We start from the raw sequence: 115343 nt of genomic DNA on the forward strand, positions 1-115343 counted from the left end.
CATCGCCGAAGGCCACAACCAGTACCCGCCGGGGCGTGGTGTGCCGGTACTGCGCCGAGCCGTCGCCGACGACCGCGCCCGCCGCTACGGGACCGACTACGACCCGGACGCGCAGGTGCTGGTGACGGTGGGCGCGACGGAGGCGATCAGCGCCGCGGTGCTCGGCCTGGTCGAGCCCGGCGAGGAGGTCGTGCTCATCGAGCCGTACTACGACTCCTACGCCGCCGCGGTGGCGCTGGCCGGCGCACGGCGGCGCACCGCCAGACTGGTGGCCGACGGCGACCGATTCGTCCTCGACCTGGACAGCCTGCGCGCCGCGATCACCCCGGCGACCCGGATGCTGATCGTCAACTCGCCGCACAACCCGACCGGCACGGTGCTGGGCCGTGAAGACTTGGCGGCGATCGCCGAGATCGCCTGTGAGCACGACATTCTCGTACTCACCGACGAGGTCTACGAGCACTTGGTCTACGACGGCGCCGAGCACATCAGCTTGGCCACCCTGCCGGGCATGGCCGATCGCACGATCGTGGTGTCCAGTGCGGCAAAGACTTTCAGCGTCACAGGGTGGAAGACCGGCTGGGCGTGCGGCCCCGCAGACCTGATCGACGGCGTGCTCGCGGCCAAACAATTCCTGACCTTCGTGGCGGGCGGTCCGTTCCAGCCCGCGGTCGCGCACGCGATCAACCATGAGCTGGGTTGGGTTGCGAAGTTGCGGGATACCTTGTCCGAGAAGCGGCTTCGCCTATCCGCGGCGCTGGCCGACACCGGACTCGGCGTACAGACCAGCGCGGGCGGGTACTTCGTCTGCGCCGACATCACGCCCCTCGGCGCTGCCGACGGTCTGGCGTTCTGCCGGGAACTGCCGAAGCGGCTCGGCGTCGCGGCGGTGCCGGTCAGCGTGTTCGCCGACGACACCGCCGCCTGGAACCACCTGGTGCGTTTCACCTTCTGCAAGCGCGACGAAACGCTGGAGGAGGGCGTCCGCCGGTTGCGTCTGGGGTGATTTGCGAAAACCTGCCGTGAACTGTCAAGTTTTGCTGGCAACGTGCTCGGCATGGCTACCCAGTACTACACGGCTACCAGCTTGGACGGATTCCTCGCCGATGCGGACAACTCGCTCTCCTGGCTGTTCGAGGTGGACGGCGCGGATGCGGCGCAGGCAGGCATCGCCGACTTTCTCGCGCAGGTCGGCGCGATGTGCATGGGCGCGACCACCTACGAGTGGATCCTCGCCAACGATTCGCCGGAGAACTGGCGCGAGTACTACGGCGACCGTCCGTGCTGGGTGTTCGCCCACCGGGACCTTCCCACGATTCCCGGCGCCAACCTTCGATTCGTCTCCGGAGCCGTCGAGTCGGTGCACCGCGAGATGGCCGCGGCAGCAGGCGATCTCAGTATCTGGATCGTCGGTGGTGGCGACTTGGCCGGTCAGTTCGCCGACGCGGGGTTGCTCGATGAGATCGTCGCGAGCGTGGCTCCCGTGACTCTCGGATCGGGCGCACCGCTGCTGCCGCGGCGCATCATGTCCACTCGAATGCGCCTCACCAAGGTCGAACAGGCAGGACAGTTCGCCGAGCTGCACTACCGGCTCGTCAGTGGATCACGGCCATGAGTGGCGACTGGCCACGTCAGGCCGATGACGCGCCTGCCAGGCCGAGATGCCGGGCGAAGAATCGGGTCGCGCTCTCGACCTCGAACCGGGGTACCTCGCCATGCCCGCCCGCGTTGGCGTGCTACCAGTGGAACACCATCCCGGCCCATCCCTTTTCTCGCGCCTGGTGCCTTGGCGAGGCGCGTGTTCAGCGCCGCAGATCGTGGCACAACCGGTCGCCTTCGGTGGCGGCGTTGGCGTGCGCTGCCTCACGTCATGGTGATGAGGGCCCGGGAGTGTGACATGCTCGCTGGTGAGTACGAGCTGTTGAAGTGATCGCTCGGCTTGCTACAGAAAGCAACACAAGTAAATGACGCAAGGCATTGTGAAGTGGTTTAACGGCGAAAAGGGCTTCGGGTTCATCGCGCAAGACGCTGGCGGTCCCGACGTTTTCGTTCACTACTCCGAGATTTCCGGCTCCGGGTTCAAGTCCCTCGACGAGGGGCAGCGGGTCGAGTTCGAGATCGGCCAGGGCCAGAAGGGTCCGCAGGCCCAGAGCGTCCGCGCCATCTAGGAGCTGACACACCGGAAACCCGCGCCACGGCGCGGGTTTCTTGCTTTTCCAGGCCGGTTGGCGCCCTGCATTCACCTGCGCTCCGGCCGGACGTACGGGTTGTTCCCGGGCCGGGCACCCGTTGCCACCAACAGAAATTCTGCACTGTCGACTGTAGACATTCTGGAAGATACGGTATACAGTCGCTGTCGTTGGAGATGCAAAGTCTGGTTGGCCGGGCAGGTGAACTGCCCGGAAGCAAGATTCACCATCCCCTCCGGCGGAGAAGAGAACCTGGTGCAGTCGGCCGGGCCGCCGGAGGGGATGACGAAATACCGCAGGCATGTCCGTCGATCCGGGAGGTGGTCGCTGAGACAGTTATCAATACCCTCCGCGCCCAGGAAGAAGTGTCGGGCGCGGTGTTCGATGCCGACTCTGCGGGTCGGTGGATGGAATTGAAATCAAAACCCCCTCGATCCCGGGCCCCGGGCGCACAGTGCGCCGGGGCCTGGCGGCGTTGACCCCCGAGAGGTGTTGTGCAACAACCTGACCCGAACCCCGCCAGCGGCTCCAGTGCCGCGGACCGGCTCGATGACGAGGACTACCCCGCTTACAGCATGGGGCGGGCCGCGGAAATCCTCGGCGTCACCCCCGCCTTCCTACGCGGCCTCGACGCCGCCGAACTGCTGACACCCCAGCGCTCGCAGGGCGGGCACCGCCGCTACTCCCGCTACCAACTGCGTATCGCCGCCCGGGTCCGCGCGCTGGTCGACCAGGGCACACCGCTGGAGGCGGCGTGCCGGATCATCGTCCTCGAAGACCAGCTCGCCGACGCCCTCGAACTCAACGCTGAACTCTCGCGACAAGAGCCGCCCGCACCGGACCCGGACAGCTGAGCTTCGATTCGTGACGTGGTGTTCAGCGCAGGGTCAGTGGGGTCTCGGTTTCGATGCGGGTCAGCTTCTCCGGGTTGCGGACGTAGTACATGCCGGTGATGCGGCCGTCCTCGACGCGAACCGTCATGACACCGTCGAGTTCGCCGTCCAATCGGAGAGCGAGTGCCGGGCTGCCGTTGACCATGGTGGGCTCGGTGGTGAGGGTGACTTCGGCCTTACGGATGGCGTTGACCAGGTAGCGGACCACCCTCTCGGCGCCGAGGACCGGCCGCAGCGCGGCCCGTTTGACGCCGCCGCCGTCGGTGATCAGGACGAGGTTCGGGGCGAGGACATCGAGCAGGTCTCGAGGGTCGCCGGTGTCCAGCGCGCGCCGGAACGACTCCAGAGCCGCTCGGGTCTGGCTCGGGGCGACCACCTCGCGGGGGCGGCGGGCGTCGACGTGCCGACGGGCGCGGTGCGCGATCTGGCGGACCGCCGCAGGACTCTTGTCGACGGCGGTCGCGATCTCGTCGTAGCCGATGTCGAAGACCTCGCGCAGTACGAAAACCGCCCGCTCGGTGGGTGAGAGCGTCTCGAGCACCAGCATCAGCGCCATCGACATGCTCTCGGCCAGCTCGACGTCCTCGGCCACGTCCGGTGTGGTGAGCAGCGGCTCGGGAAGCCAGGGGCCGACGTATGCCTCCTTGCGGCGCTTCATGGTGCGCAGCCGGTTGAGAGCTTGTCTGGTCGTGATCCGGACCAGGTAGGCGCGCTTGTCGCTCACCTCCTCCATGTCGACCTCCACCCAGCGCAGCCAGGTTTCCTGGAGGACGTCTTCGGCGTCGGCCGCCGATCCGAGCATCTCGTAGGCGACGGTGAAGAGCAGGTTGCGGTGGGCGACGAAAATATCGGTCGCCGAATTGGTGGCACGGTCGTTCATCTCGGTCCTCTTTTGCTGGTAGCCGTCGAGAGTGAGACACCGCCCGGCGCACGGCTGTGACACGCCGAGGCGACGATCCGTTGCTCGCGGATCGCCGAGGAACGCGCGCGTGAGGCGGTGCCCTGCAATCCGGGCGCCGCCACACGACGGGCGGTATCGATTCGCTCGTCAGCGACCGGATCTGCCACCGACATCACCTCATGCTGCCCGGTCGGCGGCGGTCGACGCTTCCTGACCCTTGGCCTGCAGCAGCTGTTGGCGCTTGTCGTCCTTGGTCCACCAGGTGCGCTTACCGGGCTTGCGCGCTTCGTACCCGAGTTGCCAGACGGTGCTCCAGCAAATGAGCTCCTTGAGTTTCGCGCCCGGCCAGCCGCCGAGGTAATGCTTGTTGGCGGTGTCGTGCTTGTCGGAGACCTGAAAGATGCCGGCGCTACGGCCCAGGCTGATGCACTGGCCGGCGAACCCGACGTCGATGGTCGCGGGCTGCTTGCCCGCAATCCGGCTGAGCACCGTCTCGGCGGCCTGCGGGCCGAGCTGGACCGCGGACTGGCAGCCCATCCGGAACGGCAGACCCGACGGTGCCGCCGAATCGCCCGCCGCGACGACCCGCTCATCGTCCACGCTGGTCAACGTCTCGTCGGTGAGCAGACGGCCCGCGGCGTCGGTGCTCAGCCCGCTCCGCGCGGCCAGGTCCGGCACACCGAAACCGGCGGTCCAGATGGTGACCGCGCTCCGCAGTGTGTGGCCGCCACTCAGCTCCACGGTGTCGCGCGTCACCGCCGTCACCTTCGCCTCGCCGCCTTCGAGCACGATCACACCGAGCTTGGCCAACCGCTCGGCGACCACGCGTCGGCCGCGAGGGTGCAGGTACGGGCCGAGCACTCCGCCGCACACCAGGGTGACGTGGCGGCCCTGCTCGGCCAGCTCGGCGGCGATCTCGATACCGGTCGGACCGGCTCCGACGACCGTCACCGCGGCCGTGTCGGGCGTGGCGCCGAGGACCGGCCGCAGCCGCTGCGCATCCTCGATGGTGGCGATCGGGTAGGCGAACTCGGTGGCTCCGGGCACGCGCGGGTCGACGCTGCCGCTGCCGACCGCGTAGATCAGGTAGTCGTAGCTCACCGCGCCGCCGCCCGCCAACTTCGCGCTGCGCCCGTCGGAGTCGATCCGTGTCACCGTGTCGACGACCAAGAGCACGCGCTCGCTCAGGACCTTTCCGTAGTCGGCGAGCGCTTCGTGGGTCCCGGCCACCAGCTGGTGCAGGCGGATCCGCTCGACGAAGTTCGGGCGCGGGTTGATCAGGGTCACCCTCACGTCGTCGCGCTGCGTGAGCCGATTGGCCGCCATCACTCCGGCGTATCCGCCGCCGATCACGACAACCTCGGTGATGTTCTCGGTCATGGTGTCTCCTTCGTTCGAGAGTCGGCATGGAGACACCGCGTCGTCGATTGTTGTGACAGGTCTATGAGGTAGATCACTCCGCATGGTTCGTCCGCGGGTGCGCCCTCGCACCCAGCCACGTCTGATCAGGCTTTGGCGAGACCGCGTCGGTGATGGTCGAGCCGGTGATGATCATCGCGACGATGAATTCGATGAATTGATCGCGGTCGACGTCGAGTTCACGGCGCAGCCACAGGGCGGTGACGTCGAAAATGCCCGGCACGACGGTCTGGGCGGCCAGTTGGGCGTTGCGATCGTCGGCGATCCGGTCGCCGAGCACCTGGCGGGCCTGCGGTGACCGCACTTTCGGCCGTCACGACCATTCGGCCGACAATCGCCAGGGCACGCTCGTCGGCCGGTCCGACTGAACACCGCGACGCTGTCCTCACCGCCACCTCATCGGCCGCGACATCACCAGACATCGACCGCCATTCGGTATTCGGTGTTCCGCGCCGCCGTGTGTCACGAGGAGGAAGCCGCCGCCGAGCACTTCGCCATGTTGTGCGTTTCGACGCCGTTCAGGCGGGCGCGGGGCGGGTGCGGTCGGTAGCCAGCAGGGCAGCGATGGCGCCGAGCATGGTGCCGGTGATGTAGCGCTGCGTGCGCAACCACAGGGGCCGCTTGGTAAGGAAGGTCGCGAGGCCGCCCGCACCGAGGACGATCAGTCCGTTCACGGTGAGCGCCACCGCGATCTGCACCGCCCCCAGGCACAGGCTCTGCAACCACACCTTGCCGTGCTCCGGCGTCACGAACTGCGGAATCAACGCCATGTACATGATCGCGATCTTCGGATTCAGCAGATTGGTGACCAGCCCCATCGTGAACAGCCGTCGCGTCGGATCGGCCGACAGCGCCGCGGGCGCGAACACCGAAACCCCACCCGGCCGCAACGCCTGCCACGCAAGCCACCCAAGATAAGCGGCCCCCGCCAGCTTCACCGCCAGATACAGCCCCGGCACCACCGCGAACACGGCCGTGATCCCAGCAGTCGCCGCCGCCAGATAAACCCCGAACCCCGCCGCCACCCCACCCAACGACACCAGCCCGGCCCGCCGCCCTTGCGACACCGTCCGCGACACCAGATACATCATGTTCGGCCCCGGCGTGAGCACCATCCCCAACGCCGCCACCGCAACCCCCACCACCGCCGCCATCTCGATCATGCCCCCGATCCTCACCTGCCCGTTCCCCGCCGTCTCGGTCCAGTTGACGGTTGCTGGTCGTCGTCCGGGGAGGGCATCGCGCCCTTGCAGTGTCACACCTATCGCTGCCAGCGTCGATGAAGCCCATCAATGTGGCTGGTTTTGCCTCGCTCACAGCGGCTTGTATATAGGATTCATTCTATATAGGATTGATGCTATGCGCCTGTACGCGGTCGAGATCGAGCCGGAGGTGGTCGAGTGGCTGCGCTCGCTCTCGGACAAGGATTTCGGTCGCGTCGATGTGTACGTGGGCATGCTCGCGGAAAACGCGGAGACCTGGGTGAACCATGGTCGCGCAACCTCGGCGACGGTGTGCGTGAACTACGGTTCCACCTGCACCCACTGGAGATGCGCATCACCTACTGGCTCGCGCCTGGGCGACGGGTGGTCCTGCTGACAGTTTTCCGCAAAACTCGGATGCGGGAAGCCGCGGAGGTGGAGCGGGCAAAGGCTCTCCGTAAGGTGTGCGAGGCCGAACATGACTACGCCAGAACCAGTTTCGATAGAAAGGTAACCGGCGATGGCTGACCACAAGTCGATGGACGAGCTGCGGCGGGAGCGAGTTGATCGTTCTGACTTCAACGCCGCCGAGTACAACGCCGGCCGCGAAGAGGCCCGACTGGCTATTGAATTCGCCAACGCTATTCGGGAACGTCGCTTGGAACTCGGACTGACGCAGACGCAGTTGGCCGAGCGTGCCGGGCTGCGCCAGCCGGATGTTTCGCGGCTCGAATCCGGTGGCGGCACGCCCACCATCGGCATGCTCGAGAGGCTGGCTTACGCACTCGAGTTGCGGTTTGTCGCCCGATTCGAGAAGGGCGACGCGGCCTGACGGATCGCTCCAACAGCACGAAAGCCCGCCCTCGTCGGCGGTCATGCCGCGAGTAGCGTTCGTGCCCGTTCGTTGAAGTCGGCGACCAGTGGATGTGCTCCGAACGCCATCATGCGCTGCTGTACGTCGCGGACGGCTTCCACCGAGCGCGAGGACTTGACCCTGCGGGAGAGGTCCAGCGTCCGCACTCCGGCTGCGTGGGCAGCTTCGAGGTCCCGTTTCTGCATATGCACGACTGCCAAGGCGGCATGAGACAGCGCCCCGCGCCGCGCCCGGTTCTGCGTGCGGGCGTAGGCGATGGACCGGCGCGCGTGCGGTTCGGCTTCGTCCGGTTGTCCGAGATCACGAAAGGCGTTCGCCCACTCGCCGCAGATGTACGCCTGATCGATGAACCGCGCCCATTCCGGCTCTCGGTCGGATTCGACAACGGCGAAGGCGCGCTCTGCGGCGTTGATGGCATGCGCGACGCCGGACTTGTCGCCCATGGCTGCCAGCGCCCGCGCTTCGAGCGTCCACAGGTCCGCAAGGCAAGCGGGAGCGTTCACCTTCGACAGACCTTGGCGACCGGCCTGGGCGAGTCGTCGGCCTTCGTGCGGATGCCCCAGCAGCGTCGCCTGATCGGCCATCCCCGCAAGCACGTGAGCTCCGAGCGCGGTGTCGCGCGACTCTTCCGCGAGGCGGAGTGCCTGAATGAGGTATCGCTGCGCGGCACCGTGCTCACCGTTGTCGAACGCCATCCAGCCGAGCAGATAAGTCTGTTCGGCTGCTGCGCTGTACAGCGCTAGACGGACTTCCTCGCTGTGCGTTCGTCGCAGCAGCGGGTACACATGCTCGTTCATGTACGCCGCCAATACGAGGCGGCCTGAGCCGCCACCTTGGAAGATGTCCATCTCTTGGAACGTGCCGAACATGTTCTTCACGGCGGTGACATCCTCGAGACGCACCCGTTGCCGTTCATCGGGAAGTTGGTCGAGCGTGTTGAGCAACCAGTCCCGGGACGGTCCGATGGCCGCGACGGCCGCAAACGACGCCGTGGTCAGGAATTTCCTACGATCCACGTCTGCCCTCCCAAGGTCTGCGACTGCTTCGACTGTCTGTGTCCACGATGGGTGGTAGACGAGTGCACGGTCAACGGTCGACGCGTCGCCCAGGCCGAGATCGTATGTCGTCACTCGGTAGCCGAAACGTTTGGAGAACAGGTCAGCGAGAATCGCCGGAACCGGCGGGCGGGGCTGCTCTCCCTCGTCCACCCAGCGGCGCACGCTCGACGTGTCCGGTCTGATCTGGGGTTCACCCCATTCGATCGCCAGGGCACGCACGCGACGCGCCAGTTCTCCACGACTCCAACCCGACCGGGTCAACCACTCGGAAAGGTGCATATTCGGACTGTCCATCAGACCTGCCATTTCGTCACCGGAACCGGGCGATCCACCACCTTTCAACACCCGCTGCGACCTTACTCTCGGCAACTCGAAGGTGTGTGCTGAATACGCGTCCGGTCGAGAGGTTCTGTCCCATCTCCGGGGACCATTTCAGGGGGATGGCGGTGACGGGCGCACCCAAGGCCAACGATACAAGCAGAGGTCTTTCCTATGGACCACATAGCTTTTGGCGACACGCCACTGTCCCGCGTCAACTACTACCGGCAGGTGTGTGACCTGCCCGCAGTCATCGACCCGCCCTGCATGGGCAGGATCATCATGCGCGCAACGCACGTGTGGGGGATCGTCATGCCCGCCCCGCTCGGTGCAGCGGTCAGAAAACATATGCGGCAACAGCATCCGAACGTTGGCCCGATAATGTCGCACCCACGGTCGAGGCGGTGGACCATCCTCACCAGACCCGACCTGCCCGACGAGGTGCGACTGTTCGCGGAACTGTATCGGCTGAATGTATCGATCGTCCGGACCGGAGGCACGATTGCGTTGCCGAGCCCGGACCAGCGATCCGCGCATTTGCGGCTGTGGGTCGAACCGCCGAACTGCCCGTTTCGCCCATCCGGTCTGGTCGTGGTCGACGCCATTCGAGCGTGTGCTGGGCCAGGCAAGCCCCCGAGGGCGGCGGCGCATGTCTGAATCCAGGCATAGGTCGGTGATGGGCAGCGCTGAACCCGCTGACGCCAACACATCTCCCAGACCGACCGAGCCCGATGTCCGCCTCAGTGTGTTCTGGCACGGCCTGCACCTCGAATTCGCCGCCTGCACCACGGCCGCACACGCATTCGTCAAGGAGTGGCGGGCGGCCCACTACGGCGACGCGGTGGACGTCTTTCCGGACGGTCCGGAGGGCCTTCCTCGCCTCCCATGCGAACGTCTCTACCTCGAGTCATGATCGGAGAAACGCCTCCGGCGTCGGCCGCTTCGGCGAGAGCGCGGCGCCGATCGTCTATTGCTTCGAGTGGGGCTTTGGCCAACCAGGGGCTGTCGATTAGCCCTGCGCCAATTCCAGATACGGCTGTCCGAGGTGGCCCGGTGGCTGAACGGATTGGAAGCTGGAATCCGGCTGGAGAACATCGCCACTGTGCACGCGTCGGAATAGCTCGGACCCCTGCAAGTTGTGAATCGCCTGGATAGGGGTGGAGCCTGCGACGAAGATGTAGAAATTGTGGACGGTGTAGTCGAACTTGAAGCTGGGGAGGTTGGACCAGCAGTATCCGGGGGTTCCTGCTACCGAGCTAAGCCTCTCCGCCGGCATACCGGACGATGCCATGACTAGGCGATCCCACTGGCCAGCCCACCCCGCGGCTTCCGTCAGTGTCCGCAGCGAATACGTTCCGGGTTGCGCGGCCAATTTGCGGATGACGCGCTCCAACTCGTCGGAAGAGCCCAGAGGCTCGGCCCGCGACTTCAGGTCGAAGGTCGCCGCGCACTGCGCAGCAGCCTCGTTGCGGTCATCCGACGGCGAGCACGCCGCACTGGCCAGCAGGCACCCTGTTACCGCCATGATTTGAAGTAAAGCACGCACGGGATCACCGACCAGCCGGAAGTGGGATGTCAGCACGCGCAGGGTGCCCGTTTTCTTCCACTTCGACCTGGTTGCTCCATGCGACCTGGCCGTCCGGGTCGAGCACGATCGCACCTCCATTTTGGATTCGTTGATTGATCAATCGCTGTAGCTCTTCTGGTGAAGAATTCGGATTGTCGATGGCGATCTGTCGTCCAATCGAGTTGTTGTGCAGATCCATCGCTTCTCGCGCTGGGGGGTTCGCGCCCAGTCCTTCGTGCGCGGTGCCGTAATTCTCGGTCCACTCCGCGCCGTACCGCTGTGTCATCAGCGCGTTCCAGTACATGTGCCGGAATGCATCGCCATGGCCATCGTTGAGGGCGTTCTCTTCCGGATGCGGGTAAGTCTTCTTGGCGGCGGCCTCGGCTTGGGCTTTGATCTCGAAGAAGTCCGTAATCTCACTGATTGCGTTGGTTCCTGGCCGGGCCATCCGTGACGAGAGGAGCGCTATCTCCTCAGGCGTCATCAGGATCGGTTGGAAGTCGGGACGGACTGCGCGGATGCGGTCGAGGATGAAGCCGGATGGCCACAACGTGGCTGGCGCACTCGACGGAGCAGTCTGGAATTTCGTAAGGACTTCGGCGAGACTTGGGTCTTGAGGCATTTTGGTGACTCCGCGCTGCGTTTCCGGTGAAAGATCTTCCAGTAGCCGCTTGATCTTCTCCGCGCCTTGCAGATCGGCTTGCTGGATAGCTGTCAACGCAGCCCGAATCTGTGTTGTCAGGTAGAGTTCGAGCCCTTCTTTTTCTACGAGGCCGGTGGGACCGTACTTCATGAGTACCTCGGTGTTGGACATCCTGGAGTCAACTCCGCCGTTGTCTCTGACGAAGGAATCAAACTTGGCGGATTCTGCTTCAGCCTTCTTGTCCTTGATCACATCGATGTAGCCGACGATCGCATCGATCTGAATGTAAACCTGCTGTTGGATATCGATGAGAACCTGCTTGGTCCGCCGAGCATGGTCCCGATCCTCAGCCGCTCGATTGCGGGCAGAATCGGCGACTGACCCCTTGAAATAGGTATATGACATGTCGATGCGTGATGCCGCTTGGTGTGTCTGCTCATCGATCCGCAGCGCCGCGTCCTTGAACGCGTTGGCGATGGCGATTGTGGCGCGTGGATCCCAGGACAGGACCATCGGCACCGTCAGAGGCGTCGTGTAGCTTCCACCGCTCATCGCTGACCTGCCTCCCGAAGACCGGTGGCCCAGGCTTGGTCACGGTTCACGAACTCGACTACGGCAGTGTCCGTGACGTCGGCGAAGTCGCTCAGTTGCTTCGCGTGGTAGTCCACCACGTCGTTCAGCGCCGCAGCGATCTGGTCGACAGAGTCTGCGACCTGCGAGTTTTCCATGGTCTTGACCGCGACGACGTCCCTGGCCAGCGGTTTCAACTGTCGTATGGTGTCGGCGTGGCCACGTACTATCCCGGCCATCTCGCGTGTCTTGTCCGGATCAAGTTCGAGTTCGCTCACCGCGCCCCCCTCCATTGGCAGATTTGTAGCCATGCTACTGGCCCAGCCACCGCACCGACCAGTGCGGGCGGGCGGAGTCCGCTGATTGTCGCTGTGAGCAAATGCCAACCAGCACAACGATTCTGCCCATCCAGTGTTTTCATGCGGTGCGCGCCCGGGCCACTGGGAATAGCGGTCACTATCCGGTGGTCCTCGACCGCGGCCAGCCAACGACAGTGACGAAGTCGGTTCGCTGCCTCCCTCACACCGTCACGGTTGCTGGTCGTCAGGGAAGGTATCGCGCCCTCCCGTTGTTACACCCAATCGCTGCCATGCCCGCCCACCGCCGAGAAGGGCCCGGTAACCTGCGGGGTTGTCAGGGGGATCGGGGAGAATGGCGGGGAATCGATACGAGGAGGGACTGTGACCGACGGTCCGCTGATTGTGCAGAGTGACAAAACGCTGCTGTTGGAGGTCGACCACGAGTTGGCCGATACGGCGCGGCAGGCGATCGCGCCGTTCGCCGAGTTGGAGCGGGCGCCGGAGCATGTGCATACCTACCGGGTAACGCCGCTGGCGCTGTGGAACGCGCGGGCGGCGGGGCACGATGCCGAGCAGGTGGTGGACGCGCTGGTCAGTTTCTCCCGGTACGCGGTGCCGCAGCCACTGTTGGTCGACGTGGTCGACACCATGGCGCGCTACGGCAGGTTGCAGCTGGTCAAGCATCCTGCGCACGGATTGACGCTGGTCAGCCTGGATCGCGCGGTGCTGGAGGAGGTGCTCCGGCACAAGAAGATCGCGCCGATGCTCGGCACCCGCATCGACGACGACACCGTGGTGGTGCACCCGTCCGAGCGCGGCCGGATCAAGCAGATGCTGCTGAAGATCGGCTGGCCCGCCGAGGACCTCGCCGGCTACGTCGACGGCGAGGCCCACCCGATCGAACTCGACTACGTGACCGACGGCTGGCATCTGCGCGACTACCAGCAGATGGCGGCCGACTCGTTCTGGGCGGGCGGGTCCGGTGTGGTGGTGCTGCCCTGCGGCGCGGGCAAGACGATGGTCGGCGCCGCGGCGATGGCCAAGGCGAAGGCGACCACGCTGATCCTGGTGACCAATACGGTGGCGGGCAGGCAGTGGCGTCGCGAACTGCTCGCGCGCACCTCGCTCACCGAGGACGAGATCGGCGAGTACTCCGGCGAACGCAAGGAGATCCGCCCGGTCACCATCGCCACCTATCAGGTGATCACCCGCCGCACCAAGGGCGAGTACAAGCACCTGGAACTGTTCGACAGCCGCGACTGGGGCCTGGTCATCTACGACGAGGTCCACCTGCTGCCCGCCCCGGTCTTCCGGATGACCGCCGATCTCCAGTCCCGCCGCCGCCTCGGCCTGACCGCGACCTTGGTCCGCGAGGACGGCCGCGAAGGGGACGTGTTCTCCCTGATCGGGCCGAAGCGCTACGACGCGCCGTGGAAGGACATCGAGTCCCAAGGGTGGATCGCCCCCGCCGAGTGCATCGAGGTCCGGGTCACGCTGACCGATGCGGAACGAATGTCGTACGCGACCGCGGAGCCGGAGGAGCGCTACAAGTTGTGCTCCACCGCGCACACCAAAATCGCTGTGGTCGAGTCGATTCTGGCCCAACATCAGGACGCGCCGAGCCTGGTCATCGGCGCCTACTTGGAACAGTTGGACGAACTCGGCGCCGCGCTCGACGCCCCGGTGATCCAGGGTTCGACGAAAACCAAAGACCGCGAGGAACTTTTCGACGCGTTCCGGCGCGGGGAGATCCCGGTGCTTGTGGTGAGCAAGGTCGCGAACTTTTCCATCGATTTGCCGGAAGCGTCGGTGGCCGTGCAGGTCTCGGGCACCTTCGGTTCGCGCCAGGAGGAGGCACAGCGCCTCGGCCGCTTGCTGCGGCCGAAGCACGACGGCGGCCAGGCCCATTTCTACTCGGTGGTCGCCCGCGACACCCTCGACGCCGAATACGCCGCACATCGCCAGCGTTTTCTCGCCGAGCAGGGGTATGCCTATCGCATCACGGATGCCGACGACTTGCTCGGCCCCGCCATCGGATAAGCGGAGGCAATTCCTCCGCAAGCTGTGCTAGGAATGAGTGCGTGCGACGCTTCGAATTCGCGGTGGACCGCAGGCACGCCCACGCGGTCAACGAAGTCTTCGCCGACCTTCGACGCCTGCGCCTCATGGCGATCGCCGCCGCGGTGGTCGCGGCGACCGGAACGGCGTTCCTGATCTGGCTGAACCACACCTGGGCGTATCTGCTCGCGGTCGCGTTCGCGCTCGGCGCGGTGACCGCGCTGTGGGTGGCGCTGTGGACGCCGCGGCATTCCAGCATCGACAAGCTCTACGCGGACGGCCCGCTGGTTCCGGCGGTGGTCTCGGAGACCTATCCGTCCGGCGTGGTGCTCCTCGCCCTGGTCGATGTGTCCACGCCGGAAACGCGGGACCCTCGCTACGCCCTGGTCACCAGAAAGGTCCGCACGCTGCCCGGCCACAAGGCCAAGGCGGGCGAGCGGGTGCCCTCGGTGGCGGTGCGCACGGACCGGGCGCCGCGGCAGGTGGGCGAGCGCTGGCAGTCGGTGAGCGCCATGCCGATCGCGTGGGGCACCACCGACGGTTCGGTCATCGAACGCGCCCGCGCCGCGATCAGCGAGGTCGAGTGGCGGCTGCTCACCGACAATCTCGCGCTTGCCGACAAGGTGCGGCGCACCGCCACGAAACGACTGCTGCTCGATCCGCACCAGCTGCCGGGTGAGCTCGGGTCCTGAATCCGGCTGCGAACTCCCGGTTTCCGGTTGCGGGTATGCCTACACTCGAAAGATGGTCCCAGCGTCCAATTTGCTGGCATTTATCGCCGCCGCAGTCGTCATCATCGTGGTGCCGGGCCCCGGCGTGCTGTTCACCGTCGGTCGCGCGCTCACCCTCGGCCGGCGAGCGGCGCTGTTCTCGGTGCTCGGGCACGCCGCGGGTGTCTACGTCGCGTTGGTCCTGGTCGCGATCGGGCTCGGCGCACTGCTCACGGCGTCGGCGCTGGCGCTCACCGTGGTGAAATTCGCGGGCGCGGTGTACCTGATGTATCTGGGAATCCAAGCTGTTCGCCAGCGCGGGGCGTTGCAGGCGGCGCTGGGCGCCCCGGTCGAACCGGCGACCAATGCGCGGGTGCTGCGCCAGAGCGCGATCGTCGGGCTCACCAATCCCAAGGCGATCGTCTTCTTCTCCGCGGTGCTGCCGCACTTCGCCGACCCGGCCGGCGGCTCGTTGTCCTGGCAATTCCTGCTTCTGGGCACGGTCTTCCTCGCTATCGCGCTGGTGTCCGACAGCGCGTGGGCACTGCTGGCCGCCTCGGCCAGGTCCTGGTTCGCCCGGTCGCCGCGCAGGCTGGAGGCGGTCGGCGGCGCGGGCGGTGTGATGATCTTCGGTGTCGGCGCGTCGGTGGCGTTGACCGGCAGCGCCGACTGAAGCGTCTACCATCCTGCGAGGTCGGTGCGTCGGCATCGAAAAGAGGTGGGGTTGCAGAGGGGTGGTCGTTCGTATGAGGTTGTCCGGCTGGATGTGCGCCGCGGTCGCCTGCGCGTTCGTCACCGCGTCGTCGCCGCCCGCGAACGCCGACTCGTCCGCGGACCCGCTCGTCGGCGCGCCCGGCCTGGGTGATCCCTACTACCCGCTGGACGGCAACGGCGGCTACGACGTGCGGCACTACCGCGTCGGCATCGACTACGACCCGCCGAGCCGCCTGCTCACCGGATCCACCACCGTCTTCGCTACCGCCACCCAGGCGCTGCGCACGTTCAACCTGGACTTCGCCGGGCCGGAGGTGCGCATGGCGTCGGTGAACGGCCTGCCCGCCGCGTTCGACCGCAACGGTGAGCACGAGTTGACCGTGACGCCGCTGCTTCCGCTGCTGCCCGGCCTGCCGTTCGTCGTCACCGTCGACTACGCGGGCCCAGCTGTGGACACCGAGGGCGAGGGTTGGACCTTCGCGCCCAGCGGGGGCGCGTTCGTCGCGGGCGAGCCGCACTCGGCGACGAGCTGGTACCCGCTCAACGACACCCCGTTGGACAAGGCCACGTTCGAGCTGCACGCTACGGTCCCTGCGGAATGGGAGGTGGTGTCCACCGGTGTGCGAACCGCGAACGTGGTGCGCGATGACAAGCGGACGGTGGGCTGGGTTACCGCCAAGCCGGTGCTCGGCTATCTGACCACCGTCGCCATCGACAAGTTCGACTACCTCGAGCAGCGCCGTGCCAATGGCACCCCGCTGATCAGCGCGTTCGCGCCGAACACGGAAGGCCGTCATCGCGAGATCGAGCAGCGGCTGCCGGAGATCCTCGATTTCACCGAACACCTCTACGGCCCATATCCGTTCGAGACAGCCGGCGGCATCTACCTGGACGCCGATATCGAGTTCTCCCTGGAAACCCAGACCCGCCCCATCTACGCGCCGAAGAGCGACCTGCAGACCGTCGTACACGAGATCGCGCACCAGTGGTGGGGCGACTGGGTGTCGGTGCGCCACTGGTCGGACATCTGCCTCAACGAGTGCTTCGCCAGCTACACCGCCGACTACCTGTGGCCGGAGCGGATCGAAGGCGAGAACGTCGACGAGAACTACCGCGAAACCATCCGCAAGTACCGCGACAATGAGAAGTTCTGGCGCGTTCCGCTGGAAAACCCCGGTGCCGGTTACGAATTCACCTCGGTCTACTACCGTGGCCCGATCTTCTTGCACGCGCTGCGCAAGCAGATCGGCGACGCGGTGTTCTTCTCCGCTGTGCGCGACTTCCTCGCGGCACACGCCTACGGCAATGCCTCCATGCCGGAGTTCCGCGCTTTCGTGCAGTCCAGGTCGCCCATGGACCTGACCGGCTTCTTCGACGCGTGGCTCAACCGCACCGAGCCGCCGCCGGAGGAGTATTTGTTCCCGGAGGCACTGCGGGACTGAGTGCGGGTTATCAGGCGTCGGCGACGCGCTGGCGCGCTTTCGTCACCCTGCGTTCGGCCCGATCCAGCTGGCGTTGTGCGGTGTGCAGGTGCTCCTTCGCCGACCGCTCGGCCGACTTGCGGAACTGCCGCTGCTCTTCGGCATGCGTGAGTTCGTCGCGCAACGCGGCGACGCGCGCGTCCACGTCGGACAGTGCCCGCGTTGCGTCGTCGAGCGTTGATTGCGCCGAATCCCGCTCCGCACGGGCGGATTCCAGTGCTTCCTGCGCCTCCTCCAGTTCTCGGCGCGCACTGTCGTCCGCCTTCGGCTCCGTCGGCGCCCGGCGCGGTGTCGCCGGTTCGGGCACCGCGAGCAGATTCGGCCCGCTCGGCCCGAAGCCTTCGTAGCTCGCCGCCGTGGCGAGCGTTCCGGTGCGCAGCCGCTCGGCCACGTCTGGTTTGGCGAGGGCGGCCGTCAATGTCTGGCCGACCTCCCGCACGACGCCATCGCCCACCGGGTGCCCGTGTTCGGCGGCCAGCGCGCCCGCCTTCTTGGCCAGCGCGTTGACCAGCTGCTGCCGCTGGGCGGTGAGGCTGCGCAGCTGTTCGGCGGACAGCTCTCGCTGTGCCGCGGCCAGCGCCGCGCCGAGCCGCAACAGGGCTTCCACGTCGTCGGGCGCCGCGCGGGCGAGCAGATTCGCCGTCCACGCGGACAGGGTGGGTTTGCGCAGTTTGCCGATCGCGGTCGCGAGCTGCTTGTCGCCCGCCTCCTTCGCCGCTGCGACGCGATCCGCGCGAGCGGCGACGAACTCGGCGGGAGCCAATCCGTACAGGTCGTTCGCGACGTCCTGGACCGTCATACCGACCAAGCGTAACGACTCGGTCTCGCGCAGCGACACAAACCGCATGCTGGACAAAGGTCCAGCCGGTGAAATGCGAAAGGCATTGCTAGTGAATTACTCTGCGTTCCAATTGCTCGGCCGTCTGGTGCCGAACATCATCGGTCTGTCCCTCCTAGGGCTCCTCGGGCTGTACATGTAGCCCGCCGTGCCGCGGTTGGATACCCATCCGGCTGATGCGGCCGCCGTGGTCGGGCGGGTATCCTCACCGCGTTCACGACCGGTGAACGTGTTCGGTGAGAGAGGTTTACAGGTGAAGGTTCCAGGAGCGAGGCTGCTGGCACGCATTGTGCTCGCCCTCGTCGCGGTGGCCGCGGTGGTGGTCACGGTTGCCGGATGTTCATTGATCGAGGACGCGGGCAAGTCCGACACGGCCAAGGCCAAGGTCGGCGACTGCATCAACGTCATCGAGGGCTCGGCGGTCGATTCCAAGACCGAGCCGGTCGACTGCTCGTCGGACAAGGCCGTGTACAAGGTCGCGCAGTCCTACGACAAGAAGACCGACTGCGCCGCCGACTACACCTCCTACGAGGAGACCGTGGGCGGTGGCACCACCGCCTTCCTGTGCCTGGCGCCGAACTTCAAGGAAGGCCGCTGCTACAACGAGAGCAGCGCGACCGGGTACAAGCACGTCGACTGCGGTTCCGCGGAAGCGACCTTCCGCGTGGTGAAGCGGATCGACGGTGAGGCAGACGAACTGCTGTGCGGTGCGGATGCCGACGGCTTCCGCGTCATCGAAACCGACCCCAAGGCGACCTTCTGCACGGCCAAGCCGAAGAACTGATCACTCCAACAGGGCAACCGACGCGATCCGGTGCAGTGTGAAGTGCCGGACCGCGCCGGTCACCGGGTCCAGCGCGTCCAACTGCCCGTTGCCCACCTTCAACGGCTCGACCACCCGCTGCGTGGCGACCCCCTGGGCATCGACGTAGCCGATGTTCACCGACCGCCGCACCCGCGCCGCCAGCTGGAGCAGGGCCAGGGTCGCCGCGGTATTGGTCCGGGTGCCGTCCGGGCGCACCGCGTGACCTGATCGTGCGCTCGCGGCACGTTCGCCCGCGCGTAGTTCCGCGACCAGCGATTCCAGTTGCTCGGCGCTGGGCGGCGTCGGGCGATACGGCTGCCGCGCGGCCGGTCGCACCGCGATACGTGCGCCACGCGGGCGCAGATCGACAATCGCGCCCGCCGAATCCTCGCCCACGGGCGCGAAACCGGCCGCCCGCAGCTGTTCCAGTACTTCGCTCAGCGGTGCTTGGGCGATGGCGACGGTCGGCGCGATGGATCGCAGCGCCAGCGCGCTCGCCACCGGCGCGGACAACACCTGTGCGAGCAGCGCCGGGTCGTCGGTGCGGAGGAACGACTGTGCCATTCCCGCCCGCAGCTGACCATGCCGCCGCGCCACGTCATCGATCAGATAGGTGAGGGCCTGCGGGATCGGCGTCCGGGAATGCTTGGCGAACAAGGCGTGTAGCTCCGCCGCGGTCATGCCGGAGTCGAGGGCGCGGCGCACCGAGGACTCACTGATCCGATACACCGTTGCCGCACCGGCCGATTCGACGTCGCCGACCAGGGCGATGCCATGCTGCAGGTCCGTGGTCAGCGGCCCGGGGGCGATCACCGTCAGATCCGCTTGGACCAGCACGTGATCGACCGGCTCCGGCAGCGCCGCCTCCATCTCCGCCTCGGCGTCGGTCACGTTGGTCGCCGCCCCGCGCAGCAGTGCCCGCGCCGGTGAGCCGAGCGCGCCGCGGCCGACGAAACCGAGCGCCGCGGCCTCGGCCAGGGTCTGCTCGATCACCTCCGGCCGGAAATTGCGCCGCCTGCGCGGCTGCCGCCACGCCAGCACCCGGCCGATGTCCGCCGGGTCCAGCGCTGTGCCGGACGGATATTCCGCGAGCAGGCTGAGGATCGCGCGCCGGTCGTGCAGTGCCTGTGGTGTGCGCAGCTCCAGCGACAGCGCCGCCAGCGGCTTGTCGTTGGCATCGCGCATGCCGATCATCCATGGCATCCGGTCCAAGTCGAGCCAGGTGAGCGCCAGGGTGGCCCAGCGCCGGGCGGGCGTCGCCTGGAGCCATGCGTCGACCGCGGGGGTCGGCGCCCAGAAGTCCTCGGTCGAATCGAAGTCGGGTGGCGGGTCCGGCAAACCCTTCTCCAGCAGTTTCGCCGCCGCCAGCAGTTCGACCAGCAAACCGGCCCTCGGCTCGTCGACGCCGGCCTGCTTGGCGATGCGGCGCAGCTCCCGCACACCCAGTCCGCCTGCGCGCAAAGCCGGGGCGGGCGTCTGGCCGAGTACCTCCAGCACGTCGGCGCAGTGCCGCAGCAGCTCACCCACTTCGCCCGCCGTGACGGCGTTGACCTCGGCGGGTGCCTGTTTCGTCGGACGCGGCTGCGGTGGGGTCAGCGCATGGGGGTGGGTGATCGGTTCCCGGCGCAGCACCTGGCCGACCGTGACCGGCAGTTCGACGGTCTCGTCGTCGATCCAGTGCAGCAGCCTCCTCGCGAGCAGCCGCTGAATGGGGCGATCGGCGGGAGTGCCCGGTGCGGCGTCTCTGGTGCGCCCGCGTGGGCCGGTCGTGGCGAGCTTGTCCAGCAGGGCCCGTTCGGCAGGAGCGAGCTCGGCGAGGGCGGCGACCACCTCGGGTTCGGTGAGTGCGTCGGGAATCTCGGTCGCGCTGCCGATCGGCCACGGCAGGGCCTCGGCGGCCGCAGGGATCAGACGCCACCGCTGCTCGTCGTCGAGCCATACCAGTGCGCGTGCGGTCAGGCGCTCGAGCGCTTCGTCGATCGCGGCGGCCGGCACCCGTTCGCTCAGCTGCACGTGCAGGTCTGCACTGCGCGGCGGAGCATCGCCAGGGGTGCGCACGCCCTGCAGCGCAAGGGTTTCCAGGATGGCGAATTCGAGTGTGTTCAGGTTTTCCGTGGCGCGCAGCACCGAGGCGCGCTGCTCGGTGCGGGCGGCGAGCACGGCCATCGAGGAGGGCAGCGGCACGGCCAGGTCCGGCCGAAGCTGCAACAGCGTGACGAGCTGGGCATCACTGCGGCCACCGAGCCATCCGGCGAGGGAGTCGGTCGCGGTCATCCGATCCAGCCTACGGTGCCTGCCGACCGCCCGCCCAGGTCAGGACGGGACAGGTGCACGCTGCGGGCTGCACCACGTGGACACCGGCGGCCGTGCCAGAATGGGGCCGTGGTGAACAAATCGAAGAAACCCTATGTCGACAACGGCTGGCCGAAGGTCGGCGACGGTGACCATGCGGTCACCGAGCTCTCTTCGGCCCGCTCCGGTGGTCTCTCGCCCTACGGCGAGGACACCGAGTTTCCGGTCCCTGCCGAGCAGCTGCCCTACATGCACCCGAACACGGTGATCAACCGCTGAGCGCGCCGGAACGTTCGCGACAACGGAGAAGGGCCCCGCATCCTCGTTGATGCGGGGCCCTTCTGCACAAGCGTGGCGGTCAGGAAGGGAGCAGGCCCTTGTTCGCCTCGTAGAAGTTCACGATCGCGGGGTCGAGGGTGACTCCGCTCGACTTGGCGGCGTTGAGGAAGTCGAGGGCTTCCTTGGGCACCTGCACGCCCTGGGCCTGGACCACCTCGAGAGCGCGGTCGACGGCGGTGAAGAGCTGCTGGGTGCTGTCCTGCGGCGTGGACTGAGCCTGCGGCGCGGACTGAGCGGCCTGCGGCGCTGGGGTCCAATTCGGGGTCTCGGTGGTGGCGGGCGCGGTGCGCGGCGTCGGCGCGCTGCTCAGGCCGAGCTTGGACGAGCAGGAGGGCCAAGCGCCCCAGCCCTGCGAGGCGAGGACTTTTTCGGCGACCGCGATCTGCTGTTCGCGGCTGGCCTGGTTGGCGGAGGCGGCGTACTCCTGGCCGCCGTGGGCGCGCCAGGTGCTCGGCGAGAACTGCAGCCCGCCCTGGAAACCGTTGCCGGTGTTGATACCCCAGTTGCCGCCGGCCTCGCACTGAGCGAGTCGATCCCAGTCGGAGTCGGGTGCCGCGCTGGCGTTGCCTGCGAATGCCACACCGGCGGTGCCGATGATGGCTCCGGTGACGGCAACCTTGGCTACCGTGCGGCCGGTCGAGCTTGGCTTGCGATGGCGTCCACTCATATCGGGTTCGTCTTCCTCTCGGCGCACCTGCGACGTCTTCGGTTCGGGTTCGGACTGAGAGGTCGTCCGTTCCGCCCTCGCCCCTTACGTTTGCGTCGGGGTCCGGTACCCGCGGGGCAAGGTTCGGTGCGGCGGGCCGGTGGTTGCCGGGTGTCCCGGCTGGGTAAGACGGTACGACGAACCGCGGGAAAAATCACTATTTGGTAACCGGCGTGTACGGACCGGTCTCGACCCGATCTCGAGCACCGTAAAGCGCCTTGCTGCAGCTAGAGGAACCGCCGTCGCGGCGGTGATGCGCCGTAATCGGCCCGTGATCCTCTCGTAATGTGACGAGGATCACACCCCTGCGTGGGTAACGATCGCGCCGGGTGACCGGTGTGGCGCGCCGGAGGCGCAACCTCCGGTTCAGCGTGACCTCCGGCCGGAACGCAGCGCGAACACGAGGGCGAGGAGGAACCCGAGCGGCGCGAGCAGGGCGCCGAAATACAGCCACAGCCCCGGCTCGCCGTCGGTCAGTATCGGGGTCGCGAAGATGGCGACGATCGCCAGCAATCCCAGCGCGAACAGGCAGAGCGCGAGCCGCAGCAACCAATCGCCACGGCGCCGCGGCGCGCCCCTGGAAGGAGTCGGAGTGGAAGAGTTCGTCACGGCTCGACGGTAAAACTGATGTGCTTGCGTTATTGCTGCCGGGGTAGACTCGATAGCAATCGCGTCCCGCAATCGTGCTGGGCGCGTTCTTTTCGCACAGGAAAAGGGCCGGTCGCGGGACCGGACCGGCAGACGGATGTGCTCGGGCCGTAGGGGTCCGAGTTTTCGATGATGAACGGGTGAGCGCAGTGCCGACCGGCAGGGTGAAGTGGTACGACGTCGAAAAGGGCTTCGGCTTCCTTTCCCAGGACGAGGGTGAGGACGTCTACGTCCGCTCGTCCGCGCTGCCCCAGGGCGTCGAGGGCCTCAAGCCAGGGCAGCGCGTCGAGTTCGGCATGGCCGCGGGGCGTCGCGGCCCCCAGGCACTGAGTCTCAAGCTGCTGGAGGCGCCGCCGTCGGTCCGGCAGGGCCAGGAACGCAACGCGCGCAAGGAACCTCCTGCCCGCAGGCACACCCCCGACGAGTTGCACGGCATGGTCGAAGACATGATCACCCTGCTCGAGGCGAAGGTGCAGCCCGACCTGCGCAAGGGCAAGTACCCGGATCGCAAGACCGCGCAGCGCATCTCGGAGGTCGTCCGAGCCGTGGCGCGCGAACTGGACCACTAGGTTCGCGTCCGGGCAACCGCCGCTTGCGACTTCGTCGCGGACGCAGCGGCCACTCGGACGCGAGCCGGGTAATTCCGGGTCTCGCTTCGCTCGAAATTCGGAGCGGTGCCGTGTGCTCGAGTGTGCGGCTACCGCGTCGCTGGTGTGGATCTATTGATCAAAGACTCCGCAGTTCCTGGGCGACAAGCGAATCGACGAGGTCGTTCATCTCCTCGACCAGTGCCGCCGCACCGCCGCGGTGGGCGAGGTTGTGCATTTCGAGGGGATCTTGCCGGCGGTCGTAGAGTTCGTAGTCGAATTCGCTACGTGGCCCGGCTATCTGTTGGGGTGTCGAGTAGCGGGCGAAGCTGTAGCGGGGTGTGATCGCGCCGCGCAGGCAGTATTTGACTCCGAGTACCTGGCCACCACTGGATTTGGCGTCGGAGGTGACGAGAACGGCGTCGCGGACGATGCCATTGGGGTTGGCCAGCAGCGGGGTGAGGTCTCTGCCGACGACCGGGCCGCTGTCGGAGGCGTTGGCACCGGCCAAGGCGGCGAGGGTAGGCACCAGGTCGACGTGCGAAGTCAGTGCGGTGGTGGTGCTTCCGTGCGTCGCGGGGTTTCTGGGGTCGGAGATGACCAGAGGCACGCGGTTGTTCTCGCGGTAGATCATCGCTCCCTTCTGCCGTAGTCCGTGCGCGCCACCGAGTTCGCCATGATCGGCGACCCGGACCACGACGGTGTTGTCCGCGCCGCCGCTGCCGTGCAACGTGTCGAGGACCGTGCCGAGCAATTGGTCCGTGCGGCGCAACAACTCCAGATACCAATTGCCCCATTGCCGCCACTGCCTGCGTCCCAGGGGGGAGTCGACTTCGTTGGGCATGAGGCCGCCGACGACCTCGTTCATGGCGCGCCAGACCGTCTGCACTTGCGGCTTGGTCGACAGGTCGGATTCGAAGTTCGGCGGTATATCGGCGCCGTAGTCGGGGACGTCCTCGAGCCGGTAGAAACGCGGGCAATACATCATGTCGTGCGGGTTGACCATGCTGACCACGCACAGCCACGGTTCCGGGTCGTTGCCGTGTCGCCGTAGCCAATCTACGGCGTTCTGGACTACGCCGGGGTCCTCGTGTGTGCCCTCGTTCGGGCCGCCACCGGACAGGATGTCGTAGGCCTCGTCGAATCCGTAGGCCGACAGCGCGGTGCTGTCGGCACCGACGGGTTCGGACAGATGCCATTTCCCGATGTAGGCGGTGCGATAGCCGGATTTCTTCAGCACCGTCCCGAGAGTGGGGATCGTGGTGTCGAGGTTGGGGCTCCACGCTTGCATCGGTCCGAGTGCCGCACCCATCAGGTCATTGCCGCGGACGTTGTCGGTCATGCCGTTGACCGGAGCCTGCAATCCGGTGAAGAACGCTGATCGTGCCGGCGAGCACGGGGCAGTCGGCGAGTGGTGCATGGCGAACCGCACGCCGGTGGCGTCCAGTCCGGCGCGGACGGGCAGCGTGAAACCCGGGGGCAGAACGATATCCGCACGCTCCTGGTCGGTCATCAGTACCAGAATGTTCGGTCGCGATGCCGGGGCCGCGGCGGCCTGGGCGCCGAGTGTGCTGCGTAGGACGGGCACGGCGGCGGATGCGGCGGCCATCATCGCGAGAACCTGACGCCGGTTCGGTGTCGACGGATGAGCGGACGTGAGGGGCTGATCGGGGATCGATAGGGACACGGGGGTGGTCCTTTCGGAGGCGGTGGAACGTCCACGTCCACTGTAACTGACGAATTGACGAAATCATTCAAATGAACTTTTCTCTACGGGAGTGAGCGCCGCGATACTGTGCAGTGGTGTCATCACCCGAGACGACGTCCACCACGGCACGCGGAGAGCAGACGCGGAGGTCGATTCTCGACGTCGCCACACGCCGGTTCGCCGATCAAGGTTTCCGCAACACATCGGTCGCGGCGGTGGCACGGGAACTGGGTTTGGCGCCGTCGGCGGTGTATTTCCACTTCGCGGACAAGGAGGCGCTCTTCGTCGCCGCGTTCGATCGGGATGTCGCTCAACTGTTCGACGAGGCGCTGACCCAGCAGGGTCCGATGGACGCCGCTTACTGGCAGGAGACCGTCAGGCGGTTCGTGACGCGACTCGCCGCCTACCCGCTGGTGCATCGCGTACTCGCAGGGCGAGAGCCGGGACTGCTCGCTCGACTGGTCGGCGGTCCCGTACCGCCACGGATTCGGCAAGCGCTCGAAACCTCGCTGCGCGCCGGTCAGCAGGCGGGGGACATCGCCGAAGATCTCGATCCCGTTGATACCGCGATGGCGCTGGAAGCCATCTTCACGGCGGTCATCATCACGGTGGTGCAAGTCGGCGGCAGCGGCACCTCGGAGCGCATCGACGCGGTCGGCCGCTTGGTCCGGACTGCGATCACAGCGAAACGTTCGAGCTGACCGGCAAGTCCGGCAGCGCGGTAAGGGTCCGACCCGAAAAGGGTTGCCGACGAGACCGCGGCGGGCAGAATTCCGCCTACGCCGTGCTGATCGACCAAGTGGCGTGCGGCAGGTAGAACTCCTTGCCCGTTTCGTCGCGGGCGAGGATCGGGAGTTGGAATTCGACGCCGATGAGGCGCAGGTCGGGCTCGGGTTTCGACTCGATGGTGAGCGCGAGGGCGCGGTCGGGGTAGTCGTTGCGGCTGATCACCCGGTCGACCTTCTCGCCGGACGGCAGGATGTAGACCAGCTGGGCCAGCCAGGGAGCGTCGGCGACCTGCTTCGGCAGCGATAGCTGAAGGGGATAGCCCGCGGGTACCTCCAGTTCGACAGTGCGGCCGCGGTGGCAGTCCGGCGTGTCGGGAGCGCAGGTCAGCGTAGCGAAAAGCGTGCCTTCCACGGTGTCCGCGGGCAGAATGCTGCAATTCTGCATGGTCACCGCGCAGTAGCTGAACGGCCGTACGGTGACCGTTTCGCCGTGCGCGTATGCGGTGAGGGTGACATCCGGTTCGTCGGCGTTGCGGATCAGCACCGCCAGCACGCCGACGAAGGCGACGGTGAGCACGAGCAGGGCGGCCGCGACCAGCGCGACGATCGTGCGTGCGTTGAGCTTGCTCACCAGATCGGGTCTCCTTGCCCTCGTTGGATGCGTGTGGTGTCGCTGCCGCGCCGCGGCGCGTGGCCGTGCGCACGGGGTGTGCTCGCCGGGTGCCCGTGCGGCCGGGACGCCGGAACCTCTTGCTCCGCGTGCTGCGGACGGTTGCCGCCGAGGCCGGGCAGCAGCGAGTGTCCTCGGAAGCTCACGAAAGTCTGCACCAAGCCGATCACGAGAATCGCGGTGATCACCGCGAAGCCCTTCCAGTAATCGGTCGGCAGCAGTACGCCCGCCGCCCCGCCGACAACCCAGCTGAGCTGCAGAACGGTCTCCGACCGCCCGAAGCCGGAAGCGATCGACTCGGGTGGCAGGTCGTCCTGGATCGCGGCGTCCAGCGACACCTTGGCCAGCGCGCTCGTCGCGGCCGCGACCAGGGCGGCGACCGCCGCACCGAGCAGATTGTTCGCGAACGTCGCGAACAGCGCGACGAACGCGCACGCCGCGGTGCAGCCGAGCACGATCAGCGACGGCTTGCCGAGCTTGAGCCGGGCGCCGGTGGCGTTGCCGGCGAAATTGCCGATCGCCGCGGCCGCGCCGACCACGCCGAGCATGGCGGCCTGCTGCACCGGGCGGTGCTCGGTCGCCTTGGCGACGAACGCGACGTAGAAGGTGAGAAACCCGGTCAGCACGCGGATGGCGCCGTTGCCCCACAGCCCGGTCACCACCGCGCGGCCGAGCGGTTGCCTGCGCTTGCGCGGTGGCACCGCCGACTCTTTGCCGGACGAGAGCACCTCGGTGTGCGCGTCGGCGCCGTGATAGCTCAGCGTCGCGGGCACCTCACCTTCGGTGACCTCGACCCAGGACGGGATGCGCAGGCTCAGATACGTGCCGGCGCAGGCGATCAGCACGGCGAAGACCAATGCGCCGTTGGAGCCCGCGATGGCGGCGGCGAGCCCGGCCAGCGATCCGGCGCCGATGGTGCCGCCGACCAAACCGAACACCGTGAGCCGGGAGTTGGTGCGGACCAGATCGATGTCGGGCGGCAGCACGCGTGGCGTCACCGCGCTCTTGAGCACGGAGAACGATTTGCTGCCGATCATCATGCACAGGGCGAGCGGATACAGCCCCCACGTGTCGAACTCGACGATCAGGACCACCGCGAACACCGCTCGTAGCGCGAACGAGGTGGCCAGCGCCAGTCGGCGGCCGCGCTGCAGGCGGTCGAGCATCGGACCGATCAGCGGTGCGATCACGGCGAACGGCGCGATGGTGATCAGCAGGTACAGCGCGACGTTCGTCTTGCTCTCCGCTGTGGCGCTGGCGAAGAACAAGGTGTTGGCCAGTGCCACCGCGATGGCCGCGTCGAGGGCGAAGTTCGCCATGGTCGCGTAGGTGAGTGCCGTGAGTCCGGACTTGTCCGCGCCGTCGGCCTTGGCCGCGCGCTGGAAGGTCGCGATGCCCTTTTCGGTGAGTTCCCTGCCGCGCATGGCGGCCACGCGGGTGACGGTGAGCTTGCGGGGGACACGTTGCTCGCCCTGTTGAGTCGTGGCTTCGTCGGGTTCGATCTGCTCGTGGACGAGGGTCTCGGGATAGTCGGGTTCGGCGCGGCTCGGCGGCTCGGCGTGACGGGGTGGTTGCGCGCGACGCGGGAAAACGCGACGAGGCGTGCGATCGGAGGACTCCGGCCGCTCGGTGTCGTTTCCGCGCGGCAAGCGGTTGGTCGGCGGATATTCGGGGGTGCGCGGCGTTTCGTCGCGTCGGCCCGGCGCCGGTGATCCCGGCTGGTCGTGGCGCGGGCCGCGCCGTGCTTCCGGTTCCAGCGGTGGCAGTGGCCTGCGGCGACGCGGCGCGTTGGGCGGCGGGTAGCGGTCGAAGCCCGGGTGCCGGTCGAAGGGCGGGGACTCCTCGCGTTCCCACCGATCACGGTCGGGACCGGAGGGCTCGCGGGGAGTAGTCACACCTCCAATTCTGGCGTACTCCCGCGCTGGGCGTTCACTCGCGCTCCGTGGCGGCGTGTGCGGTCCCGTCCTCGAACCGGCGTGAAGCGGACTTCGAACATGGTCGGCCAGTTCTTGCCCGTGATCAGGAACCGGTCGGTACCGGGCAGTTGGGCGATACCGTTGAGCACGTCAGCGCCGGCCCGCGCGGTCGCGGGGAGCAAACCGGTGGCATCGATGGCCGCCAAGACCTGGCCGGACTCCGGGTCGATGCGCAGGATGGTGTCGGTGGGCCAGTCGTTGGCGTAGACCGACCCGTCCGCCGCGCATTCGAGCTCGTTGAGGCGGGCATTGTTCCAGCTGGTCAGAGTGACCGTTCCGGTCGCGGCGAAGGTGACCGGATCACGGAAGGTGAGCCGGTCGGTGCCGTCGCTCATCACCAGCCGCCCATCCCCGGAGCACAGGCCCCAGCCCTCGCCGTCGTAGCGTGCTCTGCCGCGTTCGGCGAGCGTGGCCGGGTCCCTGGCGATGGCCACGCCGTCGCGCCAGGTGAGCTGCCACAGGGTGGCACCGGCGAGGGTGATGCCCTCCCCGAAGTAAGGCGCGGGCAATTCCGCCTTGGCCAGCTCCTCGCCGGTGGTCAGCCGCGACGCGCGCACGCTCGACGCTCCGGCCAGGCCGGTGCCTTCGTAGAGGATGTCGCCGTCGACCTCCAGTCCCTGGGTGAACGCCTGCCGATCGTGCGGTCTGGTGCCGACTACCTCGATGTTCATCCTGGCTGCCGGGTTCTCGGCGGCGCTGCATCCCCCCACGACGAGCAGACCGACCAGCACACCGATGGCCAACCGACGCCGACTGCGATTCATACGGCAAAATGTAGGCCGTGAGCGCAGTTTCTGTTTCGGAGTCCGGCATGCGGCCGATTCTGGCTGATGCCGTCGACCTGGCCCGCCGTGCGCTCCTGGAGTTGGAACCGGTGGCGGTCGGGGCGTACCTGGGGGTGATCGCCGAGGACGAGAGTTCGGCGACGCACCGGTTCGAAGCCACGCTGCCCGGCTATCGCGGCTGGCAATGGGCCGTCGTGGTGGCCGCCCCGCCCGGGGCCGATTACGCGACGGTCAGCGAGTCGGCACTGTTGCCCGGGCCGGATGCCTTGGTCGCGCCCGAGTTCGTGCCGTGGGAGCAGCGGGTTCGGCCCGGTGACCTCGCGCCCGGGGATCTGCTCGCACCTCCTGTCGGCGATCCGCGCCTGGTGCCCGGTTATGTCGCGACCGGCGATCCGGTCGTCGACGAAGTCGCCTACGAGGTCGGCCTCGGCCGCACCAAGGTGATGAGCAAGGAAGGCCGCGAGGAGGCCGCCGGGCGCTGGTACGCCGAGTACGGCCCCGACTCCGAGATGGCCAAGGCCGCACCGGCCACCTGCGGAACCTGCGGCTTCTATCTGCCGCTGGCCGGGTCGCTGCGCGCCGCGTTCGGCGTGTGCGGCAACGCCATGGGCGCTGACGGGCGCGTGGTCCATACCGGCTACGGCTGCGGCGCCCATTCCGACACGGAGGTGCCCAGCGGCAGCGGCTCCCCGCTGTACGAGGCGTACGACGATGCGGCGATCGAGATGATCTCGCTCGAGCCGGAGCGCGCCGAGTCCGCGTCACGCGTCTCCGAGCAGGATTCCACCGAGCCCGCGGAAGCCGGGGGCGAGCATCCGGTCGAGGTTGTGGGTGATGGATCCGTCGCTGCCGCCGAGCAGGCGGAGGATGCCTCCAGAGCGGCTGTGGCCGAGAGCGTCGGCGTTGTCGGAGGTGACGCCGCGACCGAGCGCGATACCGTCGCCGAGCCCGCGGCTGCCGACGTATCCGAACTGGACGTCCTCGCGGATGCGGTGGCCGGCGAGAGCGAAGATGACGGAGGCGATTCCGCTGCCGTGCTCGGCGAAGCGAGTGCCGCGCCCGAGGAACACGGTGCGGAACCAGAAGCCGAGGCCGCGGCTGCCGACGTATTGCAACTGGACGTTCTCGCTGACGCGGTGACCGGCGCGGAAGATGGCGGAAGCGATTCCGCTGAAGCGGTTGCCGAATCGAGTGCAGCGCCCGAGAACGGTTCGGAATCCACGGCCGTCGACGGTCCCATTAGTGCGGCGGACCACACTGCCGTGCCTGGTGAGCCGGCTGGCGACGAGTCGGGCGTGGTGACGATCGACACCGGCAGTGTGGGGGAGACCGCCGACGAGGAGCCCGGCACGACCGTCTCGTCCCATCCCGCTGCCGGTGGCGAAAGCGGCCCAGCGTCATTCGCTGGCAACTCAGCTGGCACGGAGAGCGCCACCGCCCCGGCAGGGGAGGCAGTCGAATCCTCCGCGGATCCGTCGCAGACTTCGGTCGAGCCCGCCGCAACCGCGCCGGAATGGCCTGCAATCGAGTCGGACTCGGTGCAGCCCAGCACGACCTCGCCGAACGACGTCGTATCGAGCGCAGTCGAATCGGATTCTCCCCGTGCCGATCCGGCTGAATCGGCCGCGGCCGGGACGGAGGCCGTCCAGTCCGTCGTCGAGGCTCGGTCGGAGCCCGCTTCCGGATCGGAATCGGGTGCCACCGAGACCCCGATCGGCGAGCCGACCGGAATCGAAGAGTCCGGTGCGCAGGCTGATTCGGGCATCGATGAGGCCGGTGGGTCCGAGGCGCGGCCGGAGTTCCCGTCATCGCCGCGGAGCTGACCGGGGCCGCCGATCCGTTCGGCACTTGGACGCTGCGCACGGCAGTGCTCGCCGCATGGCGCGATTCGCCGACGCGGTTGCGTGAGGACGCCGCCACCGAGAACGACCTGGTGCGCGCGGGCTACCGCGACCGGCTGCTCACCGAGTTGGCGCAGAACGCGGCCGACGCCGCGGGTAAGGCGGGTATCGCCGGTCGCCTTGTCGTCCGGCTCGACGGCCGGGATCTGCACGTCGGCAACACCGGTGCGCCGCTGGACGTTTCCGGCGTGCACGCGCTGACCGCCCTGCGCGCGTCCGGAAAGGCCGAGACCGGCACGGTGGGCCGGTTCGGCGTGGGATTCACCGCGGTGCTCGCGGTGAGCGACGACCTCGAGGTGCGTTCGACCTCGGGATCGCTGCGGTTTTCCCGCGCGCGGACCAAGGACGCCCTGCACCGGAACGAGATCCGGGTCCCCTCCGTCGAAAAGGGCGAATTCGCCCCTCCGGTGCTGCGGTTGGCTTGGCCTGTCCAGGCGCGACCCGCCGATGGTGTGGACACCGAGATCGTGCTGCGCCTGCGCGAGGACGTGGACGCCGACGCACTGTTGGCGGCGATGCGCGCGGAAGCAGTCGACCTGCTGCTGGAACTGCCCGCCTTGCAGTGCATCCGCATCGGCACGGACGAATTCGTCAGCAGCGCCGAGGACATGGGCGACGGCATGCACGAGGTGTACGTCGACGGCCCTGGCAGCGAACAACGGACCTGGTGGCAGTACCGCACGCCGCGCGCCCGCTGGCTGCTGCCGGTGCGCGACGGCAAGCCGGTGGCCGCGGCCGCGGACGTGCTCCGGGCGCCGACCAGGTCCGATGAGGAACTGTCGCTGCCCGCACTGCTCATCGCCGATATCGCGATGCAACCGGATCGCCGGAGAACGTTGCCCGGCGCCCGTCTGGGCGAATTGGCGGAAGGCTATGCGGATTTCGCCCGCGCTCTGCCGCCGCGCGACCGCCTCGTGCTGGTCCCCGCGCCCGGTTTCGCGCGGAGCGAGGCCGACGGTCTGATCCGCGAAGCTCTGATCCGCGAATTGCAGAACCGCCCGTGGCTTCCCGTCTTGGCCGGCCATCACGAAGTGTTCGACGGCGGGCTTCCCGCCACCGCCGACGAAACCCTTTGGGATGGCGGTGCGCCGACCGCCGCCGAGCCGCGCGACGTGTCCGCCGGCGGACCCGCTCCGTCCCTTGACGTCGCGGTCCCTACCCGCGCATCCGCTTTCACCGGTCTGACCGCCGAATTGGCCGCGCTGCTCGCGGATGTGGTCGGTCCGTTGGTGATCCCTGAGCTCTCCGGGCGGGCACAGGCCGAGGCCATGGGCGTGCTGGACGTGCACCGGATCGGATTGGCCCGGCTCGCGGAGCTGTCGAGCGGGCTGGAGCGGCCTCCGGAGTGGTGGCGGTCGTTCTACGCGGCGTTGGAGCCCTTCGTGGTCGATCCACTCGCGGCGGAAGAACTCGGCGCGCTGGCGGTGCCGCTGGCCGACGGCAGGCTCGTCACCGGTCCGCGCACAGTGGTGCTGGACGACCACCTCGAAATCGCGATCCCGGTGCACTGGGCCAGGCTCGTGCATCCGGACGCAGCGCATCCGCTGCTGGCGCGGCTCGGTGCGCGGTCGGCCACCGCCGAGGAACTATTGAGCGATCCGGCGCTACGCGCCGAGCTGGAGGACCACCCCGGCGATCCCGACACCGCCGACGCGGTCCTGCGTCTCGCCGCGCACGCCGACCCGGCCGCGTTGCCGTCCTGGCTCGGGCTGCTCGAATTGCCCGGCACCGAGGGCGAAGCGCTGCCCGCCGACGAGCTGCTGTTGCCCGGTGCGCCGTTGCGTGACCTGCTGGTGCCGGACGCGCCGTTCGGGACGGTCGACCCCGAGCTGGTGGATCGTTACGGCGCGGACGCGCTGCGCGCCATCGGCGTGGGCTGGGATTTCAGCGTGATCGTCGAGGCCGATCCGACCGGACCGGACCACGATCTGGCCGACGAGGAACGCTGGTGGTCGACGCTGCCGGACGATCCGCCGGAGCTGGCCGCGGTCCGCGACCTCGACCTGGTGGACGACACCGCGTGGGCGGAGGCGTTGCGGCAGTTGGCGGCAACGCCGCGGACACGCCGCCTGCTGGCCGACGCCGAGGGTTACACCGCGTGGTGGCTGCGCGAATACGCACGGATCGACGGCACCCCGCTGGGGCTGTTAGGTCATCCCGGCGACACTGAATTCGCCGGACTACTCCCCGTTTTCGCCGTGCCGGATGTCGACCCCGGCACCTTGCGTGCCGTCCTGGCAAACCCGGACGCGATCACCGGCGAGCTGGCTTCCGCGCTACTGGAAGCGCTCGCCGATCCGTCCAAAACTACTGTCCCGGAGATTGTTTCGCGCACGCACGCCCGGTTGTCCGCTGCCGTCGCCGCGAACGTGCTCGATCTCACCGACCTCGAGCCGCCCGATCGCGTGCGCGCGCTATCCGGCGCCGTGGTCGATCCGGGCGACGCGTTCGTCCTCGATCAGCCGTGGTTCGGCCTGGCCGTGCCGCCGGACCGCCTGGTGGTCGGTGCCGCCGAAACCGCTTCGGCCCTGGCGGCTCTGCTCGATCTGCCGCTGGTCTCGGAGGCGGTCACCGCGGAGGTCGTCGACGCGGGGCGCCGGACCACCTGGGCGGCGGAGCCGCTGGGCGTCGTGCTGCGCCAGCTGTTCACCTTGCCCGTGCAGGACGGCGAGCTGGTACTGCACGAAGATCTACTGGTGCGATTGAGCGGCGCGATCGAGTCCACGGTCGCGGTGCCCTGGTGGTGTGCCGGCTCGACCGTCCACGTCCGCGCGCCGCGTCCGCGGAGCTGAACCGCGGTCTACTGCTCGGCGTAGCCCGTGATCATCTCGCTCAGCAGATCCAGCTGCCCGCGTACGCTTTCGCTGTCGTTGTCCACCAGCCAGCGCAGCACGACACCGTCGATGACGTTGAGCATGAACCGGCTCAGCGTCCGCACCGGGACCGACCACCGGGTGGCCGTCGCGTCGCGTGCGTGCTCCAGGATGTCGGCGACGGTGGAGTCGTTGAAGTTGTACTGCTCGCGCGCGATCGCGAGTTTCGCCGGGGTCTGCTCGCCTTCACGCAGCGCGTAAGTGGTCGTTTCGTAAGTGAGCAGCTGTCGTTCCGGAGTGGCTTCTATGTTCAACCACATCAGTTCCAGTCCGGCGCGGACCAATTTTTGAAGGGCTTCTTTTCCACTTTCGACGTCTTGCCAAACCGCTTCGTTCGCATCGACGGAATCGCGCAATTCCATCGACAACGCTTTGACCAGCTCGGTCATCAGCGCGTCCTTGTTTTCGAAACAGTAATGCACCACACCGAGCGAGACACCGGCCGCCTGGGCGACATCGCGCGTGGTCACGCCTGCGACGCCCTTTTTTTCGGCAAGGCCGATCGCGGCCTCGATAAGGTGGGCCCGTCGTTCTTCGACGCTCAATCGGGAGGACACCCAAGGGAGTTAAGCGCGCACCGCGCGCGCAGTCAATTCGCGGACCGAAAAAATTGGACTGGACGAGTGACCAGTTGTGTGGTTCGCTGCATCGGACGGAAGGGAGACGGGCATGCCGGTGTCGCGCAGAACTGTTCTGGCCGGAACGGCGATCGGTTCGGCTGCGGTCGCCGCCGCCACGGTGCCGGGGATCAGTGACGCACTGGGCGTTCCGGCGGGCGCCGCGCCCGATTCCGGCGGGTATGAGATCGGCGTCGGGCTCTCCGACATCACCGGACCGGCCGCCGAATGCGGCATGATGGGCTACTCCCAGCTCGAGCAGCAGACCGCTGGCATTCACCTGCGTCCGCGGGCGAGGGCGTTCATCATCGGCAGTGCCGGGCGACGGATCGTCTTCGTGGTCGCCGAGAACGGCATGATCTTCCAGTCCGTGCACCGGGGCGTGCTGACCGAATTGGCCCGGCGCTTCGGTGATCTGTATACCGAGCAGAACGTCCTGCTCACCTCGACGCATTCGCACGCGACCTGCGGCGGCTCCAGCAACGACTACGCCTATAACCTGTCCATCCTCGGCTTTCAGCAGCAGGTGTACGACGCCGAGGTGAACGGGATCGTCGAGGCGATCGCCGCCGCGCACGCCGACCTCGGCCCCGGTTCGCTCGCGCTCGGCCGCGGCGAGCTGCACAACGCGAGCGTGAACCGCTCCCGGGTGGCCTGGGAACTCAACCCGCCCGAGGACAAGCAACACTTCCCCGATGCCATCGATCCCGCGGTGACCGCCCTTGCCCTGCGCAAGGGCGGCGCTACGGTCGCGACGATCACCTGGTTCGCCACCCACAACACCTCGATGACCAACGCGAACCGTCTGATCAGCTCGGACAACAAGGGTTACGCCTCGTTCTCCGCCGAGCACATCGAGCACGGCGTGCGCCACCTGGACGGCAAGCCGTCGTTCGTCGCCGCCTTCGCGCAGACGAACGCGGGTGACATGTCCCCGAATCTGAATCTGCGGCCGGGTTCGGGACCCACCGAGGACGAGTTCGAGAACACCCGGATACTCGGCGAGCGGCAGTACCTGGCCTCGAAAGAGGCCCTGGCTCGGGCACGCTCGCTCGCGGGACCGGTCGACGCGATGCTCTGCTACATCGACCTGGCCGACATCGCCGTGGATGGTCTTTTCACGCCCGACGGCCGACCGCATCGCACCGCACCGGCCGCCGCGGGCGTTTCACTCATCGCGGGCAGCGTCGAGGACGGCCCAGGACTGCCCGGCGGACCCGTGCCGGAGGGCGTGCGCAACCCGTTCCTCGAGTCGCTCGGAGATCCGTCCCAGCCCGCACCGGCCTGGTTGGCCGATGCGCAGGCTCCCAAGGCGATCGCCGCGCCGCTCGGGCTGCTGCCTCCGGTCGCGTGGGTGCCGAATGTATTGCCGATTCAGCTCGTTCGCATCGGTGAACTCTATTTGGCCGCCGCGGGAGGCGAATTCACGATTACGTCGGGGCTGCGGATCCGTCGTGCCGTCGCGCAGGTGCTGAATGTTCCGCTGGAGCAGGTGCTGATGCAGGGCTACGCGAACGCCTATCACGAATACGTCACGACGCCGGAGGAATACGACTCGCAGCAGTACGAGGGCGCCTCGACACTGTTCGGTCGCTACACGCTGTGCGCCTATCAGCAGGAATTCACCCGTCTGGCTGCGGGATTCGCGGCCCGCCGGCAGGTGCCGCGTGGCCCGGCGCCGCGCGACGTTTCGCAGCTGCAGCCGAATTTCCAACCAGGCGCCGGACCGGATGTCGCCGCGCCCGGCCGTGGTTTCGGCGAGGTGCTCGTGCAGCCCGAACCGTCCTATGGACTCGGCGGCCGAGTAGTGGCCGAATTCGTCTCGGCCCACCCCAAACACGACAACCGCCGCAACGGCACGTTCATGGAGGTGCAGCGCAGGAATGCCGCCGGCGAGTGGGTACGGGTGGCCAACGAGGGCGAGTGGGCGGTGAAGTTCTTCTGGAGCAAGCACGGCACGGCGACGTCGGTGGCCCGATTCACCTGGGACATCCCCCGCGACGCCGAACCGGGTGGCTACCGTTTCCAGCACTACGCGACGCGTCTCGGTCCCGACGGCGCGCTGCACCCGTTCACCGGGATCACCGCCGAATTCCAGGTGGCCGGGCGGTAACCCGGCCGGCTACAGACCGGTCTGCGCACCCTTGTCGCCGCGTCGCGCCCCGCGGCGCTGGACCAGGTAGATCACCAGGGCGATCACGCCGACCACCAGTCCCATCAGACAGACCGGGCGGGCCTCCTCCCACCGGTCGCCGCCCACCCACACCACCACGGTGGCGAGCAACCACAGCGCGCTGCCGACCGCGAGCACGGGGCGCGGATCGGTCAGCCGCGGTGGAAGTTGCGGGACATTCTGCGTCACATACCCCAGCCTAATGGGCGCGGCCGGTCTGTGGTCGCGCACCGGGCGGAGCCGAAAGCTGGGGCAGCCGCGGCCGGGACGCCGCCGGATGGCGTCCGCCGGAAGCCGCCGGGCGCGGCGACGTGGCCTCTAGCGGCGAGAACCGGCCTCGCCGTGCGGCGGTCGGCGTATCGTTTGCCACTGTGACAACGCCATCGGATCTTCGAGCCCTCGCTGGTGAGCTCTCGCTGGCGGTCGTTCGGCTGACGCGGCACCTGCGCGGACGTCGTGCCGACTCGCAGATCTCGCTGACTCAGCTCTCGGCGCTCGCGACGCTCGCGCGGGAGGGCGCGATGACGCCGGGTGCCCTGGCGGCGAAGGAACGCGTCCAGCCGCCGTCGATGACCCGCGTGATCGCCTCGCTCACCGATCTCGACTTGGTGGAGCGCAATCCGCATCCGACCGATGGCCGCCAGATCATCGTCTCGTTGTCTTCAGCGGGGCGTGCGCTCATCGCCGACGAAGCCAGCGCCCGCGAGGCGTGGATGACCGAACAGCTGGCGACGCTCAGCGAGGACCAGCTCGTCGTGCTCAGCCGCGCCGTCGCGATCATGAAGCAGATCGTCACGGAGTCGGAATAGTGTCACGGCCGCAACGAGATTCGTCCTCGCCGTCGCCGCGACACCGGGTCAGTGTGCAGAGCGGATGAGCCGGACGCTGGTTTTGCCGCCCCACCACAGCAGCCGGGCCGCGCTCGCCAGGTAGAGGCCGAACGCCGGATAGACCAGCACGCCGTAGTCGTCGGACCAGGCCGGCAGGTGGGTGAGTCGCGTGCCCGCGGCGACGAGCAGCAGCAGCCCGAGCACCGCCGCGATCGGCGCGAGGGGCGCGGTGTCCTGATCGGCCGGTGGCGCTGGGCGGTCGGTCATGGTGGAGCCCTCCTGGTGAGGTCGGCTCGGCGCCGAAGCGAGGCGCGGGGACACTGGCGATTCAGTTACCTTCTAGCTAACTTTCGCATCTCAGGGTCGTTTCGTTAACAATCTGTGATGTAGATCACTATCACGACATCGAGCTGGACCGGTCGAGTGGACCGGCGGAACCGGCCGCCCCGCCGATGCCTACCGAGCCGTGAACGGCTGGTCGCTTTCCACGATCTCGCGGCCCAGTGGGAACAGCGAGATCGGTATCAGTTTGAGGTTGGCCCAGCCGAACGGGATGCCGATGATCGACAGGAACAGCGGAATGCTCGTCAGGAGATGCCCGAGCGCCAGCCACCATCCGGCAACGATGAACCAGATGATGTTGCCGATCAGCGAGCCCGCGCCCGCGCCGGGCTTCTCCACCGTGGTGCGGCCGAATGGCCACAGCACGTAGACCGCGATCCGGAAGGACGCGATGCCGAAGGGGATCGTGATGATCAGGATGAAGCAGATGATCCCCGCCGCGATGTAGCCGAGCGCCAGCCAGAAGCCGGCGAAGATGAGCCACAGGATGTTGAGAATCAACTGAATCGGCTTCATGGAACCAGCATGCCAGCCCCGCGCCGATTCGGACATCGTCGTCTTTCCCGGCGGCGGGATGCGGGCCGTGTCAGAAGAACCAGCCGAGTACCGCGTCCCGCTCGGAGCGAAAGGCGTCATCGAACGCACGCAGGTGGGCGGGATCCTTGGCTCGCAACCGGTTCGCCGCGGCGAACAGCCGGGCGGGATACGCGCCGAAGTACATGCTGCCGAGGACGTCGATGCCGAGTTCGATGCCGGCGGCACGGTCCGTGGGTTCGCAGACCGCCTGTCCGTCCCGCACCCGCAGCACGAAGGTGCCACCCGCGTTACGGAAGGGGTCGGTCACCTCCAGCACCACATCCAGGTCGCCCGCGTACGCGCGCGCAGCCAGCGCGGCGGGAATATCCATGAGGCGCAGCCACAGGCCGTCGTAGCGGGCCTTCGTGCGCACCAGTCGCGGGTCGGTGAGCAGATAGGGCAGCGGATCGTGGTCGGTGAGCACGGCGTCGACCTGCTGGACCAGGTCCAGTCCGAGCAGGGCCCGCCACAGCGCCGCGTGCGCCTCCGCGGTGACCGCCCGCAATTCGACGACCTCGACCGTTCTGGCCCGATCTTCGGAGTGAAAACGATAGAGCGCATAGCCGTCGGCGTGCAGCAGCGCGAAAAGGTCGCTGCCGCCGTCGCGAAAGCGTTGCGGGTCGTCGAAGAGAATGTCCCAGCTGGCGGTCGGACGCACCTGCGCGCCCGGCACCAACCTGCGCCAGCGGTCGTAGATGGTCTCCGCCGCCGTGCGCATGTCGCGCGGAGCGCGCAGCGTGACCCCGCCGGGGTTCGGCGCCGACGGCAGGAATTCGGCGAATCGGCGCTCGATGGTCACCGCGTTCTCCCGTGTCGCCGGGCCGTAGCCGAAACGGCCGTAGATGCCGCCCTCGCTGGCGGTGAACATGGTCAGCGGCAGACCCGCCGCTTCGATGCGCCGGTGCTGTTCGGTGTACATGGCGCGGAGGATGCCGCGGCGCCGATGCGTCGGCGCCACACCGACACCGGCGATGCCGCACGCCTGCACGGTCCGTTCCCCGGGCACGGTCACCGTCAGGGTGGTGGACTGGACGTGCCCGACGACCTGCCCGTCCGCCACCGCGACGATCGAGTTCCGCTGCGGAAACAGCAGCGGTACCCGGTCCAGCTCCGCCGGGTCGTAGCGGGTGCCGAAGGAGGTCTCCACCAGCGTCGTGATCGCGGGCGCGTCGTCCTCGACAGCGGAGCGAATCGTGATTCCCGGAAGGGTCATGCCTCGACCATCCCACGTTCCCGCATGCGACCGCATCGGATTTTCCGTGGCGCCGGCGACTGCTGAGCGAACGCCGATTCGGTCCCGGTGGGAGCCGCCCGGCAGGATGGAGCCGTGGCCGAAGTGATCGATATCGACGACCCCGCCGACCCCAGGGTCGACGACTTCCGCGATCTCAAGTCGGCCGACCGGAGGCCCGATCTGCCCGGGCGCAAAGGACTCGTGATCGCCGAGGGCGTCGTGGTTGTCCAGCGGATGCTCGATTCCCGATTCACCCCGCTCGCGTTGCTCGGTGTGGAGCGCAGGCGCGCTGAACTGGCCGACGACCTCGTCGCGGTGGATGTTCCGTATTACCGCGCCGCGGCGGAGGTGATGGCCGAGGTGGTCGGCTTCCATCTCAATCGCGGCGTGCTCGCCGTCGCCCGGCGTCCGGCGGAACTCGATGTGGCCGAGGTGATCGAGAAGGCGCGGACCGTCGCGGTGCTCGAAGGTGTCAACGACCACGAGAATCTCGGCTCGATGTTCCGCAACGCGGCCGGACTCGGAGCCGATGCGATCCTGTTCGGCGAGCGCTGCGCCGATCCGCTCTACCGCCGCGCCGTGCGGGTCTCGATGGGCCATGTGCTGCGGGTGCCCTTCGCTTCCGTACCCGATTGGCCGGGTGGACTGCATATACTGCGGCGCAAGGGATTCCAGATCGTCGCGCTCACCCCGAATCCGGCGGCGGTGAATCTGGCGACGGCTATGACGGGGGAGCGGGTGGCGTTGTTGCTCGGGGCCGAGGGCCCGGGACTGACCGAGGAGGCCATGCGGGCCACCGACATCCGGGCGCGGATCCCGATGACGCCCGGCACCGACTCGCTCAATGTCGCGACCGCGGCGGCGATGGCCTTCTACGAGCGGGTGAGGACCGCGTGACCGGTCCGTATCGTCCGTACCCGTCCTACCAGGACCCGACGCCGTGGGGCGCCGGGCTCACCGTGACGGTCATGGTCGCGCTGCTGTCGGCGGTCGCGGTGTACTCCTTCGGCGCCGCGCTGGCCGAGGTGCATCCACTGCTCGCGGTGGCGGTGAATCTGGTCGCGGCGGGCGGCGCCGCGCCTACCGCGTGGCGGTGGCGCTTCGCCCCGGTGACCCGGTGGGTGATCGGTGGCGTTGCGGTGGGTGTGCTGCTCGGATGGACGATCCTGCTGATCGGCGCGCTCGCTGCCTGATGGGCACAGCGGGCCCCGGCCGGCCTGCTAGAGGACCCGGTCGCGGCCGCGCAGCCAGGCGAACAAGCCCCGCTTGCGCTGGGCCGCATGCGCTTCCCCGTCGGCCGGGACCTCTCTGGCGGGCTCGGGCGCGTGGCCCTTGGGATAGAGCGTGAATCCGCAGATGGGGATATCACCCGGCACGAGCGCTCCGGCCGCCGCGGGTGCGCGGTAGTGGAAGCCGAGCCATTCGTTGTTGGCGGCGTCGGCGAAGCCGAGCGGATCGAACGGCAGCGTCTGCGGGTCGGGTAACTCGCCCGCGCGCCACCGGACCGGATGCTCGCCCGCCCAGTACGGCCGCTCCCACACCAGCGGAAGTCCCTCGTCCTCCAGGATGTTCACCCGGGTCGAACTGAACGACCTGCGGAGTTCGCCGCGCTCCCAATGCGCGAACGCCCCCCAGCCGTGCTTCGCGTCGAAGGACACGAGGTAGGTGTGTTCGGAGGCCAGCGGGCGCACCAGCAGCTCCGGGATCTCGGTCGGACGGACGCGCGCGGCCTGCGCCGAACACAGCACGGTCACGCCGGGATAGCAACCGATGTACACCTGGCCGGCTTCCGGGCCCGCACAACCGGCCAGCGTACCGACCATGATCGGCCGGACGTCGCAGTCGTCGTGCAGTTGCTTCGCCAGTGCGAGGGCGGCTTCCCGGTCCGGGTCGTGGTTCGCGCGCAAGACAGCCAACGGGTCGGGTGCGTCGACATACCACAGCGACGAAGCCCTCGACAGCACGTCCGGCACCTCCCGACAGTTGCACGAATCAACTCCGCGAACTTCGAGCAACGCACGGTGGTGCCGATCGGCGCACCACTACGGTGACCCGCTCGGCCCGACGCACGTCGTCGACCACCTCAAAAACTTACTCGCTCTCCTCTGCCTGTCCGGGTCTTTGGGCCGTACTGGTCAGCAGGTGCGGGATTTGCGTTCAGGGTCCCCGAGGGTCGAACAAGCTCTGGGCGTACCCGGTGAGTTACCCGTCCGGCTGCGCGAATCGGTAGTTGCGATCGGATGCTCGATTGCCCGGGGTAGCACCGTTGTCCACACCGGCGCGGGAAGGGTCGGCGCGGGATTCGCTTTCATGTCCTGCGTCGCACCGGCGCAGGACATGAAAGCGAATCCCACGCAGCTGACTGGTACGGCCTGGAGAGGCGCAGGCGGCCTCAGTGACCGGAGCTGCGCACCCCGAGCAGCACGTCCTCCCAGGACGGCATCGGAGCCTTGCCGCGCTTGCTGCGGCTGGGCTTCGCAGGAGCCTTGGCCGCGGGCTTCGCGGGTTCCTCGGCGGCGGGTGTGGCGGGTGACGGCGCGGCGGGCGCGGACGGGGTGGTGTCCGCGGCGGCAGTGGTCGTCGGCGCGGCGGAGCCGTTGGCGGGCGCCGTGTTACCGGTGGCGGATGCCGCGGTGTTCGACGCGGCGGGCGTGGCAGCGGTGCTCGACGGGATCGCCGCGGAGCTGCCGCCGGCCGCGACAGCGCGCTGTTCGTAGTACTCGTCCAGGGTGGGCTGGTTCTGGCGGCTCGCCGAGCGCGTAGTCGGAGCCGCCGGGGCCGGGCGGGGTTCGGCCGCAGGCTCCGGCTGTGCCGCGGCCGGTTCCGGCTCGGCGGGCAGGATCGTCGCCAGCCCGCGCAGCGCGCGGCCGAAATCCGGATCGATCAGATCGGAGGCCGGATCGTCGAGCGGGGACACCGAGCCGCCGTGCGCGTCCGGCTGATAACGCCAATGCGCGGCGATCTCGGAACGCCCGTTCTGCCACTGCAATTGGGCGACCCAGTACCCCTTCTCGTCTTTCCAGGCGTCCCACTCGGCGCCCTCGATGTTGTGCCCGCGCGCGGTGAAAGCGGCGGTGACCACATCGATGAGCGTTTCCACGGCGGGGCCGTCCGGACGCACGGGGTGGGCCTTCTGGGCGAGTTCGGCGGCACGGGCCCGCTCGAGCAGAACCGGATAGGCGAACCGCTCGACGCGGCTGGCCGGCATTCCGGATTCTTCGGTGACCTGTTCCACGGAGGCCCCTGCGCGAATACGGGCCTGGATATCGCGGGGACGCATAGTTGCTTCCATTTCGATCTCAATCTGGCCGAATCGGGCAAGGTCTCCGCGCGCGGCGGCTCGCAGTTTGTCGTCGGCGGGAAGCCGGAACTTCTGACCGGACTCGGTGTCGATGCACACGATGTGCGTGGAGTCGGGCGTCACCCCGATCACTCGAAGTTCACGCACCGTTACCTCCTTATCGCGTCGACTCGCGACACCGCCCACTTTTCGAAACAGTAGTGCACATCTGAGATTCGTGGGGCAGGACACGCGGCACGGAAATCGCCAGCGCGACTCCCGTGCCCCGCTAATCTGCTCTATTCGCCCTCCCGCGCCTAATTTTTCGGCGTGTCGATTCCGGGCGTGTTGCGGCCGTGGGCCGAAATGCGCGGCGCTCAGCCGAGATTCTGCACGACCCAGTCGATGGAGCGGGTCAGCTGGCTGATGTCGTCCGGGTCGATCGCCGGGAACATGCCGATGCGCAGCTGGTTGCGGCCCAGCTTGCGGTAGGGCTCGGTGTCCACTATGCCGTTCGCGCGCAGCACCTTCGCCACCGCGGCCGCGTCGACCGAGTCGGCGAAGTCGATGGTGCCGACCACCTGCGAGCGGTGCGCCGGGTCCGCGACGTACGGGGTGGCGTATTCGCTGGACTCGGCCCAGGAGTACAGCCGCGACGAGGAGTCCAGCGTGCGCTTGACCGCCCAGTCCAGGCCGCCGTTGGCGACCAGCCACTCGATCTGATCGGCGAACAGCAGCAGGGTGCCCAGGGCCGGGGTGTTGTAGGTCTGGTCCTTGGTGCTGTTGTCGATCGCGATCGGCAGCGACAGGAAGTCGGGGGTCCAGCGGCCCGACGCCTTGATCTCCTCGACCCTGGCCAGCGCGGCCGGGCTCATCAGCGCGACCCACAGGCCGCCGTCGGAGGCGAAGCACTTCTGCGGTGCGAAGTAGTAGACGTCGGCGTCGGTGATGGTCACCGGCAGACCGCCGGCGCCGGAGGTGGCGTCGATGGCGATCAAGGCGTGCTCCGAACCCGCCGGGCGCTGCACCGGGATGGAGACACCGGTGGAGGTCTCGTTGTGCGCCCAGCCGATCAGGTCCGCCGACGGGTCCGACACCGGCTCCGGCGCGCTGCCCGGCTCGGCCGAGACCACGATCGGGTCGCCGATGAACGGGTTGCCCTTGGTCACGGCGGCGAACTTGGAGCTGAACTCACCGTTGGTCAGATGCAGTGAGCGCTCCCGGACCAGGCCGAACGCCGCGGCGTCCCAGAACGCGGTGGTGCCGCCGTTGCCGAGCACCACCTCGTAGCCGTCCGGAAGGCCGAACAGGTCGCGCAGGCCCGAGCGCACCCGCGCCACCACGTCCTTGACCGGCTTCTGCCGATGCGAGGTTCCGAACACCGAGGCGCCGACGTTCACCAGAGTCTGCAGCTGCTCCGGGCGCACTTTGGAGGGGCCGCAGCCGAACCGTCCGTCGGCGGGCTTGAGATCGTCGGGAATGGTCGGAAACGCAGAGGTCATGGCGAACAGGGTAGTCGGTGGTGTCGCTGTGACGTCGCCCACACTCCGGCTAACGTAGGCGCCCATGGGCATGCCGTCGGCTAACTCGGGGTGGCGACTGCGCGAGCGGGTGCGAAATATCCGGTTGCGCGGCGCGACGGTCTCGGATTCCATACGGCGGGAGTTGCTGATTCGCGGGGATCCCGGGTCGGCGACCGTTCTCGGCGTGCGTCCGCGGCGCACCGAACCCGGCCATGTGTTCTGGGTCCGGGTACAGCTGGACGGGGAGTTCCCCTACGAGACCCGGGTCCGGCAACGGGTGACGGAGGGCGACCTGGAATGGATGCAGCCCGGCGACGTCGTGTGCTGCCGGGTGGACCCGGGCGACCGCGGCCGCCTGGTGCTGTACGTGCCCGATATCGAGGAGACGGGGCGGGCGAGCATCGCGAAGATCCTCGCCGACGGCCGCCGAGCCGACGCCACCGTGCTCGCCGCCGCGCCGGTCGCGGCCGACTACTCCGGCCGCGACGACCCCGTGCTGCGGCTCGACCTCGAGCTGCGCGCCTGGGACGAGTCCAAGCCGTGGCGGGTACGCCTGGTCCAGCCGGTGCCGCTGCACGCCATCGGCTTGGTCGACCTCGGCCAGCACCTGGAGGTCGCCTTCTTCGAGGTCGACCGCGGCGAAACCGTGGCCGTGGATTGGGCCGCCTCGCTCGAGGAGTGAAGCATCGTTCGAGCGCCTACACTCTCGGCCGTCGTGCGCTGCGAGCTACGCGTGGGCGATCGACGCCCAGCCCGCGACGTCCTCGGGCTTGCGGGGACCGGGCCCGGTGTAGATGGCGGCCGGGCGGACCAGCTTGCCCAGCTGCTTCTGCTCCAGGATGTGCGCACACCAGCCGGCGGTGCGGCCGCAGGTGAACATGGCCGGCATCATGTGCGCGGGCACCTCGGCGAAGTCCAGGATCACCGCGGCCCAGAACTCCACGTTGGTCTCGATGGCGCGGTCCGGGCGCCGCTCGCGCAACTCCGCGAGCGCGGCCTGCTCCAGCGCGGCGGCGACCTCGTAGCGCGGGGCGCCCAAGCGCTTGGCCGTGGCGCGCAGCACCCGGGCGCGCGGGTCCTCGGCCCGGTACACCCGGTGGCCGAAGCCCATCAGCTTCTCTTTGCGGTCCAGGATGCCTTTCACCAGGGCGCGTGCGTCGCCGGTACGCTCGACCTCTTCGATCATCGGGAGCACGCGCGCGGGCGCGCCGCCGTGCAGTGGACCGGACATGGCGCCGATCGCGCCGGACAGCGAGGCCGCCACGTCGGCGCCGGTCGAGGCGATCACCCGGGCGGTGAAGGTGGAGGCGTTCATGCCGTGCTCGGCGGCGGAGACCCAGTAGGCGTCGATGGCTTCGGTGTGGCGCGGGTCGGGGTCACCCTTCCAGCGGGTCATGAAGCGCGCGGTGACCGTGGTGCACTCGTCGATCTTCTTCTGCGGGACGGCGGGCTGGTAGATGCCCCGTGCGGACTGCGCGACGTAGGACAGCGCCATCACCGAGGCGCGGGCCAGGTTCTCCCGGGCGGTCTCGTCATCGATGTCCAGCAGCGGCTGGTAGCCCCAGATCGGCGCGAGCATGGCCAAGCCCGCCTGCACGTCGACGCGCACGTCACCGGTGTGCACCGGCAACGGGAACGGTTCGGCCGGCGGTAGGCCCCGGCCGAAGGATCCGTCGACCAGCAGGGCCCACACGTCACCGAAGGTCACCTGGCTACCCACCAGGTCCTCGATGTCGACGCCGCGGTAGCGCAGCGCGCCGCCATCCTTGTCCGGTTCGGCGATGTCGGTGGTGAAAGCAACCACGCCCTCCAGGCCACTGACGAAATCGCTGGGTATGGTGGCCTGTCCACCGGACACCGCGGGGCTGGTAGTCATGTTGCGACTCTCCTTGCACTTGGGTCGCATGTTCTCGCCGCTGAGAAGATGTCGGATTTGACGAGCACATGCCGATCACCAAAACCTTAGACCCTCGCTACCCCGGAGTAACGTCTGGCCCATGCGTGACCTGGACAATTCACCTCGCGGCAACGAAACGGCGGATGTGCTGCCTGCCACCGATCTCGCCGCCATGCGGGTGGACTACGGCGGGCTGCCGCATGGCGGCAACGAGGACGTCGACCTGGACGAGACCTGGCTGGCCGGCGGCTGGGAGCCGCTGCTGCGGCACTGGATCGAACAGGCCACCGCGGTCGGCATCGCCGAACCCAACGCCATGGTGCTGGCCACGGTCTCGGTCGTGGACGGCACACCCCGGCCGGTAGCACGCACCGTGCTCTGTAAAGGGCTCTCGCCGGAGGGCGTGATCTTCTACACGAACTACGACTCGGACAAGGGCGCCCAGCTGGCCGCCGTCCCGTACGCCGCGGTCACCTTCGTCTGGCCCGCCCTGGGGCGGCAGGTGCACCTGCGCGGCGCGGTGCAGCGGGTGCCCGCCGAGACCACGGCGGCCTATTGGCGTTCCCGGCCGCGGGACTCGCAGCTGGGCGCCTGGGCGTCACGCCAGTCCAAGCCGATCGGCTCGCGGGCCGAACTGGACCGCACGCTGGCCGAGGCGACCGCGCGATTCGCCGACGTCGACGAGATCCCGGTGCCGCCGCACTGGGGCGGATTCCTGCTCCGCCCCAGCGAAGTCGAGTTCTGGCAGGGACGCCGCGGCCGGCTGCACAACCGGATCCGGGTGCGTATCGCGGACGGCACGTCCACGGTGGAGCGCTTGCAACCCTGAGGTATTCCCGCCCCACAGGTGAGAATTCTCGCGTCCAACCCGGCAAGTGGACTGGATACGCTCCGGCCGGTGAAACTGCTCGCCGACACGACCCCGTTGCGCCATCCGGATTTCCGACGCCTGTGGGGCTCGGGCATCGTCACCATGATCGGCGCGCAGCTGTCCATCGTCGCGGTACCGCAGCAGATCTTCCAGATCACCGGCAGCTCCGGCTATGTCGGCTTGGCCGGCTTGTTCGGCCTGGTGCCGCTGATCGTGTTCGGCTTGTGGGGCGGCGCGCTCGCCGACGTGCTGGACCGGCGCAAACTCTTGCTGATCACCAATTCCGGCACCGGGCTCACCGCGCTCGCCTTCTGGCTGCAAGCCGCCGCCGGGGTGGACAACGTGTGGATCGTGCTCGGGCTGCTCGCGGTGCAACAAGCGTTCTTCGCGGTGAACCAGCCGACCCGCAGCGCGGCCATTCCCCGCCTGCTGCCGGAAGGCCAACTGGCCGCGGCGAATTCGCTGAACATGACGGTGATGCAGTTCGGCGCGATCGCCGGGCCGGTGCTGGCGGGCGTGCTCATCCCGGTCATCGGTCTGGCCACGCTCTACCTGATCGACGCCGTCGCGCTGCTGGCCACGCTCTGGGCGGTCTGGCGGCTGCCCGCCCTCCCGCCGACCGGAACCGTGCGCCGCGCCGGATTCCGCACGGTGCTGGAGGGTTTCGGTTACCTCGCGACCCAGCGGGTGCTGCTCGCGTCGTTCGCGGTGGACGTGATCGCCATGGTGTTCGGCATGCCGCGGGCGCTCTTCCCGCAGATCGCGCACGAAACCTTCGGCGACCCGGCCACCGGCGGCGTCGCCCTCGGTTTGCTGTTCGCCTCGATGTCGGCGGGCGCGGTGCTCGGCGGCGTGTTCTCCGGCTGGATTCCGCGCATCCGCCGCCAGGGCCTGGCCGTGCTGGTCTGCATCGCGCTGTGGGGCCTGGCCATGGTGGGATTCGGTGTCGCCGTCGGGTTCACCGGGCACGGGCTCGGCCTCGGCGCGGGGCTGTGGATCGCGCTGGCCTGCTCGGCCTTCGGTGGTGCGGTCGACATGGTCTCGGCCGCGTTGCGGGTCACCATGCTGCAGACCGTCGCCACCGACGACTTGCGCGGGCGGCTGCAAGGCGTGTTCACCGTGGTTGTCGCGGGTGGCCCGCGCATCGGTGATGTTGCCCACGGTTTTGCGGCGGCGAGCCTGGGTACCGCTGTGGCCGCGGCGGGAGGAGGCGTGCTCGTCGTGGTGGGCGTCGGGATCGCGGCGATCGCGTTTCCGGCCTTCACGCGTTACCGTGTCCGTCGCGCTCCTACCTGTGCCTCGCTGCCGCTCGGCCCAGGCAGGACCGCGAATGCGGCTGTGTCCATGATTCGCTCGCTACGTTCGCTCATGCCGAAATAGCCGTCTGAAGTGCACCGCTAACGCCGGGCGACCGCGCGTCGGCGTGGCCGTGAAACCTCACCGCGCCGCGATGTGTTTGTGAGCCGCCGCAGGACTACCCTCCGGTATTGTCCGCGTCGGTGAACGGCTAGCGTTGAGGCAAGCGCATCGTGCGCCGACCCGCGCCGGTGCCTGTGGTTCTAGCCTGAGAGGGATCCTTCCGTGCCCGCTGAGAACATCATCAACGTCGACGACGACGCCAAGCCGGTCCTGTCCTATCCCGGCGGGGAGTTCCCGATGACGGTCGCCAAGGCCGCCGAGGGCAACGACGGGATCGAGCTGGGGAAGCTGCTGGCCAGCACCGGGTACGTCACATACGACCCGGGCTTCATGAACACCGCCCCGACCAAGTCGGCCATCACCTACATCGATGGTGAGGCGGGCATCCTGCGCTACCGCGGCTACCCGATCGACCAGCTCGCGTCGGCGTCCACCTTCATCGAGGTCAGCTACCTGCTGATCTACGGCGAGCTGCCCACCCAGGCACAGCTCGACGACTTCACCAACCGCATCCGCCGCCACACCCTGCTGCACGAGGACCTGAAGCGGTTCTTCGACGGCTTCCCGCGCAACGCGCACCCGATGCCGGTGCTGTCGTCGGCGGTGAACGCGCTGTCGGCCTACTACCAGGACTCGCTGGACCCGCGCGACCCCGAACAGGTCGAGCTGTCCACCATCCGGCTGCTGGCCAAGCTGCCCACCATCGCGGCCTACTCGTACAAGAAGTCGGTCGGCCAGCCCTTCCTCTACCCGGACAACTCGCTGAGCCTGGTGGAGAACTTCCTGCGGATGACCTTCGGCTTCCCGGCCGAGCCCTACGAGGTCGACCCCGAGGTCGCAGCCGCCCTGGACATGCTGCTCATCCTGCACGCCGACCACGAGCAGAACTGCTCCACCTCGACCGTGCGCCTGGTCGGCTCGTCCGACGCCAACCTGTTCACCTCGGTGTCCGGCGGCATCAACGCGCTGTGGGGCCCGCTGCACGGCGGCGCCAACCAGGCCGTGCTGGAGATGCTCGACGGCATCAAGGCCAGCGGCGGCAACGTCAAGGAGTTCATCCGCAAGGTCAAGAACAAGGAAGACGGTGTGAAGCTCATGGGCTTCGGACACCGCGTCTACCGCAACTACGACCCGCGCGCATCGATCGCCAAGAAGCACGCCGACGCCATCCTCAGCAAGCTGGGCGGCGCCGACGAACTGTTCGAGATCGCCCAGGCCCTGGAAGAGGCCGCGCTCACCGACGACTACTTCATCCAGCGGCGCCTGTACCCGAACGTCGACTTCTACACCGGCGTCATCTACAAGGCGATGGGCTTCCCGACCCGCATGTTCACCGTGCTGTTCGCGATGGGCCGGCTCCCCGGCTGGATCGCGCACTGGCGCGAAATGCACAGCGAGCCTTTGAAGATCGGTCGTCCCCGGCAGATCTACACCGGCTACGGCGCCCGCGATTACCGCGAGATCACCAACCGCTGACCGAATCCAACCACTATCTACCGAAGGGGATACCGAATGACCAAACCGGAGATCGAGTTCCAAGAAGGGCCCGCGCCCACCGAGCTGGTGATCAAGGACATCATCGAAGGCGACGGCAAGGAAGCCGTGCCCGGTGGCACCGTCGAAGTGCACTACGTGGGAGTCGAATTCGAATCCGGTGAGGAGTTCGACTCGTCCTGGAACCGGGGCGAGTCCATCACCTTCCCGCTGCGCGGCCTGATCCAGGGCTGGCAGGACGGAATCCCCGGTATGAAGGTCGGCGGCCGCCGTCAGCTGACCATCCCGCCGGAGCTGGCCTACGGCCCGGCCGGTGCGGGTCACCGTCTGTCGGGCAAGACGCTGGTCTTCGTGATCGATCTGCTCAGCGCCAACTGATCACGCGCGTTTGATTTGGACAATGGCTCGTGCTTCGCACTGCGAAGCACGAGCCATTGCCGTATTCACTCACTCCCGGACGATTTCGACCGGATCGGTGAGGGCCAGCGCCAGAGCGGATTGCTGGGCGCCGGTGCTTTGCGGCAGGGCGGCGACGGCCTTGTCGGTCTGGGTGCCAAGGTTGTCGACGATGTTCCGCAGCTGGGTGACGCCGCCGGTGAGCTGGCTGATGGCGCCGACCAGTTGGGCCCCGCCCTGCTCGGCGAGTTGCGGCAGGCCCTCGGCCAGTTTCGCGCCCTCGGCCAGTTGGGCGCTCGCGCCGGTCAGGCGGTCGACGACCGTGCGGAGCAGGGTGCCGAGATCGGTGTCCGGGTCGACCGCGTCGCCGACCAGCGAGCCGAGGCCGGTGAGCTGGGCGCCCGCCTGGCTGGACACGCCGCGCAGCGCTTCGAGTTTTCCGATGATGTCGGCCAGCGCCGGATCGTTGGCGAAGGGCAATGCGCGCAGCAGCGGCAGAACTTGGTCCAGTCCGCCGCTCACCGTATTCGCCGTCCGTTCCACCTGCGCGATCGTGATGCCGGTCGAATCCAATGCCGCGGCGAGTTGGTTCGCCTGCGCGGCGGCGCCGTCCACGGTCGAGTTCAGCAGCGCGATCGCCGAACTGAGCTGTGCCGAACCCTGGCGGGCGAAGTCGAGGAAGTCGAGTAGCTGATCGGCGCCGGAACTGAACTGGCCGGCGCCGGCGGCGGCCGCCTCGACGCCCGCGCCGAGCAGTTGGGCGGTGAACCGCACCTGCGACATCTGCGACCGGGCCTGTGCGACGGCGGTGAGCGCGGCGTCCACCCCCACCGCGCCGATCCGCCGCGTCACCTCGGTCACCGCGCCGTTCACCAGGTCGGCGTCGGCGTCGCGATGTGTGTCCACGGTGACCTTGGCCCGCGCGGGCTGTGTTCCGGCGAGGGTGCCGATCGACTCGGTGAGGTCGGTGGGCAGGGTGATGACGGCGGCGTAGTCGCGGGCGCTCGCCTCGCCCGGCGGGACGGCGATCCACTCGTAGCCACCGCCCTCCTGCAACGCCTTGACGACGCGCGCACCGGTCGGCCCGGTATCGGCGTTGACCAGGGCGATCGTCCGCGGGGCCCGATCGGACCCGGTATACGCGGCGATTCCGGCGCCCAACCCGCCCGCGGTGAGGAGAGCAACGGCGAGAAGTGCCCAGCGGGCGCGTTTTCCGATCACGCTCGCAGACCCTAAACACGAGTTATGGCGGGGCTCTCGGCATTTCTCTGAGAGTTGACTAAGGGGTGTAATCGCCTCGGGCAACCACATGGACCCACTGCGATTTTCGAGCGAAGCGAGATCGAGCATTGCCCGTTCGCGAGCCACAGGTGGGCCACGAACACGCAGCGCCGCAGGCGCTGCAATTAGACAGAGCCGGGAAGGTCGAGGACCAGGCGAATGCCACCGAGGGTGCCCTCGTCGAAATAGGCTCGGCCACCATGCAACTGGGCCTGTTGGGCGACCAGGGCGAGGCCGAGGCCGGAGCCGCCCTTGTTGGCCTCGCTGCCGCGGAAGAAGCGGTCGAAGACGGCTTGACGCTCGTTCGGCGGGATGCCGCGGCCGTTGTCGTCGACGCTGATCACGATGTGGCCGTTCGGCGCTCGGTGCGCGGAGACCAAGGCCTCGGTGGCTCCACCGTGTTTGACCGAGTTGGCCAGCGCGTTGTCCACCGCCAAGCGCAGCCCGGCGGGGAGACCGCGGGTCACCAGTTCGGCGTCGGAATCGATGCGCACGGTGAGCCCGGGGAAATGCCGCATGGCGTCGTGCGCGGCCTGGTCGCACAGGTCGCCGACATCGGTGGCGACGTGGTCGCGCTCGTTGGTCAGGTCGCCGGTGGCCAGCCGCTCCAGCGCCGCGAGTGTCGTCTCCACCCGGCCCTGGCTGCGTTGCAGGTCGTCGAGGATCTCCGCGCGCTGGGCCTCGTCGAGATCGAGGGTGCGCAATACTTCCAGGTCGGTGCGCATCGCGGTGAGCGGAGTACGCAGCTCATGGGCGGAAACGGCGGCGAAGTCGCGCGCGGTCTCCAGCGCGGCGGCGGTCTCGGCCTGCGCCTGATCCACCCGATGCAGCATGGTGTTGACCGCGTCGGCCAGCTTCTCCGACTCGTGCACGCCGGCCCCCTCCACCGGTGGCTGCGGGTGCCGCGGATCGCGGAACGCGCTGCGTGCGCCGACCTGTCGGGTGAGCCGGACGATCGGGCGCACCGCGGCCCCCGCGAGCAGCCAGCCGAGCCCCGCGGCGGCGGCGATGGACAGCAGGGCGCCGCCGAGCACCCATCGCTGCTGCTCCGCGGTGGCCTCGGCCGCCCCAGCGGCGGGGATACCGAGCGACACCACCCTTCCCGCGGGCTGATTCTCCGTCGTGGTGAGAATCCGGTACGGCGTGCCGCCCACCGTGACGGTGCGCGAACCGGTCGGCAGCGCGGGCAATTCGGTGGTCGTACTGGCGACGACGTCGCCGTTGTCTCGGACGGTCACCGCCATGTCGTTGTTCAGCCCGGTCAGGCTGATGAACCGGACCGCGATCTGCGGCTCGATCAGCACGATGCGCGCCGCGATGGCGAGTTGCTGGTCGGACTGCTGCACGTTGTTGCGCTCGATGGCGCGGATGCTGATCAGGCTGATCAGCGTCACGATGACGATCGCGCCTGCGGCCGCGGCGCCCGCGACCCGGGTACGCAGTGAGAACGACCGCCGCCGACGGGTTTTCGGCAATGCGGTGGAGGCAGGGTCCGCGCTCATTTCGGCGCTCGCAGCACGAACCCGACGCCGCGGATCGTGTGCAGCAACCTGGGTGTGTCGCCCACCTCCAGCTTGCGGCGCAGGTAGCCGACGAAGACGTCCACCACATTGGTATCGGCCGCGAAGTCGTAGCCCCACACCAGTTCCAGCAGGCGTTCCCTGCTCAGCACCACGCCGACGTTCCTGGCCAGCGTGGACAACAGCTCGAATTCCCGCTTGGTGAGCTCGATCTCACCCCCGTGCAGCAACGCGCGGTAGCCGGCGACATCGATCTCCAGCGGTCCGACGGTGATCGCGCCGGGGGTAGCCGGGGCAGGTGTGTCGGACCGACGGCGCAGCAGCGCTCTGATCCGCGCCACCAGCTCCTTGAGCACGAACGGCTTGACCAGGTAATCGTCCGCGCCGGACTCCAAGCCGGAGATGCGATCGTCCACCGACGCGCGAGCGCTGAGCACACAGATCGGCACCTCGTTGCCCATCGCGCGCAACGCGGTGACCACGCCCGCGCCGTCGAGCACCGGCATGTTCATGTCCAGCACGACGGCATCGGGCGCCCGTTCGCTCACGGTGCGCAGCGCCTGCGCCCCGTCCCTGGCGACCAGCACCTGGAAACCGGACAGCCGCAGCCCGCGCTCGACCGACGCGAGCACGTCCTCGTCGTCGTCTACCACCAGAACCGTCGGACTAGATGTCGTCACGTCATCCATTTTGCGGGATTCGCGTTCACGTCCTGGTCCTGCCTCGGGGCCGCTCGGCGCAGCTGGTGAGTTACCCACCTCCACGCCGATCGGCCGGTCGGCTGGTAGCTGTCGGTCGGTCAGTAGTTGTGGCAGGAGTCGGCCACGGTGCGGATGGTGTCGCGCAGCTGTGCGGTTCGCGGGTCGGTCTCCGCCTGGCGCGCGGCGTCGGGGTTCTCGTCGATGGCCCGTTGCAACTCGGCTCGCCGCTGCTGCACGGGTTGCTCGAATTTGCGCTGCAGCTCGGCCTTCTGGGCCGGGTTGGCGTCGAGCATCGCGGCCAGTTGCGGGGCCTTGGCGTGCAGTGCGGCATCGATCTGGGCGAAGGAGCAATCCGAGGTCAGCAGCGGCTCGGCGAGTTCCATCGGGCCCGCGCTCGCGATCGCGGGGCTCAGGAACACGGCGATCGTCGCGAATCCGCCCGCGGCGAGCGCGGCGACGGCGGGACGGCCTACGGAACGCTTCATGATGTGGTGCCTCCAGATCATCGAATGGTTGCGGTGCGGTCTCGAGGCTATTTCGAACGGCTGGCAGCGAGATGAACGTCCTCTGTGGAAACTCTGAGGACGCGAGCGAACTCAGGACGGCGCAACCGGATCCACGTCGGGTGCCACGACATTGTCGGGGTTCTCGGTGCGGTTGCGCGCCGGTCCCCACTCCGGACGGGCCGCGCGGATCTGCTCCTCCAGTGCCGAGAGCACTCCGGGATCGTCGATGGTGGACGGCACCTCGAACGTCTCACCCGAGGTGATCTGCCGGATGGTCTTGCGCAGGATCTTGCCGGACCTGGTCTTGGGCAGCGCTGTCACGACGATCACGTCGTGCAGTGTGGCGATCGCGCCGACCTGGGTGCGCACCCGCTCGATCAGTTCGTCGCGCAGCTGCCGCGGATCGATCTCGACACCCGACTTGAGCACCACGTAGGCCACCGGCCGGTGTCCTTTGAGCTCGTCGGGCAGGCCGATGACGGCGCATTCGGCCACCGTGTCGTGCCCTGCGATGGCGGCCTCGATGCTTCCCGCGGACAGGCGATGCCCGGCCATGTTGATGACGTCGTCGCTGCGGCCGAGGACATACAGGTAGCCGTCCTCGTCGAAGTAGCCGGAATCGCCGGTGAGGTAGTGGCCGGGATACGCCGAAAGATAGGAGCGCTCGTAGCGGGCGTCGTCGCGCCATAGCCCGGTGAGCGTGCCGGGCGGCAGCGGTAATCCGATGACGATATTGCCCTCGGTGTTGGGGGCCACCGGGTTGCCGGAGGAATCCAGCACGCGCAGCCGATAGCCCGGCACCGGCACCGAGGCCGAGCCCGGCTTGATCGGCAGCTGCTGCAGGCCCAGTGGGTTCGCGCAGATCGGCCAGCCGGTCTCGGTCTGCCACCAGTGATCGACGACGGGGCAGTCGGAGCGGCCCGCGAGCAGGGTCTCGTCGGCCCAGGTGTAGGTGGCCGGATCCAGCCGTTCGCCCGCGCAGAACAGCGCGCGCAGCGAGGACAGGTCCCAGGCGCGGGCCAGCTCGGCGCCGGGGTCGGCCTTGCGGATGGCACGCAACGCGGTCGGCGCGGTGAACAGCACGTTGACCTGGTACTGGGCGACCACGCGCCAGTACGCGCCCGCGTCCGGCGTGCCGACCGGCTTGCCTTCGTACAGCAGCGTGGTCGCCCCGACCAGCAGCGGCGCGTAGACGATGTAGGAGTGGCCGACCACCCAGCCGACATCGGATGCCGCCCACATCACTTGGCCCGCGCCGACGTTGTAGACGTTGCGCATGGACCAGGCCAGTGCCACCGCGTGCCCGCCGTTGTCCCGCACCACGCCCTTGGGCTTCCCGGTGGTGCCGGAGGTGTAGAGGATGTACAGCGGATCGGTCGCCGCGACCGGTACCGGGTCGGCCGGTGGCGCGTCGCGGACCGCGTCGTCCCAGTCGAGCCACCGCGCGGCCACGGTTTCCATCGAGCTCGGTAAGTACTCGGTCGCGGGCTGCGGCGGTGCGAAATGGATGGTGTCGAACTGCGACCGCTGCTTGACGATCACGGTGCGCGGCGCGGTGGTGGTGGCGAGCTCCAGAGCCTGCAACACGATCGGTGGATACTCGATCGTCCGGCCCGGCTCCAGACCCCCGGACGCTGTGACGATCAACACCGGCTCCGCGTCATCGATGCGGGCGGCCAGCTCGGGCGCGGCGAATCCGCCGAACACGACCGAATGGACCGCGCCGATGCGTGCGCAGGCCAGCATCGCGATCACCGCTTCGGGGATCATCGGCAGGTAGATCACCACGCGATCGCCGGCCGAGACACCTAGCCGCAGCATCGCTCCGGCGAACCGGGACACCTCCGCGAGCAGCTCCGCGTAGGTGTAGACGACGCTGGCGCCGGTCATAGCGGAGTCATATATCAACGCGGGCTGATCGGCGCGACCGGCATCTCCGGGGGTGGTCGGGTGCACGTGCCGGTCGAGGGCGTTGAAGGAGGTGTTGAGTCGGGCGTCGGGAAACCATCTGGCCACCGGGCGGGCGTTGGTGTCGACGATCTGGGTCGGTGGCACCTCCCAGTCGATCGCTTCGGCCGCGCCGGCCCAGAACTCGGCGGGATCCACCAAGCTGGTCTGATAGGCCGGTCGGTACTCCTGCCGCACGTTCAAACCCGTGACTCCCTAGCCTCGCCTCGATGCCCGCCTCGATAGATCTGGTTGATTGTGGCAGACTTCACGCGACGCCCGGGTGGGTGCCGCGACCTTTGGTTTTGCCTGGAACTGGCAGGTCAATGATCGCGACATCACGCCAAGTCACCCAAGAAGTTATTGATCCGTTAGAATCTGATGTCACTTATTTGGGCCGTCGTTAGGACGCAATCTTTCGGCCAGCCGCAGTTCTCGGCCAGCTCCACCTGTCGAGCCATGCACACGATCGTGGAGGTTCGGCTGATGGTGCTCGGTAGAGGCCAGTTTGGAAAGTGAGTGGGACATGCGTGACGCCGCTAGGTCCGGCAGTAAGCGCTGGGCGCTCGGCAACTGGGATCTGCGCTGGAAGGTGACGGCGGTTCTCGCCGTGCCGCTGGCCGTCGCAGTCGGGCTCGGCGTGTCCAGGATCTCGTCGGAGTTCGCGGAATCCAACCGGCTCGCCGACATCGCCGAGAACGTGGCCGCCATCCCGGCGGTCACGGGGCTCAGCGCGCAGACCGCCACCACCGCCGCGTCGCAGATGATCTCGCTGGGGACCAACCAGTCCGTGGTGACCGATCAGAACCTCGCGGATCTGGACAAGGCGATCGCCAACGCCGAGAAGGCGGTCGGCAGACTCGACAGCGTGCCGGGCGCACGCGAGGCCATCGACAGCATGCTCACCCAGGCCAAGGGCGTGCGCGCACAGGGCAAGGCGGTCACGACCGGCCCGCCGTCGGACACCCTCGCGTTGATCGACCGGGTTCGCAATGACAGTGTGAGCATCGTCGAGACCACGGTCGGCCAGGTCAGCAACACCGCCGTAGACGTGCCCAAACTGCGCCTGGTCGACTCGCTCAACACCCGTGCCGCTCTGGTCAACGTAGTCGCGGCCTTTCCCGAGGTGCTGCGCAACCAGCAGGCCGGCGTACAGAGTTTCTTGATTGCGTCCAGCACCGAGCGCGCGCTGCTGAACGTGCTCGCGCACCGCTTCTCCGACGGCGACGCTTCGATAGCCGAACTGCGCGCGGGCATCGACACCAGGGTCGCGCTGACGACCAGCCCGCAACTCCAGGCGGGACAGCTCCCGATCGGTGAGCTGAAGCAGTCGCTGACCGACAGCCTCGCGGTCTACGAGCACGTCGTCGGCAAGGCGACCAAGGACATCGACTCCGCGATGCAGTCGCTGGTGTCCACAGCCCAGCGCGACGCGTGGACCTACACCGCGGTCGTCATCGCGACCATCCTCGCCGCCCTTTTGCTCGCGGTGTTCGTCGCCCGCTCGATGATCGTCCCGCTGCACCGGCTGCGCCTGGCCGCGTTGCGCGTGGCCGAGAGCGATCTGCCACAGGAGGTCGCCCAGCTCCGCAACGGCGCCTCGCCGGAAGAGGTCCCGCTCGAACCGATGCCGGTGCGCAGCGCCGAGGAGATCGGTCAGCTCGCCCGCGCGGTCGACGACATCCACGGCCAGGCGCTGCGCTTGGCGAGCGAGCAGGCGAAGATGCGTGCGCAGGTCAACGACATGTTCGAGACCCTGGCGCGGCGGTCCAAGTCGCTCGTCGACCATCAGCTCACGCTCATCGAGGCGATGGAGTACGACGAGAAGGACCCGCGCCTGCTGGAGAACCTGTTCCGGCTCGACCACCTCGCCGCGCGTATGCGCCGCAACGGCGACAACCTGCTGATTCTCGCGGGCACCAGACAGCGCCGCAGCAAGTCCGCTCCGGTCGAGATCGCCGACGTGCTGCGTGCCGCGATCTCCGAGGTCGAGGATTACGAGCGAGTGAAGCTCGGCGCCACGCCGCGCGGTTCGCTGAAAGAGCCGGCCGCCTCCGACCTCGCGCACCTGTTCGCCGAGCTGCTGGACAACGCGCTGCGCGCCTCGCCGCCGGAGACCGACGTCAAGTTCACTTTCGCGCAGGCCCACGATCAGGGCCTGCTGATCGAGGTCGCCGACCGTGGCATCGGTATGCCGCCCGCCGAGATGGCCGACATCAACCGGCGCCTCGAGCAGACCGCCGAGCCCGGGCCCGACACGGCCCGCCACATGGGTCTCTTCGTGGTCGGCAGACTCGCCGAGCGGCACGGCCTCACCGTGCGGCTGCGCGCGACTTTCGACACCGCTCGCGATCCGGGCGTGACCGTGACCGTGCACGTGCCGGTCGGACTCATCGTCGCGGGCAAGCCGATCGCGGGCCAGCCGGTCACTCCGCAGCCCTCGCCGCAGCCCGTCAAGCCGCAGCGTCCGGCGTCGATGCAGATGCGGGCGGTCACGCGCACTCCGGGGGGCAATGTGATGGTCACCGTGGATCCCGGGGTCAGCGGCCCCATTCCGGTCACCGAGTCCGCAAGCCCCGCGCCCGCCGCGCCGCCCAGCGCGCCGGTTCCCGCCGGCCCGGGTGGTCTGCCCCAGCGGCAGCCGGGTTCGTCGGCGATGTCGTCCGGTCTGCGTTCGGACGGACAGCAGTCGGGCGCGAGCCTGCGCCCCGCGCCGGGCCAGCCCCCCAGCGGTCCCCAGCGCGGCAAGCTCGCCGCGGCCAACCTGCCCAAGCGCAATCTCGGCCCCGGCGGTCCGCCGCCGCGTCAGCCAGGTGTTCCAGCGGAGCCGACCGGCTCGGGTCTGCCCCAGCGTGAGCCGAACTCGGGTGAACTGCCGCAGCGGCAGCCGGGCGCCGCCGGCGTGCCGCAGCCGAGCGTCGGTCTGCCGCAGCGGCAGCCGGGATCGAACGGCGCTCCGTCACGCGACGCGTCCTCGAACGGTCTGCCGCAGCGTGAGTCGGCTTCGGGTGGTTTGCCGCAGCGTGAGTCGGCTTCGGGTGGTTTGCCGCAGCGTGAGTCGGCTTCGGGTGGTTTGCCGCAGCGTGAGTCGGCGCTCGGTGGTCTGCCCCAGCGTGAGTCGGCGCTCGGTGGTTTGCCGCAGCGTGAGTCGGCGCTTGGTGGTTTGCCGCAGCGTGAGTCGGCTTCGGGTGGTCTGCCGCAGCGTGAGTCGGCGCTCGGTGGTCTGCCCCAGCGTGAGCCGGGCGCCACGAGTCTGCCGCCGCGCGAGCAGGGCGCCACGGGCTTGCCGCAGCGTCAGCAGGGTTCGAACGGCGTGCCGCAGCGCGAATCGGCGCTGGGTGGTTTGCCGCAGCGGGAGCCGGGCTCCACCGGCCTACCGCCTCGGCAGCCCGCGCCGGACCTACCGCAGCGCGACGCGGCGCCCAGCGGTCTGCCGCCGCGCGATGCCGCGGCCCACAGCCTCCCGCAACGCGAATCCGGCAACGGATTGCCGCAGCGCGAACCGGGCTCCGGTGCGCTGCCCTCGATCAACGGCCTGCCGCAACGGGACTCGGCCGCGGGCGGCCTGCCCCAGCGCGAATCGGCGCTCGGCGGTCTGCCGCAGCGTGAGTCGCCGCTGGGTGGTCTGCCGCAGCGTCGGTCGGCGCCGGCGAGCCCGCCGCAGCGGGAGAGCGGGTTGACCGGTCTGCCGCAACGGCAGCCGGGCGCCCAAGCGCCGCAGCGTCAGCCCGTGCCACCGGGAGTCGCTCTGCCGCAGCGGGATCAGGGTGGCCAGCACGCCGCGAGCGGTGAGCAGCCGGCCACCACGTCCGGGCGTGATCCCGGCAGGCACAGCTACCGGTCCAACCCGGCGAAGACGGCCTCGTTCTTCCAGACCAGGCTGCAGCCGGCGGTCGAGTCGGAGTCGTCGATGGGATCGACGCCGATCTTCGCTGAAATGATGTCGGCGTGGCTCTCGGACCCCAGCGCGGATCGCTCGCAGGTGGCCGCCTCCTTCGAGTCCGCGGGCGACGAAGGATGGCAGGCAGCTCGCCGTGCGAGCGAGGCGCAAGCCGAAAAGAGAACGGCTGCGGGGTTGCCGCAACGCAATCCGGGCGGAAGGCTTGTCCCGGGTGGTGTCAGCGGTTCGGCCGCCCAAGCGCCGCGTCGCGATCCAGAAACGATCAGGTCCAGCTTGAGTCGTCACCAGCAGGGCGTCCGGGATGGCCGCGCAATGAGAGCAATGAACCTAACCGGAGATAAAGGAGACCGATGAACCCCGATCTAGGTGGTACGAACCGTCAGCTGGATTGGCTGGTTTCGAACTTTGCCAACGAGGTTCCTGGCGTAGCCCATGCCGTCCTGGTCTCGGCTGACGGCCTACTCATGGCCGCGAGTGCCCAACTGCCCGTCGATCGCGCCGAACAACTCTCGGCCGTGACGGCCGGTCTGGCCAGCCTGTCAGTCGGCGTCTCGAATCTATTCGAGGGCGGCACCGTGCTGCAGTCCGTCGTCGAGATGGAGCACGGCTACCTGCTACTCATGGCTGTCGGCGACGGTTCCTATCTCGCGGTGCTGACCAACACCTCGTGTGACATCGGTCAGGTCGGCTACGAGATGGCTCTGTTGGTCGAGCGTGTTGGCCAGACTGTTCAGGCCACGCCACGCGTCACGATGGGTTCCTGATGGTGGGATGGACATAGAAGATCACCGCGTGGGAAGCGCCGAGCCGAGCCTCGTACGCCCGTACTCGCTGACCGCGGGCCGGACCAGGCCTGCGGTCGAGTTGGCGTTGGAAGCCCTCGTCGCATCGCATCCGGTCGCCCTCGAGCGGCAGTTCGAACTGACCAACATCGAGACGTCAATCGTGGAGTTGTGCAGAGAATCGCCGTCCGTTGCCGAGGTAGCAGCCAGACTGGGTATCCCCATCGGGGTAGCCCGCGTGCTCGTAGCCGACCTGATCGAGGCCGGACACGTGCGCGTTTCGGCGACATTGAAAGACGATTCCAGCGACGATGAACGTCGCGAGCTGATCGAAAGGGTTCTCAGTGGACTCCGGCGTATTTGATTCGACGGCACAGGTCGACACCCGCACTGCCAAGCCGACATCGGCGAAGATCGTGGTCGCGGGTGGCTTCGGCGTCGGGAAGACCACGTTGGTCGGTGCCGTCTCGGAGATCGTTCCGCTGCGCACCGAGGCATTGGTGACCAATGCCAGCGCCGGGATCGACAACCTGACCGGCATTCCGATGAAGTCCACCACCACCGTGGCGATGGACTTCGGCCGGATCAGCCTTGCCGACGATCTGGTGCTGTACCTGTTCGGCACGCCTGGCCAGTATCGATTCTGGTTCATGTGGGACGACCTGATTCGCGGCGCCATCGGCGCCGTGGTGCTGGTCGACACCCGCAGGTTGGAGGACAGCTTCGCTGCCGTCGACTACTTCGAAGCGCGCAACCTACCCTTCCTGGTGGCGCTCAACGAGTTCGACGACGCGCCGCGGTACCCCATCGAGGACATCCGGCAGGCGCTCGCCGTGCCCGCCGATGTGCCGATCCTGTCCATCGACGCCCGCCGTCGGGAGCCCGCCAAGCAGGCGCTGGTCGCGCTCACCGAGTACGCCCTACGCAAGGTGATGCAGGGCTACTGAGTGCTCGTGCGGCACGCCGACGCGCCGGGTAGGGCCGGATAGGCTCGCCCGGTGCGTACGTCGGCGCGGGAGTTTCTGGGGCAACTGCTCGATACGAACTCGTTCGTCAGCTGGGACCGGCCGCCGGTGACGGTGGCCGCGACCCCGCGGTATCGCGAAGCCTTGCGGACGGCGGCGGTGGCGGCGGGCACCGATGAATCCGTGCTCACCGGGGAAGGGTTGCTGCGCGGTCGTCGGGTGGCGGTGATCGCCTGCGAGTTCGGATTTCTGGCCGGTTCGATCGGCGTCGCCGCGGCGGAGCGCATCGTCGCGGCGGTCGAGCGCGCCACCGAACTCGGACTGCCGCTGCTCGCTTCACCGACATCCGGCGGTACCCGGATGCAAGAGGGCACCGTCGCGTTCGTGCAGATGGTCAAGATCGCCGGTGCGGTCGCGGCCCACAAATCCGCTGGTCACCCATATTTGGTCTACCTCCGCGATCCCACGATGGGCGGCGTCTTCGCCTCGTGGGGTTCGCTGGGGCACATTACGTTCGCCGAGCCCGGTGCGCTGATCGGGTTTCTCGGCCCGCGGGTCTACCAGGCCCTGTACGGCAAACCATTTCCGGAAGGCGTGCAGACCGCGGAGAACCTGTACCGTCGGGGCGTCATCGACGGCGTGCTGCCGATACCCGTTTTCCGCCGCATCGCCCATCGCGCGCTGAGCGTGTTCAGTGGCGTCCAGCTGCCCGATACCACTGCGGCGCCAGATGCTGCCGCGCATCCTCCAATGTTGCCGCGAACGGTTGCGGCGGCCCGCGATGATGCTGGCAGACAAGAGATTCCGCCTCTGAACCGTTCCGGGGACAATACGGTGTGGCAGTCGGTCTTGATCTCACGCCGCCCGCAGCGGCCGGGCATTCGCGACCTCTTGCGTCAAGTGACACAACGGGTTCCGCTGAGCGGCACCGGCCAGGGTGAATCGGATCGGACCGCGGTACTCGCGCTGGGACGTTTCCGTGGGCAACCGTGCGTGGTTTTCGGGCACGACCGGCGCGGCCAACAAGGCGAGAACACCATGGGTCCGGCCGCCCTGCGTGAGGCGCGGCGCAGCATGGCGCTTGCTCAGGAATTGCGGCTGCCGCTGGTTCTGGTCATCGACACCGTGGGTGCGGCGCTCTCGAAGGAAGCCGAGGAACGGGGTCTGGCACCCGAAATCGCTCGCTGCATCGCGGATCTGGTGACCCTGGACACCCCGACCGTCTCGGTGCTGCTCGGTCAGGGCACCGGCGGTGGCGCGCTGGCGCTGCTGCCCGCCGATCGGGTCCTCGCCGCGACACACGCCTGGCTGGCTCCGCTGCCCCCGGAAGGGGCGAGCGCCATCGTATTCCGGGACACCGACCATGCTCCGGAACTCGCTGCGGCCCAACGCATCAGCGCCGCCGATCTGCTCGCCGACGGTGTGGTCGACCGCATCGTGCCGGAGCTCCCCGATGCGGCGGACGAGCCGGTGGACTTCGCCCGCCGAATGGTCGCCGCGATCGCGAACGAGCTCGCGAGCCTGCGTGCCCGGCCGGAATCGGAGGTGCTCGCGGCACGACAGGCGCGCTATCGGAGACTGGGACTGCCCGGCGACGCGACCTGAGTATTGCAGGCCAACACACCCGAGCGCGTGATTGACGGTTCGTCGCGGCACTTCTACCGTCGGAATGTGACCTTCAGAAGCGAGACCAGCACCGTTCCCCCGATCGTGCTGAACGACGGGAACGTGATCCCGCAGCTCGGCTTCGGCGTGTTCCAAGTACCCGCCGACGATGCTTTCCCGGCGGTCACCACCGCGCTCGAGGTGGGCTATCGCAGCATCGACACCGCCGCGATCTACGGGAACGAAGAGGGCACCGGCCGAGCGATCCGGCAGTCCGGACTGCCCCGGGACGAGATCTACGTGACCACCAAGCTGTGGAACTCCGAGCAGGGCTACGACGCCACGCTGCGCGCCTTCGACGCCAGCCTGGCCCGGCTCGGCTTGGACTATCTCGACCTCTACCTGATCCACTGGCCGGTGGCCGCCGCCGGCCGGTTCATCGATACGTTCCGTGCCTTCCAGACGCTGAAGTCGCAGGGGCGGGTCAGGTCGATCGGCGTCTCGAACTTCACGGTCGCGAACCTGCAGCGGCTCATCGCCGAAACCGGCGAGATCCCGGTGGTGAACCAGGTCGAGCTGCACCCGAGGTTGGCGCAGCGGGAGCTGCGTGAGTTCCATGCCGCGAACGCGATCGCCACCGAGGCGTGGAGCCCACTCGGGCAGGGCACGGTGCTCGGCGACCGCACCATCACCGCGGTGGCCGCTGAAGTCGGTCGAACCCCGGCACAGGTGATCATCCGCTGGCACCTGCAACTGGGCAATATCGTCATCCCCAAGTCGGTCACGCCGTCCCGGATCGCAGAGAACTTCGATGTCTTCGGCTTCGAGCTCACCCCGGCTCAGATGAACGCGATCACTGCACTGGACAGTGGTTCGCGCATCGGCCCGGACCCGGACGAGTTCACCTTTGGTCTGATCGACTGATTCCAGGATCGGCCGTCAGCGCAGCCCGACATGCTCGGTGAGCTCGACAGCCGGGGCGTGTCTCGCGCGATCAGCGCCGACGGCCGCAACCGATCGGGGCCCTGGCGAGTGTGCCGTCGGCCGGTACCACGTGCGGTCGGTCGTCGAATCGCAGGTCGGTGACCGAAATCACAGATCCCGGCGCCGCCCGCCGTCCGCCATTTCCAGGACAAGGAGGACCTGCGACGCGCCGCTGCCTGCCAACCGGGCAACTGGTTTCGTAGAACTAGTACGGCCTGAAGACCCGGAGAGGCGGTGGAGCCTGGGGCCAGGAGAGGCAGGGGAGCCTGTGGCAGAGTGAAGAGACCATACGGACCGTTCAGCCGGGGAGGTCGCATGCTCGGGGTCAGCCGAGATGGTGACGTGATCACCATCGAACTACAGCGGGAGGAGCGCCGCAACGCGCTCGATCACGAGCTCGTGACACTGCTGCGCGAAGCCGTCCTCGCCGCCGTCGCCGACCAGGCGCGGGTCATCGTGCTGACCGGGCGGGGTCCGGTCTTCTGTGCCGGCGCCGATCTCTCCGGGGTGTACACCGGCGATTTCCTGTCCGCTCTGCTGGAGACGTTGCACACTATCGAATCGGCGCCGATCCCGGTGATCTCGGCGATCAACGGCGCCGCGATCGGTGCGGGCGTGCAGCTGGCGCTCGCCTCGGATCTGCGGGTGATGTCGCCGGAGGCGTATCTCGCGATCCCGGCCGCGAAACTGGGCATCACGGTGGACCGGTGGACCGTACGCAGGCTGGCCGCGCTGATCGGCGGCGGTCCGGCCAGGACCGTGCTGCTCGGGGCGGAGTCGATCTCGGCCGAGGACGCCCACACCTTCGGCTTCGCCAATCGGGTCGGCGGTCTCGCCGACGCACAGGCCTGGGCGAAGCACATCGCGGCCTTGGCGCCGCTGTCGCTGCGCCACATGAAGCTGGTGCTCAACGACGACGGGACGCGTGATCCGGAAACCGCTCAGCAGCGCGCGGCGCTGGAGGCGGCATGGACCAGCGAGGATGCCAAGGAGGGACGGTTGGCCAGGCAGGAGAAGCGCGCCGCGAGGTTTGTGGGGCGATGATGGGCATTCGACGTATCGCGGGCGCCGCAGCGGGTGCGCTCGGCATCACATGGGTGGTCCGGGCGGTGTGGGGTATCCCGTCGGCGATGGGCGCTTCGATCTCGGCGATCCAGCCCTACGCCGCGGGCGCTACGACCTACCGAAATCGCCAGTTCCACAACACCGAACCCAGTAGTCAGGTGGTCGCGGGTTCGGCTCCATCGCTGTTGATGTCGGCGCTGACCCAGCGCAACGTGGGCAGGCCGAACGGAACCATTCCGCTGCACACTCCGCGGCCGCCGAGCGAGGCGGCCGCTCTCGCCGTCACCTGGTACGGCCACGCCACGACGCTCATCGAGATCGACGGGTACCGGATTCTCACCGATCCGGTGTGGAGCGAACGGGTTTCGCCCTCGGCGCTGGTCGGGCCCGCCCGCATGCATCCGGTGCCGCAGCCGCTGTCCGAGCTCCCCCCGGTCGACGCGGTGATCATCTCGCACGACCACTACGACCATCTGGACAAGGAGACGGTCCGGGAACTGGTGGCACGACAGAGCGCGCCGTTTCTGGTGCCGATCGGCATCGGCGCGCACCTGCGGCACTGGGGTGTCCCGGAGCACCGGATCGTCGAATTGGATTGGGGCGCTTCGGTATCGCTCGCGGAACTGGGCCGGGATCGGGACGGCGCGGATCTGACCCTCACCTGCACCGAGGCGCGGCACTTCTCCGGACGCGGCCTGCTCCGTAACACCACACTGTGGGCTTCATGGTCGATCGCCGGTCCCACACGGCGGGTCTACTTCGGCGGCGATACCGGATACACGAAGGCGTTCGCCGAGGCCGGCAGCGCGCTCGGTCGGTTCGATCTGACGCTGCTGCCCATCGGCGCCTACGACGCGCGCTGGCCGGACGTGCACATGAACCCTGAAGAGGCGGTCCGGGCGCACGCCGATCTGTGCGCAGGCGATCCCGGCCACGGCCTGCTCGTGCCCATCCACTGGGCGACGTTCAACCTGGCTTTCCACGGTTGGTCCGAGCCGGTCCGGCGTATGGTGGCGGCCGCCCGGTCGGTGGGTACCTCGGTCGCGGTGCCGATGCCGGGCCAACGCGTGGACCCGATGAGCGCGGCACCCGGGGATTCCTGGTGGGAGAATATCGGTTGAACGACTCCGGCTAGTTGGCGACAGGAAGGATGGACGGCGATGAGTTTCGCGGACACGCTCAAAGGCCTGGTCGACAAGGGGAAGGACGCGGCGGCCAAGAACGCCGACAAGATCAACCACGGGATCGACAAGGCCGGTGACTTCATCGACCAGAAGACGCACGGCAAGTACACGGACAAGATCGCCAAAGGCAAGGAGGCCGCCAAGAAGGTCGTCCCGCCGGATCAGTCCGGGCCGCACGCCTGAGCCCGCGGCGGAGACCGTCGTGGGTCTCCGCCGCTAAACTTTGAAACATGGTGGCCCGCCGAGAGTTCGGTGGTATCGAGGTTGAGCTGAGCAACCTCGACAAGGTGCTGTACCCGGCCACCGGCACCACCAAAGGCGAGGTCATCGCCTACTATTCGGCGATCTCACCCGCCATGCTGCCGCATATCGCAGGTAGGGCGGTCACTCGGAAGCGCTGGCCCAACGGGGTGGACGAGCCGTCTTTCTTCGAGAAGAATCTCGCGTCGCACGCGCCGTCCTGGATCGAGCGCCGGACGATGCGCCATTCCGACCGCAAGGTCGTCTACCCGCTGATCGACTCGGAGGCCGGACTGGCCTGGGTCGGTCAGCAGGCGGCGCTGGAAGTCCATGTGCCGCAATGGCGTTTCGACGACGATCAGATGGGTCCGGCGACCAGGTTGGTCTTCGACCTGGACCCGGGCGAAGGAGCCGGGCTCGCCGAATGCGCTGAGGTGGCGCTCATGGTGCGCGACATGGTCGAGGGGATCGGGTTGCATGCGTACCCGGTCACCAGCGGCAGCAAGGGCATTCACATCTACGTTCCCCTGGATCGGGAACTCAGTCCGGATGGCGCGTCCACCGTGGCCAAGCAAGTGGCCACGAATATGCAACGGCTGCATCCGGATCTGGTCACCGCGACGATGGCGAAATCGGCCCGGGGCGGGAAGGTCTTCCTGGATTGGAGCCAGAACAATCCGGCCAAGACCACCATCGCGCCTTACTCGATGCGCGGGCGTCAGCAGCCGAACGCCGCCGCTCCGCGTACCTGGAAGGAGATCGAGAACCGGAAGAAGCTGCGGCACTTGCGCTTCGACGAGGTGCTGGCCAGGTACCGGGCGGATGGCGATCTGCTCGCGGGGCTGGACCCGCCGCTCGCGCAGGGCGGCTCGCAGCGGTCGGGTTCGGACGCGCTGACGAAGTACCGGTCGATGCGGGACCCATCCCGGACGCCCGAGCCGGTGCCTGCCGAGGCCCCGGAGCCGGGCGCGAACAACCGCTATGTGGTGCAGGAGCACCATGCGCGTCGGCTGCACTGGGACGTGCGGCTGGAACGCGACGGAGTGCTGGTGTCCTGGGCGGTGCCGAAGGGGCCGCCTACCTCGCCGGATCAGAACCGGCTCGCGGTGCACACCGAGGACCATCCGCTGGAGTACCTCGATTTCCACGGCGCCATCCCGAAGGGCGAGTACGGCGCCGGTGAGATGACGATCTGGGATTCCGGCACCTACGTCACCGAGAAATGGCGTGACGACGAGGTCATCGTCCAGTTCAACGGCAAGCGGCTCACCGGTCGGTACGCGCTGATCCAGACCAACGGCAACCAGTGGCTGATGCACCTGATGCGGGCCCAGAACGGCGCCGAGGCCCAGGACGAGTCCGGTGCCGGGCGGGCTTCCGGCCGGATCATCCGGCCGACGAGCGCACCTTCGCCGCTTCCGCGCGGACTGGCGCCGATGCTGGCGACACCGGGAGACGTCGCCGAGCTCGACGCCGAGGACTGGTGCTTCGAGACGAAGTGGGATGGGTTCCGGCTGATCGCCGAGATCGATTCCGGCGCGATCACCTTGCGCAGCCGGGCGGGGAACGTGGTGACCGATCGCTATCCCGGTATCACGGTGTTGGCGCGGGAACTCGCCGGGCACAGCGTGGTGCTGGACGGTGAGGCGGTGGTCTTCGACGATCACGGCGTGGCCAATCTCGGTCTACTGCAGGCCGGTGCGGCGCGGGCGGTGTTCGTCGCCTTCGACGTACTGTATCTGGACGGCACGTCCCTGATACGCAAACGATATTCCGATCGCCGCCGGGTGCTGGAGGCGCTGGTCGCGAACGCCCCATCGATGGTGGTGCCGCCGCGACTGGACGGGCCGGGCGCGGAGGCGGTGCGCTACAGCCAGCAGCACGGCCTGGAGGGCGTGGTCGCCAAACGCAAGGATTCGGTGTATCTGCCGGGCAAGCGCGGACATTCGTGGGTGAAGCAGCGCAATTGGCGTACCCAGCAGGTGCTGATCGGCGGCTGGCGACGCAGCGGGGCACGGAATTTCAAGTCGCTGCTGGTCGGCATTCCGCATGACGGCCGGTTGTACTACGTGGGGCGGGTCGGCACCGGTTTCAGCGAGCCGGGCATGCGTGAACTGGCCGCCCGGCTGCGCAAACTGGAACGAAAGACCTCCCCGTTCGACAACGAACTCACCACCGAGGAGCGCAAAGAGGCGGTGTGGGTGACGCCGAAGCTCGGCGGCCGGGTGCGGTTCATGAATTGGACCGAGGCGGGACGGTTGTGGCACCCCGCCTGGCTCGGCGACGCACCGGGCACGCATGACTCCGCGTAGGGTGAGTCCCACGCCGACCGGTGGCCGCGCCGTGTTCCGGTGTCTTGGTCAGTTGGCGCCCGCGAGCAGTGGGGTGATGGTCGCGCTATCGGTGATCACCGCGTGGCCTTGGAATTCGAACTCATCGTAGGCGCGCGCCATGGCCGCCTTGTCGCGGCCGCCGCAGGCATCGCTGATCACCACGGGGACGAATCCGAGATCGGTGGAGTGCGCCACGGTGGGAGCGATGCCGATCTCAAGGGCGACGCCCGCGATCGCGTAGGCGCCGATGCGCAGGTCGCGCAGCATCGAGGCGAGCGGGGTGCCCTCGAATGCCGACATCGACGTCTTGTCGAACACCACCTCGTCCTTGCGCGGCCGCAGCTCGGGGACCAGCTCGAAGGCGGGCGTGTCGCGCTGCAGGATGAACCGCAGCTGGTCCACTGAATCCACCTGCTGCCAGTTCATTGCCATGCGCAGGGCGAAGGCGCCGCTGAGGCGCTCGGGCAGGAAGAAATGGCGCAGGAAGACCACCGGATAGCCACCGGAGCGCGCCGCGTCGACCACCCGCACCACCCGCTCGACGATCTCTTGGCCGTCCGGCAGCTGGCTGAGCACCCCGACCTGCATGTCGTAGACGAGTACCGCCATCCGGTCCGGTGCGCACACGTCGGCGAGTCCTTCGGGGATGTCCAGTCCGTTGCCATGCCGCATGCTCGACTGCTCCTGTTAGTCGCGCCCGCGCTGCGGGCGGGGTGGTAGATGAGGGCTATTCGGTTGTGCTAGGTGCCTTTTCGGATCACTGTAGCCAGTCGCGGCGGACAACGGCGGCGACGGGTATGACCTCCGATCGACCGTTGCCGGGCGGATCCTACGGCAGTAGCGTTGTGACCAGAGGCGGGAGTGAGTCGGCGCCGACGGCACCCGCGCGCTTCGGCCTCGCTGGAGTGGGGAGGCCCTGATGAAGGATATTCACGCGGCGCCTGTCACCGAGCAGACGCGAAATCGGCCTGCGCGCGCGGCCGTTCTCCGCGCCATTCTATCCGCCCTGGTCGTTCTGGTTCTCGGTTCGGTCTGCGCTCCTGCGGCGTCCGCCCAGCTGCCGCCCCCCGACCACGACCCGTTCTACGCGGCCCCCGCCGACCTGGGTTCGTACTGGAACGGCGCTGTTCTCGACGCGCGTCCGATCGCGTTGTTCGGTCTGCCCCTGCCGATTTCCGCGTGGCAGGTGAAGTATCGGACCACCGACTCCAGTGACCGTCCCGCGGCCTATGTGGCGACCGTGCTGGTGCCGATGCTGCCGTGGTTCGGCCCTGGAGCGCGGCCGTTGCTGTCGTATCAGGTCCCCGAGGACAGTCTCGGCACCCGGTGCGCGCCGTCCTACGCGCTGCGCGGAGGTTGGGATACCGGCGCGGTCAACACGCTGATCGATACGCCCTTCATGGCGGAGGCGCTGCGGCGCGGGTGGGCCCTGGTGGTCAGCGATTACGAGGGACCGCAGTCCCGGTTCCTGGACGGGGTCAACTCCGGACGCGGTGTGCTGGATGGCATCCGGGCCGCCCGCGACTTCCCGGCTGCCGGACTCGGACCCGAGACTCCTATCGGCGCCTGGGGGTATTCGGGCGGGGCCTTCGCCACGCTGTGGGCCGCGCAGCTGCAGCCGGAATACGCGCCGGACGTCGAGTTCGCCGGGATCACCTCGGGTGGCGTTCCGGCGGATTGGCCGGCCATCGCCCGCCGCGCGGACGGCACCGTGCAGGCCGGACTGGCATTGCTCATCCTTTTCGCCGTCGCCCGCAACGATCCGGCCACGGGCGTGCTGGAGTTGCTCAACGATCGTGGGCAGGCGGCTCTGATCGAAAACAGCACGGCCTGTGGGTCCGACCTCGTGCCCAAATACGTCGGGGCGCGTCTGGGCGACTTCACCACAGTTCCGGACGTGCTGTCGCATCCGGCCTTTCGGGCCGCGACCGACGCACAGGAACTCGGCGGCAGCGCGCCGACCGTGCCGACGTACCTCTACCACAGCATCACCGACGACGTGATTCCCGTCGCGGGGTTCACCGACCTGATCGGTCGCTACTGCGCCCAGGGAGCGAACCTCACTTCGGTGCACTCGATGCTGCCCACCCACAACCCGGCGGCGATCGGCGAGGCGCCGGGTGCGATGAACTTTCTCGCGGACCGGTTCGCGGGGGTGCCGGTCGCTCCGGGGTGCCATTCGCGATAGGTGAGTTCGTGGTGCCTTTGCGCGAACTGCGGCTGGCTTCGGGCAGTGCATGCGGCGGCTCGTCAACCGGAGGCCGGACGGGCTATCCCGGCTGGCTCTCGATCTGGCCATGGTCCAGCGCGCCCACCTGGCCGCAAGATATGGCCCGCTTCGACGTCGTCGGCATGCTCCTCGCCAGATCGGTGTGCACCCCTGGCATAGCCGAAGCGCACCGAATCGCTGGTGATTCGGTGCGCTTCGTTCCCCGGGTGTGCGTCAGTTCCGCGGGACGCTGATCACTTCTGCGTACGGCCGGTTTCCGCCCACTTGGTGGTCCCCGGTGCGGCATTCAGCGTGCCGAGCAGGTCGATTCCGGCGACGATCAGGGTCGGTCCACCGGCGATGATGGTGCCGATGATGGCGCCGACGCCCGCTCCCGCGATGACGCTCGCGATCACCGTGGGACCGCCGATGATTCCGGTGAGCCCGACCAGCGCGCCGACGATCGTGCCGATGAAACCGCCGACAGCGGTGGCGATGCCGAACTGCGAAAGGAACGCGTCCATCGCCTGCTGGTTCTCCTGCGGCGAGGCGACCGGCGTGGCGGCCGGGCGCGCCTGGGCCGCGTCCTTGACGATGGTCAGCTCCAGCACTCGGCCCGCGTCACGCACGGCGTGCGGCATCGGGTACTCGAGCCCGTCCTGGCGGAAGGCGAGCGGAAGTGTGAGCGCGACATTCCCGGCCTCGTCCTTGATGGCGACGGCGCCGTCGCGCACGTCGAACGTGCCCGCGGTGAGCGTCGTGACGATCTGGTTCCCGACCAGTCGCGCCTCGTACCCGATATTCGGGACCGGCGCTGGGGCGGGTTCCGCATGCGCGGCGCCCGCACCGACCGTTAGCGCCGCGACGAGTGGTACGACCGCGGCGGTGACTTTCCGGAGAATCATTTCCCTGGTTTCCAATCTTCATCAGGTTTGCAGCAAAGAGAACGCGGAACGCGCTGAAATTCCTTCCCCCACTGGCGCGTACATCCGTGATGTGATTCAGAAGACAGCTACTTCCGAGTGATAACTGTATGCGATCGGAAGGGTTTAGAACACTAATTGAGAGGGTATGCCTTCGTCTTTTCCTGCGTTCAAAATAGTTATAGCACTCAGCTATTCGGCGATTGAGACGCTCCGCAGCACAGGTCAGCACCACTCTGGCATCGCGGTGTCGTCTAGCGGGCCGCCTATCATCGACCTGCTCGCGTCGGTTCGGCGAATACCGGCGCCATAGATTTCACCAGAAACCGGCAGCAGTAGCTATTGGCCAGAAACCCTGCCTTCCCGCCATCCGGCCGGACGGGATGTCCGGCGTTTTCCTGCGCCCGGCCCGGCTCAGGTCAGCAGGTGCAGGGCGACGGCACCGAGGCAGGTCGCGACGATCACGGTCAGGGCGAAGGCGTCGCGACGGCCAGGAGAGCCCGGATGGGCGGTGAGTTCGCCGGTTCCGCCGCGCGCGGTGATCGCCTCGCCGAGTTCACCGGCGCGGCGAGTGGAGACTGCCATCGCCGCGGTCAGGACATCGATGAGGGGATTGTCCGCGGCGCGATAGAGCAGGCTGTCCTTGGGGCGCAGGCGGCGGGCCGCGCGCAGGACCCGGATCTCCTCGATGAGCAGTGGAAAACCGCGGAGGGTCAGTGCCACGACGACGGCCCATTCGTCCACGGGGATCCGGAGTTTGCGCAACGGCGCGCCCAATTTGGCCAGCGCGGGGGCGATCTCGCTCATCGGCGTGGTCCACGCGATGAGGAACGAGGCGGATAACAGGACCAAGCCGAACGCGACGATCTGCGCGTAACGCAGCACGGCAGCGCTGCCGACCGGCACGTTGATCAGGGCTCCGGCCGCGAGCAGCGCCCAGAACCACCAGGGCAGCCGGGGCAGTGTGCCCAGCGGCAACCGGGCGACCAGGCCGACGCAGACCAGGAAGACGATCATCACCCCGAGCACCGGCCAGGACGGCAGGAACATCGGCAACAGACTGATCAGGAAAACCCCGATCATCTTGGTGCCCGCCCACAGCCGGTGCACCGGACTGTCGACCGGAACCTGGCGCAGCAGCACGCCACTCATCGGGAACCTCCGTGGTCCAGTCGCCAGGCCGCGTCGCCGGGCGGGCGCAGCGCGGCGGGAGGGTGATCGGTGGACGCGGCGACGCTGCTCGGGATGGCTTCCCGCGTCGACTCGGCCGCGAGAATTCGTCCCGACCGCAGTTGCACCGTGCGGTCGCACACCGCCGCCATGTCGGCCACGTCGTGCGAGATGACGATCAGCGTCAGCCCGGAATCGCGCAGGCGCGCAAGCAGTTCCACGATGTCGGCCCGGCCCTCCGGGTCGAGCCCGGCGAGCGGCTCGTCGAGCACGACCACCTGCGGATGACTGGCCACGATCGCCGCGAGCACCACCCGTTTGGATTGGCCGCCGCTGAGTTCCTCGATGGAGCGGGCGGCCAGCGAGCGGTCCAGCCCCACGGCGTCCAGCGCCCGCCCGACCGCGCCGGAGCCGGTCGCCCGCCCGCCCCAGTCCGCGATCTCCGCGCCGACGGTCTGTTTCTGCAACTGCAGGCGGGAGTGCTGGAATGCCAGCGCGACCCGCCCGATCTGCTTGCTGATCGGCTTCCCGTGCAATGCGCAACCACCGGAACTCGGCTCGATCAGCCCGGCCATGATCCAGGCCAGGGTGGATTTGCCCGATCCGTTGCCGCCGACCACCAGCAGCGCTTCGCCGCGCCGGACCGACAGGTCGACGCCGTGCAGGGCAGCCGCTTCCCACGGCGTCGCGCGGTTGTAGGTGTGCCGGACGTCGCGCAGTTCGAGGATCGGCTCGCCGATCGGCCTGCGCCGCGCGTCGCGCGCCGGGCGCGGCCACGCGGGCAACTGCCCGACGGAGCGGCCTGCGGCCAAGTGGACGACCCGGTCGGCCGCGGCGGCGTCGGCTTCGTGATGGGTCACCAGCACCACGGCCATCGAATGTCGCTGCGGCAGGGCCGCGAGCAGTTCCACGAGTTCACGGCGCCCGTCCGGATCGATCATCGAGGTCGCCTCGTCGGCGATCAGTAGTGCGGGGCGCCGCGCCAGCGCCCCGGCCACGGCCAGGCGCTGCTGCTGCCCGCCGGACAGCGTGGCGGTTTCCTTGCCGCCCATCCCGGCGAGCCCGACTTCGCCGAGCAATCCGTCCACATCCACGTCGGCGGCGAGTTCGGGAGGCAAACCCCACACCACGTCGTCGGCGACGAGCACGCCCAAGGTCTGGCTCTCCGGTCGCTGCATCACCAGCGCCGTTCCGCCCAGGCGCCCGAGCCCGGCCGACCCGGGGCGCTGCACCGATCCGGAGGTGGGCGGCAGACCGGCGAGCAACCGGGTCAACGTCGACTTGCCCGATCCGTTGTGCCCCACCACGGCGACGAACTCGCCGACGCCGACGGTCAGGTCGATGTCGCGCAGGGCGTCGCGCGCCGCGCCGGGATAGCGGAATCCGGCGCCGTGCAGGGTCACCGGTAGCGGTGCGATGGGCCGGTCGTCGTGCGGTGCGTCGAGCCGGTCTCGTCCGGGCAGCCAGGCGAGCCGGTCCAGCACCGAGCCGAGCACGTACCAGGACAACAGCCCGGTGGCGACCATGCTCAGTGCGACGCCGCCGCCGATCCACGCCCACCACCAGCGCAGCACGGAGTCGGTCAGGTCGGCCGCGGCCTGCCCGAGCGGTTCCAGCTGCGCTTGGCGTGCCGCGAGTTCCTGGATGCCGCGGGCGGTGTTGCGGATATTGTCGAACAGCAGGTTGCGCGCCGCCGAGAGCAGCAGCAGCAATCCGACGGCGAAGGCCGCCCAGACCACGCCGGCCAGCAGCGCGAGTCCGGACACCGCGACGACACCGCCGCCGCGCCTCTTCACGATGCCGATGATGCCGCCCATCGTCGCCGAAGCGACCAGCGCGGTCGCGGGCGCCACACCGGCCGCGACGAAGGTGACCAGTGTGGCGGAGATGGTCGCGGTGACCAGTGTGCGCAGCCGGTAGCGGTGCGCGATCAGACCTATGGGCACGGCGGCGACCAGCTGCAGAGCGGCCGCGAACGGAATCACCGATCCGATGGTGACCAACCCGACGGTGGCCCCGCCGAGTACGGCGCCGGTGGCCAACTCGATCGGGCGCAGCGGTCCCCGCTCAGCCGGTTCGTCCGCATGGGCCAGTCCATTCACAGCACAAGTCTGCCAGCCCCGGCAGCCGCGCCGGGTTTCGGCGAATTCATGCAGTTCAGCGGTGCCCGGTTGATCAGGAGACCGGTGTGAGGGTGTAGTGCGCGGGGTCGAGGTGACGGGTGCGCCGGCGATAGCTGGTCTGCGAGCCGGGCCAGTTGTTGGTGATGCGGCCCGCGGCGTTGCGATACCAGCTGGAGCAGAAGTTCCATGGCGTGCGGGCCAGCCGTTGCTGGAGCGCGGTGTTGTAGTGCTGCTCCAGATCCGTGCGCACGTCCAGGCAGTGGCCGGGGTGGTCGGCGAGCAACTGCACGGCCTGTCGGATGTAGCGGGCCTGCGACTCGATCATGTAGATGATCGAGCCGACACCGAGATTGGTGTTCGGCCCGTAGACCAGGAACAAGTTCGGGAAATCCGGCACCGCGATGCCGTAGTAAGCGTGCGCGCCGTCGGCCCAGGCGTCCGAGAGCGTGCGGCCGCCGCGGCCGTGGATCGTCATCGGCCAGAGGAATTCGGTGCCTTTGAAACCGGTGCCGTAGATGATCACGTCCGCCGCGTGCACCGCCCCGTCCGCGGTGCGCAGGCCGTCCGGGATGATCTCGGTGATCGGGGTGGTCTCCACCCGCACGTTCGGCTGGGTCAGCGCGGGGTAGTAGTCGTTGGAGAACAGGACTCGCTTGCAACCGATGGGGTAGTCGGGGGTGAGTTTTTCCCGCAGATTCGGGTCCTCGACTTGTTTGGCCAAGTGCCACGCGGCGATGCGGGCCACGAGCCGCGTGAGGGCGGGAAGCTCGACCAGCCCGAGCGAGAAGAATTCGGCGATCGACCACCAGCCGAACCGTTCGACCAGCAGCGCACCCGGCACCCGGGCGAACAGGTTGTGCTGGATCGGCGAGTAGTCGGTGTCGAATTTCGGGATCACCCAGGCGGGGGTGCGCTGGAACAGCGTCAGGTGGGCGGCCTTCGGCTGAATTTCCGGGATGTACTGAACGGCGCTGGCCCCGGTGCCGACGCAAGCGACGCGTTTGCCGGTGAGGTCGACGTCGTGGTGCCACTCGGCGGAATGGAACGACGGGCCGGCGAAGCTGTCCAGGCCCGGGATGGCCGGCATGGCCGGGCGGGACAGTTGACCGACCGCCGAGATCAGCACGTCCACGATCCGGGTGTCCCCGTCGGCGGTGCGGACCGTCCAGTGGCCGGTAACGTCATCGAATTCCGCGTCGGTCACGGTGGTGCCGAACTGGATCGCGGCGAGCACGCCGTGCCGCTCGGCGACGCCGCGCAGGTAGTCCTGGATGGCGGCGCGCCCCGAGTACCGCTGCGGCCAGTCCGGCTTCGGTTCGAACGAGTACGAGTACAGCGGTGACGGCACGTCGCAGGCGGCGCCGGGGTAGGTGTTCTCCCGCCACACGCCGCCGAGGTCGCCCGCGCGCTCCAGGATGGTGATGTCGTCGAAACCGTTGCGGCGCAATTCGATCGCCATCCCGATGCCGCCGAAGCCCGCGCCGATGATGAGGATCGATGGCCGATTGCGCGCTGTCACGGGGCACCACACTCCTCATTCCGACCGTAGATGACTCCACTGTAGGAGCCCCTGGTCCGTCGTATCGAGAAATTCGGCCATACTGTCCGCGTGGAGCGGGTGCAGGATCCGGAAATCCGCGATTGGAACTTTCCGCGCGGCGTGGCCAGCGTGGCGCTGATGGTCGGTTACGCGGCCGAGCACGGCGTGCCCGCCGCGCGCATGCTGCACGGCACCGGGCTGACCGAGCAGCAGCTGCGAGATCCGGACGCGCAGATCGACGCGCATACCGAGTTGGCGGTGATCCGCAATCTGGTCCGCGCACTCGCCGACCGGCCCGCCCTCGGCGTCGAGGTGGGCCGCCGCTACCGGATCACCACGTTCGGCATTTTCGGCTTCGCCTGCGTCAGCAGCCCGACGCTCGGGGAGGCGATCGACCTCGCGCTGCGTTATCTGGATCTCAGCTTCACCTTCTGCCTGCCGGTGGCTCAGTTTCGCGCGGACGAGTTCGTCGCCGTGGTGCACGACGAGTCGGTGCCCGCGGACGTGCGCCAGTTCCTCGTCGAACGTGACGTCACCGCGATGCACCAGGTGATGAGCGACCTGCTCGGCACCCGGTTGCCCCTCACCAGGGCCGAATTCCGTTTTCCCGCACCGAGTTACGCGGACCGGATCACGGAGGTCACGGTGGTGCCGCCGCGATTCGGTATGCCGGACAACCTGTTCGCCATCGAACCGGTACTGCTGGAACAGCCGCTGCCCCAAGCCAATGAGCACACCTGGGCGATGTGCCTGGCGCAGTGCCGTGAACTGGTGCACCGGCGCAGGGCCCGCACCGGTATCGCGGCCGAGGTGCGGGAGCGCTTGGTGCCGCGCGGTGGCGTGGACGGATTCGCCGCGCCGCCCGGGATCGACGCGGTGGCAAGCGACCTGAACATGAGCACGCGCACGCTGCGCCGCCACCTCGACGCCGCCGGAACCAGCTATCGCGCTCTGCTGGACGAAGTCCGCCGTGCCTTGGCCGAGGAAATGCTCACGGCCACACCCTTGTCCGTGAGCGACGTCGCGATCCGCCTCGGCTACGCCGAAGCCTCGACATTCATCTTCGCGTTCAAGCGGTGGACCGGTAACACCCCCGCGGCCTATCGCCGCGAACGCGCCGCACGACGTTAGCGCCCTTCGCCGCGGCCGCTGCGGCTGCCTGTGTATGCGAGTTCGCGGATCTTGCCGACCGCTTTGGGGAACAGTTCCACCTCGGACGGGTGATTGAGCATCGGATCGAAATAGTCCGTCCGGTACTCGGCCGCTTCGGCATGTCGCAGCGTGATTTCGGCCAGCCGCAGTCGTGGCCCGCCCAGCCGGCTGCCGGTGAGGGTGAAGCTCACCAGGTCCTCGTCCAGATGGGCGTCCATGGCCGCGAGCGACGCCGTCGCGGGCTGAGCGCTGTCCGGCTCGGCGAAGAACCAGGTCGGCGCGGAATTGCCGATCCGGTATGGCATCAGGCAGCCGTAGCGAGCGCTGGCCCAGCCCCGGGCCGGGGTGAACACCAGTCGGCCGAGCAGTCCGCGGCCGGTGGTGGCCAACGTGAAATCCCACGGTTCGTCATCGCGGTCGAGCACCCGGAACGCGAATCCGAGCACATCGGGCAGGCTGCCCGGCATTCCCACACCCTTGGACAACCGCGCGATCACCGCGCGCTCACCGGCCCCGAAGAGCGGCTCGAACTCGGCCTCCGCATGCAATCGGCCGGACAGGTGCAGACCGTTGGGATGGAACACCCGAGCATGCCGGATACGTGCTCCGGTCGCGAACGCGCCTTTCACCATTGCGGCTGGTAGGTCGACCATGGCGGTGCCTCCGGGTAGACGTCCGTTGTGTCTCCCGATTGCCCCGGCGCAAGCCGGGTAAACCGCGCTCAGCCCGGCTGCACGCCGATCCGGCCGGCCATCGGGACGGTACGGAAATGCGTGGTCAGGCGGTGATCGTCATCGATGGCGTGCAGCGAGACCGCCGGGTCGGGCGCGTAGTCCATGACGTGGTCGGGCAGATCGAGTTCCCATTCGCCGGCCAGCACGGACGCGGTGCTCGGCGCCACCAGCAGCGGGCGCCCGGCGAACGTGGTCGTCGCGGCCGAGTGCGCGTGCCCGGTGAGCACGGCGACGATCCGCTCGTCGGCGGCGACCAGGTCGGCGAGCCGCTGCGGGTCGGCGAGTGCGATCTCGTCGACGATCGGGCTGTGCAGACGCGCGGGCGGATGGTGCAGCGCGAGCAGGATCGGCTTGCCCACGGGCGCCGCGGCGAGCGCGTCGCGCAACCAGTCGTAGGTCTCCTCGGAGAGTCGTCCCCCCGCTTCGCCGGGGATGCTGGAATCCAGCAGAGCGATGGTGAGATCACCGATCCGATGGACGCGGTTGACCGGGGCGCCGGAAGCGGGCTCGCCGAGCAGCGCGGTTCGGAAGCCCGCGCGGTCGTCATGGTTGCCCGGGATGGCGTACAGCGGGATCTCGGTCTGGAACGCGAGCTTGGCCTCGGCGTATTGCTCCGGCTTACCGGAATCGGTGATGTCGCCGGTCACCAGGATGGCATCGGGCCTGCGGCGCAGGCCGCCGAGGAAGGCCAGCACCCGCTGCACACGTTCGGCGTTACGGGTGCCGAGATCGAAGTGTGTGTCGCTGACCTGAGCCACCAGGATCATCGGCATTCGCTTTCGCTAGGGGTTCGCTGCGTTGCGTCAGAGCGTGCGCGGGTCGCGGCCTCGGCACTTCCTCAGGCTAGTTGACCTGCGCATTACCCGTCGTCATGACGCTCGCCACCCACGGTGACGTGCTAGTCGATATGTGTCAGCTGTCACAATGCGGGCTTCGCGTCGTTCCCGTCTCGCGACTGCTCGGCTACCGCATCGGACAGAGTGCGCAGGGCGCGCAGGAACACGCGCCGGTCCGCGGCGGGCAGTCGCTCGAGCAACTGGTCTTCGCGGTCCTGGATATCGCGCTGGGCGCGATCGCGGAGTGCCCGCCCGGCCTCGGTGAGCGACACCAGGTTCACCCGCCGGTCCGCCGGGTCCGGTTCCCGGCTGATGAGGCCGCGCCGCTGCAGTTCGTCGAGCACGCCGATGATGCGGGTCTTGTCCGCGCCGATCGCCTTGGCCAGTGCGGCCTGGGTGTAGACAGGCTCGGCGTCGAGGCCGAGCAGGACGGCATAGCCCCACATCGACAACTCGTGCCGGTCGAGGACGGGCAACTCCGCGGCCATGAGCGCCCGCCCCAGCGGCACGATCATCGCGGCGAGATCGGGACGGGCGTTCGGCATGGGTCGACGATACTGCTTGGCGGATCGTATGCGTAAGCTTACGATCTATACATGCATACAATTAACTTAGAGGAGCTTCGTGGTCGGCACGCCCGTGCCGTCGGCGTGAGCGTTACTGCCGTCGCCCGCGTGCGCCCCGAACAGCTCGGCAACGAAACACCCTGTGCGGCTTGGCATCTCCAGGACCTACTGGAGCACATGATCGCGCAGAATCACGGATTCGCCGCCGCTGCGCGGGGCGGCCACGATCCCGCGATCTGGACCGTCCGCCCTTCCGCCGATCCGGTCGCGGACTATCGCGCCTCGGCCGACGACGTGCTCGCCGCGTTCGCCGCCGAGGACGTCTTCGAGCGCACGCTTCAACTCCCGGAAATCCTGCCCGGCTATGGCTTTCCCGCGGCACGCGCGATCGGCTTCCACTTGGTGGACAGCGTCGTCCACGCCTGGGACGTCGCACGATCGATCGGCGACACCATCACCCTCGATGCCGGCTTGGCCGAGGAGGCGCTGCGGGTCGCCCTAGCTGTCCCCGACGGCCGGGAACGCTCGGCGCCCGGCGCCGCCTTCGCGCCGGGATTGGTTGTCCCGAAAGGAGCTTCGGTACTGGATCGAATGCTGCTGGTGCTCGGCCGCGCGCCGAACTGGCCGGACGCCGCGGCCTGATCGCTCATTCGCGACGTGCCGACATCGGGCGCTGCGCATCCCCGGGCAGTCCAGGACGTCGCGAGTACCGTGCGACTTGCTGGTAGTCCGGCGGTACGACCTGAGGTGCTACGGACGGGCGATGCTCGCGTCGAAACGGGGAACCGCTCGACTGGCTGCGACTGAGCTCTTCGCAGACATCCGCTCCTCGGAGGGGGCCCATGCCAGGAACTCTGGAGCGGAACGAGCGGTCCTGGAGTGCAATTACCGGATCGTGCGGAGCAGTTCGGCTGCCTTTTCGAGGCTCGCCGGGTCGGCGGATCGGTCCATAGGGCGCCAGAAGCCAGCATCGGGGTCGGCGGTGAGTGTGAGGTGCGGTGGCGTGCGCCAAGAAGCGGTGAGGCCGAGACGCCAGGAGTGCAGATAGGTTCGCTCGTGCGTGCCGGACCGGTCGAACAAGGGGTCGCCGACGATCGGATGTCCGGTCCAGGCCAAGTGGACCCGGATCTGATGGCGCCGGCCGGTGATCGGGCGCAGGGCGAGCACGGTGTGCGCCGGGGCGCGCAGCACCGTCGCGAAGTGGGTGAGTGACGGGTAGTGCTTCGCGGGAAGCAGATCCGCGTCGTCGGCGAACCACCGGCCAGCCGCATGCTGGATGCGTTCCCGTGGCGCGGCGATCCGCACCCGGTTCTTGCGTCCCACGCTGAGCGGCAGATCGATGACGCCGGTGTCGGGAAGTCCGGTCGCCGCGACCACGGCGAGGTACGCCTTGTCGGCGGTCTGCTTGTTGAACTGCCTGGTCAGCTCGCCGTGGGCGCGGAGCTCCTTCGCGAACAGGATCAGGCCAGAGGTCACCTTGTCGATCCGGTGCACCGGATACAGCGTCTCGCCCGCGGCGGCGGCGAGTTCGACGATGTCGGTGTCGTGCCGTTCCCCGGTCACCGAGATCCCGGCCGGTTTGTGCAACGCCAGAATGGCGTCGTCCTCCTCGACCAGGGAACGCGCGCGCAGCTGTGACCAGTCCGTTTCCACCGGACGAGCATAGGGGCGCAGCCGGACGGAGCCCGCCATCAGCCCTGCGCCGGGACCGAGCCGAGGCGGAGGCCACCGCAGGCGGAGGCTGCCGCAGGTGGAGGTGCTGGCGGACGGAGTTCGTCCTTGGCCCCGCGCCGGGCGAGCGGAGGCGGAGGCTGCCGCAGGTGGAGGTGCTGGCGGACGGAGTCCGTCCTTGGCCCCGCGCCGGGCGAGCGGAGGCGAGGCCGCCGCCTACCTGTCGTTCCTGCCGTTGCGGCGCAGCAAGTGCGGGCGCAGTCGGTTGAAGCCGCGCACCCGTACGCTGCGCAGGTTCTTGATGTCGAATTCCGGGTCGCCGTCGAGCGCGGTGGCGGCTCGGTCGTCGATCAGTATGGTGCCGGGCCGCGCGACGCCGGTGAGCCGGGACGCGATATTCACCACCGAGCCGTACAGGTCGCCGAAGCGTTGCAGCACAGGGCCGTACGCGACGGCTACGCGCAGTTCCGGGGTGCCGCCGACCATCATGGTCGACTCCTGGATGGCCAAGGCGATGTTGGCGGCGTCGGCGGCGTTCTCGGTGGCGAACATGACTTCGTCGCCGACGTTCTTGATCACCCAGCCGCCGTTCTCGGTGATGGCGGCCGTCGTGGTGGACTCGAATGCCTCCAGGAGCATGGAGAGCTCGTCGGGGTGCAGGTGCCTGGTCAGCCGGGTGTAGCCGACCATGTCGGCGAAACCAACGGCCAGTTCGCGCACCGATTCCCCCGCGGTCGTCTCCGGGTCCAGCGAACGGGACAGCGCCGCGGCCAGATGCCGTCGCCATGCATACGTGTTCAACTGCTCCAGCGTGGCGATCGCGCCCTCGGTGGCGGTACGGACCGTCTCGGCCGGGTCGGCTCCGGGGTCCGCCTCGGCGATGCGCTCTTCGATCTCCGCGAGCACCAAGTCGATCTGCCATTCCGCCAGCCGCGCCATGCCCTGACCGAGCGTGCGCGCGGTGGCGGCCTGCTGCCTTTTGTCCGCGGAGGACAAAACATTCAGCCGCTTGAAGTTGCGGACCGCCGCGATGTCGGCTTCGGCGTAGTCGACCTCGTCGTCGCCGATGCTCGACGGGAAGCCGAGCGCCATCCACAGCCGCCGGGTGAGCGCCGTCGTTGTCCCGGACTGCTCGGCGACTTCGGTGCGGCTGTACCGGCGCGCTCCGTCGAGCAGATAGGACTCGACGACCGATTGCACCAAGTCGGACATCTCGGCGGGCACCATGATGCGTACCTTACGGGCAGCGCGGCCGCGGACGGCCGACCTTGGGCGAGTTCACATATTCAGGGCCCCGACCTTGCGTCCTGCCATGCCAGTTGTCAGCGGCCGGGGAAGGTGCGGCGGAGGGCATCGATCCGCAGGTCGGTGATTTCCCACGAGATGAAGTGTCCGCCGCGATCATGCACGGTGAGGTTGACGTGTTGTACCAATCGGCGCGGTCGCCGGCGCGGAAGTGCTGGACGCGCTGTGGCGGTGGTGACGCCGGGTGCAGGACGTGGCTACTGAAGTTATCGCCGATGGCGGTGCGCTTCGATAGCGTCGAGTCAACGGATGGATGATCGCGGATCGGAGGGCATCGTGAGCAAGTCCGGACGGGCTGAGCTGGAGATCGTGGAGGGTGTGCTGGAGCACGGCATGCCCTACTTCGCGATCGGCTCCGGTCGACCTCTGGTGCTTCTCCGGTGGTTCAGTCCCGACCACGCGAACCCGCACGGCTGGATGCGCGGCTCCGAGATCAAGATGCTGGAGCCGCTTGCCCGGAATTTCCGTGTCTACGCGGTGAGCCGGGCGCCTGGCATGACGGCGGGCATCACGATGGAGGAGATCGCCGCCGAGCATGCGGACGCGCTGCGCAGCGAATTCGGCGAGCCGGTGGACGTGCTCGGCATCTCGTCGGGGGGTTCGGTCGCGCTCCAGCTCGGCGCGGACCATCCGGAGGTCGTGCGCCGCCTTGTCATCGCGTCGTCGGGGTGCCGGTTGGATCCGGTCGCAAAAGCAGGTCAGATGCGCTACGCCGAAGCGGCATTGCGCGGCCACCGAGCGATGCACCACTTGGCGCCCATCGCCTTCCACTCGCCCGTGGCCGCCCGTGTCGCCGCGGCCGCCATGTGGTTGTTCGACCCGCTGTTGCGCCCGCGAAATCCCGCCGACCCGTACGCCTTCCTTCGCGCCGAAGACGGATTCGACCTCACCGGCCGCCTCGGCGAAATCCGAGTGCCCACCCTCGTCGTCGGCGGCGAGCGTGATGGCGCCTACAGCGTCGCGACCTTCCGTCGCACCGCCGACGGAATCCCCGACTCCCGCCTGATCATCTATCCCGGCGCCGGCCACATGGGTGCGATCAAGCACCAGCGCTTCGCGATCGACGTCACCAACTTCCTGAACCAGCCCCGCTGACGGGAACCCCGATCGCCACAGCCCTCCGCTACTGAAATCCTCGCCTGCGTCGGGGACGGCGACCGTGCGGCCGACGCGAGCCGGCGCTGTGAAGACGGCGTCACGGCTTGGCGGTGGGCGTCCAATAGCCGGATCGGCGGCCTTGGAGCGCTGTTCGGGCGGCCGTGCGGAGGCGGTGGACCAGATCCGCCGGGGCGGCCAGATCGTCCCAGGTCCAGCGGACCACCATCCAACCGAGCGCACGGAGTTGGTCGTCGCGCGTCTTCTCCGCGCCGACTGCCTGGCTGGGGAAGCGGGGACCGCGTAAGGCGTGGGAATACTCGGCTTCGAGCTCGCCGATCACGCCGAGGTCGGGAAACAGGAAGTCGACGCGGCCGACGCAGACTCCGCTATCGGAGAAGACGCGTGCTTGCACCTCGGGCTCGGGGAAGCCGCAGTGGCGCAGCGTGATTCTGCTGCGGGATTCGCCGACGCTCTCGCTGCGGCCATCCAGGAAGTCGAGCACTCGGGCAGCTCTGCGGCGTCCCGGCCGGTGCCGGGCCCGCCGCAGGTGCTCCCGCAGTTCGGCGGTGGTCGTCAAACCACGGCGCAGCGCGGAATCGCCGAGGGCGACGGATTGCTCGAAGCCTTCCGATCGGGCGATATCGATGACGGTGCGCGCCGGAGTGGTCACTCGGATGCGCTCGACGAGGGTGATCTCGTCGGGCTCCAGCTGCGCGGAATGGACGACGACCCGCTTGCTCACGCGGCCGCCGTTGATCCGGTTCCTGGTCAGGTGCACGCGGTCGAGCGAGATATGCCAGGTCGCCATCCCGTGCAGCACCGCTGCGGAGCAGTGACTGGTGATCGCGGAATCGGACGTGGTCTCCGCGGTCGCGAGCGTGAGCAGCAGATGCCGATCCGTCGCGCCGAGACCGGAGCCAGGTGAATTCAGATAGCGTCCGGCCCGCAGGCGATGCCACTGTCCGGTGCGGCACAGCCGCCGCAGTTGCTTGTCGGACAGTCCGGACGCCAGCGCTTGCCGACGCGAGATCAGTTGCAGTGCTTCCATACCGACGATCGTGGTGGACCGAGAAGCGCGGAATACCCATCCGACGACCGAATGTGGATAACACGCCTGCTGTGGATAACGTCGCACCTGAACGCAACTCACGCGCATCCAACCGGTACGGCGTGAAGTCCCGGGGGAGGCGGAGGGGTGCTCAGCCCATGTGGGTCATGCCCGCCGCGACAACTTGGGCGATGTTGAGTACTTCGTCGGCGGTGGGCAGCGGGACGCCGTCGAGCGCGTGCAGCCGTTCCGTGCTGGCCAGGGCGAACATCGCCGAGACCCACGCGGCGGCGCAGGCGCGCAGGGTGCCGGGGCGGACCGGGACCGGCGCACTCGCTTGGAGCACTGTGGCGGTGACGTCCAGCATCTGGTCGCGCAGGCGGCGTAGCTGGCGTCGCACGTCAGGATGGGTGTCGGCCTCCCGCCACAGGATCACCCGCAGCACCGACGAGTGATGGTCGCGCAGGTTCAGGGCGGCATCCAGGTTGACCAGGCTCGTCGCCGGATCACCCGGCGCGACCACGGTGCCGAGGTCGTCGATCGGATGCGCGGGCACTCGCTCGGACATCAGCGCGGAGAGAATCGAATCCTTGGTCGGAAAGTAGTAGAAGACAAGCCCTTTGGGAACGCCGGCCGCGGCGGCGATGGACGCCGTCGCGGTCGCGTCGAAACCCTGTGCCGCGAAAAGCTTTTCCGCGGCATCGAGGATGAGCTGCCGCGCGTCGCCATCGACTTTCGCGCTACGGCGACGCCCGGCGCGCCGGGATTTCGGCATCTGCATCAGTGATGCGGAGCCATGTCGTGCAGGCGACCCGACACCGTCGGCAGTGCCGCCACCGCGACCACCGCCGTCACTACCCCGACTACCCATGCGGTCCAGGATGCGGCCCGGTACTCGGTGAAGTCCATGACCCAGGGGGAGATGAACAGCAGTACGGCGCACAGGCCCATCAGATAGTCCGCCGCCGCCATCTCGGGACGGGCCATCTGGGCGAGGCCGGTGAGGGCGATGAGCGCGCCGAGCACGATCAGTGACCACATGGCGTTGGTGTTCGTGTCCACCCAGATGGGTGACAGTGCGGTGAAGACCCCGAGCACGACAGCCAGGAAATCTTGCGCGCGGCTCTCGGTGAACATTGTGTGCCTCCTCGGGCTGTGGATTGTGTCCTAGTTCTCGGTATAGCCCTGATTGACCGGCCGATCAATATCTGGACGACTACGATTTCGCGGCTGTCACCGGTCCGGTTCCGACGTGACAGTCCTCACGGAATGGACAACCAAGCAAAGGTTAGGGTTGCTGCGTGTCACCGCCGGTTCACCGAAACGGCGGTCCGGGTTCCAATGAAGGGATGGCCGCATGACCGCGCCGATCGTGATCGTCGGAGCCGGCCTCGCCGGCCTGCGCACCGCGGAGGAACTGCGCCGCGCGGGTTACGACGGTGAGCTGGTGCTGGTGGGGGACGAGGCGCGATTGCCGTACGATCGCCCGCCGCTGTCCAAGCAGTTCGTGCGCGGCGAAACCGACGACACCACGTTGCGGCCGAGCGAGTTCTACGCCGAGAAACGCATCGATGTGCGAGTGAGCACCGAAGCGGTCGGCGTCGATACCGACGCCCGCCGCGTTCACCTGGCCGATGGCAGCACGCTGGGCTACGGCCAGCTGATCATCGCCACCGGCTTGCGCCCGCGCCGCCTGCCAGGCTTGCCGGATCTGCGGGGCGTGCACGTGCTGCGCGGCCACACCGACGCGGTCGCCCTGCGCGCCGATCTGGCCGACGCGGCGACCGCGCTGGTGATCGGCGCGGGATTCATCGGGTGTGAACTGGCGGCGAGCTTCCGTGCGAACGGCGTCGGGGTCGTCCTGGTCGAACCGCAGGCGACGCCGCTGGCCTCGGTGCTTGGCACACAGGTGGGCGAACTGATCGCGCGGATGCACCGCGCGGAAGGGGTCGACCTGCGCTGCGGGATCGGCCTGGACACCCTGTACGGCGACGACGCGGGCCGGGTCCGTGGTGCGCGGCTGTCCGATGGCTCGGAGATCGCCGCCGACCTCGTCGCGCTCGGGGTCGGCTCGCGGCCGGTGACCGAGTGGCTGAGCGACTCCGGGATCGCCCTCGCCGAGCCGTCGGCCGGTGGCGGGGTGCTCGCCGACGAGGTCGGGCGCACCTCCGTGGCAGGCGTCTGGGCGGTCGGCGATGTCGCGGCCTGGCTGCACGAGACCGGATCGCGCAAACGGGTCGAGCATTGGACCAACGCGGGCGAACAGGCCAAATTGCTCGCCTGCGCATTGCTCGGGGCCGCTCCCCCCACCGCGGCACGGGTGCCGTACTTCTGGAGCGACCAGTACGACGTCAAGATCCAGGCCCTCGGCACCCCGAACGCCACCGACGACGTCCACGTCGTCTCCGACGACGGCCGGAAATTCCTCGCGTACTACTCCCAGGCGGGCACTCTCACCGGCGTGGTCGGCGCGGGCATGACCGCCCAGGTGATGAAGGCCCGCGCCAAGATCGCCGCGGGCGCGCCGATAACCGAACTGCTCACGCCGAGCTGAGGACACGATCGGGCCGCGATCGAATCTCACTCTGGCCAGGGCTCCGCCCACCTGGCCGGGCGGCAGGCCCGCCAAGTCGGGCAGTTCTAGGTCCAGATGGGCTGCGCTGGCAAACAGCTGCTGTTTGCTGCCGTAGTAGGGCATCACCATGGATGGATCGATGCCCGCGTCGGCGGCTATGGCCCGGATTGTCGTGCGGTCGTACCTGTCGGCGGCGAACCGTTCCCGGGCAGCATCCAGGACCACCGCCTTGTCTCTGTCGATGGCCTCCTCATGTCAACACAGTAGGCCAACACAAGTTGGCCCACAACTGTTGACATATCTGTGGTCACGGGCGCATGCTTATGTCAACAAACGTTGGCCAATAGATGTTGGCCTGGTTCGAGACAAGGAGCGCTGATCATGCACATCGTGAACGAACACCTCAACCCGAGCACCGCACCACTGGTCGAGCCCAGCGCCACCGGGTATCTGCTGCTCGCGGCCGAGGTCGACCGGCGGCCGATGTTCCTGCCCCCCAGCCGCGTCAAGGCTCGCCTGATCCGCGAGACCAAGGCGGCGGCGGCGGAACTCGAACAGCTCCCGGAGGTAGTGCGCGCCACGGTGTTCCAGGGATTCGCCCACCTGATTTTCGGAGAGGATCACGCTCTTTTGCGCCGTGCGGTCGCGGCGGGTCAGCTGCGGCGTGCCCGCTACGACCTTGTGATTCTCGTCGAGGTCATCGACCCGGCGGCGGTCGATGTGCTGCGCCGTCACGCCGCCTACCGGCGACTGTCCGGTCTGGTGGAGGCTGCGGCCCGCCGCACCTTCGAGGTCGCCGCCGACAACCCGCGCAACATGGGCGATGTCGACGCGACACGGCAGGGAGTGTTTCTGTTCAACTTCTTCTACGGCCAGGACGAGAAGGAACTCGTCCCGGTCTGGGAGTACACAGCTGGATGGTGGGGGGTCAACACGGGTCTGGACAACTCCCGAGTCATGCGGCCACTCGAGGGGGAACCCCGTGACTACGGCATTATCAACCACTGCCGATGGGATCGGCTGCGCGATGTAGCGCCAAAGATGATCTTCCGGCCGTCGTTTCGCCGGTTCGTCCTCGCCAACTTCGCCGCCAACAACATCTCCGCACAGCCCACCCTCTACCGGCTGGCATAAACCCTTGGCCGAAACTGCGGGCAGTACCCTCTCGATCTCGGCGCCGTAGTCGATCACAGCCGGACCTACCGCCAGGTTCCGCCCCAGCTCCCCAGGTGGTTCCCCAACCAAAGGAGGCCGGTCCAGGCCCGGTCCTGTCGACTCTTTCTGTCTGCGGCCTCGCCTGCCAAGCGTGGGGCTAGCCCTGGGCTTTCATCGCGAGTGACCGAGGATCGCGTGTCGTGAACAAGAAAAAACTCGAGCGGCACGTCTCGCGGGACCTGCACGCAATCCTGTGTCATCGACTCGCACGGCCTGAAGACACTCAGAGGCGGGGGAGCGCCGACGCGGGGCATGGCCGCAATCGTGTGTCACCCGACTAGTGCGGCCTGAAGACGCGGAGAGGCGGAGGAGCGAGGCGGGACAGCGGCTGTAATACGGTGGTCCGGTGATCGTCGCGCTCATCGACTCGGGTCTGGGGTTGCTGCCCACCTCCGCTTGGTTGCGTAAGTTGCGGCCGGATGTGGATCTGCTGCTGCAATTGGACCCGGATGGCGCGCCGTGGGGGCCGAAGCCGGAGGAGTGGGTGGTCGAGCGCGTGGTGGAGGCCGCGCGGACTTCCCTTCGCTCGGGCGCCGAGGTGATCGTCCTGCCGTGCAACACCGCCAGCGTCACGGCGCTGGAGCATGTCCGCGCGGAAGTCGGGCCCGGCGTTCCGGTGATCGGCACCGTGCCCGCGATCAAGCCCGCGGCCGCCGTGTGCCGCTCGGTAGCGGTCTGGGCCACCGCCGCGACCACGGCGAGCCGGTATCAGGCCGATCTGATCGCGAAGTTCGGCGGCGATGCCGAGGTGGTCGGCGTCGCATGCCATGGGCTGGCGGACGCGATCGATCGCGGCGACTTGGCGGCGGCCGGCGACGCGATCGCAGGCGCCGCCGCACGGACTCCGGCGGGTGTGGCGGGTGTGGTACTCGGCTGTACGCACTATCCGCTGGTCACCGATGCGATCGTGGCCGCACTCCCGGACGGTGTGCGCCTCTTCGACAGCGCGCAAGCGGTTGCCGCGCAGACCGTTCGGCGCATCGAGGCGCTCGGTCGCCCGAGCACCGGGAACGGCGAGGTCCGGGTACTGAACAGCGGCCGGCCGGGCGCGCTGCCCGCCAGCGCGGCGGCTTTCGAGTCGGGCCGCGCTCTAGGCGCGCAGGGGTGAACGCCTAGCCGCTCACCAGCGCAGGCAAAGCCGAAGGGCGGTTCGATAGCCACGCGGCCGTGGCCTGGAGCCGAGCCCGCTGAGGCCGGATGGAACGGAGGGTTGTCCGATGACCGAGGTGGCGGTGAGCGCTGGGGATGTGCAGGCGGCTCTGCGGGCGATCGCGAACCCGGCCGACGCGGTGCATTTGCAACGGTTCTTCAAGACCGGGCCGGGGGAGTACGGCGAGGGTGACGTGTTCATCGGCGTCCGAGTGCCCGCGAGCCGAGGTGTCGCGAAACGCTTCGCGGGGCTTGCGCTCGACGAGATCGATCGGCTGCTCGACAGCGCGGTGCACGAAGATCGCTTCGCCGGACTGGTCATCCTGAACATGCGATTCGCCGCGGCGTCCAAGCCGCGCACCTTCGACGACGCCGCCCGCGCCGCCATGGTGGAGCTATACCTGGCGGCGGTACGCCGCGGCCGGGTGAACAACTGGGACCTCGTCGACGTGTCGGCCGAGAACATCGTCGGTCCGTGGTTGCTGGACAAACCCCGCGATCTGCTCTTCCAGCTGGCACAGGCCGATTCGCTGTGGGAGCGGCGGGTGGCCGTGCTGTCCACGTTCGCGTTCATCAAGGCGGGCGACGCCTCCACCACGTTCGAGTTGAGTGAACTATTGCTCGATGACCGGCGCGACCTGATCCAGAAGGCGGTGGGCTGGATGCTGCGCGAAATCGGCAAGCGCGTCGACCGAGCTCTGCTGACCGGCTTCCTCGACGAGCACGCCACGGCCATGGGACGCACCGCGCTGAGCTACGCGACCGAGCATTTGCCGCCCGAACTCCGCGCCGATTACCGCGCTCGATAACTCGGCCACGCAAGCCGGAACACGGTTCGCGGCCGGGCGCTCAGAACTGGATCTTGAGGTGATCGGTCACGGGGTGCGCCTGGCAGCCGAGAATGTAGCCGTTCTCGATGTCTTCGGGATCGAGGATTTCGGCATTGTCCATTTCGACCTTGCCCTCCAGCACCGTGCACGCGCACGATCCGCATTCGCCTTCCTGGCAGGAATACGGCACGTCCAAGCCCTTGGCCAGCATGATGTCCACCAGGGTTTGCTTGCGCGGCCACTTCAGCTCGTGCACCTCGCCGTCGAGTTCCACTTCGACGGTCGCCGCGTCGGCGGCATCCTCGTCGGACACCTCGACCGGCGCCTGGTCGGCGAACGGGTCCCCGGCGAGCGAGTTGAACACCTCGGCGTGCGTGCGTGACCGCGGCACGCCCAGCTGCGCGAGCGCGTCGTGCACCCGGTCCATGAACGGCTTCGGCCCGCACATGAACGCGTCGTAGCCCCGATACGGCGCGACGAGGGTGGCCAGCGCATCGGCCGTCGGCAACCCCTGCAGATACTCCAGCCAGTGGATCACGATGAGCCGCTGCGGGTGCTTGTCCGCCAGCTCGCGCAGCTCACCGGCGAAGATCACCGATTCGTGGTCGCGGTTGGCGTAGACCAGGACGATGCGGCCGGTGCCGCGCGCGAGCGCCGACTTCAGGATGGACATCACCGGTGTGATGCCGCTGCCCGCGCCGAACAGCAGCAGATCGTCATCCAGGTCCTTGGGCGTGAAAACGCCAGAGGGCGGGAGCACTTCGATCTGGTCGCCCGCTTTCACGTTGTCGCACACCCAATTCGACCCATAGCCGCCATCGGTCCGCTTGACGGTGACCTTCGGGCGGTCGTCGGTGTAGGGCGAGCTGGCCAGCGAATAGCACCGGGCCACCGAGCCGGTCCGGTCACTGGGGATGCGCAGCGTGAGGAACTGCCCCGGCTGGTAGCGGAACTTCTCGGTCAGTTCGTCGGGGACGTCGAAGACCAGCGAGCAGGTGTCGGCCGTCTCGGCGATCACCGCGGACACCCGCAGCACGACCGAGCGGGAGCCGTGCGGAACCTCGACAGTGGTCATGTCGTCCTCTCGAACCAAAATTAGAACGTGTTACAGTTTTATCGTACGTCGGGCGTCGCCTGCCGGACAAGCTGGGCTTCCAGACCGGCGATCAGCACGTCCATGCCGAAGTCGTACGAGTACCGGCCGCGCAGGTCGCCGATGTATCGGGTGGCCCGCTCGACGACAGGAGGCAGGGTGACGTCGGCCGGTGCGGACCGGTCCCTGGGGTTCACCCGGCTGCGGCCGAAGAGGTAGGTGTGGATGGTCGCGTAGGCGGCGAGGACGTTGCGGTCGTCGAAGCCCGCTTCGGCCAGGATGTCCATGACCGCGGCGATAAGGTCCAGCTGCTTGCCGAGCATCTGCTCGATCAGGATGTCGCCGAGGCCGGGGTGCTTGCGCAGCTTCTCGTCGATCTGGTCGACGAGGTCGCGCAGCCGGTGCTGCCACGAACCGGCTTCGGGCGGTGGCGTGCGGACGCCGGTGAGTGCCGCGCTGGCGACCAGGTCGAGGAGCTCGCGTTTGTCGGCGACGTAGTAGTACGGCGCCATGGGCGAGACGCCGAGTTCGCGGGAAAGCCGCCGCATCGACAGTTTTTCCACGCCGTCCTGGCGGACCACCCGCAGTGCGGCCTCGACGATCTCGGACTCCGACAGTGTTTGATTCGTGGTGCTCCCGGGCCCTCCGTGGTTACGCAAGCTTCCGCCTCCGGGCCTGATCCTCGCACCACTGTGTTTGATTCGCGGCGCTCCCGGGCCCTCTGTGGTTACGCAAGCTTCCGCCTCCGGGCCTGACGCTCGCACCGCGTGTGCTGCCGCCCCCGTTCGCCTGCATTCGTCCGACTCCCATGCCACCTCTACCGCTGCGGGGCGTATGTCGCCCGTCACATTCTGTTCAGCTGCTTGCCACCCGAAGTCTAGAGCGCCGCGTCCCGACCCCGGTCGCCGCGCGTTCGACTCGGCGCGGGTCCGGAACGCCGGTCGTCCGGACCGGCGACAGGCGGAATACATCCGGTCGCCCGCCGAATGAGTGAAACATGTTCCATTTTGTCAGCTGATGACGTTATCGTGTGAGCGCGGACCGCACCGGCGGACCCGCGCAACCGATCGTCCCCAGCGGAGGTAGGCATGCCGGAATACGGATCAATCGGACACGGCGACACGGACAACACCGGGCCGGTGGAGACCGCCGCCGCGCGGTCGGCCGAGGAGATGCCGCTGGTCGAGGAGAGCCTCATCGAAGAGGTGTCCATCGACGGTATGTGCGGCGTCTACTGAGGGCGGCCGACGATGCTCGATCTCGATACCCGCTGGCAGCTGCATCCGCGAGTGGCGCTGCGGCCGGAACCGTTCGGCGCGCTGCTGTACCACTTCGGCACGCGCAAACTCTCGTTCCTGAAGAGTCCGCGGATTGTCGAGATCGTGCGGTCCCTGCCGGAGCACGACTCGGCTCGCGCGGCCTTGCGTGCGGCGGGCGTGCCGGAGGGAGGCGCCGAGTCATACCTGAAAGCGCTGACCCAGCTGGCTGATTCGGACATGATCGTCGGCGTACCGGCGGCATCCGCCGTCGTGAGCGAGCGTCAGCGAGGCCGCGCGCCGGTCGTGCGCGATGGCGTCGATCGGCAGCGTGGCGCGGTCGTCAGCGGGGCGTCACCCAGCGCGGGGACGGCCCCGCACTCGGACCGGGCGGTGCGGCTGGTCGACCGCTTCGAATCCGGTCTCGCCGCCCCGATCTGCCTGACCTGGGAACTCACCTACGCCTGCAATCTGTCCTGCGTGCACTGCCTGTCCTCGTCGGGGCGCAGAGATCCGCGTGAGCTGAGCACCGAGCAGTGCAAGGCGCTGATCGACGAGTTCGAGCGCATGCAGGTGTTCTATGTGAACATCGGGGGCGGCGAGCCGACGGTGCGCCCGGATTTCTGGGAGCTGGTCGACTACGCGACCGCGCACCACGTGGGAGTGAAGTTCTCCACCAACGGTGTTCGGATCACCCCCGAGATCGCGGCCCGGCTCGCGGCCAGCGACTACGTGGACGTGCAGGTGTCGTTGGACGGCGCCGACGCGGCGGTCAACGACGCCGTGCGCGGTCCCGGCTCCTACGACATGGCCATTCGCGCGCTGGAAAACCTTGCCGCGGCGGGCTTCCGGGACGCGAAGCTGTCGGTGGTGGCCACCAGGCACAATATCGGGCAGCTCGACCAGTTCCGCGCCATCGCCGACCGGTATGGCGCGACGCTGCGTTTGACCAGGCTGCGACCGTCGGGCCGGGGCGCGGACGTGTGGGACGAACTGCACCCCACAGCCGATCAGCAGCGGGTGCTCTACGACTGGCTGCTGCGCAACGGGACCGGCGTGCTCACCGGCGACTCGTTCTTCCACCTGTCCGCGTTCGGTCAGGCGCTGCCCGGGCTGAACATGTGCGGAGCGGGCCGGGTGGTCTGCCTGGTCGACCCGGTCGGCGACGTCTACGCCTGCCCGTTCGCCATCCACGACCGGTTCCGCGCGGGCAATGTGGTGACCGATGGCGGTTTCGGCGCCGTGTGGCGATCCTCGGAGTTGTTCGCCGAGTTGCGCGAGCCGAGTGGCGGCGGCGCCTGCGCGTCGTGCAGTCACTACGACGCCTGCCGGGGCGGCTGCATGGCGGCGAAGTTCTTCACCGGACTCCCCGCCGACGGGCCGGACCCGGAGTGCGTCCAGGGCTACGGCGAGGCTGCCTTGGCCGACACCGCCCGGATGATCCCGCGCTCGTCGGTCGACCACTCCCGCCGGGTGGCGCCGCGGGCGAGCGGGCGCAGAACCGGGCCGGTCCCGCTGACCCTCAGCGCGACGCGCCCGGCCGGTTTCACGCCGGAACGCCGACCTGGACGGGCTTGCGACGAGAGTCCGCTGGCGTAATGCCATGAGATTTGCTGAAAGAGTGCTGGTAACCGGGGTGTGGCCGCGGCGCGTTCTGCGACCGGGCAATAGCCAATCTGTTGCCGAATGCTGGGGACGTCGCGTAGGCGAATTGTCGGCATCGAGTCCGCCACGCGGGGCGTCCGGCATCGGGCCGGTTCGGGCCGGAATTCTGCCGAATTTTCGGCACTGTTGATGTCCGCGCGCGAATCTCCGCCTAGCATGCCAGGAATGCGCCATGATCGCCTGCCCGATGGATTCGGGGTGCGGATCGATCCTCGGGTACGCGCATACTCCGGAGGGCGGGTTCTGATCGGCGGTTCGCCAGCCCGGTTGCTGCGGCTTGCCCCGGAGGCTGCCGAGATGATCGGCGACGGGTACCTCGAGGTGACCGGCCCGAAGTCCGCTGTCGTTGCCAGACGGCTGCTCGACTCCGGAGTGGCCAACCCGCGTCCTCGCCTGCTGCCGTCGCCGGAGGACGTCACCATCATCGTGCCGCTGCACAACAACGCCGAGGGGCTGGCGCGGCTGCTCGCCGCACTGCGTGGGCACAACGTCATCGTGGTGGACGATGGTTCGGATCAGCCGGTCCGCATTCCGCGCAATCGCGGCACCCGCTGCCGGGTGACGGTGCTGCGGCACGACCGCAAGCGCGGCCCAGCCGCCGCGCGCAACGCCGGTTTGCGGGCGGCGACCACCGACTTCGTCGCGTTCCTCGACTCCGACGTGGTGCCGCGCAGCGGCTGGCTGGAGGTGATGCTCGGCCACTTCAGCGACCCCGGGGTGGCGCTGGTCGCGCCGCGGATCGTCGCGCTCGACCCGGAGTCCAACGCGCTGGCGCGCTACGAGCACACCCGCTCATCGCTCGATCTCGGCAGACGTGAGGCGGCCGTGCACTCGCGCGGGCTGGTGTCCTACGTACCGAGCGCGGCGCTGCTGGTGCGCCGCAGGGCGCTGCTGGCTCAGGGCGGCTTCGACGAGTCGATGCACGTCGCCGAGGACGTCGACCTGTGCTGGCGGCTGGAACGGGCCGGCTGGCGGCTGCGCTACGAGCCCGCGGCACACGTGGCGCACGATCACCGAGTCTGCTTCCGCGCCTGGTTCGGCCGGAAGCTGTTCTACGGCACGGGCGCCGCGCCGCTGGGCGAGCGACACGCGGGGATGGTGTCGCCGCTCGCGGTGCCGTCCTGGACGGTGCTGGCCGCGTTCCTGTTCGCCACGCTGACCAAGTGGGGACTGCTCGGCGGGATCGTCACCCTGGTCACCGCGCTGACCCGCCTGCGCCGGGTTTTCGGCGAGCTGGACAACCCCACCCGGATCGCCGCGATCTACCTGGCGCGTGGCTTCTTCGCCGGACTCTGGCGGCTCGCCTCGGCCATGTGCAGGCACTACTGGCCGATCACGTTGCTGGCGATGCTCGTCTCGCGGCGGATTCGGCGTATCGCCGTCACGATGGCCGTGGCGGACGGCCTGGCCGACTGGTTCACCCATCGTGACGCGGGCGGACTCGATCCGGTGCGATATGTGGCCTACAAGCGGATCGACGACATCGCCTACGGCACCGGGCTGTGGCTCGGCGCTTTCCGAGCCCGCAGCGTGGAAGCGCTGAAACCCACGACGCCGCGCTGATCGAGCATGGTCGACACACTCATCGTCGGGGGCGGTACCGCCGGGAGTGTCCTGGCGGAGCGGCTGAGTGCGGACCCGGCGCACACGGTGCGCGTGCTGGAGGCGGGGCAGCTGTGGGACGACCCCGCCGCGGTCCCCGTCGAATTGCTCGACGCGACCGCTATGCCGCTGAGTCCAGGTGCGGAGTGGTTGTGGCACTACGAAGTGGTCCTCGCCGACGATCCGCCGGTGCCGGCCACCATCGTGCGCGGCAAAGTGATCGGCGGCTCGGGGGCGATCAACGGCGGGTATTTCGTCCGAGCCACGACCGCGGACTTCGACGCCTGGAGCCGGGCGCTCGGCGGCTCGGCCACCTGGTCGTTCGAGGCCGTGCTGCCGATGTTCTGCCGCACCGAGCGCGATCTGGATTTCGGCGATCGCCCGTGGCACGGTGACCGCGGTCCGGTTCCGCTGCATCGCACCAAACATCCGGCCCCGGTCAGCGCGGTGTTCACCGCGGCGTGCCTGGAGGCCGGATTCGCCGAGGTGCCCGATCTCAACGCGCCGGACTGCGGTGACGGCGTCGGCGTGGTGCCGTGCAACTGTGACCGGGGCAGGCGGACCGGTACGGCGCTCGGCTACCTGTTGCCCGCGCTGTCCCGCCCGAACCTGAGCGTCGCGCCACGCACCTATGTCACCCGCATTCGCTTCGACGGGTCGAGAGTGGTCGGAGTGGATTGCGTACGTGAAGGCAAGGCTCATACCGAGTGGGCGGACCGCGTCGTTCTCAGCGCCGGTGCCATCGAGTCGGCCGTGCTGCTCCTGCGTTCCGGTATCGGTGACCCGGAACAGCTTCGCCCACTGGGCATTCCGGTTGTGCACGCCGCCGCGGTCGGCGCCGGGTTCACCGACCATCCCGAAATCGGCATCTCCTATCAACTCGACCTGGCCGGGCGGCAGACCGTTCCGCTGGAATCCGTGCTGGACGTCGGCGATATCGAGATCCGGCCGTACGCAGTGTCGTTCACGCCGGGCGTGCGCAGGCTCGGCGTCGCGCTGATGCGCCCGCGATCCTGCGGTGTGCTGCGCCTGCGCTCGGCCTATCCCGCCGACGCGCCGCTGATCGACTATCGCTACCTGGCCGAGGAAGAGGATCGAGCCCGCCTGCGCGACGCGGTGTCGACCGCCGCCGGCTTGCTGCGACGAATGAACGCGCGCCCTGTCGATCCCATTCCGGCGCGCGCGAATCTCGACCCTTGGCTCCGAGCGAATCTGGCTACGTCACAACATTTATCCGGAACTTGCCCGATGGGTCGCGAGGACGACGCGGCGGCCGTGGTGGACGAGATGTGCCGAGTACGTGGCGTGACGGGACTGTCCATCGTCGATCTCTCCGTCGTGCCCGTGCCGCTGGGGCGTGGTCCACAGGCCACGGTGGTGATGCTCGCGGAAAAAGCGGCCGCGCAGCTGACTTCGTAGCGAGGATCGCCGGGCCACACCCGCCATGGCATGCGCCGGGCTGTGGCCTGACGGACAAAGCCGAGCAGGCGCACGGATACCTCAGCGGGAGTGGCGATCAGCTCGGGAAGCTCGCCGGTTTGCTGCGCCGCGCCGGGCCGGAATCGTGGTTGCGCAGCCTGCGCGGCGGTGTCGACCTGATGGACGCGCTCGACTCCGGTGACGTCGACTCGGCTTTACGGGAGACACCGCTCTGCGCAGTCGAGGCCAAGATCCGAGTCCTGGATCGGCGGATGGGGCCGATGCAACGCGAATGCAACGTTCCGGCGCATAATCTGCTCGGCCAGGATGCGGCAGCACGCCGGTGGGGCGAGAATGTGGTCGCATACCGCTTGGGCCCGGGCTTCTGACCCCCGAGAGCCGTAGCTGCACGTCCGTCCAGAATTTTTAGAGGAAGTAGTTCCTTTTTATTGACGGACCGCCTAAGGTTCGCACTGCACGGATCACCTCCGTGTGATGTAGCTGACATAGCCGTGGATCCACGGCCGTGACGTTGGAGGAATCTGTCGCCAATCCGTGCGCGTGCGGTGTCACCGCTCGCGCTTTCTCGTTGACTCGTACGTGGTGAAAACGCCATGCACCCGGAATGGGCAGCCGGGAGCAGCGGCTTGTTCGTGCTGCCCAAAAGCAGTCGGACAGCGGTTGTTTCGCCAAATGTAGGAGGCTCTGGTGCAGGGTGCGGAGCTCGCCGGCCAGCAGGTCGCGCGCCGGACCTCGCTGCTGCTCGCCTCCGGCGCGGCACCGGGCGTCGCGCTCGCCCAGGGGCTGCGAGTGCAGACCGGCACCGATACTCTCTCGGTGCCGATCGGCGCGCAGGTGCTCGGCATCGGGCACTACACGCTCGGTGCACGGCTGCGGCCGGTATCGGTCGTCGCGGCACCGGGTGAGCTGTATCTGTCGGGGGTACAGCTCGCCCAGGGCGACATGGCGCCATCGGGACTGCCGGTGGCCCGGTTCAGGACCGACTCCCGTCATCGTCCGGACAGCCGGTCGGATGATTCGATGAGCCGTTCCGATGATCCGATGCCGTGGGATACGTGGCCCGAGCCGGATCACACCGAGGTCGTGACCGCCGTGGCACGAGCGGTCGCGCAGGTGCCCGGTAACGAGCGACCCGGCCGCGACGACGACTACTGCACACCCGGCGGCACCAGCTCCCTGGCGACCGAGCTCGCCCGGACGGCCGCCGAACCGAACTGCCCGCTCGGGGTTCGCGCTGTGTCCACCGCAAGCGCGGTGGCCGACCACGGCGAACTCGTCGAGCGGGCCGGTGGATCCGGCGGCGCGTCCTTGGTCGCGCAGCTGCGGGCACGGCCACGGCCGCCGCTGGTTCCACTGTCTCCCGCGCGGCAGCGCCTCCGGTCGCGCGATCCGGTCCAGCGCTCTAGTGCTAGCCACGCCGTTTCGTTCGTGCTGGGATCGCGCGGCCCAGCGGATGCCGTCGAGGTGCCACTCACCGTCGACAACCCCGAGGCAATCGCGTTCGAACTGCCCGAACTGTCGGTGTCCCCCAGTACCCTGGACACCGGAGCGACCACGCTGGATCTCCAGCTCGCGGTCACCGAGAACCCCGCCGGTGCCGGACTCGGGGAAGGTTCGGCACCGGCGGGAATTCAAGCGGGGTTCCCTACCGCCACGCCTCTCGTCCACGCCGCCATCGTCGCGGGCTACGCGCGCCGGTTCGCCGGCTTGCTGCGCGTCATCACCAACGCCGCACGCTCCGCGATCGGCGCCCATGAGAACGCCCTCGCCCCGGTGCTATGCCGGTTCGCCGCCGACAGATGCTCGCTTGCGCTGCTGAACCTGCTGCCCGCCTGCGTTGGCAGGTCAGGAGGACGCGCGCCCGAGTGGCGAGCCGTGGTCGAACGGCACCACCGCGTCGGGCGGCACGAATTGCCCGGGGAAACAACCGATCCGGCCGACCTGCTGGGGCGCCGACTCGCCTTCTGGCGACCGGTGGCAGCCGGTCTACTCGCCCCGGCCACCGATCATCGGCGACCCGCCCGCATGGCCTGCGGGTACGCCGCCGGAAAGGCGGTGTTCGCCCACTCGGCGCTGGTTGTCGACTCGGAAGGAAACCGCTGATGACGCATGCAGACTCGGCCGGGTCCGGCCTGATCGGCGCCAAGCCCGCCGGCGACAACGCGAACCCGCGCCGTCCCTATGGCATCGACGACCTACCCGCCAAGATCACCACCGTCGCCGAGTTGCAGCCGTGGCGGGTTGCGCTGCGCCATGACGAAGTCCTCGTCACCTATGCGGCGCTGGCGGCCGAACTCGCGGCGCTGTCCGAAGCCATGAACCCGGAACTCGGGCCGGACGACCTGGTCCCGGTGGTCGTCTCCCGAGCGCTTCCCACGCTGCTCGAATCGGGCGAGGGCGCGCTCGGCGCGGTACTGGACGCGCTCGTCGACGACGCTCGCATGGCGGCGCGCCAAGCCCTGTCCGCGACCGCGCCGGTCGAGACGCTGCTGAGCCGGTTCCAGGAGCAGGTGCGCCGGACACCGGACGCGATCGCGCTCGAATACGCGGGCGCGATCCCGGCCCACCCGACGCCCGACCACCACCCCTCAACGAGCCGCTCCGCGACGCTCACGTATGGCGAATTCGGCAGCCGGGTCACCGCGCTGGCCCGGCATCTGGTCGCGCTCGGCGTCGGGCCGGAGACCCTGGTGGGCTTGGCCATTCGGCACTCGTTCGACCTCCTGGTCGGCATGTACGCGATCATCGAGGCGGGTGGCGCGTATCTGCCGATCGACCCCGGCGAACCGGCCGATCGCATCGCCGCCGTGCTCAGGGTCGCCGAGCCGGCGGTCGTGCTCACCACCACCTGGGACGAGCCCGAGTTCGGCGCGGATGTCCCGACACTGCGGATCGATCGGCTCGAGGCTCTGCCCGCGCCGGCCGCTCCCGCGGTCGCCCGGTCGGCCGACGACATCGCCTACGTGATGGTCACCTCCGACTCGACCGGACGGCCGGCGGGTGTGGCCGTGTCGCACCGGTCGATCGTGGCGAACCTGCACTGGCGGCAGCGAATGTTCCGGCTACGGGCCGACGACGTGGTACTGCAGCAGACACCGTGCACCGCCGACGTGTCGGTGTGGGAGTTCTTCTGGCCGTTGTCGGTCGGCGCGAGGCTGGTCATCGCCGCGCCGGACCGGCAGCGCGACCCGGCTCACCTGGCCCGGGTGATCCGCGAGAGCGGCGTCACCGTCACGCATTTCGCGCCGTCAGTGCTCGCGGTGTTCCTCGCCGATCGGCACGCGGTGGCGCTGGACTCGTTGCGGATGGTCTTCGCTTCCGGCGAGGAGCTACCGGCCGCGACGGCGGCGGCCTTCCGCGACTTCAGCGGCGCGACCCTGTACCACCTGTACGGACCCACCGAAACCGCGATCGACGTGACCGCCCACGAGGTGACCGCCGCGGACGTCGCCCGAGTGCCCATCGGTGCCGCCGCGGACGACACCGAGCTTTTGGTGCTGGACGACCACCTGCGGCCGGTGGCACGAGGTGCGGTCGGCGAGCTCTACCTGTCCGGTGTGCAACTGGCCCGCGGTTACGTCACCAGCCCTGGTCTGACCGCCGAGCGATTCGTGGCCAACCCGGAGGGGCCGCCAGGGGAGCGGATGTACCGCACCGGCGAAATGGTCCGCTGGAGCCACGACGGCGAGCTGCTGTACCCGGGTGAGGCCGCTTCGCCGGACAGCACCCAGGTCATCGCAGGCACGGGTAAGCCTGTCGGCGGGCGGATTCCAGCGCAACCGCTGTTCGACGCCACCACGGCGAACGGCGTCGCCATCGCCGGCGAGCAATTGGGTGCCGCCACGCCTCCGCTGTTCCGCCCTGGGCCGGAGTCGATCGCGCTCTCGCCCGCGCAGTGGCGGCTGTGGTTCCTCAATCGGATCGAGAGCCAGGACGGCGCCGACAGCGTCCACAACCTTCCGATCGTGCTCCGATTGACCGGACGGCTGGATATCAAAGCGCTGGAGCGCGCCGTGCTCGACGTGCTGGCCCGGCACGAGACGCTGCGCACGGTCTACGCCGAGACCGACAGCGGCCCTTACCCATCCGTCCTCGACGCCGCCGACATCGGCCTGAGCTTGCACGCGGTGCCGATCAGCCGCGCCGCCCTGGACGATGCCGTGGCCGGAATCGTCCGCGCCGGATTCGATCTGACCACCGAGCTGCCGTCGCGGGTGGCGCTGTTGGCGGTCGACCGAGGGGACGCGTCGCGGGGCGTCATCGGTGACGAATACGTGCTGGTCTTCGTCGTGCACCACATCGCGGCCGACGCCGAGTCGGTGGCTCCGCTGGTCACCGATCTGATCAAGGCCTATCTGGCCCGGCTGACCAGCAGACGACCGCAGTGGGACCCGCTGCCGGTGCGATACGCGGACTACCGCCTGTGGCACGCGGAGCTGCTCGGGGCCGAGAACGTCCCGGGTGACCTGGCCTACCAGCAGTTGCGCTTCTGGCGCGACGTGCTCGACGGCGCGCCCGCGCAGCTGCCGCTGCCGACCGATCGGCCGCGTCCCGCCGTGGCGTCGCAACGCGGCGCGGCCGTGGACTTCACGATTCCGCCCGAGGTGACCGCCGGTCTGCGTGCGCTGGCCCGGCGCGGCGGCGCGACGCTGTTCATGACGCTGCACGCCGCGTTCGCCGCTACGCTGGCGCGGCTGAGCGGCAGTGCCGATATCGTGATCGGCTCGCCGGTCGCCGGGCGCGGGGACGCTGCGCTCGACGCGCTCGTCGGCTTGTTCGACAACACCTTGGCACTGCGCACGCGGGTTGCCCCGGACGCTTCGTTCACCGCGCTGCTCGCGGACGTGCGGGAGGGCGATTCGGCCGCGTTCGCCAACGCCGATCTGCCGTTCGCGCGCCTGGTGGATGCCATGCGGGTGGATCGGCTTTCTGGCGCGCACCCGTTGTTCCAGGTGATGTTCAGCTTCGAGGCCGTGGCGCCCGCGATCGTCGGCAGGGCGCTGGAGGTGCCGTGGCTGTCGGTACGACCGGTCGAGATGGCCGCCGCGGGAGCGGAATTCGACTTGCACCTGGTGGTCGGCGAGAAGGCCGGATCGGCGGGGCTATCGGGAAGCCTCCGCTACGCGACCGATCTGTTCGACGCCGCGACGGCCGAGTCCTACGTGGCCCGATTCCGGAGATTGCTCGTCGCCGTGGCAGTCAATCCGGACGTCCGCATCGGAGACGTCGAGCTTCTGTCGGACGCGGAGAGCGCGCGGATCCTGCACGAGTGGAATGCCACCGCGCATCCGATAGCGGAATCCGTCACGCTGGCTTCACTTTTCGCCGCCCAGACCGCCCGGACGCCGGATGCGCCCGCGATCACCTTCGACCGGACGACGTTGTCGTACGCCGAATTCGGCGGGGTGGTAAACCGCCTGGCACGGTATCTCATCGCGCAGGGGGTGGGACCGGAATCGCTGGTGGCGTTGTGTATCCGGCATCCGTTCGACTTGGTGGTCGGCATATACGCGGTCATCGAAGCGGGTGGGGGTTACATTGCGCTGGACCCCAGCCAATCCGCCGAGGATATTCTCGCCGTAGCGACGCCCGTGTTGGCGCTCACCGACGGGTCCGGCCTGAATTGCGCTGCCGCGGAGATACGGATCGATCGGCTCGACCTGTCCGGCTATCCGGGCGGCCCACTCACCGACGCCGATCGGCGGGCGCCGTTGCGTCCGGCGAACACCGCGTACGTGTCGTTCTCCTCGGGCTATCCGGGCGTGGCGATGAGTCACGGCGCCATCGTGAATCGGCTGCACTGGATGCAGTCGGCGTATGCGGCGCTGGGGGCCGGAGACGTGCTGCTGCAGAAGGCGCCCGGCGCCGACGACGTATCGGTGCTGGAGTTCTTCTGGCCCTTGCAGGCCGGCGCCAGGATGGTGCTGGCGCGACCGGGCGGTCATCGGGACCCGGGCTACCTGGCCCGGCTCATCCGGAGCGAAGGCGTGACGGTGGCGCATTTCGTGCCGTCCATGCTCGCTGCCTTCGTTGCCCAGGCGGTCGAGGTCCCGTCGCTGCGGGAAGTGTTCTGCTCCGGTGAGGCGTTGCCCGGCGCGGTCGCCCAGCGGATGCGCGCGCTGACCGGCGCGGCGCTGCACAACGGCTACGGAGCGACCGAGGCGGCGGTGCAGGTGACCTTCCACGAGGTCTCCGACGCCGACTTCGAGACCGTGCCGATCGGCAGGCCGATCTGGAACACCAGGGCCTACGTGCTGGACGCACGGCTGCGGCCGGTGCCGGTCGGGGTGCCCGGCGAGCTGTACCTGGCGGGCGCCCAGCTGGCGCGGGGCTATCTGGGCTGCGCCGCACACACCGGTGGCCGGTTCGTCGCCGATCCCTTCGGTCCGGCGGGCGAGCGGATGTACCGCACCGGCGACCTGGCGGTGTGGACCGCCGCGGGCGAGCTGGAGTTCCTGCGCCGAGCCGACGCTCAGGCCCAGATCCGTGGCCTGCGCCTCGACCTCGGTGAGATCGAGGCGGCCCTGCTCGCGGTACCCGGCATCGGGCAGGCTGCCGTCTTGGTGCGCGATGATCGCGGCGTGGGCGAGCAACTGGTCGCCTACCTGGTGGCGACCGGGATGGTCGAGACCGCCACGGTGCGGGACCAAGTGGCCGAGCGGCTTCCCGGCTACCTGGTGCCGGAGGCTTTCGTCGTGCTGGATAGTTTCCCGGTGGACGCCTCGGGGAAGCTGGATCGCACAGCCCTGCCCGCGCCCGCCTTCGAACCGCCGATGTTCCAGGCTCCGGCTGGACTGGTGGAAACACTTGTCGCCCAGGCATTCGCGGCTGTGCTCGAAGTGACCGAGGTCGGCGCCGACGACGATTTGTTCGCCCTGGGCGGCGACTCGTTCAGCGCGATCCAGCTCGCCGCGCGGCTGAGCAAGGCCACCGGCGCCGATGTCGCGGTGCGCACGATCTTCGACGCGCCGACGGTGCGCGCGCTGGCGCGGCGGATCACCGTCAACCGGCCGATCGAGGTCGCAACTGTCGCGCCGCCGACCGATGGCAGGCCGGTCGCGTTGTCGCCGGTGGAGACCGGACCTGTGCCGTCCCCGAGCGAGGTTGATCCGGTGGCGTCAGCCCCGGTTGAGACTGGATCCGTTAGGTCGCTGCGGCGTGAGAGCGGACCTGTGGCGAGCGAGCCCGCGGCGGTGGCGTTGCCGTCTGGTGGGAGCGCGCCCGTTGTGTCGGTGCCGACTGGGGTCGAGGGTGTGGCGCTGCCGAGCGAGGGTGGGCCGGTCGCGTTGTCGTCAAGTGGGACTGGGACAGTCGTGTCGCGGTCGGCCGGAAGTGGACCGTTGCCGGTTGGCGGCGCGCCTGCTGTGTCGCTGCCGACTGGGAGTGGGCGGGTGGCCTCGCCGTCGAGCGAGGCTGAGGGGGCGGCGGTTTCCTCGGTGGGGGCCGGGCCGGACGTGCTGCCGTCGACCGAGGCCGGACCCGTGGTTTCGCCGCCGAGCGAACGCAACGCCGCGGTGCTGCCGCCGCTCACGCCGCGGGAGCGCGGCGGGCCGACGCCGCTATCGATCGCGCAGCAGCGCTTGTGGTTTCTGAATCGGTTCGATACCGCGAGCGGTGGATACAACATCCCGTTCGCGCTGCGTCTTACCGGGGCGCTCAATGTGTCTGCCCTGGAGGCGGCCGTCGCCGATGTGATCGCACGGCATGAGACCCTCCGCACGCTCTACCCCGAACACGACGGCGTGGCAACGCAAGTGGTGCTTCCCGCCGGGACGAAGCTGGTCGAGCTGGTCGCGCGGCCGGTGCCCGCGGCGCAGGTTTCCGAACTCGTCGGCGCGGCGACGCGAGCCGGTTTCGATGTGACCGCCGAGGTGCCGCTGCGTGTTCGGCTGTGGCGCGTCGAGGACGAAGCGCCTATTGGTGCGCAGGTCCACGTCTTGCTGTTCGTCGTGCACCACATCGTGGCCGACGTCTGGTCTTTCGCCCCGCTGACCCGGGACCTGGCCAATGCCTACGTCGCGCGCTGCGCGAGCATCGCCCCGGCGTTGGGACCGCTGCCCGTCCAGTACGCCGATTTCGCAATCTGGCAGCGCGCCGCGCTCGGTTCACCCGACGACCCGGCCTCCGTGCTGTCCGGACAGCTGGCCTACTGGACCGATCGCCTGGCCCGGCTGCCCGAGGTGGTGACCTTCCCGTCGGATCGGCCCCGCCCCGCGGTCGCCACGAACCGAGGCGGCGTGCTCACCGGGCAGCTGGATGCCACTCTGCACCAGCAGATCCGAGATTTCGCCGCCGCGCACGACCTGACTCCGTTCATGGTCCTGCACGCCGCGCTGGCCGTGTTGGCGAGCCGCTACGGCGCGGGCGCCGACGTGGTGATCGGTACGCCGGTCGAGGGACGCGGCGCTGACGCGCTGGACGACCTGGTCGGTACGTTCGTGAACACGCTGGTGCTGCGCACCGAGGTCCGCCAGGACGCGAGCCTGGCCGAGTTGCTCGCGTCCGTGCGCGCGACGGACCTGGCCGCGTTCGACCATGCCGCGGTGCCGTTCGCGCAGGTCGTCGAGGCGGTGAACCCGGTCCGCTCGCAGGCGCACACGCCGCTGTACCAAGTCGCGCTGACGTTGCGGAACGAGCTCACCCCGGAGTTCCGGCTGCAGCGCCTGGCCATCGCCGCCTATCCGGTCGGACCGGCGCCGATCCACCTCGACCTGGACTGGACGCTGACCGACCGCTACACCGCCGATGGCGCGCCGGACGGCATCGACGTGCAGCTGCGCTACGCGCTCGACCTGTTCGACGCACCGACCGTCGCCGGATTCCTCGCCGCGTTCGAACGTGTGCTGCGCGCCATGGTTCGCGACGCCCGCGTCCTGGTGGGCAATGTCGAGCTGATGTCGCTGGCGGAACGCGGAATGCTGCTGTCGGACCACAACGCCACCATTCACGCCCTGCCCGCCGAGACGCTGGACGACCTGCTCACCGCCCGCGTGGCGGCCACGCCCGACGAGATCGGCGTGCGTTACGAGGACTCCGCGATTACCTACGCGGAGTTCGCCTCCCGAGTAAACCGGCTGGCCCGCGCACTCATCGGGTTGGGTGTCGGCCCGGAGATCATCGTCGGGCTGGCCGCATCGCGTTCGATCGACATGCTCGTGGCGATGTACGCGATCGTTCGTGCGGGCGGGGCGTACCTGCCGATCGACCCGGCGCATTCCGACGATCACCTGGCGCGGGTCGTCGCGAGCGCCGCGCCGCGGCTGGTGCTGACGGCTGGTGGTGCGGCGCTGCCCAGCCTGGACAGTGTGCCGGTGATCGACCTCGCCGATCTCGACCTGAGCGGCGTCGCCGAGGGACCGGTGTCGGACGCGGAGCGGATCGCCGTCCCGCGCCCGGACAACACGGCCTACGTGCTATTCGGAGGCGCCACCGTGCCTCCGAAGGGCGTCGCGGTAACCCACCGCGCGATCCTGAACCAACTGCGCTGGTTCGAATTCCGCTACCGAGTCGCCGCGTCCGACCGCATCTTGCAGCACGCTCCACTGACCTCGGAGGTGTCGGGGTGGGAGTGCTTCCTACCCATCGCGGTCGGCGCGCCGCTGGTGATCGCGCGGCCGAGTGGGCGCCTGGACCTCGGATACGTCGCGGGGCTGCTGCGCGAACACGGAATCACCATCGCCGATTACGCGCCGTCGATGCTGGCCGCGCTGATCGGTCAGGGGATGGGCGACGCGCTGCGCTCGCTCCGGCATCTGCGCTGCGGCGGTGCGGCGCTCACCCCGGCTCTGCTCGCCGCGCTCCGCCGCAGCGTGAGCGGCTTGCTGCACAACGCCTATGGCGCGCCCGAGACGGCGATTTCCGCGATCTCTCACGAGTTCACCGACGCGGACATCGCATCCGGCCGGAGACCGGCGATCGGTCGCCCGTGCTGGAACACCAGGGCCTACGTGCTGGACACTCGGTTACGTCCGGTGCCGATCGGTGTCACCGGCGAGCTGTACGTCGCGGGCGGCCAGCTGGCGCGCGGCTATCACGCCCGCCCCGGGCTCACCGCGGAACGATTCGTCGCCGACCCGTTCGGCGTGCCGGGCCGGTTGATGTACCGGACCGGTGATCTGGTGCGCTGGAACCGCGACGGCGCACTGGAATATGTGGGGCGCGGCGACTTCGAATGCGGCGCGACCGCAGTGCGGTTCCGGCCGCCGCGGGAAGGGGCCGAGGCGGTGCTCGCCACGCTGGTCGCCGAGCTGGTGGGCGTGGCGCGGATCGGTGCGGACGACGACTTCTTCGCGTGCGGCGGCGATTCGCTGCTGGCCGTGCGGCTGGTGGCCCGGGTCAACGCGACCTTGCGCTGCGCGCTGACCGTCCGCGAGGTGTTCCAGGCACCGACCGTGGCCCAGCTGGCGCGCCGGGTCGCGCCGTCGGCGGAGCCGGGTACGCCGTTGTCGCCGCGCGAGCGGCCCACGCGAATTCCCCTGTCACCTGGGCAGACCCGGATGTGGCTGTTACACCGGCTGGATCCGGACTCGGGTGTCTACAACATTCCGATCGCCATCCGCCTCACCGGCGCGATCGACTACCAGGCGCTGCGCGCCGCCCTGCGTGACGTGGTCGTCCGCCACGAAACGCTGCGCACCGTCTTCCCCGCCGATGCGGACGGCCCCGCCCAGGTGGTGCTGCCAGGACATGACGTGCCCGAGCCGAGCCTGGATCCGATCACGGTGACCGCACCGCACTTGTCCGACGCTGTGCTGGCCGCCATCGCTGACGGTTTCGACTTGTGCAACCAGGTTCCGTTGCGGGCGAGCCTGTTGCGCATCGACCAAGACGATCACGTGCTGGTCGTCGTGATCCATCACATCGCGGCGGACGGCGCCTCCGCCGCGCCACTGGTCCGCGACCTGATGACCGCCTACACCGCCCGCCTGGCCGGTAGCACTCCCCAGTGGCGGCCGCTGCCGGTGCAGTACGCGGACTTCACGCTCTGGCAGCTCGACGCGCTCGGCGCAGCGGACGACCCGTCGTCGACGCTGTCGACCGAGATCGCTTATCGGCGAGCCGAACTGGCCGGACTCCGCCCGGTGCTGGAGTTGCCCGCCGATCGTCCGCGACCGCCGGTGGCCTCCGGACGTGGCGCCACCATCGAGATCGCGGTCCCAGCCGAACTGACCGGTTCGATCGCCGAGCTTGCCCGCAGGCACAGTGTTTCGACGTTCATGGTTCTGCACGCCGCCTTCGCGACGCTGCTGGCGCGGCTGACGGGGGTTGACGACGTCGCCATCGGCACCACCGTCACGGGGCGCGGCGACGAAACGCTGGACGATCTGGTCGGCATGTTCGACAACATCGTTGTGCTGCGCACTCCGGTCGCGACAGACGCGTCCTTCGCCGAGCTGCTCGCCCGGGTCCGCGAGATCGACGTGCGCGCCTTCGCACATGCCGAGCTGCCCTTCGCCAGGCTCGTGGAGGAGCTGGAGCCCCCTCGTTCCCAGTCACATTCGCCGGTCGTGCAGGCCATGCTGACTTTCCAGCACCGTGATGACGCGGCCCTGCGCCTGCCCGGGCTCACCGTGTCGGCCTACCCCTTCCACAACCCCGTCGCGCAGTTCGACCTTGCCATGGAACTCGCCGAACACCAGGAGAACGCAGGCACCACGTTGCGCGGCGTGCTGCGGTACGCCGCCGACCTGTTCGACCGCGCCACGGCTGATGCGTTCGCGGCCCGCTTCACGCGGGTCCTGCGGACCGTGGTGTCCGACGAGTCGGTGCGCGTCGGCGACCTGGACCTGCTGGACGCCGCGGAACGCATGCTGGTGCTGGACCGGTGGAACGACACCGCCGCGCCGGTCGATCCCACGGCCACCCTGATCTCGCTGTTCGAAGCACAGGTGGTCCGGACGCCGGACGCGCCCGCGGTCACGGTCGAGGGGTGGACGCCGGCCCACCCGTCACCCGACCACCACCCCCCAACGAGTCGCTACGCGACGCTCACATACTCGGAGTTCGCCGCCCGGGTGCGGCGTCTGGCGCGCTGGCTGGCCGGAGCGGGCGTCGGCCCGGACGCGCCGGTCGCGCTCGGCATGCGACCCTCCTTGGACCTCGTGGTCGGGATCTACGCGATCACTCTCGCCGGTGGCGCGTACGTCCCGCTCGACCCAGCCCACTCGACCGAGCAACTGGAAGACGTGCTGCGGACGGTGCGGCCGGTATGCGTGCTCACCTCGGGTCTCGACCTGGATGCGGGCGAGGCGCGGCAGGTCCGGCTCGATCGGCTCGATCTGCGCGGATACTCCGCCGAGCCGTTGACCGCGCTGGACCGGCTCGGCGCGCCGCGACCGGCCCACACCGCGCATGTGATCTTCACCTCGGAACCGGCCGGCCGCTCCGAGGGTATGGCGATTCCGCACGCGGCGATCGTGAACCGTATCACAGGAATGCAGTCCGTGTATCCGCTGTCCAGGGACGACGTGGTGTTGCTCGAGTCCCCGGCCACTGCCGCTGCGTTTGCCTGGGAATTGTTCTGGCCCTTGGCGTTTGGTGCGAAGCTGGTGGTCGCGCGGCCGGACGGGCACCGCGACGCCGCCTATCTGACCCGCGTGATCGCCGAGCAGCGCGTCACCATGGCGCACTTCGCACCACCAATGCTGGGGGCATTGCTGGCCGACCCACGCGCCGCGGACTGCACTACGCTCCGCAACGTCTTCACGTCGGGGGAGGCGCTGCCCGCGCTTGTCGCGCAGCGGGCGCGAGAGGTGATCGGAGCGCGGGTGCACAACCTGTACGGGCCGGCCGGGGCCGCCGGGGATGTCACCTGTCACGAGGTGACCGAGGACGACGTGGTGTCGGTGCCGATCGGCGCTCCGGTGTTCAACACGCAGGTGTACGTGCTGGATTCGCGGCTGCACCCGGTGCCGGTCGGGGTCGCGGGTGAGCTGTACCTCGCGGGAGCGCAGCTGGCTCGGGGCTATGTGGCGCGTCCTGATCTGACCGCGGATCGTTTCGTGGCCGATCCGTTCGGTGCGCCCGGTGAGCGGATGTACCGCACCGGTGACCTGGTGGCCTGGACGGCGAGCGGTGAACTGAACCGGCTGGGCCGCGCCACCTTCCGCGGTCTGCGCATCGAGCTGGACCAGATCGAGTCGGCACTCGTGGCACTGGACTCGATCGCTCAGGCGGCGGTGCTCGTCCACTCGGACGGGCAGGCGGGCGACCAACTGGTCGCGTATGTGGTCCCGCGGGCGCCACGCAGGTTCGACACCGAGTACGTGCGCGCCGCGTTGAGTGCCGAGCTACCCGCCCACCTGGTGCCCGCGTCATTCGTCGTGCTCGATCGCCTGCCGGTCGGCAGTTCCGGCGAGCTCGACCGCAGCGCGCTGCCCGCCCCGATGCCCGCGGCCTACCGCGCTCCGGCCACCCGCGCCGAGGCGACCGTCGCGCGGATCATGGCGCGGTCGCTCGGCGTCGAGCGGATCGGTGTCCACGACGACTTCTTCGCCCTCGGCGGCGATTCGCTGCTCGCGATCCAGGTTGCGGAACGGCTCGGCGCCGAATTGGACGTCGAGATCCCCGCACGAATGCTGTTCGAGGCGCCCACTGTGGCCACGCTGGCCGTGCGGACCCAACGACTCGTCGACACCGGCGGCAAGCCTGCGCTGGTACGGCGGCCGCGCCCCGCACGCGTTCCCCTTTCGCCCGCGCAGCAGCGTATGTGGTTCCGCAACCGATTCGCTCCGCCCGGCGCCGCGCAGAACCTCGCGGTGGTGGTACGTCTCACCGGCTATCTCGACTCGGACACGCTCGCCGCTGCCGTCGGTGACGTGGTCGGCAGGCACGAGACGCTGCGCACCGTGTATCCCGACCTCGACGGCACCAGCTATCAGCACATTCTCGATCCCGCCCCGGTGTGGGAGATCCACTCGCTGGACACGACGGACGCGCTGCGCGAGTTCGTCGCCGGTCCGTTCGAGCTGACCGCGGAAGCGCCCCTGCGCGTCGGCCTGATCACCAACTCCGACCGCGACCATGTGCTGGCGCTGGTGGCCCACCTCATCGCGGCCGACAGCTTCTCGATGGGCGTGCTCGTCCGCGACCTCGCTACCGCTTACCGGGCCCGCGCCACGCGCACCGCGCCGCACTGGCCCGAACTCGATGTGCAGTACGCCGACTATGCGCTGTGGCAGCACCAAGTGCTCGGCGCCGCACACGACACGGATTCGATAGCCGCGCGCCAGCTGCGGTACTGGCGAGAAACACTGCGCGGATTGCCCGTACAACTCGGCCTGCACACCGACCGCCCACGTCCCGCCGTCGCTTCCCACGCCGCGGCGAGCGCGACGCTCGCACTATCGGAGGACGTTCGCGACGCCATCGCGGCGGTGGCCGCCCGCTACGAGGCGACCCCGTTCATGGTGATGCACGCGGCGCTGGCGGCTTTGCTCGCGCGTTTGTCCGGCACGACCGACATCGCCATCGGCGCCGCTATTCCGGGCCGGGACGACGCGGCGCTGGACGATCTGGTCGGCCCGTTCGGCAACGTCCTGGTGCTGCGCACCGAGGTATCGGCCTCCGACACCTTCGCCGCGATATTGCGCCGGGTCCGCGACCACGATCTGGACGCATTCGCCCACGCCGACGTGCCTTTCGAGCGCGTGGTCGAGGCGCTCGACGCGCCGCGTCCGCAGGCGCGGCATCCGCTGTTCCAGGTCGCGCTGCTGTTCCAAGACCTTGCGCCGGCCACTGCGGACATGGCCGGGGTCACCTTGTCGGAGTACGAATTCGACTACGCCACAACGCCTTTCGATTTGAGCCTAGCAGTTGTCGGCGAGGTGTTGCGCTACACCTACGCCACCGACCTGTTCGACGCCCGCACCGTCGAGGCTTTCGGCGCCCGCTTCATCCGCCTGCTGGTCGCGGTGACCGCCGCTCCGGACCGGGTGGTCGAAGACATCGATCTGTCCGGTGCGGGCGAGCCGCGCCCCAGCGAGCGAAAGGACTCCGCGTACACCGCTTCATGACGAGAGGCACACGCGAGCCACCTGGATCCCCCCGAACCCTGACCCGACCAGGAAGAAGGAAAACCGAATGAACAACCCGTTCGACGACGACGACGCCAAGTTCTACGTCCTGATCAACGCGGAGGGCGAACACTCCCTATGGCCGGTCTTCGCCGCCGTCCCCGGCGGTTGGACCATCGCCTACGGCGCCGCCAACCGCAAGGCCTGTCTGCAGTACGTCGAGAACCACTGGCTGGACATGCGTCCCAAGTCGCTCATCGACGCGATGTCCAACGAGGCGAACTGATTATCTGAATCCGCGGGGCGCGCTGGTTCACACACCTTGTCGACCGGCGCGCCCGCCTCGTCTCACGCCTTGGTGCGGGAGTCGATCACCGCGTGGGCTTGTTGCCGCCAGTCCGTGACGGCTCTCGTGCGCAGGCCGCCCAACGCCGCGTCGAACTGCTTGGCGCGCTGGGTGACAGTGAGCCCGACGTAAGTGCGCGCGTTGGTGATCGCGCCGGTCGCCACCGCACAGGCTTCGTCGACCTCTCCCGAGGCCAGCAGCGCCGTGGCGTGCTCGAAGCGGACCAAGGCGGGTTCCATGGTCTCCGACGGGTCGTACAGCGCCATCGCGCGGGCCGCGGCGTCGGCGGTCTCGTCGGCCCGGCCGAGCCGGGAATATCCGATCGCCTGATAAAAGGCGAGTTTCTCGGGGCGAAAAGAGAAAATACCGACCGAGAGGTCTTCCGGGCCGACGTCGTCCAATGCCGCTGCCGATCGGGTGATACAGCGCGCGAATTCATCGGCGTGGCCGAGACTGGCATGAGCGCGCGCCGCCATTCCCCACAACCATGCGACCGCCGCGCCGTACGACGGATTTTCTTGCAAACGACCGTCGAGTAACTGCAAAACTTCCTTTGGTTTATCGCTATAGGTCGGCAAATACGCGAGGCCGGCCAAGGCGATGTCTTCCGAATAGCGATCACCGATGTCCTGTGCGGCGTGGATCGCGGTCGCATACCACATGCGAGCCTGGCCGAAATGCCCTTCGTTGAAGAGGATCTCGCCGACCACGTTCGCCAGCCTGCCCGCGGTGCGCACCAGCCGGACCTGCTGATGGGTGGGTTGCCGTGCGCCGAGACAGCCGCGGACCATGCGGAATTGCTCCAGGCTGGTATGCAGCAGCTCGTGCGGCGGCACCTGCACCACCCGCGTGCCGAGTACCTCGGCGGACTGCTCCAGGAACACCAGTCGCCGCTCGCTGATCGACCCCGCGTCGAGGGTCGCGAGCATCCGCTCCGGTTCGCTTGCCACCAGGTCCGCCGCCTGGCCTGCCAGGCCTGCACCGATGCAGGCCAGCAGTTCTCGCCTTCTCACGTCGTCTTCCTCGACTTCCTTGTCGAGCCCGATTTCCCTACCGAGCTTGCTCTGCCTTTCGGGCGCCGGATCGGCGCTTTCGCGGTCGGAGGCCGACTTCCCCATGGCTGTGATCGCGCGCTCGAATCGCGCGACGGCGAGTGCATCGGCTTCTGACACGACCCTGTCGAGAAGACGCTGGCTAGCAGCGTGCATCCGGGTTGTCCGGCCGTTCTCCCACAGGACCACGGTGCGCGGGGTGACGCCCACCAGACGCGCGAATTCGTAACGGCTTCGCTTCATCGCCGTGCGAAGCGCATGTACTGCTTCGCCCGTCCAGTCGACCTCCACCATAGGTCTCGCTTCCTTGCTC

99 protein-coding genes and 2 pseudogenes (1 of these 101 only partly in view) are annotated in these 115343 nt (G+C 68.5%); 54 read left to right on the top strand and 47 right to left on the bottom strand.

What is annotated here, in order from left to right; translation table 11 throughout:
• The 4 genes from IU459_RS13280 to IU459_RS13295 all read left to right on the top strand — a co-directional run.
• On the top strand, positions 1-1006 hold the 3' portion of the coding sequence (locus IU459_RS13280) for a pyridoxal phosphate-dependent aminotransferase (RefSeq protein WP_195129815.1). Its footprint begins 161 nt before the window's first position; the window shows 1006 of its 1167 coding nt (coding positions 162-1167); the start codon falls outside the window, past its left edge; its stop codon occupies positions 1004-1006.
• 51 nt (positions 1007-1057) lie between these two features.
• Positions 1058-1615 carry a dihydrofolate reductase family protein gene (locus IU459_RS13285; protein WP_195129816.1) on the top strand — a complete coding sequence of 186 codons (558 nt, stop codon included), beginning with the start codon at positions 1058-1060 and terminating at the stop codon, positions 1613-1615.
• Between the two features lie 349 nt (positions 1616-1964).
• Positions 1965-2168, top strand: coding sequence for a cold-shock protein (locus IU459_RS13290; RefSeq protein WP_195129817.1), 204 nt, complete (start codon positions 1965-1967; stop codon positions 2166-2168).
• A gap of 515 nt (positions 2169-2683) precedes the next feature.
• Positions 2684-3043 carry a helix-turn-helix domain-containing protein gene (locus IU459_RS13295; protein WP_440446489.1) on the top strand — a complete coding sequence of 120 codons (360 nt, stop codon included), beginning with the start codon at positions 2684-2686 and terminating at the stop codon, positions 3041-3043.
• A gap of 22 nt (positions 3044-3065) precedes the next feature.
• Here IU459_RS13295 and IU459_RS13300 read toward each other — a convergent pair whose 3' ends face one another.
• The 4 genes from IU459_RS13300 to IU459_RS13315 all read right to left on the bottom strand — a co-directional run bounded on the left by IU459_RS13300 (position 3066) and on the right by IU459_RS13315 (position 6565).
• Entirely contained in the window at positions 3066-3962 is an 897-nt protein-coding gene (locus IU459_RS13300; protein ID WP_195129818.1) for an RNA polymerase sigma-70 factor, read from the bottom strand.
• 198 nt (positions 3963-4160) lie between these two features.
• Positions 4161-5363, bottom strand: a complete 1203-nt coding sequence (locus IU459_RS13305; RefSeq protein ID WP_195129819.1) for an NAD(P)/FAD-dependent oxidoreductase — start codon at positions 5361-5363, stop codon at positions 4161-4163.
• A 73-nt stretch (positions 5364-5436) separates the two neighbouring features.
• Positions 5437-5682, bottom strand: a complete 246-nt coding sequence (locus IU459_RS13310; protein WP_195129820.1) for a hypothetical protein — start codon at positions 5680-5682, stop codon at positions 5437-5439.
• Positions 5683-5920: 238 nt separating this feature from the next.
• A complete protein-coding gene (locus tag IU459_RS13315) occupies positions 5921-6565 on the bottom strand; it encodes a LysE family translocator (protein ID WP_195129821.1) in 645 nt (214 codons plus the stop codon).
• A gap of 196 nt (positions 6566-6761) precedes the next feature.
• Here IU459_RS13315 and IU459_RS38460 point away from each other — a divergent pair, with 196 nt between their 5' ends.
• The 3 genes from IU459_RS38460 to IU459_RS13325 are packed head-to-tail and all read left to right on the top strand — an operon-like array spanning position 6762 to position 7436.
• The gene (locus IU459_RS38460) at positions 6762-7001 is read left to right on the top strand and encodes a hypothetical protein (protein WP_228837850.1); all 240 of its coding nucleotides are present in this window, start codon (positions 6762-6764) and stop codon (positions 6999-7001) included.
• The gene (locus IU459_RS40065) at positions 6917-7132 is read left to right on the top strand and encodes a type II toxin-antitoxin system RelE/ParE family toxin (RefSeq protein WP_369123094.1); all 216 of its coding nucleotides are present in this window, start codon (positions 6917-6919) and stop codon (positions 7130-7132) included. The genes IU459_RS38460 and IU459_RS40065 overlap by 85 nt, the downstream gene beginning before the upstream one ends.
• Positions 7125-7436, top strand: coding sequence for a helix-turn-helix domain-containing protein (locus IU459_RS13325; protein WP_195129822.1), 312 nt, complete (start codon positions 7125-7127; stop codon positions 7434-7436). Before IU459_RS40065 ends, IU459_RS13325 begins: the two co-directional genes overlap by 8 nt.
• A gap of 41 nt (positions 7437-7477) precedes the next feature.
• Here IU459_RS13325 and IU459_RS13330 read toward each other — a convergent pair whose 3' ends face one another.
• The gene (locus IU459_RS13330; RefSeq protein WP_228837851.1) at positions 7478-8494 is read right to left on the bottom strand and encodes a hypothetical protein; all 1017 of its coding nucleotides are present in this window, start codon (positions 8492-8494) and stop codon (positions 7478-7480) included.
• A gap of 1009 nt (positions 8495-9503) precedes the next feature.
• Here IU459_RS13330 and IU459_RS13335 point away from each other — a divergent pair.
• Positions 9504-9767: a hypothetical protein gene (locus IU459_RS13335; protein ID WP_195129824.1), complete on the top strand. Its 264-nt coding sequence runs from the start codon at positions 9504-9506 to the stop codon at positions 9765-9767.
• Positions 9768-9863: 96 nt separating this feature from the next.
• On the opposite strand, the gene IU459_RS13340 is transcribed toward IU459_RS13335, so the two are convergent.
• The 3 genes from IU459_RS13340 to IU459_RS13350 are packed head-to-tail and all read right to left on the bottom strand — an operon-like array spanning position 9864 to position 11912.
• Positions 9864-10379 carry a hypothetical protein gene (locus IU459_RS13340; protein WP_195129825.1) on the bottom strand — a complete coding sequence of 172 codons (516 nt, stop codon included), beginning with the start codon at positions 10377-10379 and terminating at the stop codon, positions 9864-9866.
• Between the two features lie 25 nt (positions 10380-10404).
• On the bottom strand, positions 10405-11616 hold the full coding sequence (locus IU459_RS13345; protein WP_195129826.1) for a DUF6973 domain-containing protein: 1212 nt from the start codon (positions 11614-11616) through the stop codon (positions 10405-10407).
• Complete coding sequence (locus tag IU459_RS13350) at positions 11613-11912, bottom strand: hypothetical protein (protein ID WP_195129827.1); 300 nt, start codon at positions 11910-11912, stop codon at positions 11613-11615. The genes IU459_RS13345 and IU459_RS13350 overlap by 4 nt, the downstream gene beginning before the upstream one ends.
• A 402-nt stretch (positions 11913-12314) precedes the next feature.
• Here IU459_RS13350 and IU459_RS13355 point away from each other — a divergent pair, with 402 nt between their 5' ends.
• The 4 genes from IU459_RS13355 (at position 12315) to IU459_RS13370 (ending at position 16857) form a co-directional block, all read left to right on the top strand.
• A complete protein-coding gene (locus IU459_RS13355; protein WP_195129828.1) occupies positions 12315-13973 on the top strand; it encodes a DNA repair helicase XPB in 1659 nt (552 codons plus the stop codon).
• Positions 13974-14014: 41 nt separating this feature from the next.
• Positions 14015-14683 (top strand): DUF3239 domain-containing protein, encoded by a 669-nt coding sequence (locus tag IU459_RS13360; protein WP_195129829.1) that lies wholly within the window; start codon positions 14015-14017, stop codon positions 14681-14683.
• Between the two features lie 52 nt (positions 14684-14735).
• A complete protein-coding gene (locus tag IU459_RS13365) occupies positions 14736-15374 on the top strand; it encodes a LysE family translocator (protein WP_195129830.1) in 639 nt (212 codons plus the stop codon).
• A 73-nt stretch (positions 15375-15447) separates the two neighbouring features.
• Positions 15448-16857, top strand: coding sequence for a M1 family metallopeptidase (locus IU459_RS13370; RefSeq protein WP_195129831.1), 1410 nt, complete (start codon positions 15448-15450; stop codon positions 16855-16857).
• 10 nt (positions 16858-16867) lie between these two features.
• Here IU459_RS13370 and IU459_RS13375 read toward each other — a convergent pair whose 3' ends face one another.
• Positions 16868-17695, bottom strand: a complete 828-nt coding sequence (locus tag IU459_RS13375) for a hypothetical protein (protein ID WP_195129832.1) — start codon at positions 17693-17695, stop codon at positions 16868-16870.
• A 292-nt stretch (positions 17696-17987) separates the two neighbouring features.
• Between IU459_RS13375 and IU459_RS13380 the strand changes: the two genes are divergently transcribed.
• A complete protein-coding gene (locus IU459_RS13380; protein WP_195129833.1) occupies positions 17988-18518 on the top strand; it encodes an LppU/SCO3897 family protein in 531 nt (176 codons plus the stop codon).
• Here the strand turns inward: IU459_RS13380 and IU459_RS13385 are convergent, their stop codons facing one another.
• Positions 18519-20813, bottom strand: coding sequence for a helicase-associated domain-containing protein (locus tag IU459_RS13385; protein WP_195129834.1), 2295 nt, complete (start codon positions 20811-20813; stop codon positions 18519-18521).
• 108 nt (positions 20814-20921) lie between these two features.
• On the opposite strand from IU459_RS13385, the gene IU459_RS13390 reads away from it, so the two are divergent.
• Positions 20922-21110, top strand: coding sequence for a hypothetical protein (locus IU459_RS13390; protein WP_067472218.1), 189 nt, complete (start codon positions 20922-20924; stop codon positions 21108-21110).
• Between the two features lie 79 nt (positions 21111-21189).
• On the opposite strand, the gene IU459_RS13395 is transcribed toward IU459_RS13390, so the two are convergent.
• Both IU459_RS13395 and IU459_RS13400 read right to left on the bottom strand, forming a co-directional pair.
• Positions 21190-21837 (bottom strand): resuscitation-promoting factor Rpf1 domain-containing protein, encoded by a 648-nt coding sequence (locus IU459_RS13395; RefSeq protein ID WP_195129835.1) that lies wholly within the window; start codon positions 21835-21837, stop codon positions 21190-21192.
• A 405-nt stretch (positions 21838-22242) separates the two neighbouring features.
• Entirely contained in the window at positions 22243-22485 is a 243-nt protein-coding gene (locus tag IU459_RS13400; RefSeq protein ID WP_195129836.1) for a hypothetical protein, read from the bottom strand.
• A 188-nt stretch (positions 22486-22673) separates the two neighbouring features.
• Here IU459_RS13400 and IU459_RS13405 point away from each other — a divergent pair, with 188 nt between their 5' ends.
• The gene (locus IU459_RS13405; RefSeq protein ID WP_195129928.1) at positions 22674-23093 is read left to right on the top strand and encodes a cold-shock protein; all 420 of its coding nucleotides are present in this window, start codon (positions 22674-22676) and stop codon (positions 23091-23093) included.
• Between the two features lie 157 nt (positions 23094-23250).
• On the opposite strand, the gene IU459_RS13410 is transcribed toward IU459_RS13405, so the two are convergent.
• The gene (locus IU459_RS13410; RefSeq protein ID WP_195129837.1) at positions 23251-24798 is read right to left on the bottom strand and encodes a sulfatase-like hydrolase/transferase; all 1548 of its coding nucleotides are present in this window, start codon (positions 24796-24798) and stop codon (positions 23251-23253) included.
• A gap of 116 nt (positions 24799-24914) precedes the next feature.
• On the opposite strand from IU459_RS13410, the gene IU459_RS13415 reads away from it, so the two are divergent.
• Positions 24915-25520, top strand: coding sequence for a TetR family transcriptional regulator (locus tag IU459_RS13415; protein WP_195129838.1), 606 nt, complete (start codon positions 24915-24917; stop codon positions 25518-25520).
• Positions 25521-25596: 76 nt separating this feature from the next.
• Here the strand turns inward: IU459_RS13415 and IU459_RS13420 are convergent, their stop codons facing one another.
• Genes IU459_RS13420 through IU459_RS13430 form a run of 3 tightly spaced genes read right to left on the bottom strand, consistent with a single transcriptional unit; the run spans position 25597 to position 28957 of the window.
• A complete protein-coding gene (locus tag IU459_RS13420; protein WP_195129839.1) occupies positions 25597-26178 on the bottom strand; it encodes a DUF2771 domain-containing protein in 582 nt (193 codons plus the stop codon).
• Positions 26175-28112 (bottom strand): MFS transporter, encoded by a 1938-nt coding sequence (locus IU459_RS13425; protein ID WP_195129840.1) that lies wholly within the window; start codon positions 28110-28112, stop codon positions 26175-26177. The genes IU459_RS13420 and IU459_RS13425 overlap by 4 nt, the downstream gene beginning before the upstream one ends.
• Complete coding sequence (locus tag IU459_RS13430; protein ID WP_195129841.1) at positions 28109-28957, bottom strand: glutaminyl-peptide cyclotransferase; 849 nt, start codon at positions 28955-28957, stop codon at positions 28109-28111. Before IU459_RS13430 ends, IU459_RS13425 begins: the two co-directional genes overlap by 4 nt.
• A 17-nt stretch (positions 28958-28974) precedes the next feature.
• Between IU459_RS13430 and IU459_RS40490 the strand changes: the two genes are divergently transcribed.
• Positions 28975-30801 (top strand): DUF3027 domain-containing protein, encoded by a 1827-nt coding sequence (locus tag IU459_RS40490; RefSeq protein WP_440446490.1) that lies wholly within the window; start codon positions 28975-28977, stop codon positions 30799-30801.
• Between the two features lie 44 nt (positions 30802-30845).
• The gene (locus IU459_RS13440) at positions 30846-33671 is read left to right on the top strand and encodes a sacsin N-terminal ATP-binding-like domain-containing protein (protein ID WP_195129842.1); all 2826 of its coding nucleotides are present in this window, start codon (positions 30846-30848) and stop codon (positions 33669-33671) included.
• A gap of 8 nt (positions 33672-33679) precedes the next feature.
• Here IU459_RS13440 and IU459_RS13445 read toward each other — a convergent pair whose 3' ends face one another.
• Positions 33680-34309, bottom strand: a complete 630-nt coding sequence (locus IU459_RS13445) for a TetR/AcrR family transcriptional regulator (RefSeq protein WP_324198853.1) — start codon at positions 34307-34309, stop codon at positions 33680-33682.
• 112 nt (positions 34310-34421) lie between these two features.
• Between IU459_RS13445 and IU459_RS13450 the strand changes: the two genes are divergently transcribed.
• A complete protein-coding gene (locus IU459_RS13450; protein WP_195129843.1) occupies positions 34422-36482 on the top strand; it encodes a neutral/alkaline ceramidase in 2061 nt (686 codons plus the stop codon).
• Between the two features lie 9 nt (positions 36483-36491).
• Here the strand turns inward: IU459_RS13450 and IU459_RS13455 are convergent, their stop codons facing one another.
• Entirely contained in the window at positions 36492-36731 is a 240-nt protein-coding gene (locus tag IU459_RS13455) for a DUF2530 domain-containing protein (RefSeq protein WP_195129844.1), read from the bottom strand.
• 182 nt (positions 36732-36913) lie between these two features.
• Between IU459_RS13455 and IU459_RS13460 the strand changes: the two genes are divergently transcribed.
• Positions 36914-37351 carry a MarR family winged helix-turn-helix transcriptional regulator gene (locus IU459_RS13460; RefSeq protein ID WP_195129845.1) on the top strand — a complete coding sequence of 146 codons (438 nt, stop codon included), beginning with the start codon at positions 36914-36916 and terminating at the stop codon, positions 37349-37351.
• 48 nt (positions 37352-37399) lie between these two features.
• Here the strand turns inward: IU459_RS13460 and IU459_RS13465 are convergent, their stop codons facing one another.
• The 3 genes from IU459_RS13465 to IU459_RS13475 form a co-directional block, all read right to left on the bottom strand.
• A complete protein-coding gene (locus IU459_RS13465) occupies positions 37400-37639 on the bottom strand; it encodes a hypothetical protein (RefSeq protein WP_195129846.1) in 240 nt (79 codons plus the stop codon).
• A gap of 189 nt (positions 37640-37828) precedes the next feature.
• Positions 37829-38230 carry a YccF domain-containing protein gene (locus IU459_RS13470; RefSeq protein ID WP_195129847.1) on the bottom strand — a complete coding sequence of 134 codons (402 nt, stop codon included), beginning with the start codon at positions 38228-38230 and terminating at the stop codon, positions 37829-37831.
• Positions 38231-38300: 70 nt separating this feature from the next.
• Positions 38301-39503, bottom strand: a complete 1203-nt coding sequence (locus tag IU459_RS13475; RefSeq protein WP_195129848.1) for a GNAT family N-acetyltransferase — start codon at positions 39501-39503, stop codon at positions 38301-38303.
• A 114-nt stretch (positions 39504-39617) separates the two neighbouring features.
• Here IU459_RS13475 and IU459_RS13480 point away from each other — a divergent pair, with 114 nt between their 5' ends.
• Positions 39618-40421, top strand: coding sequence for a TrmH family RNA methyltransferase (locus IU459_RS13480; protein WP_195129849.1), 804 nt, complete (start codon positions 39618-39620; stop codon positions 40419-40421).
• Positions 40418-40717 carry a DUF2537 domain-containing protein gene (locus IU459_RS13485; protein WP_324198854.1) on the top strand — a complete coding sequence of 100 codons (300 nt, stop codon included), beginning with the start codon at positions 40418-40420 and terminating at the stop codon, positions 40715-40717. The genes IU459_RS13480 and IU459_RS13485 overlap by 4 nt, the downstream gene beginning before the upstream one ends.
• Positions 40718-40744: 27 nt before the next feature.
• On the opposite strand, the gene IU459_RS13490 is transcribed toward IU459_RS13485, so the two are convergent.
• The 3 genes from IU459_RS13490 to serC all read right to left on the bottom strand — a co-directional run bounded on the left by IU459_RS13490 (position 40745) and on the right by serC (position 44306).
• A complete protein-coding gene (locus tag IU459_RS13490; protein ID WP_195129850.1) occupies positions 40745-41488 on the bottom strand; it encodes a DUF6928 family protein in 744 nt (247 codons plus the stop codon).
• Between the two features lie 428 nt (positions 41489-41916).
• Positions 41917-42972, bottom strand: coding sequence for a septation protein SepH (gene sepH, locus IU459_RS13495; RefSeq protein ID WP_195129851.1), 1056 nt, complete (start codon positions 42970-42972; stop codon positions 41917-41919).
• A 209-nt stretch (positions 42973-43181) separates the two neighbouring features.
• Positions 43182-44306 carry a phosphoserine transaminase gene (serC, locus tag IU459_RS13500; protein WP_195129852.1) on the bottom strand — a complete coding sequence of 375 codons (1125 nt, stop codon included), beginning with the start codon at positions 44304-44306 and terminating at the stop codon, positions 43182-43184.
• 64 nt (positions 44307-44370) lie between these two features.
• On the opposite strand from serC, the gene IU459_RS13505 reads away from it, so the two are divergent.
• Complete coding sequence (locus IU459_RS13505; protein WP_195129853.1) at positions 44371-45009, top strand: hypothetical protein; 639 nt, start codon at positions 44371-44373, stop codon at positions 45007-45009.
• A gap of 45 nt (positions 45010-45054) precedes the next feature.
• On the opposite strand, the gene IU459_RS13510 is transcribed toward IU459_RS13505, so the two are convergent.
• Positions 45055-46203, bottom strand: coding sequence for a citrate synthase 2 (locus IU459_RS13510; protein WP_195129854.1), 1149 nt, complete (start codon positions 46201-46203; stop codon positions 45055-45057).
• Between the two features lie 121 nt (positions 46204-46324).
• Here IU459_RS13510 and pdxH point away from each other — a divergent pair, with 121 nt between their 5' ends.
• The 4 genes from pdxH to IU459_RS13530 all read left to right on the top strand — a co-directional run bounded on the left by pdxH (position 46325) and on the right by IU459_RS13530 (position 50386).
• Positions 46325-47053: a pyridoxamine 5'-phosphate oxidase gene (gene pdxH, locus IU459_RS13515; RefSeq protein WP_195129855.1), complete on the top strand. Its 729-nt coding sequence runs from the start codon at positions 46325-46327 to the stop codon at positions 47051-47053.
• Between the two features lie 69 nt (positions 47054-47122).
• Positions 47123-48475 carry an MFS transporter gene (locus IU459_RS13520; protein ID WP_324198855.1) on the top strand — a complete coding sequence of 451 codons (1353 nt, stop codon included), beginning with the start codon at positions 47123-47125 and terminating at the stop codon, positions 48473-48475.
• Between the two features lie 201 nt (positions 48476-48676).
• On the top strand, positions 48677-49990 hold the full coding sequence (locus IU459_RS13525; protein WP_195129856.1) for a citrate synthase: 1314 nt from the start codon (positions 48677-48679) through the stop codon (positions 49988-49990).
• A gap of 36 nt (positions 49991-50026) precedes the next feature.
• Positions 50027-50386: an FKBP-type peptidyl-prolyl cis-trans isomerase gene (locus IU459_RS13530; RefSeq protein WP_040773941.1), complete on the top strand. Its 360-nt coding sequence runs from the start codon at positions 50027-50029 to the stop codon at positions 50384-50386.
• A 69-nt stretch (positions 50387-50455) separates the two neighbouring features.
• Here the strand turns inward: IU459_RS13530 and IU459_RS13535 are convergent, their stop codons facing one another.
• The 5 genes from IU459_RS13535 to IU459_RS13555 all read right to left on the bottom strand — a co-directional run bounded on the left by IU459_RS13535 (position 50456) and on the right by IU459_RS13555 (position 56563).
• Positions 50456-51625, bottom strand: coding sequence for a hypothetical protein (locus tag IU459_RS13535; RefSeq protein ID WP_195129857.1), 1170 nt, complete (start codon positions 51623-51625; stop codon positions 50456-50458).
• A 185-nt stretch (positions 51626-51810) separates the two neighbouring features.
• On the bottom strand, positions 51811-53187 hold the full coding sequence (locus IU459_RS13540; RefSeq protein ID WP_195129858.1) for a HAMP domain-containing sensor histidine kinase: 1377 nt from the start codon (positions 53185-53187) through the stop codon (positions 51811-51813).
• Positions 53184-53894, bottom strand: a complete 711-nt coding sequence (locus tag IU459_RS13545; protein WP_195129859.1) for a response regulator transcription factor — start codon at positions 53892-53894, stop codon at positions 53184-53186. Before IU459_RS13545 ends, IU459_RS13540 begins: the two co-directional genes overlap by 4 nt.
• A gap of 110 nt (positions 53895-54004) precedes the next feature.
• Complete coding sequence (locus IU459_RS13550; protein WP_195129860.1) at positions 54005-54391, bottom strand: hemophore-related protein; 387 nt, start codon at positions 54389-54391, stop codon at positions 54005-54007.
• Between the two features lie 111 nt (positions 54392-54502).
• Positions 54503-56563, bottom strand: a complete 2061-nt coding sequence (locus tag IU459_RS13555; protein WP_195129861.1) for an AMP-binding protein — start codon at positions 56561-56563, stop codon at positions 54503-54505.
• 322 nt (positions 56564-56885) lie between these two features.
• On the opposite strand from IU459_RS13555, the gene IU459_RS13560 reads away from it, so the two are divergent.
• The 10 genes from IU459_RS13560 to IU459_RS13605 all read left to right on the top strand — a co-directional run bounded on the left by IU459_RS13560 (position 56886) and on the right by IU459_RS13605 (position 69397).
• Positions 56886-60614: a sensor histidine kinase gene (locus IU459_RS13560; RefSeq protein ID WP_195129862.1), complete on the top strand. Its 3729-nt coding sequence runs from the start codon at positions 56886-56888 to the stop codon at positions 60612-60614.
• Complete coding sequence (locus tag IU459_RS13565; protein ID WP_011207200.1) at positions 60611-61024, top strand: roadblock/LC7 domain-containing protein; 414 nt, start codon at positions 60611-60613, stop codon at positions 61022-61024. Before IU459_RS13560 ends, IU459_RS13565 begins: the two co-directional genes overlap by 4 nt.
• A gap of 7 nt (positions 61025-61031) precedes the next feature.
• On the top strand, positions 61032-61406 hold the full coding sequence (locus tag IU459_RS13570) for a DUF742 domain-containing protein (RefSeq protein WP_014981573.1): 375 nt from the start codon (positions 61032-61034) through the stop codon (positions 61404-61406).
• Positions 61387-61989 (top strand): GTP-binding protein, encoded by a 603-nt coding sequence (locus tag IU459_RS13575; protein WP_195129863.1) that lies wholly within the window; start codon positions 61387-61389, stop codon positions 61987-61989. Before IU459_RS13570 ends, IU459_RS13575 begins: the two co-directional genes overlap by 20 nt.
• A gap of 51 nt (positions 61990-62040) precedes the next feature.
• On the top strand, positions 62041-63612 hold the full coding sequence (locus IU459_RS13580; RefSeq protein ID WP_195129864.1) for a carboxyl transferase domain-containing protein: 1572 nt from the start codon (positions 62041-62043) through the stop codon (positions 63610-63612).
• Positions 63613-63678: 66 nt separating this feature from the next.
• On the top strand, positions 63679-64536 hold the full coding sequence (locus IU459_RS13585; protein WP_195129865.1) for an aldo/keto reductase: 858 nt from the start codon (positions 63679-63681) through the stop codon (positions 64534-64536).
• Between the two features lie 375 nt (positions 64537-64911).
• Positions 64912-65640: an enoyl-CoA hydratase gene (locus tag IU459_RS13590; RefSeq protein ID WP_195129866.1), complete on the top strand. Its 729-nt coding sequence runs from the start codon at positions 64912-64914 to the stop codon at positions 65638-65640.
• Positions 65640-66782 (top strand): MBL fold metallo-hydrolase, encoded by a 1143-nt coding sequence (locus IU459_RS13595; protein ID WP_228837852.1) that lies wholly within the window; start codon positions 65640-65642, stop codon positions 66780-66782. Before IU459_RS13590 ends, IU459_RS13595 begins: the two co-directional genes overlap by 1 nt.
• Positions 66783-66821: 39 nt before the next feature.
• The gene (locus IU459_RS13600; RefSeq protein ID WP_195129868.1) at positions 66822-67028 is read left to right on the top strand and encodes an antitoxin; all 207 of its coding nucleotides are present in this window, start codon (positions 66822-66824) and stop codon (positions 67026-67028) included.
• 47 nt (positions 67029-67075) lie between these two features.
• Positions 67076-69397 (top strand): ATP-dependent DNA ligase, encoded by a 2322-nt coding sequence (locus IU459_RS13605; protein ID WP_195129869.1) that lies wholly within the window; start codon positions 67076-67078, stop codon positions 69395-69397.
• A gap of 48 nt (positions 69398-69445) precedes the next feature.
• Here the strand turns inward: IU459_RS13605 and IU459_RS13610 are convergent, their stop codons facing one another.
• Positions 69446-70090 (bottom strand): cysteine hydrolase family protein, encoded by a 645-nt coding sequence (locus IU459_RS13610; RefSeq protein WP_195129870.1) that lies wholly within the window; start codon positions 70088-70090, stop codon positions 69446-69448.
• Positions 70091-70337: 247 nt separating this feature from the next.
• Here IU459_RS13610 and IU459_RS13615 point away from each other — a divergent pair, with 247 nt between their 5' ends.
• Entirely contained in the window at positions 70338-71606 is a 1269-nt protein-coding gene (locus IU459_RS13615) for a lipase family protein (RefSeq protein WP_195129871.1), read from the top strand.
• Positions 71607-71881: 275 nt separating this feature from the next.
• Here IU459_RS13615 and IU459_RS13620 read toward each other — a convergent pair whose 3' ends face one another.
• The 4 genes from IU459_RS13620 to IU459_RS13635 form a co-directional block, all read right to left on the bottom strand.
• Positions 71882-72532 carry an ammonium transporter gene (locus tag IU459_RS13620; protein ID WP_195129872.1) on the bottom strand — a complete coding sequence of 217 codons (651 nt, stop codon included), beginning with the start codon at positions 72530-72532 and terminating at the stop codon, positions 71882-71884.
• Positions 72533-72964: 432 nt separating this feature from the next.
• On the bottom strand, positions 72965-73702 hold the full coding sequence (locus IU459_RS13625) for an energy-coupling factor transporter transmembrane component T family protein (protein ID WP_195129873.1): 738 nt from the start codon (positions 73700-73702) through the stop codon (positions 72965-72967).
• Positions 73699-75822, bottom strand: coding sequence for an ABC transporter ATP-binding protein (locus IU459_RS13630; protein ID WP_324198856.1), 2124 nt, complete (start codon positions 75820-75822; stop codon positions 73699-73701). The genes IU459_RS13625 and IU459_RS13630 overlap by 4 nt, the downstream gene beginning before the upstream one ends.
• Positions 75823-75895: 73 nt before the next feature.
• Positions 75896-77362, bottom strand: a complete 1467-nt coding sequence (locus tag IU459_RS13635; protein ID WP_195129874.1) for a flavin-containing monooxygenase — start codon at positions 77360-77362, stop codon at positions 75896-75898.
• Positions 77363-77452: 90 nt separating this feature from the next.
• Between IU459_RS13635 and IU459_RS13640 the strand changes: the two genes are divergently transcribed.
• Positions 77453-78514: an AraC family transcriptional regulator gene (locus IU459_RS13640; protein WP_324198857.1), complete on the top strand. Its 1062-nt coding sequence runs from the start codon at positions 77453-77455 to the stop codon at positions 78512-78514.
• Here IU459_RS13640 and IU459_RS13645 read toward each other — a convergent pair.
• The 3 genes from IU459_RS13645 to IU459_RS13655 all read right to left on the bottom strand — a co-directional run bounded on the left by IU459_RS13645 (position 78511) and on the right by IU459_RS13655 (position 80650).
• The gene (locus tag IU459_RS13645) at positions 78511-79188 is read right to left on the bottom strand and encodes a phosphodiesterase (protein ID WP_195129875.1); all 678 of its coding nucleotides are present in this window, start codon (positions 79186-79188) and stop codon (positions 78511-78513) included. The genes IU459_RS13640 and IU459_RS13645 overlap by 4 nt on opposite strands.
• A gap of 68 nt (positions 79189-79256) precedes the next feature.
• A complete protein-coding gene (locus IU459_RS13650; protein WP_228837853.1) occupies positions 79257-80042 on the bottom strand; it encodes a metallophosphoesterase in 786 nt (261 codons plus the stop codon).
• Between the two features lie 146 nt (positions 80043-80188).
• Entirely contained in the window at positions 80189-80650 is a 462-nt protein-coding gene (locus IU459_RS13655) for a MarR family winged helix-turn-helix transcriptional regulator (RefSeq protein ID WP_195129876.1), read from the bottom strand.
• Positions 80651-80701: 51 nt separating this feature from the next.
• On the opposite strand from IU459_RS13655, the gene IU459_RS13660 reads away from it, so the two are divergent.
• Positions 80702-81313, top strand: a complete 612-nt coding sequence (locus IU459_RS13660) for a TIGR03086 family metal-binding protein (protein WP_195129877.1) — start codon at positions 80702-80704, stop codon at positions 81311-81313.
• Positions 81314-81556: 243 nt separating this feature from the next.
• On the opposite strand, the gene IU459_RS13665 is transcribed toward IU459_RS13660, so the two are convergent.
• The gene (locus tag IU459_RS13665; RefSeq protein ID WP_324198858.1) at positions 81557-82324 is read right to left on the bottom strand and encodes an RluA family pseudouridine synthase; all 768 of its coding nucleotides are present in this window, start codon (positions 82322-82324) and stop codon (positions 81557-81559) included.
• A gap of 234 nt (positions 82325-82558) precedes the next feature.
• Positions 82559-83569: an adenylate/guanylate cyclase domain-containing protein gene (locus IU459_RS13670; RefSeq protein ID WP_195129879.1), complete on the bottom strand. Its 1011-nt coding sequence runs from the start codon at positions 83567-83569 to the stop codon at positions 82559-82561.
• A gap of 327 nt (positions 83570-83896) precedes the next feature.
• On the opposite strand from IU459_RS13670, the gene IU459_RS13675 reads away from it, so the two are divergent.
• The gene (locus IU459_RS13675) at positions 83897-84742 is read left to right on the top strand and encodes an alpha/beta fold hydrolase (protein WP_195129880.1); all 846 of its coding nucleotides are present in this window, start codon (positions 83897-83899) and stop codon (positions 84740-84742) included.
• 100 nt (positions 84743-84842) lie between these two features.
• Here IU459_RS13675 and IU459_RS13680 read toward each other — a convergent pair whose 3' ends face one another.
• The 3 genes from IU459_RS13680 to IU459_RS13690 form a co-directional block, all read right to left on the bottom strand.
• The gene (locus tag IU459_RS13680; protein ID WP_195129881.1) at positions 84843-85793 is read right to left on the bottom strand and encodes a type IV toxin-antitoxin system AbiEi family antitoxin domain-containing protein; all 951 of its coding nucleotides are present in this window, start codon (positions 85791-85793) and stop codon (positions 84843-84845) included.
• A gap of 151 nt (positions 85794-85944) precedes the next feature.
• Positions 85945-86568: a TetR/AcrR family transcriptional regulator gene (locus tag IU459_RS13685; RefSeq protein WP_195129882.1), complete on the bottom strand. Its 624-nt coding sequence runs from the start codon at positions 86566-86568 to the stop codon at positions 85945-85947.
• A gap of 5 nt (positions 86569-86573) precedes the next feature.
• A complete protein-coding gene (locus tag IU459_RS13690; protein ID WP_195129883.1) occupies positions 86574-86930 on the bottom strand; it encodes an SPW repeat domain-containing protein in 357 nt (118 codons plus the stop codon).
• Between the two features lie 220 nt (positions 86931-87150).
• Here IU459_RS13690 and IU459_RS13695 point away from each other — a divergent pair, with 220 nt between their 5' ends.
• Positions 87151-88347 (top strand): NAD(P)/FAD-dependent oxidoreductase, encoded by a 1197-nt coding sequence (locus IU459_RS13695; RefSeq protein ID WP_195129884.1) that lies wholly within the window; start codon positions 87151-87153, stop codon positions 88345-88347.
• A 165-nt stretch (positions 88348-88512) separates the two neighbouring features.
• Here IU459_RS13695 and IU459_RS40495 read toward each other — a convergent pair.
• Positions 88513-88593 (bottom strand): annotated as a pseudogene (locus tag IU459_RS40495) (TetR/AcrR family transcriptional regulator); the annotation flags it as partial.
• A 156-nt stretch (positions 88594-88749) separates the two neighbouring features.
• Between IU459_RS40495 and IU459_RS13705 the strand changes: the two are divergent.
• The 3 genes from IU459_RS13705 to IU459_RS13715 all read left to right on the top strand — a co-directional run bounded on the left by IU459_RS13705 (position 88750) and on the right by IU459_RS13715 (position 91541).
• Positions 88750-89502, top strand: coding sequence for a hypothetical protein (locus IU459_RS13705; protein ID WP_195129885.1), 753 nt, complete (start codon positions 88750-88752; stop codon positions 89500-89502).
• Positions 89503-89929: 427 nt separating this feature from the next.
• A complete protein-coding gene (locus IU459_RS13710) occupies positions 89930-90691 on the top strand; it encodes an aspartate/glutamate racemase family protein (RefSeq protein ID WP_195129886.1) in 762 nt (253 codons plus the stop codon).
• A 109-nt stretch (positions 90692-90800) separates the two neighbouring features.
• The gene (locus tag IU459_RS13715; protein ID WP_195129887.1) at positions 90801-91541 is read left to right on the top strand and encodes a DNA alkylation repair protein; all 741 of its coding nucleotides are present in this window, start codon (positions 90801-90803) and stop codon (positions 91539-91541) included.
• Between the two features lie 40 nt (positions 91542-91581).
• Here IU459_RS13715 and IU459_RS13720 read toward each other — a convergent pair whose 3' ends face one another.
• Positions 91582-92637, bottom strand: a complete 1056-nt coding sequence (locus tag IU459_RS13720; RefSeq protein ID WP_195129888.1) for a ferredoxin--NADP reductase — start codon at positions 92635-92637, stop codon at positions 91582-91584.
• A 38-nt stretch (positions 92638-92675) separates the two neighbouring features.
• Entirely contained in the window at positions 92676-93314 is a 639-nt protein-coding gene (mftR2, locus tag IU459_RS13725; protein ID WP_195129889.1) for a mycofactocin system transcriptional regulator MftR2, read from the bottom strand.
• A 480-nt stretch (positions 93315-93794) separates the two neighbouring features.
• Between mftR2 and mftA the strand changes: the two genes are divergently transcribed.
• From mftA to IU459_RS13765, 9 genes and pseudogenes are all read left to right on the top strand, one after another.
• Positions 93795-93893: a mycofactocin precursor MftA gene (mftA, locus tag IU459_RS13730; RefSeq protein ID WP_324198862.1), complete on the top strand. Its 99-nt coding sequence runs from the start codon at positions 93795-93797 to the stop codon at positions 93891-93893.
• Between the two features lie 12 nt (positions 93894-93905).
• Positions 93906-94097: pseudogene (mftB, locus tag IU459_RS38465) on the top strand (mycofactocin biosynthesis chaperone MftB); the annotation flags it as partial.
• Positions 94098-94304: 207 nt separating this feature from the next.
• Positions 94305-95510, top strand: coding sequence for a mycofactocin radical SAM maturase (gene mftC, locus IU459_RS13735; RefSeq protein WP_324198863.1), 1206 nt, complete (start codon positions 94305-94307; stop codon positions 95508-95510).
• 231 nt (positions 95511-95741) lie between these two features.
• A complete protein-coding gene (gene mftF / locus IU459_RS13740; protein ID WP_195129891.1) occupies positions 95742-97139 on the top strand; it encodes a mycofactocin biosynthesis glycosyltransferase MftF in 1398 nt (465 codons plus the stop codon).
• Positions 97140-97145: 6 nt separating this feature from the next.
• Complete coding sequence (gene mftG / locus IU459_RS13745; protein WP_195129892.1) at positions 97146-98597, top strand: mycofactocin dehydrogenase MftG; 1452 nt, start codon at positions 97146-97148, stop codon at positions 98595-98597.
• Positions 98598-98716: 119 nt separating this feature from the next.
• Positions 98717-98986 carry a hypothetical protein gene (locus tag IU459_RS13750; protein WP_195129893.1) on the top strand — a complete coding sequence of 90 codons (270 nt, stop codon included), beginning with the start codon at positions 98717-98719 and terminating at the stop codon, positions 98984-98986.
• A gap of 319 nt (positions 98987-99305) precedes the next feature.
• Positions 99306-100721, top strand: coding sequence for a hypothetical protein (locus IU459_RS13755; protein ID WP_195129894.1), 1416 nt, complete (start codon positions 99306-99308; stop codon positions 100719-100721).
• Positions 100721-113632 carry a non-ribosomal peptide synthetase gene (locus IU459_RS13760; protein WP_195129895.1) on the top strand — a complete coding sequence of 4304 codons (12912 nt, stop codon included), beginning with the start codon at positions 100721-100723 and terminating at the stop codon, positions 113630-113632. The genes IU459_RS13755 and IU459_RS13760 overlap by 1 nt, the downstream gene beginning before the upstream one ends.
• A gap of 67 nt (positions 113633-113699) precedes the next feature.
• Positions 113700-113918, top strand: a complete 219-nt coding sequence (locus IU459_RS13765; RefSeq protein ID WP_195129896.1) for an MbtH family protein — start codon at positions 113700-113702, stop codon at positions 113916-113918.
• 62 nt (positions 113919-113980) lie between these two features.
• On the opposite strand, the gene IU459_RS13770 is transcribed toward IU459_RS13765, so the two are convergent.
• The gene (locus IU459_RS13770; RefSeq protein WP_195129897.1) at positions 113981-115324 is read right to left on the bottom strand and encodes a helix-turn-helix domain-containing protein; all 1344 of its coding nucleotides are present in this window, start codon (positions 115322-115324) and stop codon (positions 113981-113983) included.
• Positions 115325-115343: the final 19 nt, after the last annotated feature.

Origin of the sequence: Nocardia amamiensis (genome assembly GCF_015477605.1) — a bacterium.
GTDB classification, from domain to species: domain Bacteria; phylum Actinomycetota; class Actinomycetes; order Mycobacteriales; family Mycobacteriaceae; genus Nocardia; species Nocardia amamiensis_A.

Bases quoted from the DNA above. Each gene is read 5' to 3' on its own strand.
- IU459_RS13305 (WP_195129819.1), bottom strand. From the start codon at position 5,363: ATGACCGAGAACATCACCGAGGTTGTCGTGATCGGCGGCGGATACGCC.
- IU459_RS13300 (WP_195129818.1), bottom strand. From the start codon at position 3,962: ATGAACGACCGTGCCACCAATTCGGCGACCGATATTTTCGTCGCCCAC.
- IU459_RS13395 (WP_195129835.1), bottom strand. From the start codon at position 21,837: ATGAGTGGACGCCATCGCAAGCCAAGCTCGACCGGCCGCACGGTAGCC.
- mftG (WP_195129892.1), top strand. From the start codon at position 97,146: ATGGTCGACACACTCATCGTCGGGGGCGGTACCGCCGGGAGTGTCCTG.
- IU459_RS13670 (WP_195129879.1), bottom strand. From the start codon at position 83,569: ATGGTGCCCGCCGAGATGTCCGACTTGGTGCAATCGGTCGTCGAGTCC.
- IU459_RS13760 (WP_195129895.1), top strand. From the start codon at position 100,721: ATGACGCATGCAGACTCGGCCGGGTCCGGCCTGATCGGCGCCAAGCCC.
- IU459_RS13505 (WP_195129853.1), top strand. From the start codon at position 44,371: ATGGGCATGCCGTCGGCTAACTCGGGGTGGCGACTGCGCGAGCGGGTG.
- IU459_RS13765 (WP_195129896.1), top strand. From the start codon at position 113,700: ATGAACAACCCGTTCGACGACGACGACGCCAAGTTCTACGTCCTGATC.
- IU459_RS13325 (WP_195129822.1), top strand. From the start codon at position 7,125: ATGGCTGACCACAAGTCGATGGACGAGCTGCGGCGGGAGCGAGTTGAT.
- IU459_RS13475 (WP_195129848.1), bottom strand. From the start codon at position 39,503: ATGACCCTTCCGGGAATCACGATTCGCTCCGCTGTCGAGGACGACGCG.
- IU459_RS13365 (WP_195129830.1), top strand. From the start codon at position 14,736: ATGGTCCCAGCGTCCAATTTGCTGGCATTTATCGCCGCCGCAGTCGTC.
- mftF (WP_195129891.1), top strand. From the start codon at position 95,742: ATGCGCCATGATCGCCTGCCCGATGGATTCGGGGTGCGGATCGATCCT.
- IU459_RS13695 (WP_195129884.1), top strand. From the start codon at position 87,151: ATGACCGCGCCGATCGTGATCGTCGGAGCCGGCCTCGCCGGCCTGCGC.
- IU459_RS13530 (WP_040773941.1), top strand. From the start codon at position 50,027: ATGACCAAACCGGAGATCGAGTTCCAAGAAGGGCCCGCGCCCACCGAG.
- IU459_RS13650 (WP_228837853.1), bottom strand. From the start codon at position 80,042: ATGCCGATGATCCTGGTGGCTCAGGTCAGCGACACACACTTCGATCTC.
- IU459_RS13335 (WP_195129824.1), top strand. From the start codon at position 9,504: ATGTCTGAATCCAGGCATAGGTCGGTGATGGGCAGCGCTGAACCCGCT.
- IU459_RS13610 (WP_195129870.1), bottom strand. From the start codon at position 70,090: ATGCGGCATGGCAACGGACTGGACATCCCCGAAGGACTCGCCGACGTG.
- IU459_RS38460 (WP_228837850.1), top strand. From the start codon at position 6,762: ATGCGCCTGTACGCGGTCGAGATCGAGCCGGAGGTGGTCGAGTGGCTG.
- IU459_RS13570 (WP_014981573.1), top strand. From the start codon at position 61,032: ATGGACATAGAAGATCACCGCGTGGGAAGCGCCGAGCCGAGCCTCGTA.
- IU459_RS13590 (WP_195129866.1), top strand. From the start codon at position 64,912: ATGCTCGGGGTCAGCCGAGATGGTGACGTGATCACCATCGAACTACAG.
- IU459_RS13715 (WP_195129887.1), top strand. From the start codon at position 90,801: ATGACCGAGGTGGCGGTGAGCGCTGGGGATGTGCAGGCGGCTCTGCGG.
- IU459_RS13645 (WP_195129875.1), bottom strand. From the start codon at position 79,188: ATGGTCGACCTACCAGCCGCAATGGTGAAAGGCGCGTTCGCGACCGGA.
- IU459_RS13680 (WP_195129881.1), bottom strand. From the start codon at position 85,793: ATGGAAGCACTGCAACTGATCTCGCGTCGGCAAGCGCTGGCGTCCGGA.
- IU459_RS13375 (WP_195129832.1), bottom strand. From the start codon at position 17,695: ATGACGGTCCAGGACGTCGCGAACGACCTGTACGGATTGGCTCCCGCC.
- IU459_RS13345 (WP_195129826.1), bottom strand. From the start codon at position 11,616: ATGAGCGGTGGAAGCTACACGACGCCTCTGACGGTGCCGATGGTCCTG.
- IU459_RS13385 (WP_195129834.1), bottom strand. From the start codon at position 20,813: ATGACCGCGACCGACTCCCTCGCCGGATGGCTCGGTGGCCGCAGTGAT.
- serC (WP_195129852.1), bottom strand. From the start codon at position 44,306: ATGACCTCTGCGTTTCCGACCATTCCCGACGATCTCAAGCCCGCCGAC.
- IU459_RS13510 (WP_195129854.1), bottom strand. From the start codon at position 46,203: ATGACTACCAGCCCCGCGGTGTCCGGTGGACAGGCCACCATACCCAGC.
- IU459_RS13685 (WP_195129882.1), bottom strand. From the start codon at position 86,568: ATGCCGAAATCCCGGCGCGCCGGGCGTCGCCGTAGCGCGAAAGTCGAT.
- IU459_RS13450 (WP_195129843.1), top strand. From the start codon at position 34,422: ATGCCGGTGTCGCGCAGAACTGTTCTGGCCGGAACGGCGATCGGTTCG.
- IU459_RS13625 (WP_195129873.1), bottom strand. From the start codon at position 73,702: ATGAGTGGCGTGCTGCTGCGCCAGGTTCCGGTCGACAGTCCGGTGCAC.
- IU459_RS13675 (WP_195129880.1), top strand. From the start codon at position 83,897: ATGGATGATCGCGGATCGGAGGGCATCGTGAGCAAGTCCGGACGGGCT.
- IU459_RS13340 (WP_195129825.1), bottom strand. From the start codon at position 10,379: ATGGCGGTAACAGGGTGCCTGCTGGCCAGTGCGGCGTGCTCGCCGTCG.
- IU459_RS13550 (WP_195129860.1), bottom strand. From the start codon at position 54,391: ATGAAGCGTTCCGTAGGCCGTCCCGCCGTCGCCGCGCTCGCCGCGGGC.
- IU459_RS13705 (WP_195129885.1), top strand. From the start codon at position 88,750: ATGCACATCGTGAACGAACACCTCAACCCGAGCACCGCACCACTGGTC.
- IU459_RS13655 (WP_195129876.1), bottom strand. From the start codon at position 80,650: ATGCCGAACGCCCGTCCCGATCTCGCCGCGATGATCGTGCCGCTGGGG.
- IU459_RS13315 (WP_195129821.1), bottom strand. From the start codon at position 6,565: ATGATCGAGATGGCGGCGGTGGTGGGGGTTGCGGTGGCGGCGTTGGGG.
- IU459_RS13720 (WP_195129888.1), bottom strand. From the start codon at position 92,637: ATGACCACTGTCGAGGTTCCGCACGGCTCCCGCTCGGTCGTGCTGCGG.
- IU459_RS13370 (WP_195129831.1), top strand. From the start codon at position 15,448: ATGAGGTTGTCCGGCTGGATGTGCGCCGCGGTCGCCTGCGCGTTCGTC.
- IU459_RS13615 (WP_195129871.1), top strand. From the start codon at position 70,338: ATGAAGGATATTCACGCGGCGCCTGTCACCGAGCAGACGCGAAATCGG.
- IU459_RS13290 (WP_195129817.1), top strand. From the start codon at position 1,965: ATGACGCAAGGCATTGTGAAGTGGTTTAACGGCGAAAAGGGCTTCGGG.
- IU459_RS13465 (WP_195129846.1), bottom strand. From the start codon at position 37,639: ATGACCGACCGCCCAGCGCCACCGGCCGATCAGGACACCGCGCCCCTC.
- IU459_RS13620 (WP_195129872.1), bottom strand. From the start codon at position 72,532: ATGATTCTCCGGAAAGTCACCGCCGCGGTCGTACCACTCGTCGCGGCG.
- IU459_RS13600 (WP_195129868.1), top strand. From the start codon at position 66,822: ATGAGTTTCGCGGACACGCTCAAAGGCCTGGTCGACAAGGGGAAGGAC.
- IU459_RS13545 (WP_195129859.1), bottom strand. From the start codon at position 53,894: ATGGATGACGTGACGACATCTAGTCCGACGGTTCTGGTGGTAGACGAC.
- IU459_RS13565 (WP_011207200.1), top strand. From the start codon at position 60,611: ATGAACCCCGATCTAGGTGGTACGAACCGTCAGCTGGATTGGCTGGTT.
- IU459_RS13690 (WP_195129883.1), bottom strand. From the start codon at position 86,930: ATGTTCACCGAGAGCCGCGCGCAAGATTTCCTGGCTGTCGTGCTCGGG.
- IU459_RS13430 (WP_195129841.1), bottom strand. From the start codon at position 28,957: ATGAATCGCAGTCGGCGTCGGTTGGCCATCGGTGTGCTGGTCGGTCTG.
- IU459_RS13560 (WP_195129862.1), top strand. From the start codon at position 56,886: ATGCGTGACGCCGCTAGGTCCGGCAGTAAGCGCTGGGCGCTCGGCAAC.
- IU459_RS13285 (WP_195129816.1), top strand. From the start codon at position 1,058: ATGGCTACCCAGTACTACACGGCTACCAGCTTGGACGGATTCCTCGCC.
- IU459_RS13660 (WP_195129877.1), top strand. From the start codon at position 80,702: ATGCATACAATTAACTTAGAGGAGCTTCGTGGTCGGCACGCCCGTGCC.
- IU459_RS13540 (WP_195129858.1), bottom strand. From the start codon at position 53,187: ATGAGCGCGGACCCTGCCTCCACCGCATTGCCGAAAACCCGTCGGCGG.
- IU459_RS13595 (WP_228837852.1), top strand. From the start codon at position 65,640: ATGGGCATTCGACGTATCGCGGGCGCCGCAGCGGGTGCGCTCGGCATC.
- IU459_RS13770 (WP_195129897.1), bottom strand. From the start codon at position 115,324: ATGGTGGAGGTCGACTGGACGGGCGAAGCAGTACATGCGCTTCGCACG.
- pdxH (WP_195129855.1), top strand. From the start codon at position 46,325: ATGCGTGACCTGGACAATTCACCTCGCGGCAACGAAACGGCGGATGTG.
- IU459_RS13605 (WP_195129869.1), top strand. From the start codon at position 67,076: ATGGTGGCCCGCCGAGAGTTCGGTGGTATCGAGGTTGAGCTGAGCAAC.
- IU459_RS13470 (WP_195129847.1), bottom strand. From the start codon at position 38,230: ATGAAGCCGATTCAGTTGATTCTCAACATCCTGTGGCTCATCTTCGCC.